The sequence below is a fragment of the Paenibacillus sp. FSL R7-0652 genome (assembly GCF_038595045.1).
GTDB lineage: Bacteria > Bacillota > Bacilli > Paenibacillales > Paenibacillaceae > Paenibacillus.
In genome coordinates this window covers 3,585,213-3,700,555 of the sequence record NZ_CP152001.1, presented here as the reverse complement: position 1 = coordinate 3,700,555, position 115,343 = coordinate 3,585,213, and the positions used below count along the sequence as shown (strand labels likewise).

Below are 115,343 nucleotides of genomic sequence, written 5' to 3'. Positions count from 1 at the left end.
CGCAATAAGGAACAGAGCAGAGGAAGCATTGATCGCAACAAAAGCAGCGGCGGCTTCGGCGGGTTGTTTGATTCACCGAAAAAATCCTATAAAAAACCAAAGACACGTGTCGGCGGCGGCAGGATTATGAGGCGAAGATAGACAGATTGCTGACGAATGTTGTGAAAGATGATAGGAAGACCAAAAAACAGCAGCAGGGTGGAACTGTCGATTTCGGCAGCAGACTTCCTACTGCTGTTTTTTTAGGTTTTACGGACATGGTGCGACTTGCGTACACGAGGAATTGTCGAAGCAGGCTGCTTGCGTATCCAGCGCAGATAAGGAATGATGCGTTCATCGGTTCGCAGGGATTGAAGATCGGTAAGACCGAGCGTAATCAAATCCCGATTGGTATATAACGAGTGAATCTGCTTGTGGCAGGCAATACATAGGTTGGCAGTAGGCATGAAGTTACCGCCCATTTCCTTTGGAGTCAGATGATGAACTGTTGTTTCAACGGGCTCTCTGCCGCATAATTCACAATGATTATTCATAGTTGCCACCTCCCGTTATCGAATGCTATTATGCGCATCTGCATGTCATTTCATGTTGACTGCTGTCCGTGGTAATGATGATCGGAGGTATGATAAAATGGCGCGATTCTGACAGTAGGGGGTGCGTCAAAAATCCATTTGTTCAGATACACATGCAGTTTTTTGGCTGCAATTCAGTGAGCAATCGACTTGTCATCTGCTCATATTCGGGCTACACTTTCTTAAATGAGAAAAAGACTTCTGGAGGAATGCTGCTGTGAAACATAATTCCCATTCATATGATATGACTACCGCAAAATTTCATCGTACCGCTGTACAAGTGCCCGAGGCACAAGCCAAAATTGCTGCCAGGGCAGCTGTAGGCCGGATCGAATATGTGCCTCTTGCAAGTGGACATGGACGCACACTTGCAGCACCGATTGCAGCACCGCATGCATATCCTTTTTTCCGCAGATCGGGCATGGATGGTTTTGCGATTCAAAGTTCAGATACGGCTGAGGCTTCAAGTGATCATCAAGTATGGTTTCGGGTTATTGATGACATTCCGTGCGGATATACACCAGAACATACAATTACACCTGGAACGGCCGCAAGAATCATGACAGGGGCTCAAGTGCCGGATGGTGCAGATGCCGTTGTTATGATGGAAATGACCGAAAGCAAACAGGAACAAGGGGACCACTGGATTGCATTGAAACGTCAGATCCAGGCAGGAGCTAATATTACTCCGATTGGCCTTGAAGTGCAGGAGGGCCAGCAGCTTCTCGAAGCAGGTACAGTGATTGGAGCAGGTGAACAGTCCGTGCTCGCGACGTTTGGTGTGGCGGATGTGCCGGTGTTTGAACGGCCCAAGGTGGCTATTTTCGCTACAGGAACCGAACTGCTTGAGGTTCATGAGCCGCTGCAGCCTGGTCGGATTCGCAACAGCAACAGCTATATGCTGCGTTCTTTGGTTATTGAAGCCGGAGGAGAGCCGGTGATGTACGGAGCGATTGCAGACGATGTAAATACAGCAAGGGCGAAGCTGGAGGAAGCGATCCGGGACAACGATATCGTTGTAACAACGGGCGGTGTGTCTGTTGGCGATTATGATATTATGGGTGAACTTGTGCTGGAGGAACAGATGCAGCTGCTGTTTAACAAAGTTACGATGCGACCGGGGAGTGTAACGACAGCTGCTGTATATAAGGATAAGCTGCTGTTTGCTTTGTCAGGCAATCCCGGAGCATGTTTTGTTGGTTTTAATCTTTTTGTTCGTCCGGCGCTCCGGGCGATGCAGGCGGATTCCAACCCTTATCTGGAAGAGTGGAATGTGATTTTGGAGGATGGTTACGCCAAAGTGAACAATTTCACACGTTTTGTACGTGGACGTACGATTATACGTGATGGAAGAGTATACGCGGTGCCTGCCGCTTCTCGTGTAGATGAGTCGAGTGTCATGATTACGATCAAAGATAGTGATTGTCTGATTGTTATTCCGCCTGAGAAAAAGGGCATTGCAGCAGGCGAACAGGTCACGATTCTCAAACTTCCCGCGGGACAATCCAGGTAGACGGACATATGGATAAAACAACTGCCGCAAGACCTCGGATCATTCAGGTTGTAGGATATAAAAATACAGGCAAAACAACGATGACAGCTGCTTTGATCACCGGACTTTCCGCTAAAGGTTTTAAAGTTGCTGCCATTAAACATGATGGACACGATCATTTTGAGATGGATCAAGAAGGCACGGACTCTTATCAGTTCGGCCGAGCAGGGGCAGCTGCTGTTGCGGTTATGTCTCATAAAAGGACAGCGATCATTAAGCAGCAAAGCACAGGACTTGAAGATATGCTCAGCCAGTTCACGGATTATGACTGGATTGTGATTGAAGGTTTCAAGGATGCGCCTTATCCCAAATTAGTGATGGTAAGAGAAGCGGGCGATCTCCCTCTGGCTGGCCAGCTTCAGCATGTTGCGGGCATCGTGTTTTGGCTGCCAGAGTTACTGGAACAAACCAAAGAAAAACTTGGCGAAGACAGAGGCATTCGTGGTGAGCAGGAAAATAATATCCGGGAGACGGCGGCGGTGGCTAAATTCCTGTCCAGTGAGCATGAAGCCATCATAGAGGCTGTGCTGGAACTGGATTAAAAACTGCAGACTCATTAGCAGACAGAAGTAAATCAAGATCGCAGCAGACGCTTGCTGTTGAGTGAGAAGCAGTCAATCTAATAATCTTAACGTAATTAATATTATGTAAACCAAAAATTTCAACACATGAAGTGCCAAAGAAATAGCAGGTAATCTGGATGATATAAAGCTGTATATACACGTATCAGCAGGCCATTGAACCATTCTTGAACAGCCTGCTGTGGTATATCGATATATCTGAGAATATATAATCTTTGCTATTTGAGGGCTTTTACGTCTTGCTGTATATTTATGCGTTGTCTTCTACGCGGCGTTCAATGGCCTCGGACATCGTTTTGTCGGTCAGATGCGCGTAAATTTCAGTCGTTTCAGTAGAAGCATGACCCAGCTGCTCTTTCGTTTTGTAGATATCATTTTGCAAATAATAGTCGGTGGCGAACGAATGGCGTAATTTGTGTACGGTCAGATACGGCTTGCCAAAACATTTGGCATATTTCATAATCATGGCCTGAATGGCACGTTTGGTCATTCGACTGCCTTCGGATTCACCGTTACGAAGTGCGATAAAGAGAGCTTTTTCCCGTTTGGGGGTGCGATAACGCGATTGACGCAGGTCCATATAAACTGCCAATTCGTCTTTGGCTTGTTCTCTGAAATATACGGGTGTTTTGAACGACTCATCGTTGTTACCTTTACGGTAAACATAGAGCATCTTGTTACCCAGATCGAGGTCATCTACGTTCAGGTTAACAACCTCCGATACCCGCAGACCTGAGTTGAGAATCAGGCTGGCAATACAAGCATCCCGTTCTTTGTTCAGTTCATGGGAATAAAGAGCCTGCTTGTTCTTTTGCATATCGATGGCGTAACCTTCGAGAATGTAACCGATAAATTCGAGCAGTTCATTTTCCTCCAAAATTTTTCCTTTGAGCTTCGCGGCGGTATCCTTCGGTTTATGAGTTCGCTTAATTTCGATTTTGGCCATAATATTACGTTTAAGTAATGGATAGAAGTTATCATCTTCAGCGATTTGGCTTAAATAATGAAATAACGACCGTAGAGAGGAAAGCTTGCGCGAAACTGTAATTCTTGAATTGGTCCCTTCGCGTCTTGTGGTCAGGAACAGCCGATAGGCCGTAACTGAATCCATACGGAGCACTTCCAGCTCGATTAATTGTACCTCTTTATTCGACTCAGCCTGAGACAAGCCTTCTGCTCGCAGCCAGCTGAAAAATGTATCATAATCTCTCAAATACTCAAGCAGTGTGGACGGAGAGAGGTCAGGCAGTTTATAGTCAATGAATTGCTGAACAAACCATGGCATAGAAGGCAGCTTTTCATCCAGTTTGCGTCGGTCAATCTCTTTTTGCACGTTGGTCAAGTTCGGCACCTCCATGTAAGCATTATTTTATAAAATCATCTTTAGTGTACCATAATTTACATGCAATCATCTTGTTTCATTCTGCCGAAAGAGACTGAATGGACCTTCAGTAAAAAAATCGGTATGGATTCGGAAATGTCATGCTGTTGCTCTTCATCTTATAAAGCTTTACAGTGGTTATACAATGTTATACATACAGACCAGAGGAGGCGGACGCTGTGAATATGCAGATTGAACTCGTTCCTCGCGAACGCAGTCAGGTGATTCGGCATCTTATGCAGTTTTATCTCTACGATTTCACAAAATATCTGAATATTGATGTAGATCAGGATGGTATTTTCCCGGAATATCCGGGTCTGGATGCATTCTGGACAGAAAAAGGCCGCAAATTTCCTTTTTTAATTACGAGTGATGGAGCACCTGCAGGTTTTGCGCTTGTAGAAAAGTTAGACCCGGCGAGTAAAGATAATGACTACTATTTAACCGAGTTTTTTGTCATGCAAAAATACAGGCGCAGCGGGGTGGGAACCCAGGCAGCGTACGAGCTGTTCAGACGTTTTCCTGGGCGCTGGAAAGTAACGCAGGTTCGCAACAATGTAATTGCGCAGGCATTCTGGCGTAAAATTATTGGGGATTATACGGGAGGGCGTTTTCGGGAAAAATTCCACCCGGAACTGGGCAATCCCAGCCAGTATTTTGTAACCTGATGCCTCACAAAAGAAAATTAACGCAATAGATGAAAAGGAAGGTGTAACATGACTGGACCAGCATTTCATCTCGATGGGCAGACCGCACTGGTTACAGGCGCTGGCAGAGGGATTGGCAAAGCTCTTGCCATCGGGCTTGCGGAGTCGGGCAGTAATGTCGTGCTTGTATCCCGCACGATGAAGGAGATCGAAGAGACCGCAGCGTATATTCATAACCAGACAGGACGTAAGGCTTTGGCGCTCTGCGCTGATGTAACTTCAACAGAGCAGCTCGAAGAGGTTTTTCAAAAGGCAATTTCTGAAATGGGACGAATTCATATTCTCGTAAACAATGCGGGCATGAACATCCGGACTCCTGCGCTGGAAGTGACGGATGAACAATGGGAAACGATAATGCAGACGAATCTTAAATCTGCCTTTTTCGCTTCACAACTGGCAGGGCGGCATATGAAGGAGTATGGAGATGGTAAGATCATTAACATATCTTCGGTAGGTGGGCATACAGCGCTGCGAACGGGTGTTGTATACGGCTCAACCAAAGCGGCTTTAATTCACATGACCAAGGTGCTTGCACTGGAGTGGGGGAAATATGGTATTCGAGTGAACTCGGTTGGACCGTGGTATTTCCGGACGCCGCTGACCGAGAAGCTGCTTGATGATCCGCAGTATTTGCAGGAGATTGTCAGCCGTACACCGCTTGGACGTGTAGGTGAGCTGCCGGAAGTCGTTGGACCTGTGGTTTTTCTCGCTTCGGAGGCGGCTGGTTATATTACAGGACAGACTTTGCTGGTGGATGGCGGCATGTCCATTTACGGTTTCTAGTGACGGGCAGACGTATCTTTTGAAAAATGGAAAGAAATTGTGTTGTTGTATACTCTAACGGGTAATAATATACGATTTTGTGCACATGTAAAGTCTTATACATGCTGGCGATCACCCGCATAATGATCGTGTCGTTCATTTTATCTACTACCTACTAAACCTGATATGGAGGAAAATCATGATGGAACTTCGTAATTACGGAAACACCGGAATGAAAGTCAGTACACTGGGTTTTGGCGGCTCGGAGATTAGAGATGCATCCATAAAAGACGTGGAAGTACTGCTTAACCGTGCATTGGATGCTGGTCTCAATATGATTGATACGGCTGAATGTTATGGGGACAGTGAGGAAAAGATCGGTAAGGTGTTGTCCCATCGCCGGGATGACTACGTTCTTTTTACCAAATGTGGACATGCAGTCGGTGTAGACGGACCTGATTGGGATGCGAAAGTGCTTGAACAAACGATAGATCGCAGTCTTAAACGTTTAAAAACGGATTATGTGGATGTCGTACATCTGCACAGCTGTTCGGAAGAAGTGCTTCGGCAGGGCGACGTAATCGAGGTGCTGCAGCGGGCGAAAGAGGCAGGCAAAACACGTTTTATCGGGTACAGCGGGGATTCGACAGATGCGTTATATGCCATTCGGACAGATGCATTTGACAGTTTGGAGACATCCGTTAATATTGCGGATCAGGAAGCGATTGAACTAACGCTGCCTGAGGCGCGTAAAAGAAATATGGGCATTATCGCGAAAAGACCGATTGCTAACGTGGCATGGATGTATGATACGCTGACGGAAGAGGATTATGCCTACCATTATTGGAAACGGTTAAATGAGCTTAAATATGAATTTCTGAGTGAAGATGCTCAGCGAGTGGTGGAAATCGCACTGCGGTTTACTCTGAGTACCGAGGGTGTGCATACTGCTATTGTGGGAACTGCCAAGCCGGACCGCTGGCAGCAGAATGCCGATCTGGTTGCGAAAGGACCGCTTGCACAAGAGCAGTATGATGCTATTCGTGCACGCTGGCAGGAAATCGCGCGGGCAGACTGGACCGGCCGCATTTGATTTGAATGAATATAAGCGTAACAACCTAACAACGAAGACTTTAAATAAGACGATCAAGTGTTTAAACCAATCCATGATATAAAATGCTGCTGAAAACTGCCTTGTTGGCAGTTTTTTTTTGTAACTTTATTGTTTAACACTGTTTAATGTTTTAATATTTCAATATATGAAAAATTCACAATAGAAAATAACAAATAGAAACACCTCGTTTTAATGACGGATTTGAGTCCTTCTTCAGCAAGCGAATTATATCTGATCCTAATTGCCTGCTGTTTCAAGATGTCGTTTGCGGCTTACAGCTTACGCGTGGTGACGGTGACGGTCACGGTGTCCAACATGTTCGGATGAGCTTTTGAAAAAGAAAAGCCTCCGAAGAGGCAGGTTTGTCTTTAAGCACAAGTAAGTCACAAATAAGTACAGATAAAATCTGTTCGTACAGTTATGAAGTACATGGTTTAGCAGTGCCCTCTTATCTGCTCCAAGATCACCGCTAAGCACCGGAATGGGTATTCGTGTCTTCATCTACGCATTAGATCTATATAACTTACTGCTGTCTACCGCTGTCGGTTGACTGGACAAGTTTAGGTCGTCCTGTTTTAGATGAATCTTTAAGATTGCCATATGTGAGTTTACGCCATATCCATTCCATAGGACCTATTCTGAAACGACTCAGCCACAGCGAGGCGATGATCATGAGCGCAGCATACACAGCAAAACTCAGCATAAGTGTGCCGACAGGTTTTATAGAGTCTGCCAGGCCGGCTCCATAGCGAAGCAGCAGCACAATTCCGATGATAGAATGCAGCAGATAACAGGTCAGCGACATACGTCCGACTTTGGTAAATATCATTAAAGCACCTCGAAGCGCAGGGATATACAAAAACAACATGGCAAGACTGCTCATATAGAACATGCTGCCGGTCAAATTACCCTGCTGTCCCAAGATCATAAACAGCTCCATCCAAAATGTATTGTCAGCAGGAATCAGAGTATACAGCAGTGCACTGATCTGGGTTAACGTAAAGGCCGCCATACTGATGAACCAGATCCGTTTCCAAGTCGACGACTTGGCTTCCATGTTGTTGAAAAAGTCCATTTTAACAAAATACATACCGATTAAAAACATCAGGAACATGGAATATACCGTAGAAAACGAAGTCGCCGCCATCATCCGCATGTCTGCCCATCTTGCTGCAATGGACTCGAAATAAGTTAAGCTCGTGTGACTGGACAAGGTGAAATCGATATAAGGTGGTGCACCCGGCGAAGATGAGTTTAGAGCATTAAAGATCATCATCCAAACCGGCGCGAGAAACTGGATCAAAATGAGTGCGATAATCCAGCGCAGCAGCGTTTGCGGTGTGCGCGAATAAAAGGCAAAGAGTAAAAAGCCGGCTAAAGCGTAAAAAGTCAAGATATCTCCAACCCAGATAAAAGTGATGTGCAGCACACCAAAGCCAAATAGAATCAATAATCTGCGTGCAAACAGTTTCCGGGGTTGATCAACTCGCTGCTCGGCCCGGTTCATAAAAATCATAAATCCTACACCAAATAAAAAAGAAAATAACGTGATAAACTTTCCCTCCGCAAACGCAGATACCAGGTTATGTACCAGGTCGTCTGAAGATCTATCAAATCCTTTTACAGTATCCACGATTAGAAAATAATTCACAATAATGATGCCCAGCATGGCGAATCCACGTACAATGTCCAGGAAATGGACTCGTTCCTGCAGACGCATGGGTTGTGCCGTGTTTTGCTTTTCTCCATTCATAAATACTTCTCCTTCCGTTAATAGGTGAGGTGCCTCTCCATCAAGCGCGATCATGATGCATAGATTTCGTCTTCACTTTGGATAACTATAGTGATCGATTCTTAACAGTTTCTGAATGTTCGTTTCTTTTTTTGGAGTTGTGACAGCTTTGTGAAGTGAGCTTGCTTTCATAAATGGTTAAGAATTGTGTTTTATCTTATTACGTAAGTGTTTCCCATGGACGATATATAGTGAGGACACGTAAATACATCAGGAATCATGAGGTGAGAAGGGTATGACCCATCGAATATTAGTGGTAGAGGATGACCAGGATATTGGCGATCTGCTGCAGGAATCCCTTACAAGGGCAGGTTATGAGGTGTTGAGGGCCAAAGACGGGCAGCGTGCGCTGGAGCTTGTGGATGATGAACTGGACTTGGTCCTTCTGGATATCATGATGCCGGGGATGTCGGGGGTTGAAACATGTGAACAGATTCGTACGTATTCCAACGTTCCGATCCTGTTCTTAACTGCTAAATCGAGTACCTTGGATAAAACGGAAGGACTTCTGGCAGGCGGGGATGATTACATGACAAAACCATTTTCCGAAGAAGAGCTTCATGCCAGAGTTATTGCTCAATTGCGAAGATACAAGATATATAAGGAGAAAAAAGAGAGTGGGGATACCTTTCTTGTTGGAGGCAGGTTAAAAGTAAATGAGCATTTTAATGATGTCTGGAAAGAAGGACAGCAGCTCAAACTGTCAGATCTGGAGTATCGCATCCTGAAACTATTAATGAATAAACGAAGCAAAATATTTTCTGCTCAAAATATTTATGAAAGCGTCTGGGAACAGCCGTATTTCTATTGTTCGAACAATACGGTCATGGTGCATATTCGCAAATTACGTGCCAAAATTGAAGATGATCCGGCACATCCGGTCTATATCCTTACGGAATGGGGGAGAGGTTACCGTTTTGGCACACCGTAAATTTACGCTCAGTAAGAAACTGGCTTTGCTGATTTTGATCGCTGCTGCCGTTAGTGGTCTGCTGTTTGTAACGATGCAGAAAATCAGCAATGATTTAATAGACAGATATATGAACTCGGAAGCTTACTATGAGAGTGAAACAGCCAAATCCATTGCAAAATTCAGGCAGTACGCAGCGGCGAATCATCTATCGTCAACGGATCGGAAGGCATTTGGGGAATGGGTGAAAAAAGAAAATTACATTATGCTCACCATTTTCAAAGACAAAGTACTCCAGTATGATTCAAATTACTCGGCTGAAGATGAGGCGGCCTACGGTGTAGAGCCTGAAACACGATATGCTCAGAAACACTCCTATCCCGTTATGTTCAGTGACGGAGAGGGGAGAGTAACCGTTGACGGTTTTTTCTCATCCCGATATTACGATATCGTTTTTACCCTGGAGCTGCTGAGCGCCACAATTTTTTTTCTATCTATTGTCCTGCTGGGCATTCGTCGAAATCTCGCTTATTTGAGAACGATTCATGAGGAAATTCACATCCTTGAAGGCGGGGAGCTGGAGTATGAGATGACGATTCGAGGTCACGATGAACTAGCGATGATCGCTGAGAGCATCGAGGAACTTCGTAAAGCTTTTCTGGACAAGTTGGATGCGATCGATACATTACAGGTGGAAAGCCGCAGTCTTGTGACTGAAATGTCTCATGATATGCGGACTCCGCTGACTTCATTGATTATGTATCTAGAGTTCGCCAAGAAAGAAGAGGGAGAACACAGTCATTACATTTCCAATGCATACAGCAAAGCGATTCAGCTCAAAAAGCTGTCCGATAATTTGTTTGATTACTTCCTGCTGCATAAAGAACAAGAGACGGATCTTGAGAGCATTGCTGTACAAGACGCCATTTATGATCTGATATCGGATCAGATTGCGGTCCTGCGACAGGAGCATTTTGAAGTTCGCATTGTTGGGGAACTGCCGCAGGTATATATTATGGTGAATCTGGAGGAGTTGGGGCGAGTGTTCGATAACATTTTGTCCAATGTGTTGAAGTATGCGGAAAGGAAGCATGAAATCTGCATCACTTTTGAATCCGATCCGGAAATGTTTGATATCCGAATGACCAATAGGATTAAAGTTCCTGAGAATTCTCAGGAAAGTACAGGACTTGGTGAGAGAATTATTCACCGGATAATGAATCGCATGCAGGGTGAGTTTACAAGAAAGCAGGAGGGTACGTACTATAATGCGATCATGAAGTTCAGAAAATCAAAGGTCTGATCATGCAGCTGATTTGAAATGTAATTTTAATTTAGATAGAAAACACCAGGGGTTTAAATTACATCTGTGGAGGAACCATTATGAACCCGGTAGAGAAGCCAACGAAAGGCACCTTATTTGCAGCCAAACCAACGTTTACTTCACTTATGCTCACGTATCAATCGATGGTCTGGAGATTAGCTTCACGGTATTTTCGAGATCCGCAGGATCGGGATGATATCGTGCAGGAGACATTCTTGAGAGTGTACACACATATTGAACAGATGAACACCCAGAAGAACGTTGTGAACTGGATATATACAATTGGTAAAAATGTATGTCTCGATGATCTTCGTAAGAAGAAGAGACAGCATTCGGCCCCGCCTCCGCTTTATAGGCAGGATAACGGTTCCTCTCAGGATGCCATATACGAGGTAATATCCCGTGAACCTGGACCAGAGGAAAGATTAATTCAAAGTGAGACAGCCGCGGAGCACAAACGCCGCATCAATGATGCATTTCATCAAATACCTTGTAAATGGAAACCATATGTATATCAGCGGTACTGCTTGGAGATGACAGTGAAAGATATCAGTGCATTGAACAGCGTACCCGAAAATACGACTAAAACCTATCTTTTCCGGGGAAGAAAACATATGAAACAGCAGTTAATGGACATCACATATTGAAATAGGAGTCAGCACAGATGAAAACCAAAACATTATATAATAAATTCCGCAAAACACCTCACATCTTACAGGCGCTGCTGAATATTTGCTTGTTCTTTTTAGCTCTCGCTCTCAGTGCACTATTGATTAGTGAGACATGGTATATCGTTCAAATCGTGTTTAAATCCTTTTTCACTCGCGAAGATAGTTACTATGAGATGTTGTCCGAATTGCTTGTTTTCTTCTTATACTTTGAATTTATTGCGTTAATTGTGAAGTACTTCAAATCTAATTTTCATTTTCCGCTCCGTTACTTTATTTATATTGGGATCACGGCCGTTATTCGTTTAATTATTACCGATCATGATAAGGCGATGTCTACTTTCTGGTGGTCCATGGCGATCCTGGTTATGGTTTGTGCTCTTTTTATAGCGAATCGGCGCAAAGATCATCAAGATCATTAAAGTTAACAGAACGCAGGAGCTAACGAATATGAAAAAGGTAATTATTGATGGTCAAGCGATCAGAAATTTAGAGGAGCTGCGCGCTGTGCTTCAGAATGAGTTTTCACTGCATCCAGCGGATTTTGAAACTATGGATACGCTTTGGGAAGCTTTAGTATGGCATGTACCTGTGCCGGTTACGCTGGAATGGATCCATTTTAATAACAGCAGAGCTGTGCTTGGACTTTATGCAGATCAACTGATGAATTTACTATATGAAATCGACGAGCAGCTGGAAGAATTGTTTAGATTCAGTGTAAAATTATAAAAATTCAACATATGAAAAATTCACAATAGAAAACCTATTCCACTCCATTGCTGCATTAATGTTCAAGTGTCAGTTTATCTCTCCTCCCAACTTGAATATTGTATAAATGGAAATCCACATACCAAAAGGTAAGTCAACAGAAAAAGCTGCTTCTTTCTTTAAGAAAGGGCAGCTTTTTCGCTTTGTATATGCACTTGGTCCAGTTAGAAGAGAGGGTGCTTGTCTTAGAAAATGTACTGCCAAAGTGCAGTCATGAACTTGTACAAAAAGTAGAATGAGAATCCGATCAGAAGCACTCCTGCCAGGCTGGAAACGAGCTGTACCATCTTTGAGCTCATCATTTTGCGTGTAATGGAAACGATGGTGAGCAGCCCCAGATCATGCAGGAGAATACCACATAATATCCCTACTGCCGCGATGATGAAGCTCAGCTTGCCTGCGGATTGATACGAGTCCGACAATACAACGCCAAAGACAGAAACCCAGAACATTAGATTGCCAGGGGAGATGGCAACCAATAAACCATTTCGATACGTTCGCCAAAAGGAAGACGGAGCATGGGCTGCTTTCCCGTCCGTAGTGGCGAGGTTCAAATCTGAATTACGAATGGAGTCATAACCCAAATAAGCCAAAAAACCTGCACCAGCCAGCCATAATGGAATCTGCACCAAGGGGATCGACAGAATTGAAGCGAACCCAAAATACATTGCGAGAATCAAGACCGTATCCAATGTCATGCCTCCCAGACCCACTGCCCAGCCATGAAGAAATCCGTTTCGCAGCCCCTGTTTGGTCATCTCTACCGTAATTGCTCCAACGGGCATGGCAATAGCAAGACCTATGAGGATGAACTTAATATATATTTCCATAATCATTCCCTTTCTGTAAAATGGGTCAAGAAAAAACAACAGCTTGTCCACTTCACAAGTTTTTTGTAAAACAGTCTATGTATCTCTCTTCATCTCTTCACATGGATTGCAGAACGGCAGCTCTCCTCAGATCATTGGCTGGTATACAGCTTATTCGGAGGAGAGCTTGTTTAGAATGCTGATTCTATTCTTTTACTTTTTCCCGCTGCAGTGAGTGTAAAAAAGGGCACTTGGTGGGCGCAGTATCGTCGTCCCGTAAGAAATATTGTTTGTACTCCAGATTGCCTTCCGATCCGTATTGTTTTAATTCAGGATGGGCGGGAACCGTATCATAGGCGGCAAGCCGAGCGCGTATTCTAGGAGCAACAGCTGACGCCCGCTGGGGCTGCTCATTCCACAAGTCAAGTACCCAGCGTGGGGTCATCGCCAGCATAAAGTACGGAAAGTGCCTGCTTTGCCGCGAGATATGTGCTGGCGTACCGCAGTAGACGAAATAACGTTCATCATTGTAACAAAATTCCCACAAAGGATTCTCCGGGTCTTCCGGAATATCTTCCGGCCATGCTTCGGGGTCCAGACTTCGCAGCTCACTTAGAAGGTTCCAGAATGATTGTTCATAAGTAAGTACATCCTTCATCTCTTGATCCTGTTCGAAAAAGATGACCAGCGATGAATAATTTCCGAAAGTACGGGAAACCGCTCCATACTCACTTACCACTTTCGATAACTGCTCCGCAGGAGAAGCATTTCCAGACTGAAAAATAAATCCGTAGCGAAGATGACCAAGTGCATACGCCTGAGTTGCTGGGATACAGGGAAATCGTGCCTCACGGTCACTCATTTTGGCGGAAAACAAGCGGTAAGCATCCCTTTGCCATAGTTCAACCGGAAGCTCCTCATTTTCCATATCAACCGAAGAAAACAACAGCGACATCTACAATCCTCCTTTTACTTTACTTATAGGATATAGCCTGCAGGCAAAATGGTGACTGTCCATGTCATGCGAGTGAATATTGTTAGATAACCCAAACCGAAAGATTGCTAAATCAGGAGCACATATCATTAGGGAAATCGTAGAAAACTAGGTTTGCAAGCAAATTTAGACTGATGGCCTACTATGTTTTTCTATCGTGAAGACCTGATTAATCTGATTGTACCGGACAAACCCGATCCGGCTGCAGCGAAGGTGTTACAGGAAACGCTGGGTGGTCAGTTCGGTGAAATGCGTACGATGATGCAGTTCTTTTTTTAGAGCAGCAATTTCAGGGGCAAAGCCATGCAGTATAGAGATCTGATTCGCCACCTCAGGGCCATCCGCTTCCTTATCTGCCTGAGCTTCCGAATGAGCACAGTCCTGGTACACATGATCTTAATGCCTAGCGAGCAGAGGGATGGCTTGACTTACGAGTGTCTCTAGCAAATGTATCCATGAGAGAAAGAGATCCTTCGGGATCTTTTTTAGACTTTTGCAGTGAAAATAAAAAGGAGCCCATCACAGGCTCCTTGTGTGTTGATATCTAATTCATCCATTCGGATACATCTAGATACGATTATGGTTTGAGAAATGGCCGAAGGATTGTCCTTGACCTTGAATTGAAGGGTTAGGCGTATTGTAAGGTTGATCCATGTAGGATACGTGCTGTGAAGAAGTATTTGCCAGCTGCTGAGCAAGGTTAGAGATCTGCTGCAGCTGCTGAATCGCTGTCTGGTGCCCTTGCAGCGCCGTTTGGATAATTTGAGCAGCTTGCTGCTCGCGTTGAGCCAGCTGTTCGAGCTGCTGGGCGTTGCTCTGTTCTTGTCTGAGCAATTGCTGATACTGCATGGAAGCTTGCTGTGTTTGTTGTGTCAGCTGTTGAGCCAGCTGAGTAATCTGCTGTGTTTGGGAAAATGGATTCATAATTGTTCCTCCTAAGTGTGTGAATTTACCTGTGTATTATGCTGAGAGGTTTAACGAAATATTCAGGGAGATGTTTTCGGTTGTTTAGGGAAGGCTATCTGTTGCGACGAATATAGATGGGAGAGGATTGACGAAATGGGTCAGGCTTCAGGAAAGTCATCGGATGAAAAAAAACTGAAATGGTGGCAGCTTAGTCTGCTGGGCGTTGCGGGCACCATTGGTACAGGCTATTTTCTCGGCTCCAGTCTAGCTATTAAGATTGGCGGACCCGCGGTAATTATAGCTTATGCACTTGCAGCGTTGGGTACATATGTTGTATTTGATGCATTGGCACGAATGACTTCAGATCACCCCGAGCAGGGGTCGTTTCGCTCTTATGCGAAGAAGGCCTTTGGCGCTTGGGCGGGTTTTGCCAGTGGATGGGTCTATTGGTTTGCCGAGCTTCTCATCATGGGCAGTCAACTGGCCGCACTATCCATTTTTTCACGCTTTTGGTTTCCTGCGGTGCCGCTGTGGATCTTTGCCGCGGGTTATGGCATTGTCGGTTTATGTATTGTTTTCTTTGGAAACAAAGGATTTGATCGGGTGGAAAACGTACTAGCGGTAATTAAAATAGCTGCTATATTCATGTTCCTTGTTCTCGCAATCGCACTGCTTGCAGGCTGGATTGGAGGCACAAAGTATGCACACAAAGTGCCGCTGGATATGGCCTCCATTTTCCCAAAAGGCGGTCTGGGGTTATGGGCTGCGTTCCTCTTTGCGTTCTATGCGTATGGAGGCATTGAGGTGCTCGGCATTATGTCGTACCGTTTGGAAAAACCAGAGGATGCACCTAAAGCGGGCAAGTTTATGCTTATTTCGCTGTCTGCCGTGTATGTCGTATCCATTGGACTTGCTCTAACGATGGTGCCGCTGTCTGCTTTTAATCCAAAAGAAAGTCCGTTTGTGCTCGCGCTGAGCAGCGATCATCTTGCTTTTGTGCCGCACTTGTTTAACGGTGTTCTCATTGTGGCCGGGTTCTCGACGATGACTGCATCGTTATATGCGGTAACTTCCATGATGATTACGCTGGCGCAGGAGGGGGATGCTCCAAAAATGTTTTCAAAGAAATGGAAGGAGAAATATCCGCTCTTCGCGCTTTCTCTTATCGGATGCGGTCTGATTGGAACGATTCTGATGTCACTGCTGCTGCCAGGGAAAGTCTATGAATATGTAACAACAGCTGCGGGTTTGATGCTGATGTATAACTGGCTGTTCATCCTGCTTTCGTCAGGAAGATTACTGAAATCAAGTACACTGGATGTGGTCAAACGATGGACCGGCCTAGTATTGATCAGCGCCGCTGTAACCGGTACTCTTTTTCACGGCTTAAGCCGGCCCGGTTTCTTTATCAGTCTGCTGCTTGTTTTCCTGATTGCTGTAAGTGATATCATCGTGCAGCGTGTGCGCAGGAAAAAACCATCCGCTGGAGGTAAAGGACAGCAAAAGAAGGCATCCTCGGAAGAGAGCAGCTTTTCGAAGCGAACCGGCTTTCACATTACAGGTATTCGCAAGCAGAAAAGCAAAATCAAGTGAAAAATAGAAACTGGAATGCTTTAAAACCGAAATAACATCCAAACGCAACCAGGGATAAGCCGGAAATAATCGCAAACCCTTTAAGTAATGATGGTGTAAGGTACTTCCGAAAAAAGCTGACGGCTGCTGCCATAAACAAATCCCACAACAGTACACCGAAAATAATGGCTGCACTGTAAAGAAGCAATTGATCCATTGTAGAGGTATGAACCGTTCTAGCCAGAACCGAGCCATAGATTCCCAGCCAAAACATGATGGAGAGAGGATTAAACAGCGACATCAGGAACCCCTGCAGGAAAGATCTGGACAGTTCCGAAGAGCCGCTGCGTATTGGCTCGGAGACCAGTGATCCTGATTTGACTATTCCTTCGACCCCTGTATACAGCAATACAAAACTGCCGAACATCCATAAAAACACCTGCACATATGGAAGCTCCAGCAGATGAATGACCCCGAGATAAACGATCAATGTAGATGATAGCTGCTGCTGCGGCACCTAGTCCAATAAACCAGGCGGGCATGAAGCCTCCCCTTACACCTTTGTCCAATTGTGCGGCGTTAACGGGACCGATGGGGGCAGAAAGCGTTAATCCCAGAACAACATAGCCAATTAAAAAAGAAATAAACATGATCCTCCTTTCGTATAAACTATGTTAGTATGTTCAGCTTGCTGATTTTGTAGGACAAGAGCCAAGAAGCTGCTGAATCCGAGCTGGTGATATCGACGTCGACGGAAACGAGCATATTCCCATTGAAGTCGCTGATTTAGCGGCTTTTTATTTTATTGCCCTAAATTCTTGTCCCGAGCCAAGGACAAGAACTTGTACTGAACAGGACACAAGACCGCAGCCAATTAAAGATTAGATATATGTCTAATGATATTTATGGTTAATTGGAGAAGGTGCTTGATGAGCTGGAAAAGGCATCAACTGTTATATCATTCGATCAAACTCTTTTTATAATTAATTATGAGAAGATATTGTACAATTTCCTAAAGGAGGTATGACAGATGCTGATTCATATTAATTTAGAAATTAGAGATGAGGAAGTTCCTTCTTTAAGAGAAGCAATTGGTTGGGAAAGAAGAGATGATGATTATCCAACCTTATTTCAGAGATGCAATTTTTGGGCTGGAGCGAGAGATCCTGAAGGAGTGCTCATTGCTTTTGGGTATATTGCTGGAACAGGCTTGGAACATGGGTATATGGAGGACATAATAGTACATCCAAAATATCAAAGGAGAGGAATTGGCCAACAGCTTGTAAACGAATTATTAAATGAGTCAACCGTACGAGGCTTAAGAATAGTAACTTTGACATACAGCAGGGTACACAAGGCGTTTTATGAAAAATGCGGATTCGCACCTACTCATGCTGGAATTTGGAAAGAGGACCCTATGTAGACTATCGGATAATAAAGACTTTGAAAGTTCTAATTTCAATCGCTATCATCCATATTGTTTTTTTACCTTATATCTGGCCATCAGATCATCAAGGAAATTGTGGCTATATGGGAGAAACAATTCACCTTTTCCTGTTAGGTAGTTGGCCGACTTCGGTTAGTGTACAGATGGTGACGGAGGTGGAGATGTTGTGTTCATCAGCGGGTGGGGGACTCGGATAAAGAGACAAGGTTATGTGGATGAAGAATACTTGGATTACGAGTCTGGAAATGAGCTGCTTACTGAGTAAAAAAGGCAGAGATGAGGATAATCCCTGCCTTTTTAATGTTGTGTGTGTGTTGTGTGCCGTGTTAATACATTGTTAGATATCGCAATTACTAGTCTGACGATATTACGAACTTAAGGAAATCATCTTATTTACTTCCCATCCGGTCGTTTAACTTGCAGCGGAGGGGGAATGAGCCATCCTTTTTCTTTGCTCAATTGAAGGATTCGAACACCCAGTGCAGTCTTGGTAACATGATACTTGGCAAAAAGTGCACCGATATCCTCACGGATGGATTGACCAATGACTTGACTCGCAGCCACTAATCCAAGAGCTGTATCCGCCGCAATTTTGGCACCAATTTCCGGATCGGTGAATCTTGCACCGGGCGGAATATCTTCCAAAGCTACAGCAGGTCTCTCGGGAAGAGTTGGTGCGGGGGAGATGCCGTTTTCGGTAAGCAAAGCGTCACATTCCTTGATCTCCAGTCTGGCCTGATCGAGCATGTCATCCAGAATTTTCTTCAAATCTTTGTCTCCTGCATGATTCATATAAGCCTGATAACAAGAGACAGCGCCTTTAGCCGCCATGGAGCACTGCCAGACACTGAAAATTTCTCCATAATGCATTGGCTCATTTTTGGGATTACCGCTTAATATTCCCATTGATGATCCCTCCCCAGAAAGTAATTTTTTTCACTAGTTTAGGGTTCTCATGATCCACACATTTTATCCGGTTTGAAGTTAATATGAGTTAAGAATACATCATAATAATTATGTAAACTAATAACTGCTCGCTAGCTATTTGTATTTACAAATATGGAGCTGTCTAGATGCTGAAGTTTGCGTATAGGCGAAAAAGCCAGCAGTTTAGGCTGCTGACTTTTTCGATTAATGTAAGTTTTAAGCTTACGTAGAGGACGGAAACATAGGGTTGCCCTTCATTCCAATCCACAGTTCGGATGATTCGAGCTGCCCGGCCAGATGTAACAACCAATCTTCATGCCCTTTGGTCGCCATAACTTGCACACCCATTGGCAGACCTTCTGCAGTCAGATGCAGTGGAAGACTGATTGCAGGCTGACCTGTCAGATTCGCAAGCTGTGTAAAAGGGGTATAGGTCAGGCTGGGCTTGAACATATCATAGATCAGCTCTTGCTGCGCTGTTTTGCCCAGATCACTGACACACATCAATTGTTGGATTCGTTCTGCATGAGGTGTCAGTTCTCCTACCCGTGGTGCAGGATAAGCATTGACGGGTGAGATGTAAAAATCAAACCGTGCAAACAACGAGGACATCTGCGCAGCTGCTACGTCCCATTCTGCCAAGCTGTGCACAAATTCGGCAGCGGACACTTTTTTGCCGGCTTCAGCGAGTACCCATGATTCAATCTCCATATCATCCGCAGTGAGGGACCGTCCTAGGCCATGCTCCATAGAAGAGATCATCGCGGCCATCTCACCGCTGTTCATCATGTAATAATTCTCCATGAGCCGTACACCATTGACTGGACTTCGTTTTTCTTCCACATGGTGGCCCTGAGCGTCAAGGAAGTGAACAAGCTTCATTACGGCTTCTTTGGCGTCTTCGCTGACTGGTGTGCCAACCGGGGAGTCCGTAGTATAAGCAATCCGATATTTACGCTGATGCGGATAATTCATGTCCGCCAGATAACTTCCAGGAAATAACGGAGCTTGGAAGGCAGCCTCTGGTTGTATAACTTGCAGTGTATCGAGCAGTGCAGCACTGTCTCTCACCGAGCGGGATAAGGCAAAATCAATCGAGGCTCCCTGCCACTGCCGCCCTACACCTGGACCAACGGGAGTACGTCCCCGTGTCGGTTTCAGTCCGAACAATCCGCTGAATGAAGCGGGGATTCGAATGGAGCCTCCGCCATCGCTTGCGCCGGCAAGAGGTACGATGCCTGATGCTACAGCGGCAGCGGCACCGCCGCTTGAGCCGCCTGGGGAATGATTCACATTCCATGGATTGCGCGAAGGCCCATGCAGCCATGGCTCTGTTATATTTTTTAACCCGAACTCCGGCGTGTTTGTATGTCCTATCACAATAAAACCTGCTTCCTGCAGGCGGTTAACAAAATTGGAGCTTCGTTTCGCACGATGCTCATGGAATAGTCGAGAACCTGAAGTGAGTAACTCACCCTCCAGCGACTGAGAAATATCTTTAAGCAGCAGGGGAACACCCGCAAAAGGCTGTTCTCCGGGACGAACAGTGCCGGCTTGCTGCCGAGCACGGGTTTCATATGTACGAATAACCGCATTAAGCTGCGGATTCACTTCTTCCAGACGTGCAAAAGCCGCTTCGAGCAGTTCAACCGGGGATACTTCCCGGGAACGGATCAGCTCGGCCAAGCCAATCGCATCATAGGCTGTATAGGAGAATGAAGACATTAGTAATCGTTCCTCTCTAAAAATAGTTCCTGAATATTGTCCTCTGTAAATGTATGTTTCAAGTGCCATAAATCATCGTACCATCCTAAGAAGCAAAAGACAAAACAAGCCGGGAAGATCGTAAAAAAGCACTGCTCACCTCATAAGGTGAAACAGTGCTTTAGCTGCTTAAGCCGGGTGGTACGTCATGATTACTCCGTTCGAAGTTTTGGTGCGGCTTCTGCCATCGGTGCAGTACGTTCCTGCTGCTTCGAAATTGCAAACAGCGCAATCCAGATCAGGATAAAACCGAGGAGCTGCTCCCAAGTTACCAGTGTACGGAAAGCAATCCAGTTCACCAGCACGCCGGCCATCGGGAAGCTGAGCTCTGCAAGTGTGGCAACGGAAGCTTTCGTAGACGATAATCCTTTGTAGTACAGAAGCAGACTGAGCAAACCTGGCAATAGTGCCTGACCGAGAATGTTGAGTATAACGGCAGCTTGTGCCCCAGTACCTGCTGGAAGTGTCCACGGAGCGCCCTCGTTCCAGGTCATGAAAATCAGAAGTGGAAGTGCCACAACAAATCGGAGGGAGGTAACCGTTTCATACCTTGCCTGCCCCAGCATTAGTCGACCCATTACCGTAGATCCGCCCCATAAGGCTGCGGCACCAAGAGACAGCAGACTGCCTGCATGAATCCAGTTATTCCAACTGCCCAGCGGTAGTGAAAAGCCGAACGTAAGCAGGTATGTTCCTGCCAGCGCAATGATAAACAGTCCTCCGAAATGGCGCGGCAGTGTTTCTTTTAATAAAAGCTTTGCGAGAACAATCGCGAAGAGCGGCTGCATTTTTTGCAATAACAATACGGTGTTAGGATCATTATGGGTGAGCGCCAAAGTAAATAATACGGTCGCAAGTGCCGAACCACCCCATGAGATAAAGACGACAGCGATCCAGTGACGAGCACGCAGTTTTTTCAGATCATCTCGAAACTTCCAGAGTACCGGAATCGCGACAAGACTGACGATGATATGTTCGATCAGTACAATCTGTGTAGAAGTCATCGTTTTCAGCAAAATAATGCGAAATAACGGGTCTACCCCCCAAAGGGCTGCCCCTAGTACAACAAGCCAAAATCCGGTATTACTTCGTTCCTTGCGATACCTAGTTGGTGCTGATGATGTCTTTTCCATATTCAGGACTCCTTCGTCAGAACACGGAATCTTCAGTTGGCAAAATCGACAAAATCCCCCGTTCTGGCGTACGCCAAATAAACGGGGGACCATTCAAAGACAAGACGTCAGAGAAGAAAACTTCCCGTAAACGGCCTGCCATTGTGTTGATCTTCTCTCATCCGGACTGTACCGTCGGCCTTGGAATCTCACCAAGTCAGTCGCTGTCTGTAGTCATAACCACAAACAGCGAGTCGCGGGCTGGTTCTTCAAGAACATCACCGCCGGTCGGGAATTTCACCCTACCCCGAAGATCCTATTCAATTAATTAATATATAGTATTGAACAAGTTGTAACCTTATGAAGTCCATCTTATTCCTGTAAGCGCTAGCAGTTCAAGTGTTTTTTTAGAAAACGATACTCCAGCATCCCTGCTGTCTGCGGAGCAGCACGATCTGACCCGCATGATAAGCATCGTGCAGGACCCATCGGGCAAGGGTTTGAGCCCAGTTTTCTTCAGAATCCTTATAAGGTTCCTCAAGTTTAGACTCCTGTAATGCGGTAAGGTGATCACGCAGCTGCTCTGCCAGTGCACTGGTACGCCTCATGAGCATACTCCAGCCAGCATGGTTTGAAGGGTCGCCAGGTTCGCCAAACGTAGCTGCGTTCGATTCCGCAGCGGGTTCAGATGGAGTTTGGCCCTGAAGACGTTCCAGAATCAGCTGGTTGTAATAATACATATGATTGACCAGCTGCCATATGCTTAGTCCTCCTAGATAAGGAACCCAGGCTGCTTGCTCTGCGGTCAGCCCTTCAAGAGCCTTCGACAATGGAACGATCCAGTTACATTGATTCCAGGTATCTTCGTTCTGAATAACCAATACGTCTAATGCCGTTGTAACAGACTTTTTCAATGCGTTTCATTCCTCTCTTGTCGGACTCATCTCGTTCTTACGTCTTGATGCTTGTAACTAGCTATTATGAATTGAAATGGTTACAATTAATATAACACAATTCGAATAGATGTAACCATCTTATTGGTTTTAGATTGTTACTATTTTGATCGGAGGTACTCATGGATAGATTATGGACCGATTTTGTAAACAGCGATTACCATGATTGGCGCGGTGGGAACCGATCGGAAGACAGGCTGGGGAACGCAGGCTGGCAGCGGGATTTTCTGAATCGTTGGCAATTAGAAGCGCCAGTACCCGCATCGGCTGAAGAGGAATCCACCATGAGAAGATTCAGAGATGAACTGCAGTCTCTTGCGATTCGTGTGTCTGATGGAACTACCTTATCCGACCAGGATCAACAATGGTTGAATGATTTTATGCAGGCTGGCGGTGTTATCCGACAACTAGTCTCACAGAACCAAGGATTGAATGTAGTGCTGGTTCCCGTCCATACCCATTGGGTTCAAGTCCTGGCAGAGGTCGCTGCTGATTTTGCCATGACACTGGTAGAGGGCGAAGGCAGGCGAATTCGAAGCTGTGATAACCCGGACTGTCGATGGATATTTTATGACGCTACTCGCAGCCGGACACAGAAATATTGTGATGATAAAATGTGCGGTAATTTAATGAAGGTAAGACGCTTCCGAGCTCAACGCAAAATGGATTCCAAAGAAGGTAAGTAGATAGCGGAATGATTTTCCACAATTTGATAATTATTTACACTTGATATATAATGTATATATACTAGCGAAATTATAGTCAAAAGAAGCAAGAAGCAAGAAGCAAGAAGCAAGAAGCAAGAAGCAAAGAAGAAACAAAGAAAGAAACAGTAAGCTGCGAATAGGAAAGAAAAAATGTACAGCAATGCGGATCAGATCATTTTACAAACCATTACGATTGGAGAGGTGTCTTATGGGGACAAGTTATCTATTGAAAAACGGTTGTGTATTATCGATGGATGCTCGTATTGGTCAGTATAACAGGGCAGACGTACTTATTCAGGGTAATTTGATTGCAGCCATTCAACCGAATATTGAGGCAGCAGCTGCAGATGTAGAAGTCATCGACGCGTCAGACATGATTATCATGCCTGGATTGGTGGACACACACCGACATATGTGGGAGTCACTTGTCAAAACCGCCGGAACCAACTGGTCGCTGCCCGTGTATCTGCAGAATCTGTACTATGGAGCCATGGGAAGTAAGCTCCGTCCTCAGGACAGTTACATCGCCAACCTGCTTGGATCATTGGAAGCGCTTAATGCTGGTGTGACAACGGTGCTGGATTGGAGCATGCCTTACTCCCCGGACCATACGGATGAGCTGATTCGAGGGCTGCAGGATGCAGGAATTCGAGCTGTGTTTGCCCACGGTGTTCCTGGAGAAACCGAGTATTGGAACCGGGAGAGCAGACTTTCCTATCCGGAAAATATCAGAAGCGTTAAAGAGCGATACTTCTCCTCCAACGATCAATTACTTACATATGGTCTTGCCATCCGTGGCCCGGAGTTCAGTCACTGGGATACCACGGTCAAGGATGTTCAGCTGGCAGAAGAACTGGACGCCATTTGTTCGATGCATGTCGGTTTTGGCAGTTGGGGGGCAGCCGATCGTTCAATCAGCCGAATGCATGAGGCGGGACTGCTGAGTCCCCGCATCAATGTTGTTCATGGAAATACGATGGGCATGGATGAATTCAAAATGCTGGCGGACAGCGGAGCATCCTTGTCGGTCACACCGGAAGTCGAGATGATGATGGGGCATGGCTACCCAGCCACGGGATATTTTCTGGAGCATGGGGGGACACCAACACTGGGGGTAGATGTAGTGACCTCGACTGGTGGAGACATGTTTTCACAGATGAAGTTCGCCCTGCAGGCGGAACGTTCCAGAACCAACGAACTGCTGCTGCAGCAGGGAGAGATGCCGGGTGAACTGAGCCTGCAGGCAAGTCAGGTACTGCGATTTGCAACGGCTGCGGGTGCGCGGGCTTTGGGACTGGAAAAGAAAACAGGCTCCCTTTCACCTGGAAAGGAAGCAGATTTGATCATGATTTGCTCAACAGATCTGAATCTGTTCCCTGTGCATGATCCGATTGGGGCGGTTGTGCAGTTTGCCAATCCATCGAATGTGGATACCGTTTTTGTCGCCGGGAAACCCGTGAAGCGAGATGGCAGGCTGCTGGATGTTGATCTGCATGAAATCCGCCGCAAAGCGATGCAGAGTACCGAATATCTGCTGACACAATATCGGATGTCTGACGCGGATCGGATTGTTTTTTCGTAAACAGGGTCAAGATAAAATAAAAAGAGTCGTCAATTTGGTATTATCCCCTTTTAGTAGACATGAGAAAAAAGACATCTGTTAAGATGAACTTAATCATGTAAACGAAGGGGGTTTTTTCATGGCTAAAAAAGGACAAACATACCGGCGGTACTCCTTGGAGTTGAAATTGGAGGCCGTCCGGCTGGTCAACGAAGAACATATGAGTATACGTGAAGTAGCGACACGTTTAGATATTCAAAATAAATCTCAGGTACAAGTGTGGGCAGCCAAAGCGAAACAGGGAATGAGTCTAGAACCTGCTATACCCAAACGTGGACGCCCTAGAACCAAGTTTTCCAGTATGGAAGAAGAGATGGCGTATTTGCGGGCGGAGATTGAATACTTAAAAAAGCGGTATCCAAATCTACACAAGGAGTGACGAGTAAAGCAGCCAGATTTCAAATCATTGAGGACCTGAGAGCACGCCATGGTCTGGCTTGGCTCTTGAAGTTAGCTGCGGTTTCCCGCTCGGGTTATTACAAGTGGAGAAAAAGCATAGCAGCCGCAAAAGAGCGTAGACACAAAGAACATGAACTAGAATCCCATTTGCTTGCCATTCATCGCGTGCATCCTTACTTTGGCTATCTTCGAATGACCGTTGCTTTACGACGGGAAGGCCTTCGAGTCAACCACAAAAAGGTGTACCGATTAATGAAACAATTAGGCATCTGTTCTGTCATTCGAAAAAAGCGTCGATTCTTTGGAAAACAAGCCTCTGTGGTAAACCCGAATCGGCTGGAGCGTCAGTTTCAGGCGGATACACCACGAACGAAGCTGGTTACGGACATTACCTATATTCGTGCTGGAGAACACTTTGTGTATCTCTCTGTTATTCAAGATTTATACAATAACGAAATTGTAGCGTGGCATCTTTCTGAACGAAATGACCTCGCTTTGGTTCATGACACGCTGGACAGACTCCGTCAGCACGTGGATCTGAATGGCGTAATCCTACACTCAGATCAAGGATTTCAATATACGTCGAAGCCCTTTAACCGTAAACTAAACCAGCTCGGCATGCTAGGCAGTCACTCCAGGCGTGGAAATTGCTTAGATAATGCCTGTATTGAATCTTTTTTCTCTCATTTGAAGACGGAGAAGATTTATTTGAATAAGGCAGCTAACAAAGCAGAGGTTGAACAGCAAGTGAGTGAATACATATTGTTTTACAACCAAAACCGATTTCAGAAAAAACTAAACGACCGTTCCCCGGTGGAATACCGGGAAACAGCCGCAGCTTAAATCTTGTCTTTTTTGTACTGTCTACTTGACGGGGTTATGACCAATTCAAAACGGCTCTTTTCTTTAATAGATTATGCAAAGCGGCTATCTTAGATAACGAACGGAGTTAAATTTAGATATGTTGACAAATATAACGCTTTCCTCTAAGATAGCCATATAAGTTAATAATGAATTTAATCAGGATTGTTACTGATCAGCAGGCAAGACCGATTGATAATGCAAACATGAAGAATTGTATTTTTTCATGTCTGCATAATTAATGGTCTTTTTTTGTTGCTAAATTCTGTTAACGTTTCATTTTAAAAGGAGATTCCGATGAAGATCACACGAATTATTAACAATAATGTCGTCTGTGCAGTCAATGAACGGCGCCAGGAGATGATGCTTTTAGGCAGCGGTATTGGTTTTCAGAAGAAAAAGGGAGACGATGTGGACACAGTCAAGATTGAAAAAGAATTTTTTCTGAAATCCAAAAATGTTACAGGCAAATTATATGCCCTGCTGGCACAAATCCCGATGGAGTATATTCGTGTATCCGATAGTATCATTCAGTACGCCAAGCAGTCCTTAAACAAGGAACTTAATGAAAATATATATCTAACGTTAACGGACCATATTAATTTTGCAGTGGCACGTTATAAGCAAGGTATGAATTTCAATAATGCTTTATTGTCAGAGATTAAAGCGTTTTATTCCAATGAATTTCGCGTGGCTATGAAAGCCCGGGATATGATTAATGAGGAATTTAACATTACACTGCCTGAAGATGAGGCGGGGTTCATTGCGCTTCATATTGTCAATGCAGAACTGGGATCTGAAATGGAAGAAACCATGAAGATTACACAGTTCATTCATAAAGTTTTGAATATTATTCGGTATCAGTTTAATATACATTTTAATGAAAGTTCACTCCATTATTCCAGACTTGTTACTCATTTGAAATTTTTCGCCTATCGCTTGTTTAATCATACGGTTTTGAAAAGCGGTGACAGTGATTTTCTCCATATCATTAAAGAAAAGTATACAAATGAATATCAATGCAGTCTCCGAATTGCACAGCTGATTCGGGTCGATTATGGAAAAGAATTAACAGAAGATGAATTGGTATATTTAACGGTTCATATCAAAAGGGTCATTGATGAAGAGAAGGATTGATCCATCAGTCCACTATAATGAATATACTAGGATTGTTACTGGTGAGGCAGGCAAGACCTAGAGTTCCATCGTGTATAGAGCATATCTATATTCGATAGAATTCTAGGTCTTTTTTTATACCTAAAAAAGTTTGAGGGGGAGCAGTACATGAAACATGAAAGCACAGCCGCCGAGATTTTAAAACTGGTCGGCGGAGAAAAAAACGTAGATAGTGTAACACACTGTGCTACAAGATTGAGATTCAATCTGAAAGATGAAAAAGTTGCGAACAATGAAGCATTAAAAAATGTACAAGGTGTTGTGGGTGTTGCCAGCAGTGGCGGGCAGTATCAGGTCATTATTGGTAACGAGGTAAACAATGTGTATAAAGCTTTGACGAAGCTGGGGAACTTTGCAACGAACAATGATGCTCCTACTGTGAAAAAAGGAAAACTGACTACGCTTCTGGACACGATCTCCGGAATCTTTACACCGATCCTGCCAGCCATGATTGGTTGTGCGATGATCAAAGCCGTTCTTCTTATTTTGAAAACATTTGATCTCGTTGATCTGGATGGGCAATTCAATATGATTATGACCTTTATCGGTGATGCGGCTTATTACTTCTTGCCGATGCTGCTTGCCTGGAGTGCGGCTGTTAAGCTTAAAGCTAACGTGGGCTTTGCATTAACGATTGCTGGTGTTCTGCTGCATCCTTCCTTAGGAGCGTTGATGACTGCAGGTAAGCCAGTTGCTTTTTTGGGACTGCCTGTCACTCCGGCGACGTACACTTCGTCGGTTATTCCGATTATTTTAGCGGTATGGGTCTTGTCGTATGTTGAACGCTTTGCCGAGAAGTATTCTCCATCGGTTATCAAATCCATTCTCAAACCGTTGATTGTCATCCTTATTATGGCTCCACTTACGCTGATTGTCCTAGGGCCAATCGGTGCTATCGCGGGTAACTACCTTGCGACAGCCGTTTCTTTTGTCAATACACATGCAGGATGGTTAGTATCTGGTATTATCGGTGGGGCGTTCCCTTTCCTGATCATGACAGGTATGCATTATAGTTTGGGACCCGTTGTACTTACTGCCTATGCTCAGACGAAAACCGATAGCATCGTTGGTCCAGGTATGCTTGTGCACAATATTTCTCAGGGTGCCGCTGCGCTTGCAGTTGCTATGAGAACTAAAAATAAAGCATTTAAACAAGTTGCATATTCCACGAGCATAACTGCATTGCTTGGAATTACCGAGCCCGCTTTGTTTGGTGTAAATCTACGCTTGAAAAGACCGCTGATCGCTGTAATCGTTGGTGGCGCGGTAGCGGGTATATATGTCGGATTGTTCGGTGTAGCTCGATCGGCTCTTGGTATTGCAGGTATAGCTACGCTGCCGGCATTTATCACGGATCATCCATGGAATTTGATTCATGCCGCAATTGGCTGCGTCATTGCATTTGTAGTTACATTCATCATGACTCTTATCTTAGGATTTGAAGATGTACCTGAGGATGGAAAGAATCAAGCAGCACAAGAAAAATCATCTGCTGCGAGCAATCGTGTACCAGCAACCGGAGTTTCTGAACATGTTCTCACTGCTCCGTTGACTGGTAAAGTTTTGGAGTTATCCACGATTAGAGACGAAGCTTTTGCAACTGGCGCTATGGGAAAAGGAATCGCTATTGAACCTACGGTTGGAAAACTCGCAGCACCAGCAGATGGTGTGGTATCTGCGGTTTTCCCTACGTCCCATGCCATCGGTATTAGTTCAAATGATGGTGCGGAGCTTCTCATTCACATCGGAATGAATACGGTGAAGTTGAAAGGCGAACATTTCAAGGTCCACGTTCAAGAAGGGGATACTGTAAAAGCTGGAGATTTGCTTATTGAGTTTGACATGGATGCCATAGCGGCTAAAGGTTACGATCTGACTACACCAATTATCGTTACGAACTCCCATAATTTTGTAGATGTGATCAACACGGACAAGACATCGATTACGATTGGTGAAAAATTGATCAAAATTATTTAAAGGTGATTTAAGGAGGAATGATTCATGAATAACAAAAATGCTTTCCCTGAATCTTTCATGTGGGGCGGTGCAACAGCGGCGAATCAATATGAAGGTGCCTGGAACCTTGACGGAAAAAAAGCGAGTACAGCCGATATGATGACGGGCGGAACCCATACGGTTCCCCGTCGGATAACGATAACTACCGAAGAGGGGGTTCATTACCCTTCTCATGAAGCCGTAGATTTTTATCATCATTATAAGGAAGATATTCGGTTGTTCGCAGAGATGGGGTTCCGCTGCTATAGAATGTCCATCGCATGGTCCAGAATTTTCCCTAACGGAGACGATACAGCGCCGAATGAAGCAGGGCTTCAATTTTACGACAATGTGTTCAATGAATTGAAAAAGTATAATATCGAACCGATCGTTACGATTTCCCATTATGAAGCACCGTTTGCTTTAACCGAGAAATTCAACGCTTGGGCTTCCAGGGAAATGATCGATTGTTACGTAAAGTATTGCGACGCAATCTTTAATCGTTACAAAGATGTGGTGAAGTATTGGATCACCTTTAACGAGATTAATAGCCTGATTGTTCCCGCAGGTGCCTACTTGGCAGGAGGACTTCTGGTTGATAAAAATGGCGGTGTATTTAACAATACATCAGTCGACAGTACCCAGATGAGATTTCAAGCGCTGCACCATCAATTCGTGGCGAGTGCCAAAGCTGTCAAGCTTGCGCATGAGATCAATCCAGACTTCAAACTCGGTTGTATGATCAATTACAGTCATGGGTACGGAAGTACATGTAAACCGGAAGACATGTTGCAAGCGCTAAGAATGGATCAAATCAACAATATGATGAGCAGTGATGTACAAGTTAGAGGAGAATATCCTGACTTTGCCAAGAGATATTTTGCAGAGAAACATATTCACATTCAAATGGCTGAAGACGATGAAGAAGTTCTTAAACAAGGTTGTGTGGATTTCTATAGCTTCAGCTACTACAAATCTCATGTGGTAGGTACACGACCAGAGGGGGATGAGACGCAAGGTAACGTTTTTGGTGGATACAAAAATCCATATCTGAAAGCGACAGACTGGGGCTGGCAGATCGATCCGGTTGGACTTCGGTATGTGTTGAACCACGTCTATGATCGGTATCGCATTCCGATGATGGTTGTAGAGAACGGTCTGGGTGCAGTAGATGTCGTTGAAGAGGATGGCACCATTAACGATACGTACCGAATTGAGTTTTTGCGTGCTCACATTGAACAAATGAGAGAAGCTGTCCGTGACGGTGTTAACCTGATCGTTTATACAGCCTGGGGGTGCATCGATATTGTTAGTGCCTCTACAGGTGAAATGGCCAAGCGTTACGGATTCATTTACGTAGATAAGGATAACGAGGGCAAAGGCACGCTGAAAAGAAGTAAAAAGAACAGTTTCTACTGGTATAAAAAAGTAATCGAAACAAATGGGTCTGATTTGGACTGAGACTAAAATTTCATCGATTCATGGAAGCCGCTAAATTTTAGCGGCTTTTTTTGATGTTCTTAACGATTAGACCCATTAAGAGTTAAAATGACAGCAGAAAAAGACGAAAAAAAACGTCATTTGACTAAATTCATCTAACAACTATTTATCGTGTTATTTGCTATCTGCTAAGCCTTATAAAAACTGCGCATAATATAAATTATACGCAGTTTTCGTTTAAATCGATTTTCAATAAGAAGCGCGGGCAACAGATCATGATAAATTTCGCGAAAAAAGAACAAAATAAATGAGCCGCAAAAATAAATTTATTCTTTCACCGCGATAACGTGTAGAATTCGATAGGTTTTTATAGATGATCGATAAGATAGAACAAATGAGTTTTTCGTAGAACAGATGAAATGACCCTTCGTCTTTATTACGCGCAGCACATTCGAGGTTAATCATGAAAGGAACATGCCCATGCGCAGCAATGAAAACTTGAAATTATTATTCCGCAAGAAACCGATTGTCAGTGAAACGAATGAGGGCGGGGCATTGAAGAGAGCGCTTGGAGCTTTCGATCTAACTACGCTCGGAGTCGGAGCGATTATTGGGACAGGCATTTTTGTGCTGACAGGTGTAGCGGCTGCCAAGTATGCGGGACCCGGGCTTGTGTTATCCTTTTTACTGGCCGGTATCATCTGTGCATTTGCGGCCTTGTGTTACGCTGAATTTGCTTCGACAATTCCGGCATCAGGGAGTGCTTATACGTACAGTTACACCGCATTTGGTGAAGTTATCGCATGGATTCTGGGTTGGGACCTGATTCTGGAGTATGGTTTTGCCAGTGCAGCCGTCGCGAGCGGCTGGTCGGGATATTTCCAGACATTATTATCCGGATTCGGACTGGAGCTGCCTCATGCACTGTCGAGTGCGTTCAATCCGGATAAAGGTACGTATTTTGACATTACGGCCGCTGTGATCACCTTGATCATTACGTTTCTGCTCACTCGAGGAGTGAAAGAAGCCGCGCGAGCGAACGGTATAATGGTAGCGATCAAAATTGTCGTGGTCTTTATCTTCATTGGCGTAGGTGTGTTTTATGTTCAGCCAGCCAACTGGCATCCTTTTCTGCCCTTTGGTTTCTCGGGTGTAACAGCGGGGGCGGCGACGGTATTTTTTGCTTATATCGGATTTGATGCCGTATCAACCGCAGCCGAAGAGGTGAAGCGTCCGCAGCGGGATCTGCCCATTGGCATTATCGCATCCCTTGCCGTGTGTACTGTTCTATATATCGTGGTATCTCTGATTCTCACGGGAATTGTGCCTTTCCATATGTTGAACGTCAGTGACCCGGTTGCTTTTGCTTTTGAATTTGTTCAATTAAACGGATTGTCCTGGATTGTGTCTCTCGGGGCGATCACAGGCATTACAACGGTATTGCTGGTGATGATGTATGGACAGACCCGTCTGCTCTACTCCATGTCTCGAGATGGGCTGTTGTCTCCGGTTTTCTCCAAGGTAAGCGGGAAAAGTCAGACCCCAGCCGTTGGAAGCTGGACTGCCGGTATTATCATTGCTTTGTTTTCCGGTTTTATCTCACTGGGGCACCTGGCAGAACTTACGAATATCGGAACGTTATTTGCATTTGCGGTAGTTAGTCTCGGAATTATCGTTTTGCGTAAAAATAACCCTGACCTCAAACGGGGATTCCGCGTTCCGCTGGTTCCCTTGATTCCGATTCTGAGCGCCCTCGGCTGCGTATATCTGATGACTCGCCTCGCGGCGCTGACGTGGATTACATTTTTCGGCTGGCTGATCATCGGATTAATGATCTATTTTGTCTATGGTCGTCACCATAGTCATCTGAACCCGCTAAGACGTAAATAATACGAAACGAGCGTGATTCGTCCCTGTTTCCATTCGCTGTGCGAAATGGACAGGGATTTTTTTTACTGTATTAAATCGGTGATCGGTAGGGGAACTAGTGTATGTAATAAGAAGTGATCCAAACCAGCAGTGGGGATTATTGAACGAACTTGAACGGGTTAGGCCTTTAATTTAAAGGGTAAGAGTTAGAGGATATATACTGAAAAATCAGGGAGAAAAGGCAGCTGGTCTACCGGGCTGGGGTTGCGGCAGAACGGAATATGAAATATATTGGGGTGGTGTGATATGACATCAGAACCGAAGAGAGGGGTTTACTTATGAATGAACCATTACATAACCATTTCAATGAAAAACTATCCCATTTTGGATTTGCACTTGCAGATTCAACCGTTCTCACAGAGGCGAAGCTAATCATATCACATGGGGATCGTGAAGAGGACTTACAGCTGGACATGGATCCGCAGCGGCATCTTGAGGACGGCCGCAAAGTATCTGTACTTGCACAGTACTTGCAAATGCCTGTGCAGCGAGAGGATGCAGTTATTTTATATGGACAGGAATTGTCTTACTTACAATATTCCGTTCACCTTGCCAAAGACAGCCGCATTTCTATTGCTTCAAATCGAGGGATAAGTCACCCTGTTGAACTGGACCTTGCACCTTATGAAGCAGGAGAGTATGAGTTACGTATAGCGCTGCACCGGAGAACGCCACGAATTGCTGAAGGGCCGTTAGAACCGGAGCAGCTCGCTATGGTAAAGTACGCGCAAGTGAATACAGTACACATCACTTTGTTCCCGGCAGCGGCTCCGCTGTTTGATGCGCCATCTACTGCAGCATGGACCCGAAATCATCATGTGTTTGACTCTTACGGCAGACGAGGATTCATCCTGGCAGACCTGCATCGGATGGCTGCACGAGTAGAGCAGCTGTTTGGGCCGGGTAATCATAATTTAATCGAATATTTCACAGAGGGTAAACTGGATGTATTGATGGAAGAAGGACTTATGATGGTCGTATGGGGGCTGACACCGTGGTGTTATTCCCTCTACTCTCCGCCAACCGAGCAGGCAGCGGATATGCTCGCTTTGGACAAGCTCGGGGACGGACCTGAGCGGCAAGCGATATATTACATTGATCCGAAGGTACAGCAGTTAAGCATCGTTCCGGCGAACGAACTGGCAGTTTGGGCAGATTGTATACAGAAAGACTGGCCTGTTATTGATATTCCGGGCGAAGGGGAGACGCTGCATCTGGATTTGTATGTTCAAATTGCTGAATCGGTTAATGAGCTGCATGAAAATCCGATTCCGTCCTTTGTGCTCACACGCAGTACAGGCAAACCGGAGACGATTTTACTGATGGCCGATGTCGTGATTGTGGAAGAGGTTGATTTTCCACTAAGTTAAGTTCTATGAATGGAAATAGAGACGAAGATTGGGCTGGACAAGAGCCGTATTGGAGAAATCGACGGAGGTGACAAGTGCAGATGATCCACGAAGAGATTCGAGAGCAGTACGCTGATGAACTGGAGGCTTTTCATATCTGGATGAAAGATGCCGGATACACGGGACATACCGTCAAATCCTATACAGGAGATGTGTTGGAATTCCTCATATCGATCCAGGGGAAATCTTTGGAGCAGGTGAAAAAGCTGCATGTGCTGGCTTATCTTTCTCGCGCAAGGGAACGCGGCGTAAGTGACGCTACCCGGAATCGTAAACATGCGGCAGTCAACTGCTTCTACAAGTCCCTCATTGAACTGGAAGTATTAACGAATAATCCGGCATCTGGCATCAAAAAGTCCAAAACGGAGAAAAACCGTGCCCCCGTCTTCCTGGATGAGGGCGGCTTGGCCCGCTTTCTTCAATCGGTCGAGGGCAAGTACCGCACGCGTAATCTGGCGGTGTTTTTGCTTATGGGTTATATGGGACTCAGGGTTGGAGAAGTTCATGCACTCAACTGCAAAGACTACAACCCCGAGCGGCGCACGCTCGATGTGTTCGGCAAAGGGCGGAAATGGCGTTCAATCCCTGTACCCGAAACCGTCGCAGAAGTACTTTCTCGGGCTCTTCAAGAGCGTCTGAATCCATGGCGAGGAGAGAAAGAGGAAGCCCTGTTTGTATCGCAAAAAGGAAAGCGTCTATCCATTCGCAGCATTCAGCTCATCTCAACGGAAACGTTCGAACGCTTCCAGCAGGAAGCGCCGGCTCATCAGCGCCAAAGCTATTCGAGTCATAAGCTGCGCCACTCGTTTGCCACGATGATGCTGCGGCGCGGGGCGGATCTGCGCACCGTGCAGGAGCTGCTCGGACATGCCTCCATTCAAACGACAACGGTATACACGCATGTTACCAGCCGTGAGAAAGAAGAGGCGATGGCTTTGCTGGATGTAAAACTTCCCGTCAGTAAAATGGTGAATTAACCAAGAGCAGGAAATCGTACCTAACGGTATAGTGATTGTTTTTTTCGGGGTTTCCGTCATTATTATTATGTAAACTATAACAGAATCGAACGGCTTATCCGTACGGCAAAAGACCATTCAAAACTCTATGCAGAGTCTTGAATGGTCTTTCTGAATGTAAAGGAGATCTATTATTCCAGTCCAGCAATCTGTTCTTTTAATTTGCTCGCCGATGCCTGAAAAGCCAATTTTTCGGTTTCATTCAATGGCAGTGGCAGAATTTCACGTACACCATGGCGATCTACAACACAAGGTACGCCCAGATATACATCAGACACTCCGTTGTAGTCTTCGAGCAGTGTTGACACGTTCAGAACGGAGCCTTCATTACCCAGGATGGCAGCCACAATACGGTCTAATGCCAGAGCGATTGCATAGGAAGTAGCACCTTTGGCATTAATAATTTCGTACGCCGCATTTTTGGTGCTGTTAAAGATCTCCTGTTGGGTTTCTTCGTCCAGTTCAAGGTCCGTGCCTGCAACGTTCGCTAGACTCCAGACAGGCACCTCGGAATCCCCATGCTCACCAATGATGTGCGCGTGAATGCTGCGTGGATCGATGCCTTTATTTTTACCAATGAGATAGCGGAATCGTGCACTGTCAAGCAAAGTACCGGAGCCAATGACCCGGGAAGCCGGCCAGCCGCTTTGTTTCCATGAAGTATAGGATAAGATATCGACAGGATTCGTAGCAATCAACAAAATACCGTGAGAGTTCACTTCCGTGATCCGATCAATAATATCTTTGAAAATGCTTGCATTTTTCTTCAGCAGATCAATTCGGGTCTCGCCTGGCTTTTGTGAAGCACCTGCCGTAATAATAATAATATCGGCATCCTTGCAGTCTGAATAGTCACCAGCCCATACCTTTACACCTCCGGTAAATGGCAGGCCGTGGTTCATATCCAGCATTTCGCCGGTTGCTTTATCATGATTCACATCCACAAAGACCAACTCGGACGAACGCTGTCTAAGCATAAGCGTGTATCCCGTTGTTGTTCCTACTGCACCCATACCGATAATAACGACACGGCTGGGCTTCAATGCTGCAATGGTTGTCATAATCTTATCCACTCCTTTTAGGGTATACTATGATCCATATTAAGGGATTCGGGCGTATAAAGCGAGTTTTGTCTATAACTTTTTTCACAGCATGTGCCAATTTACGAAAAAAGCCTCATAAAAAGATGAAAAAACAGATGCAGGATAAAAAATGTCATACATACGTATATCAAGGAAAATATTCAACAATATAACTCATTAATCTACAGGGATCGAGCAGGTATGAACCTTTAGGTCAGGGTTTGTGTTAGAATAGGAGCAGTGGATTCTGAAGAATCGTAAATACAGCTCCATCTTAGAGGCATGCGAGCCTTTCGGGTGGTTGAGAAAGGTGGAACCCACTTGCGTTCGCAATGGAAAAAAATCGCGCAGACAGCACTGCTGTCTATAGGTATCATCATTTTGCTGGCAGCTTGCAGCAAAACGGAACAGCCGCCGGGTGCAGAACCTCCGGACCAACAGGAGGATGGTGGGAACATTGGTCAGACACTCACCGTTGTACCCCCGACTAACAATAATGCTGAATCGACGGAGATGGCCAAATATCAAATTCAGACTCGTTTAACCGATTTTCAGCTGATTAATGATAACGGCGGATTGGCCTGGGGAGTTACACGTAACGCACTTCGACTGTATTATACTCAGGATCAAGGAAAAACGTGGATTAATATCTCGCCGTCAGAGAATGTGCAGTTCCCGGCTAATCCGAAGTATGGCGAAAGCATTTATTTTGTAGATCGTATGCATGGCTGGATTGTGCGAGAAGGAATGGGGGGCACAGATACCATTGTGCTTCGTACCAATAACGGTGGCGTAAGCTGGAGTCTGTCGTCCCTGTCCAAAACAGATAAAGTGACAGGCATATCCTTTGCTTCTCCTGAGAAGGGCTGGGTGCTGACAACGCTGGATACCGGAATCGGCAAACAGGATAAGAATCTATATCGTACACAAGATGGGGGAATGACCTGGGAGCGAATGACTTCCAGCGATGAGAAGAATAAAACGACAACGGGAGAAATCTCAAGAAGAGGCTATACCACCGGCATGACCTTCGCGGATTCGAAACATGGCTTTCTGAGTGCCATCGAATTTGGTACACCCAAGCTGTATGTAACATCCGATGGCGGCGAGCAGTGGCGGATTAATTCCACCTTTTTCGACCGAGATAAGTTCAGTGCATGCGGTAACTTCAGTATTAGTGCTCCTCAATTTTTTGGACGTGAAGCCAAGTCCGCCTGGATGTCCATGTCTTGTGCTCGCGGAGAGAGTACGACATTCAGCGGTTTCTTTACTGCAGATGGCGGGGCAAGCTGGAAGCAGTACACGTTTGGTTTGGACAAACAATCAGGCATAAACCGCAATCTGGCACCTGTATTTTTGAGTCCGACAGAGGGCTGGGCAATGCAGAAGGGTGTCATGTATTATACGAAGGATACAGGAAAAACGTGGAAATCTTATGCTGCGAGCAGTGTTCTGCAGAAGATTTTCAAAGACTATCCTGAAATTGTGAAAATGCAGATGATATCGCCGAAGCTCGGATGGATCTTGGTGGAGAATACAGATGCCAAACGATCGCTGCTGCTTCAAACGGTAGATGGGGGACAACAGTGGAAAGTGCTCTAGTCTGATGTCTGCTATGAGCTTATTGAATATATTATACATCCATGCTCATGTCTAGTATGAAAGGTAAAGGGAAGATCTCTGAGAAGATTTTCCCTTTATTTTTATTTTATTTTTTCAATACATTGTGAAATTAATCACAAATAAATCATGCAGATGATGTTATATTTAACTCAAGAAGAAAAGGAGTGATGGAAATGAGAACCAACGGTCAAACTCAATTCACGCAGGCGGAAGAATTAACCAGATATATGCTCCACTTATGCTACACATGTGATGATGCCAATCGCTGCACAACCGAGGAAGCCGTAAGAGCCTGCATGGCTGCACATGCGGAGACAGAAGAGCCGGAACAGGCAGAAGGCGCAGATGTAACCCGAGGATTCATGGACATGATGTATGCTTAGTAGACAAATTCGAGCTAAAAAGGCTGTTATATCAACCAATTACCCCCGAAAGGGGGTTTTCTTTTTGCAAAAAATCACATAAAAATTCACACATCCTGCGGTACCCTCATATTCAATACTTCAGCAAAGTGCTTTTTAAATTTTTGGTCAGCAATTCTTCTGCATTCTTGGAGTAACATGAATGTATATTCCGAGAGTTATTTTCTCATCTCCGTGACCTAATCTTTGCATAAGGTTTTTAAGTCAACACCTGCTTCAGCAAGCATACTAATGTAAGTATGTCTGAAAATATGGGGACTGAGGCCACTGTTGCAATCAGCACATACGTTCGCTTTTTATTGTGGAAGAAAAGCCCCGAAGGGCTTAACTGTTGTTTGTTTTATTATTGAACTTTTTGAACTGTAGAAACAGCCAACATGATAGCATTGGTAGTCCCACCACTTATATTGTTAAAGGAATAGACAGCTGTAGGAACACCGCGCATAGTTACAGTATCACGATCAAGAATATCACCAGTTGAATTGTTGTAGTAACCTATTAATGAGTTACCGTTCTCGTCCAAAATATGTATAGACGCAACCGTACCAAAATCCGTTTCTTCCTCTTGTACTTGTACAACACTACCCGTTACTTTGACCATCTTATCGGTATATGGTGCAATGTTTTTAAAAAGATGTCTTGATGTAATTTTGCTATCAACTTCTTTAGCTGCTGCTTTTTTTGTTTCTGCTGTGATGGCTGGGAATAGATCCGCGTGTTTCACAAGATAATCGTATGTTTTTTGATCTACAGAACCACCTTCAACAAGATTAGGAACGACCGTGCTCATCAATTCTGCAGTAACAGCAGTTTTTTGTTCCGGGGCACTTGCTGCGGTTGTTTGAACTTCAGGCTCTTTCTCTTCGGCAGCTTCTTTTTCAGCAAGTTCTTTCTTCAAAGCCTCAGCTTCTTCTTTTAACTTTTGGTTCTCAGCTTCAATTTCTTGCTGCTTAGTATCTGTTTGACCAGCTGGGGAAGCATTATCTTTGGAATCTCCGCAGCCTGACAAAACTGCTACAAGTGCAAAAATCATTGTGAACAAAACTACTTTTTTCATTTTCTTTTCTCTTCTCTTTTCTAAGCTCCATCGGCTGGAGAATTTGCTTGAACTTTTATGTATATATATGAACATCACAGCGTAAAAAAGTTATACGTAGTGATGGAGTTGCAAATTACAAGATAATGTTGATGATATCAGGAGATATCATATGGGTTGTTACTGTTTGGGATTAATCTATAATTAAAGTAGCAGAAAGGTATTAGATCTACTTCAAGAAATCTTGAAGTTCTTCTCTGGATCGATTGTTCGCATAATCACTCAGCTGACTTTCAGGAATTCCAGTGATTATGTGAACCATTCGTTGAGTTATGCCTATTTGTTTGTAGAGTTTCTTGAGTTGGCAACGATCCGGTTCGTACCGCATCACTCTGCTCCTCTTAGTTAGCATCACCAGATAGTTCTACTCAATTGAGAAATTTTGCTGCTTCATTTGTAAATTTAAAGAAGGCTCTCTTTCATATATACTTATTGCACTTTCACTGACCTTGAACATTTTCGCAAGGTCTTTTTGCGTTAAATTGTTTTCTGTGCGAATTATACGTAACTTTTGCCCAAAAGTGGCCATTAATTTATCACCTACTCACAATAATAACATAGTACGCTTTAAAAATAATAAATCAACACAGAATGTGTAAGTAATTTATGAAGATATAAAAAAAGGGGTGTGACGTTGTGCGAAATCTTATATCTCAATTTCAGGTGATACTTAATGTGAATAAATATGAGAGACACGACCACCAAATATGAACTCCAGTTATTAAAATAAAAAAATCATTTTAAAAACACAAAAATAAAATCTAAAAGAAATGTCATATGTTGTCGATATAACTAAAGCGAGCATTCGCTGTAATTTATATCGGAGGGAACTAATTATGTACACCATGAAAGAACTAACCAAAAAACTGGCATCATCCATTATGGTGCTGACCTTGATGCTGTCAAGTTCAGGTGGAATGGCTTTTGCAACGCCGCAGCCTGATCAAGACACTCAAGTTTCAGTAACGTCTACTGAAGACGATTCAACAAACATGCCCTCGGATACCCCTGAAGACACATCGACTCCGCCTAGTGAGGGGGAGCAAACGAATGCTTCACTGATTGCAAACGACGATATCCTTCCACCTACGATTAAGGGTAAAAATTATGTTCAGATATTATTTTCCGATCTTTTAAAAAATGATACTGCTATTCCCAGCGAGGGCAGCAATGAACTCAGCGTTATTGGGTTTAGTGATGCAGTAGGCGGAGAAGTAAAGCAATATGGTCAAATGTTTGATTTTGTACCTGATAAAAGTTTTTCGGGAACTGCTTCATTTAAATATACAATTAGTGATGGGCTTCAGACATCGACAGCATCAGTCAGTTTTGAGGTGATGCCTAGAACAACCGTAACTACTGTAACAAGTTCACCCAATTCGTCAAAACAAGGTGAGATGGTACGGATACAAGTGAGAATTGAATCTGATCCTAGAACAACTGGAGATTTACACGGTACACTTATCCTGAAAGATGATAATAAAGAATTAGCAAATCTCACAGTAAATCCGCATGGTATTTCTAACGGTTACACATTAGTGAACTATGAGACCAGCAGTTTAATTATTGGAGATCATCCTCTTACTGCTGAATATAGCGGGGATGCTTTGTTTGAACCAAGCACTACAACTAAAGCATATATCCATGTCGTAACTGATGGCAGTGTGCCGAAACCTGCACCAATGCCTGACCCTACGCCAGCACCGACGCCGACACCAGGGCCGTCACCGACACCAGGGCCGTCACCGACACCAGCACCGACGCCGACACCAGAGCCGTCACCGATACCAGCACCGACGCTGACACCGGCACCAACACCGACGCCAGCACCAGCACCAGCACCAACGCCAGCACCAGCACCGACGCCAGAAGAGGCTGCAGACAAATTCTTTAAAAAGACGGTATTTAAACCAGGTATTGATATTACGCTGACTCTGGAATCCAAAATCAAAGAGGCTCAAAAAAACAAAAGTATGGTATCAGCTCCGAAAGATACAAAAAATCATTGGGCTGAACAAACGATAGATGTCTTCACGAAACTGAACATCATTAAAGGTTACGAAGACAGTTCGATTCGGCCGGATCAAAATATGTCACGTGGGGAGTTTGTGGCAATTCTTTCTCGCATTTTTGAGGTTGAAGGAACAAACAAAGTTACTCTAAAAGATGTAAAAGGACATTGGGCTGAAGAGGCTATCTTACAATTTTCGAGAGCCGGAATTATATCTGGAAACAACAGTGGGACATTCCTGCCTAACAAATCAATAACTCGGGAACAAATGATCGTGATTTTATCAAGAATTGTTGACTTTCAAGAAGTCAATCAAAACTCTAATAAAGTCCAATCGGATGCCTTCCAAATGGCCGCGGAAGCAGGATTAATGAATCGCGATAAGCAGGGAGATTTAAATCTGCATGGAACAGCTTCGAGGGCAGAAGCGCTGCAGCTGATTCTGAACACACTCAAGCTTAACTCTAAAATTAAAACGATGCTGGAACTGCTGTAAATAGTCAAAACACAGTATACACACCGCCTTGAATAAGGCGGTGTTTCTTGTATCTTGTACTAAAAGTATTGTAGGTTTAACCAAGTAGGTAGACATTTATTGACGAAAGGATAATATATGTGATAGCTTCGTTTTAAATGGAAGATGAAGGAACGTATGAGCGGTGACTAGAAAGAAGGAAACCATATGGCTAAGTTAGGAATTATCCGGCATGGCGTAACCGACTGGAATGATCAATACAGGGCACAAGGACACACAGATATCCCGCTCAATGCAGAAGGACGAAGACAGGCGCAGCTGCTCTCAAACCGGATCGGTTCTGAGCAGTGGCATGTCATTTATTCAAGTGACCTGTCAAGAGCGCTGGAAACGGCAGCAATTATTGGTGAAGCTAATTCAATCGAAATTCGAGTGGATGAGCGATTGCGAGAAATGGACTGTGGACAGATTGAAGGTACAACAGAGCAGGAACGTGTCGATCGGTGGGGATACGGCTGGTCGAAGTTGGATCTTGGTATCGAGTCACAGCAATCCATTGTAAATAGAGGCAGACAGTGTCTGGCTGATCTGGCTGACCGCCATTCGAATCAGAACATATTAGTGGTGAGTCACGGGGCATTTCTCAGCTTCACGTTGAGAAGACTTCTTTCTCATATAGATATCACAGAAAATCTGTCTAACACGTCGGTAACCCTTCTGCACAGTGGGCAGCCTCGGTGGGATTGCTCCTTATATAACTGTACGAAACATTTATCAGCATTGTAAGAGCTGCGGGCAAGTTTCGATTCAAGCAGGCAGCAAATAGAGTTTAAGATTGTAAAGTTTATGATTTCATAGGTTCTTGCTAAAGAAGATATAAGTACATACGGAAGGGTGTCAAACTATGCAGATCGAAGATATTCCGTCCGAAATATTGGGGCAGATCGGTAATGTGAGGCATGTCATTTTACCGCGACAGGGACATACGTCTACTGTGGCTGTTCTGGATACATTCGATCGGAAATATGTGATTAAAAAAACGGAGCATGAACTCTACAATGAATGGCTATCGGATGAGTACAGAGCACTTCAGGTTCTAGAAGGCACAGGCCTGCCTGTTCCGAAAACGCATTCATTTTACGCGGATCAGCAATCCAGATGGCTGTTGATGGATCATCTGGAAGGAATCTCATTGAGGCAGTATCTTGCCAGTGATCCAGACCGCATGAACAGGGAGAGAGCCATTGCCAGCTTCGGACACAGCCTTAAACAGCTGCATGAATATCCGTGCCCCATGGAATGGCGGCAATCTGACCAAGATTGGCTTGACAGCATGCTCATCAAAGCAGCGAATAATCTGGCTCATTACTCCGTGGATGGAACTGAGGAACTGCTGTCCTCTTTGAGAAAGAATAGACCTAGTTCGGTCCAGCCGACCTTAATTCACGGGGATTTTACTATGGATAACGTGATCGTCCGTGATGGTGAAGTAATTGGAATTATCGACTGGGCCGGAGCTTCCTGCGGTGATCCCCGATATGACGTCGCTTTAGCCACGCGGCCTAAAGCGAATGCATTTGAGGATCAGTGGGACAAAGAGATCTTCTATGATGCCTATGGTAGGTTACGATTGACAGACGAAGAATATCGTTACTTCGAAGACGGGATATATAACTTTTTTTAAAATGTATAGAGGTAGGGCAGGAATGAATTTATGAAATTTCCGATAGTCGTTGTAGATTTGGATGGAACACTTTTGAAAGCCAACAAAGAAGTATCTGAGCGCAGCATCAAAGCCATTTTGAATTGTGCCAGCCGTGGTCTGAAATTTATATTTGCAACGGCGCGTCCGCCGAGGGCAGTGAAGGTTTTTTTACCGAAGCCCCTGCTTAAACTGGGGTCATTTGTTTATTACAATGGCGCATATATCGACTGTATACATACTGGTAATAACATTCATAAGGCGATTACACCTGCGCTGACTGCTGAAGTTCTGGATTATTGTCTGGCTTGCAATCCGGATCTGGACATCAGTTTAGAAGTGAGAGACGAATGGATGAGTTTGAAGCCTTATGATGCAGGGACGATGATGAATGTAAAAGGGCAGCCGATCGTCAGATCGTTGACGGAACTTAAGCAGCAGGAGGCATCCAAAATTCTGTTTACAGGAAATCTGGGCAGGGCTGCTTTTCAAAAAAGGTTTGAAGCAAAATTAAATATTTTGGTCACAGACGCAGGAGAACTTACGCAGGTCTCGGCGCTAAACGCTTCCAAAGAAGAGGCTGTTTCGCTAATATGTGACGCCATGGGAGCTTCGCTGCAGGATGTCATGGTGTTTGGGGATGATGTCAACGATATCGGTTTGTTTGATCGGTGCGGCTGGCCAGTCGCGATGGGAAATGCCATTGAAGCGCTCAAATGCAGAGCCAAAGAGATCACAGATACGAACGAACATGATGGAGTCGCTATCATTTTGGAGAGGCTGTGTCGTTAATGCTTAAACGAAAAGGGGAGGTTCAGCGCCATGAACTACATCATAAGACAAGCTGTGCTGCAGGACCTACCAGGGCTTTGTTCTGTCAGGAACAATGAGAAGTTATTTCGCTCATATTTGAATCAGCAGGAGAATAACAAAGTTATATTAGTGGCTGCAGCAGCAGAGGATATAGATCACGTTATTCTGGGGTTTGGTTTGCTTAAACTGCATGGTATGCAGGTCCCCAAATTAAGTGATTTGTACGTTAAGGAGGAGTTTCGCGGTCAAGGTGCTGGATCGGCAATGATAAAGTATAGAGAGAAGTGTGCCATAGGACTGGGGTTTAACGAAATATTTGTAAGCGTTGATCCTGTCGAAAATCCCAAAATGATTAAACTTATCACTTCTCACGGCTATCAGGCCATCACAGAACCGTATACGAAAGAGGCGGTCTACTACAATGAAGATGGTTCAAGCTATAAGAAAACGTACATACGAGTTGATCTGAAAAAACAGCTGCTGTAGTCTAATGACTTTACTAAGACATGTTCCTTAACTGAATTCCTCATTGTCTGAATAGATTACGAATGAATGTAATTATATAAGGGTGGTGCATGTATGGAACTCAAAATAAAAAATCTGATGAATGACCGCATTCTGGACGAAGCCGCGGCTAAATTTGGACTTAACTTGGGAGATGTTACTTCCATCGGTGGTTTTCAGAATTTCGTCTATGAATATATGAAAAAGGACAGGCCGTATATTCTCCGATTAACCCATAGTTCGCATCGAACCATCGACTCCGTATGCGGAGAAGTAGAGTGGGTGCAGTATTTGCATAATCACGGTTTATCTGTGAGTAAGCCTGTACCCTCTGTACAGAACAGCTTGGCCGAGGTACTGCATATGAAAGATTTCTATTTTACAGCTGTATCTTTCGAGAAAGCTCCCGGTCAGAAGATATTTTACCCCGAGTGCATGAACAATGATACGCTTGCGGAGAAATGCGGTGAGATCACAGGTCAGCTGCATCAGCTCTCTCGAAGCTTTGAACCCAGTAGTGAGGCATACACACGCCATGATTGGACGAAGAATTCGTATCTATCAACTATGAAAAAGTTCATTCCGGCTGATCAAGTCAACGTGTTTGAGAGTGCTGAGAGACTTATAAGACAGATTCATACTTTGAAAAAGGGTACTGCCTACGGCCTAATTCACGGTGATATTAATGTAGGTAACTTCCTGATAGATGAGAAGTGTTTAACTCTATTTGATTTTGATGAATGTCAGTACAGCTGGTACATAGAAGATATCGCTATTCAGATTTTTTACATGGTCTATGTAGTGCTCGATGATTCCATCCAAGAGCGTAACATGCAGGCGCGCAGATTTCTAAAGCATTTTCTCAAAGGTTATGAACGCTATAGCAAGGTGCATGAAGAATCTTTGCGGCAGCTTCATTTGTTTCTCAGATTAAGAGAATTCATCGTGTATGTCGGGATGTATCGCAGCTTTGATTTAGAACATTTGGATGACTGGACGGTAACCTATTTGAGCGAAAGCCGTGAAAGGCTGGAGAAAGGTATCCCGATTGTAGATGAGCTGTACTGAGATTGATAGAGAGGGGAGGGAGAGTGGAAATGCTGCAGCTCATCTTCAAGCCGCTTACGTTAGAGGACGCGAGAGACATCACAGGCTGGCAGTACGAAGAGCCGTACACGCTGTACAGCTTTTCAAATTCAGATGAAGAGATTTTTGAATTAACGAGTGGAGATTATTTTTCGGCTGTAGATGATGAGAGAGGTACGGTTGGGTACCTGTGTTATGGCGGGGCAGCATGCGTCCCTGGCGGATTAGATGCTGGCATCTACGATGATAAAGAATACCTGGATATTGGACTTGGGTTAAAACCATCCCTGACAGGCAAAAGATTTGGGCTGCCTTTTTTGATACAAAGTCTGAAGTTCCTTGAAAAACAATGTGGTACTTCGAAGTTTCAACTCGTGGTCGCGACATTTAATCAACGTGCAATCCGAGTATATGAGCAGGCAGGGTTCAGGAGACAGCAGGAATTTGTTAGTGGAACAAACCAAGGAGCGATAGGGTTTATCCATATGAGGCTGGATACAGAAGGTATCATACAGACTAAAAATAATAGAATAGATAAGGTTCATCGTGCAGTTCGCGACATGTCTAATGAAGGCTTTTTAGGTCAAGAGGACGTATGGTTGCAGCTTGCAGGCGTCTCCAACTTCGCTTCTTTGCTTGCTGCTCGGAGAGGTAAGGATCGGGAGTTGGCTGCGATCACGGGTTTGCTTCACGGATGTTACCTCTATAGAACGGGAATGAAAGACTTTTCTGGACCTAACAGTGCAGATTCCGCAAGGCAGCTGCTTCGGGAGCTGCAGTTATTCAGTCAGGAAGAGCTATGTATCATACTGCAATCTATTTTTTATCAAGAGCAGTATGAGCAGATTCATGGACCGTATGAAGAGATTCTAAAAGATGCTGTTCTGATACAAAAAGTTTCCTCTCCTGGGGAAGCGCTCGTAAACCGAACAGAGAAAGACAGATTACATCATGTAATGCAGGAGCTTGGCATGACACATGAGGATTATGCTGCGGATTCAGAAGCTGACAATGAAGATTTGCAGGATGATTCGGAGGGAAGACGGACACTTCTTGCTGATTATGCAGAAAAGCTGGCTAAACAAGAGATTATCGGCATTCCAGAGGATGAACGCTTTCGGGAAATTTGCAAGTATTGGCCGGATACAGATATATACGCCGTTCTTAAAGCGAATTGGTGCGCAGCATTTGTGTATCATTGCTGTATGCAGGTGGGGATTAAACTGCCCATTCGTTATCCGAATCATACCTATCGACTAGCTGGAGTAGGGGCTTGGCTGGACTGGTCCAGATCATCTGAGACGGGATTTTTCCATAATGATCGAGAAGGCGGCTTTAAGCCAGGTCGTGGTGATTTGGTTATATATGAAAAGCTTCTGTCTGATGACTCACATGATCACATTGGCATTGTTTTGTCCTGCGAAGATGATTATTTGCTCGTCGCTGAAGGAAATGTCGATAATCAAAACTACTCGGGGATCATTAATCGATCCAGAGAACGTTGTATTCTCGGGTATATTCGAATCAGCGACGATTACCGATTTCATTTTCAAGGGGAATACAGTCCGTTCTAACAATGCAAACCGACGGAAGAGGGGAGAGTGAATGATGTTTAAACATGCATTAGATGACACGAATTCGGCATACATATCGCTGTTAACTTCCAATGATGCGGCAGCTTTATTTCAACTTATTGATCGCAATAGGGAGCATCTCGGAGCCTGGCTCCGAATTCCCAGCATGACATTAACGGAAGAGGATTCAAAAGGTTTCATTGAACGCACTCGTCTGCGTTACGCGAGAGAGGAAGGCTATTGGTTAGGGATTTGGTTCCGAGGTGAGCTGAGAGATTATGAGTTTTTGAATGTAAGATTTCTACATAGGGTGATGTATGGCCTAAGAGCTGAAGAATGGAAACGATCTATAGTACAGCAAAGGTAGGGTGGTTGAAATGTTCGGTTGGCTTTATCGGATATTGTTATTTCCCTCTCCAGCGATCAATTTTTCCACTACTGAGATGGAGGCTTATGAGAAATTAGCTTTAAAAACAACGGAAGACGGCCTGATTGAATATAACTTGCCTTATGCTAAGTTTCGATTTTTAACTTATTTATCTTTACAAGGACTTTATGTATTTCACGGGTCAAATCACACCGCTATACATACCTTTGAACCACGAGAACAGACCTTATTTAACGGCCGATGGACCAATGCTGTTTTTGCTTCTTCCGATCCACACTGGGCGATGTTCTACGCTATTCTCAACCGCAGCAGACTGAAGGGCAGCTTTCGTAACGGATGCATTCTGGGACGCAGACAAAAATATCATTTCTATTCCCTTAATCAATCTACGATATCCAACGATCCGTGGACAGAAGGAATGGTCTATCTCCTGCCCAGAGAGTTGTTTAGTACACCAAGACCAAGGCTAATATCGTTCGATGAATGGATCTGTCATGATCCTGTCGTTCCTATCGCCAAGTTAAGGGTCAGCCAAGAGGATTTTTATTACCACAACAAAGTTGCAGCGCATAACGACGGAGAGCCATTGTTCAAAACATGGCTTTTCTATAAAGCAAGAACAACAGGAGGAAAATTAAAATGAGTAAACGACCTTTATTTGTAATTACAGGTGCAAGCGGTACTGGAAAAACAACGGTGTCATCGCATGTTCGCAAGCTTTTGCCTGAATTTGACGTCTTTGATATGGATATCATCGATAACGTAGATTGGCAGATTGCCAAGGAGAACTGGCTGCGCGTTGCTTACAGCATATCATTAAGCGGGAGAGGTACTATTTTATGCGGCACAATGGTACCTGAAAATATTGCATCCTCCAAATATATTGATCAATTCGATCAGGTTCACTACGTGAACCTGCACTGTGATGATCACGTACGCGAGGCCCGGTTACAAGCAAGAGGCTGGAACGAAGATGCGATTGAGGACCACCGTAACTTTGCGAACTGGCTGCTGCAGCATGCGGGTACCGCCTTTAATCCGGCCATGCCGACAATCGATACAACGGATCTGTCTTCCGAAGAGGCGGCAAAACAAATCGAGCGGTGGGTTAGACAGAACTGGAAGTGAGCTGTATGTGGGAAACTTATAATCTTTGGGAAAAAGTAAAAAAAAGTGAACCGTATAGATGGAGGTCGGAGGCTCTGATGTTACCCTTTCAAGTGAATGATTCAATTGAGTTAAAATTAATTCAATCTCAAGATCGAGATGAGTTATATGCCTTAATTGATAAGAACAGAGCAGTTTTAAGAGAGTGGCTGCTTTGGGTTGATCGCCGGCAATCTCCTGACGATTTAGACGCTGTCATACAAGTCTGGTCACGTAATTACGAAGAGAGAAATGGTTTTGACGCGGGAGTCTGGTTCAATAAAACATTGGTTGGCATGTTGGGTTTACACTACATAGATTGGAAAAATAAAGCGACAAGCATTGGATACTTTTTATCGGAATCCGCACAAGGAAAAGGAATCATTACGACTTCCATTGAGAAATTGATTCCGTATTTGTTTAACGATCTGAAGTTAAATCGAATTATCATCCAATGTGCAGAGAGTAACATCAAAAGCAGAGCCATACCAGAGAAGATCGGATTTATAAGCGAAGGTACGTCCAGACAGGCTCAGTGGTTATACGATCACTATGAAAACATTGTGACGTACAGCTTGTTGTCCAGTGACTGGCAGGAAGGAATTTCGAGATGATACTTAATATTGTGCTGTGGCTGGTCATCATCTGGTTAATTTATCACTATTTTAGCATTCCGAAGAAAGATTACATCAACAGCGTGAATACACCTGCTTCATTTTTCATTACGTCTCCAAACAGGACCGAGGTACAAAAAAATGTGGAATGTGCTGCCTTTTCCAGTGCGTTTGTATTGAGGCATTTTGGCATCGAGTCAGATGGCAATCAGCTGTATCGAACGTATCCGCGAAAACTATTGGATGGCACCTTTTATCCCAAAGCGATCACTGTTTTTTTCAAAAAGCTGGGGTACCCGGCTGCGTATCTGCGCGGTGATGTACATACGTTAAGAAAGCAGATCAGCCGCGGTGTGCCTGTCATTCTATTTATCAAGGTCCATCCGGATAAGAGATTTCAGCACTTTGTGCCGGTCGTGGGATATGATGAAACTCATTTTTATCTGGCCGAGTCCCTGGATTTCAAGCGCAATTGTGACGAAGCACATTACAACCGAAAGATTAGCGTAAGCGAGCTGGAGTCATTGTGGAAAACATGGCTTCCTTTCAGTCGAAACTCCTATATGGTTATTGAGCCTAAACCTGATTCTCTAGGTCAATCTGCGTAAAGAGACTCCTTAAAGAATCAACATGAAGAATCGTTAAAGGCTCGCCTTCTTCAATAAACGATGTAAATATTTCAGCAGGTTAACAAGTTCTGTGTTCGTCTGCATATACATTACAGAAGACGGGTCAAGACTCCGGCTGTCCGAAGTGTATGAACGGAGGGGAGAGACATGGGCATTGAATCATCCTGGATGTTTGATTTGTTTGGAACCGTCTTTCCGGTGGCATTTGTCCTGATTCTGGGTATCGTGCTGTTATCAATGGGGAAAGAAGTATGGAGGTGGGGGCGCAACAATGCAGAGCCTCTGCTGACCGTACACTCACGAATTACCAGCAGACGGGTAAAGGTGAGTCAGTCAGATTCCAGTAGTGCGGCTGCCGCACGATCATTGTATTATGTCACCTTTGAAGTGGAGAGCGGCGATCGGTTGGAATTCAAAGTAAATGGTGAAGAGTACGGCATGTGCGCAGAGGGAGATGAAGGACGGCTATCGTTCAAGGGAACCCGGTATATTGGATTTGAACGAACCAATCGTCTGTATACCGAACGTCTGCGTGGTTAAACGTGGAACAGCTTACGTCCAAGTGGCGTGAGCTTTTTTTTGTGAGCTAATAATCAAATATCACAGGCTCGCCTTCATTGTTGGTCAAGACTGAATTAAACCGACATATGGGCTTCTTCTGCCCAATTAGTCTGTTTCTTACTAAAAATCCGCTAGGTTTTTAATTGAAATGGTTGTTCGTCCACGCATCTGTTCATCTCTATACGTACGTTAAACTATGTCTATAGGGAGGTGTCCATACGGTGAGTCATTCAGAAATGAAGAAACGTTGGAAGAAAAAAAGGGGAATGGTCTACCCTTGTAAAGTCAAATGTAAAGCCAAAAAAAATGGGCGCAGAACGAAGATTATCAGAAAAATGGTGCAGGTAAAATGCCCTCCGCCTGAAGTGAATATTTCGACGCCTACTGTTATTGGGCCAACAGGGGCGCAAGGCCTTCAGGGTATACCGGGAATTCAAGGTATTCAGGGGAATCGTGGTACTCAGGGGGCAACCGGCCCAACCGGACCTGCAGGTGGCCCACCTGGACCACAAGGTCCGCAAGGACAGCCTGGTCCTGCCGGCGCGGTTGGTGCCCAAGGTCCTGTAGGGCCTGCTGGTCCTGCAGGGGCACAAGGGATTCCGGGAGAAGCTGGCAGTGTGGGGCCTCAAGGCTCGCAAGGGAATCCAGGACCCGCTGGTGCAATCGGACCCCAAGGTGTCCCAGGTCCAACTGGGGCGACAGGTGCGGCAGGGGCAGCAGGTCCAACTGGAGCGACAGGTGCCGCCGGTGCCGCAGGAGCAGCAGGTCCAACTGGAGCGACAGGTGCCATAGGTGCTGCAGGAGCAGCAGGTCCAACTGGAGCGACAGGTGCCGCCGGTGCCGTAGGAGCAGTAGGTCCAACTGGAGCGACAGGTGTCGCCGGTGCCACTGGAGCAACCGGAGCAACCGGGGGTGTGCTGGGCTTTGCAGACTTTTTTGCACTGATGCCACCTGACAATGCGACCACAGTTGCCCCGGGTACGGATGTCAGCTTTCCACAGGATGGCCCTACAAGTGGAACTACAATTGCACGCACAGGTGTCAGCTCATTCAACTTGGCAGCGATTGGTACGTACCAGATTTTATTCCAAGTAAGCATTGATGAAGCGGGTCAGCTAATTCTAACGCTCAATGGAGCAGACTTGGCTGCTACTGTCGTCGGGAGAGCAACGGGAACCTCTCAGATTGTCGGTATCGCTCTGGTACAGACCACCGTTATTAATTCCATCCTCACCGTGCGAAATCCGGCAGGTAACGCAACTGCATTGACAATTACTCCGTTGGCAGGCGGAACCAGACCTGTATCGGCGCATCTGGTCATCACCCAATTGGCATAATTAAACGAATACATGCTGCCAATCCAGCGAGGTTTCCAAATCTCTGTGCTTCACATCGAACAGCTTGCGCCTGATGACGCGAGCTTTTTTCCATCGTTTGCGGGACAAGCGTTTCTTAAGGGGGAGATCGTGTTTGTATATAGGTATGGGGCAATGGAAATCCATGAATAATGTAATAAACTATAGTCATAACCAGACATATATCAAACACAGAGATCATACCAGAGGAGGAAACCACGATGTCATTTACAGATCAGGTTGTTGTTGTAACGGGTGCTGCACAGGGGATCGGTCGAAGTGTTGCTGAAGCATACGCAGTCGCCGGTGCGAAAGTTGTGCTTGCCGATGTCCAGGAAGCCGAGGGGGCAGCGGCGGCGGCTTCAATACGCAATGAAGGCGGTGAAGCCATCTTTGTACATTGTGATGTGCGGAAGGAGCAGGATATTCTGCAGTTATTTGATATCGCAGTCAAAGAATTCAAGCAGATTAACGTATTGGTAAATAATGCTGGCGTGTCCAGATGGAAGTCGCCCTATGAGCTGTCCGTGGATGAATGGGACGATGTGCTCCATACCAACGTGAGAAGCTGTTTTCTGGCAAGTCGGGAGGCGGCCCGGTATATGAAAAAAAATGAACATGGCGGCGCCATCGTAAATATGGCTTCTACTCGTGCACTGATGTCTGAGCCGGATAGCGAGGCATATGCCGCCTCCAAAGGTGCAATTACTGCCCTGACTCATGCTATGGCAGTCTCACTTGGCAAAGACCAAATTCGGGTCAATTGTATCAGTCCCGGCTGGATTGAGACCGGAGATGTGTCCAAACTCAAAGCTGAAGACCATGCGCAGCATCCATCCGGCCGGGTTGGCGTGCCATCGGATATATCAAGAGCCTGTCTGTATTTGTCCGACCCTGCTAATACATTTGTCACTGGGACTAATCTCGTAATTGACGGCGGCATGACCCGAAAAATGATATATGAGGACTAGAACCGGGACGTTGACCCGAAGCAGCTCTAGCGAGATTCCTCGGAAGTGAAATAAGCCCAAGTTAAGCACTTGGGCTTATTTGTTTTTGATAAGTCGGTTGCTATAATGAATGTGATTTTACAACAGAACAGAATGGAGGGAGTATATGTTCGGGAAAACATCCCGGAAGGTATTTTGGCTGTTATTACTGATCGGAGGAATGATAATGATCGGGATCAAGTCACCTGCTCAAGCTGATGACGTGGATATACGGGCAGCCTGGGTATGGCAGGCACAGTCTGTTAAGAGTGCAGGAGATGAGCTGCTGACAAATGCGGCTGAACATAAGATTAACCGGCTGTATGTGAACGTAGACATGACAATATCCAAAGAGGTATACCGGACTTTTATTGCCAAAGCGAGTCGTGAAGGAATTGCGATTGAGGCACTGGGCGGTGATCCTTCCTGGGGTGTCGAAGGCCGTGAAGGTCCTATGCTTCGATTAGTTTCATGGGTAAAAGATTATAATCAGGCGGTGGAGCCGGAAGAACGGTTCGATGCAGTCCACCTGGATGTCAAACCATACGTGCTTCCTGCATGGAAGGAAGACGCTAAACCTTTGGTGCAGTCCTGGATCAGCAATATGAAGCTGGTATTGGATCAGTCCAAGCAGGAAGGTGGAATAGCTGTGCATGTCGATTTGCCTTTCTGGCTTGATTCTTACACAGTCAAGGGCAGCCGAACGGCAGATGATGCAGATAACGAAGCACTGTCACACTGGTTTATTCGAAACATGGATCATGTGACGCTGCTCGCTTACCGTGATAATGCACAAGGAAGTAACGGAATTATTCGTCTGACGGAACAGGAAATGCAGTGGGCAGACGCAAGTGGTACTCGTGTTACTGTTGGGGTGAACACCAAGCCGATGCCCGGTGAAGAGTTTACCAGTTTTGCGGGTAAAAGTTCTTCACAGCTGGAAAGTGCACTGCAGGAGGTTGCTGCTGCATTCCGGGAGCACAAGTCTTATGCCGGTACAGCTGTACATGATCTAACGTATTGGGGAGAACTGGAGCCAGAAGAACAGCCGATGCCTGAGAAACCTGTGAACCCGCCTGCGAGTTCACCTGGCATTCGCGGCACCTACATCTGGGAGGCTTCGCAGGTGACGGATGATGGAGGCGACCACATACTGGCCTTCGCCAAGGAACAGCAGATCAATTGGTTATACGTGCGCCTTGATCTGGATCAGCCTTACTCCAGCTACCGCAGCTTTGTAAAAAGAGCAAAAGCCCAGGGAATCGAAGTCCATGCGATGGGCGGACATCCAATCTGGGGTAAAAAAGAAAATCGTCCTCGCATCAAACGGCTGATTGATTATGTGAAAAACTATAACGCCGAAGTGGAAGCAGATGAGAGGTTTGAGGGTATTCATCTGGATATCGAGCCGTATACACTCCCCGAATGGCAAGCTAATCGGGATACCCTACTGACCGAGTGGGCGTCGAACATTGCCTATTTCCAGGAGGAGACCAAGAAGGACAGCAGCCTTGAAACCAGTGCGGATCTCGCAGTGTGGCTGGATACTTTTCCGCTGCCGGGCAGGGATGTCTCTGTGACTGAATTTATGATTGACACGCTTGATCATGTATCTCTGATGGCATTTCGCAACACCGCAGAAGGCTCCAACGGAATAGCTGCCGTGGTAAGTCAGGAAATGGAGATCGCAGACCGTCTGGGCAAACCTCTGCTCATTTCTGTGGAAATGAAAGAAAACTTTGAAGGCACACATATTTCATTTCATGAAAAAGGAGCTGATGAAATGGAGAGCCAGCTGAGCAGGCTTCCAGATCTGCTCTCCAAGTATAAGGCATATAAAGGCAATCTGGTCCATGCTTATGATTACTGGATTGAAGCCAAACGTTAACGGATTTTAGGAATATAGAACACGCAGCTGGGATCGCGATGTGATCAAAAGAGGCTCAAAAAGAGGTTGATGAAATCGCCCGGGACTTCACTTTATGTGAGGTTCCGGGCTTTTTTTATGGAAAAAATCTGGAATAGTGTCACCGAATAGGCTCCTGCACAATACGATGTACGGTGATGAACAGCTGCTGTAAAGGAGGGAACAGGCGATGGCAGTAATTAAGACTAACTCGGAAGACGTCAAGCTCTTGGCGAGACTGATGAGGGCAGAGGCCGAAGGTGATGGAGAGCAGGGCATGCTGCTGGTTGGGAATGTCGGCGTGAATCGTGTGCTGGCGGACTGTCTGGATTTTGGCAATATCCGTGACATGAATCGCATGGTCTTTCAGAATCCTGGGGGGTTCGAGTCCACACAGAAGGGATACTTCTATCAGCGGGCAAGACAATCCGAGATTCGGTTGGCGCAGCGTGTCATTAACGGGGAACGTTTCTGGCCGGCAAGCAACTCGTTATGGTTTTTCAGACCGGTTGGCGACTGCCCGGCGACGTGGTATAACCAGCCCAATACGGGACGTTTCAAAGCGCATTGTTTCTTTAGCCCGACAGGTGAAGACTGTCCGGACGTCTACTAAGGGGTTAACAACATTTTTATATTCAGGGAGGAATTATTATGATTAATCAGCCTTATCAACCAACTCAAACTATGGGTCAGCAAGCAAATGCAGTAATGAGTGCACAAGCGAATTCTCAAGTTCAGGGAACGTCTTACAAAATCGGCAACAGCATGCCGTCGATGTCTCCAACACCAGGCATGGTATCGCCAAGCTCCACCAGTGTACCTCCGCTGGTATCCAGCGGAAGTCCAATGACACCGACAGGTACAGTGATTTCTACAACAGCTCCGCAATTTGAGCAGTCGTACATCGAGAATATTCTGCGTTTGAACCTGGGTAAATTCGGTACATTTTACATGACATACGAAGGAAACAAGGAATGGAACGCTCGCATATTCCAAGGCATTATCGAAGCAGCTGGACGTGACCACATCATTATCAGTGATCCTAAAACCGGCAGAAGAATTATGCTGCTGATGGTTAACTTCGACTATGCAACGTTTGATGAGCCGCTGCTGTATCAATATCCAGGCGTTGTGGGCAACTTCCCGCAAGCACCCAGCAGACTTTAATTGGTTAAGAATTTCCCATGTTATCTGACATAAGGCCTGCCGGCCAACACATACGGTAATCCGGGCTGTCCTGAATGCAGTGGAATTTGCAGACAGGGCAGCTTTTGCAATATATATTAGAAACTAAAGTAAAGTCGAAAATAAAAGTAACCTGAACAAGAATTTACGGCACTTACATATGAAAAAGAAAAAAAGGTGAGCGTCAGCTCAAACAGATCAGACAGCTGAAGATGACAGAAGAAAGGAGTCACGGAGTTGAAATCTTGGATTGAAGGAGCATTAAAGGGAGAACCGGAAGCTTATGAGCAGCTGGTGGCCCATTACCGCGGGATGGCACTTGCTGTAGCCTATCAACGGCTGCAGGATGTGTATACAGCAGAAGATGTCGTGCAGGAAGCTTTTGCAGAGGCATTCAGCAATCTGGTCAAACTCGAGAAGCCGGAGGCTTTCCCTGGATGGTTTAAAGTTATTGTGGAAAGACAGTGTTATCGCTGGTTGAGAAGCAGGAGGCATGCAGTTGTCCCTATTCAGGAAATAGAGCATGTATTTCTTGAAGAAGATCAGGCGCGTGATCCGGAAGCCCAGGCGATACAGAAGGAACTGAAGCAGACGCTGCACAGTTCCATTGCCAAACTGCCCTCGTCGATGCAAATTGTCGTTGATTTATTTTATTTTCAAGGCTGCACGCTGAAAGAAATATCCGATTTCCTTGGGGTGAACGTACCGGCGTTAAAGAAAAGATTGTTTGATGCCCGAGCTAAACTTAAACGTTCCATACCTGTGCGAAATCTGGCATCCATGTTTAACGAGCTGTATGAGGGAGGAAAAAGTATGCTGCATATTATGAATGGAGACCACGCCGCTAATCGGCTGCGGGAGAGCGGTATCCAGGGAGATATCGTTGTGTGGCGTGAACTGTACACCTACGGCCCTGTAACAACGGATATGGCCGACCGGAAAGCAAGGCAGCATCGAGCATTTGTGCTGGAAGACGAGCTGGGCATACCGCAGCAGGAGTATTTGCAGATCGAAGCTCTGGAGAACAAGCTTCGTTCACTGCAGCCGGATCAAGAGGTCGTACTGTGGTTTGAGCATGATCTGTATGACCAAACGATGTTGAGCTATCTGCTGCACTTATGGAGCAGTAAAACCTTTCAGAAGTTCAAGCTGCATTTGCTGTGTATTGATTCTTTTCCGGAGGTAGAGGATTTCAGAGGGCTGGCACAGCTCACCGCTGCTCAAATGCAGACCTTGTCCGGAACATGGCATGTAATCCAAGATGAGGAGATTCAGGCGGGAAGAGCGTTCTGGAAAGCTTATTCTTCGTCAGACATTTGTCATCACGAGCAGTATATGAAACATGCTTCTGATGCACTTCCTTTTGCCCGTACTGCGTTTCAGGCTCATCTGTCCCGTCTGCCATCCAGTACGAACGGCTTGGGCTGCATTGAGCAGGTAACACTGGAAACGATAAGAGCTGGTGTGGATCGTCCATATGCCCTGTTTCAAAAGGTAGGAGACAAGCTGTCTATTCTCGGGATGGGTGATCTCGAATATTGGGCACATCTAAGAAGAATGTCGACAGGGAAGTATCCGCTCGTCCGGATGACTGGGGCAGCGGATTTGCCAAAGTACAATCAGCATAATCAGGCTTTTCGCGAAGCCGAACTTTCTTTAACGGAACTGGGAGCGCGTGTATGCGGCGGTGAAGAGAATTGGAACAGCTGGAGAGAGGACGAATATTGGTCCGGCGGCCTGCATATCAGGAAAGGTAAAGTTTAAGATCAAATGTAATCATGTGCAGGGTGTGACAAAATGCATATCGTATACCTTGAACATCTCTATAGGAGAATTGGACAAGAACGTCCATTCTCCTATTTTCTTTTGTTTAGTAAATGTAAAAAAAACAGCGCAATTGCTGCCTTTGTAAATGAATTGTACCGATTTGGCCTTTAGGTGTCATAGGACACGGATTGACTGTGTAGTGTAGAATTATATAATAAAAGAAGCATATGCTTGTTATTCGAGGATAAACGGCAGGAGGTGGAAGCATTGGGAAGTTGAAACTGCATTTGAACGGCATAATGGCTGATATCCTACATTTTCGAAGGAGGTGGACCTATTTGCCGAAAGATCACGGCAAATAGGAAGAACATTTGAGTGACCCCTTACCGAGTATTATGAGTTTGATTTTAATCGGTTTACTTGTGTTAATGAATGGTTTCTTTGTCTCTGCAGAATTCGCAATGGTGAAAGTGCGGAGCAGCCGGATTGAGGCCTTAGTAGAGGCCGGTAATCGTAACGCGAAATACGCGTCTAACATTATACGTAATATGGATGCCTACCTGTCGGCTTGTCAGCTTGGCATTACGTTAGCTTCACTTGGGCTGGGATGGCTCGGTGAACCTGTCATTGCACGACTGCTTGCACCTGTTTTTACGGCATTTGGCCTGGGTCCGGTATATGTGCATGGCATTTCAATTGTGATTGCTTTTGTCATTATTACCATTTTGCATATTGTCCTGGGAGAACTGGCTCCCAAAACGATGGCCATTCGCAAATCTGAAGCGATCACACTGTGGTCTGCAGTGCTCCTGACGTTCTTTTACAAACTAATGTATCCCTTCATCTGGGCCCTGAACGGCATGGCGAATGGACTGCTCAGACTGTTTCGAATGGCGCCAGCCTCGGAACTTGACGATGCACATAGTGAAGATGAAATACGTATTCTTATGAAAGAAAGCAATAAGAGCGGTTTAATTGATAATACTGAATTAGCACTTGTTGATAATATATTTGATTTTACGGATACAACCGCCCGTGAGATCATGATTCCACGGACGGAAATGATCTGTCTTAACGCCAATCAGTCCATGCTGGAGAACTTGGAGATTGCAAGCGAAAGCATGCGTACACGTTATCCGGTGTATAACGGAGACAAGGATCATATTATCGGCTTCATTCACATTAAAGATTTGATGCGATCTCAATTAACGGACACGATATCCGTAATTCGTCCGATTCTGGCTGTGCCGGATACTACGCTAATTAGTGACCTGCTCAAGCGTATGCAGCGCAGCAAAACACAAATTGCTGTTCTGATCGACGAATACGGAGGAACCTCTGGTATGGTCACGCTTGAGGACATTATGGAAGAGATTGTTGGCGAAATTCAGGATGAATTTGACCAAGAGCGTCCGGTGATCGAACAAGTCAGCGAGCTGGAATATTCCATTGACGGATTAATGCTGATTGAAGAGGTCAGTGAACGATTCGGTATAGAGATGGACCGGGCTGATTATGATACGATCGGAGGCTGGTTATACTCCAGAGTAGAGGCTATTCCACCTGAGGTTGGTCAATCGGTTGAACATAACGGGTATCTGTTTGTGATTGAGGAAACAGAACACAAGCGGATTTCACGTGTGAATGTGGTGAAGCTTGAATTGCTTGTTGAAGGAGAGGGCGCGTAGTTCCTCAAGCGGTATTATTATAGGTGGTACACAGGAAAGCCGCTAATTCAGCGGCTTTTTTGCTGCACCGGAACAAATTGCTGATTCGGGTTGACGCTTGAAGAAGCTCATGGTATTATTCAACTCAATAAAAGAAGAGGGAGGCACGTTCCTATGACTCATTCCATGCGTCTTCGATAAGCAGGTCAAAAAAGCGAATTTCCACAATCGTGGGCTTTTTTGAACTGCTTATTTTACGTATGGAGAGAGATATAGGTTTCGATCGAATGGCTTATTTTGCTATGCTTCGATCGACGTGTCTCCATACGTTTATAATGCAGGTTCAAGTCCACGTGGTGGCTTGGATCTGCATTTTTGATTACCGTGATAAATTCAGAACTTAACGTCAAATAGAACCTCAAATAGAATTTAAGACCAGCATGGAACGCTCGCCTTAAAATTGAACCTGAAAGGAGCTGCCGGAATGAGTTGTTATATGCATTGGTATTTCTTTATATAATCCTCCCTTCTTGAATCGCAGGGAGATTCGTCCTGCGAGCATAACAACTGCGATTTTAGAGGGAGGAAATGAGATGAATGTATTAATTAACGCAAAAGAGATTGTTGTGGAATATGCCGGTCGTGAAGTGTTGGACATTGACCATCTTGAACTTTATGAATATGACCGAATTGGCCTGGTTGGAGCGAATGGTGCAGGCAAGAGTACACTTCTGAAAGTATTACTGGGCAGAACCCAAGTGTCGAAAGGAAACATCGTAAGGCACGGCAGCTTCGCTTATATCCCGCAGATGGAGCATGATATCGATCAGCAAAAAGTGAGTTCCGCACTTGCGGGCAAACTTGGCGTAAACAAAATCGATGCAGATCAGATGAGCGGTGGTCAGGAAACGAGGCTGAAAATCGCAGAGGCCTTGTCCGGCGCGGTACATGGCATCTTGGCGGACGAACCTACGAGTCATCTGGATACCGAGGGGATTGATTTTCTGATCCATCAGCTCTCATTTTATACAGGGGCGCTGCTGGTCATCAGTCATGACCGGTATTTTCTTGATCAAGTGGTCGATAAAATCTGGGAGTTGAAAGATGGAAAAATAACGGAGTATTGGGGTGGATATTCGGAGTATCTGGCCCAAAAGAATGAAATTCAGAAAAAGCAGGAAATCCAATATCAGCAGTATATGAATGAACGAGAACGACTGGAAAAAGCGATCAATGACAAGCGGAATCAGGCTCGTAAAATGGATCATAAAGAAAAAGGGGCTTCAAGGAAAAACAGCTCGGATCATGGCGGGCGGCTTGCACATCAAAAATCGGTTGGAAGTAAACAGAAGAAGCTGCATCAAGCCGCAAAAAATATGGAGCAGCGCATCGAAGCACTGGGTGAACTCAATGCCCCTGCTGTGAATCGTACGATACACTTCCGTCAGAATAATCCGTTAGGACTTCACAATCCATTTCCGATTACAGCTAAAGAGATCAATAAAACGTTGGGTGATAAGGTAATTTTGCAGAAAGCTTCGTTCCAATTCCCGCTTGGCGGTAGGATTGCACTAACTGGTGCAAACGGTGCAGGAAAAACAACGCTTTTCAAAATGATCCTGGAGCGCGAGGAGGGCATCATCCTGTCGCCAAAGGCAGAGATCGGATATTTTGCACAGAATGTGTATACGTTTGACCACCATCAAGCTGTTATGACATTTATGCAGGAAAACTGTGATTATCAGGTGTCCGAGATTCGAGCTGTGCTGGCATCTCTAGGATTTTCACAGCATGATGTCCGTAAGAAGCTGGCGGTATTAAGCGGTGGTGAGATAATGAAGCTGCAGCTGGCGAAAATACTGCTTGGAAGATATAACATTCTGCTTTTGGATGAACCGAGCAATTTTCTGGACATGCCTGCCACGGAAGCACTGGAGCAGATGATGAAAAGTTATGTGGGAACCATTATTTTCATTTCACATGATGCTCGTTTGGTCGAAAATGTCGCCGATCAGGTATATGCTGTAGAAAATAAACAAATTGTTCGAATCAGGTAGATAAATCCGATTCCGATAAATTTGACTATGTTCTTCATACGGGTTGGAAACATTTAGGTTTCAGAGATGTTAACCTTCCGAAACAATGAAAAGGACGCAGCCGATGGAACATCGGTGCGTCCTATTTTTTTGAAACCTGTCCTCCGTTCCGTCCGTTTAATAGATTACATGTCATTAAACCATAGAGTGAGGAGGAATGATGATGAAAAAGGCCCAACCATGGGACCAATCTATATACCGTAAGCCCATTTTGAAAATAACACTTGTTCTTGCTTTGATCACGCCAGTCTTTGTTGTACTGCCCGAAATTTCGTCAGCAGCTGGAAGTCCGCTGATAAATATAACGTCGGGTGCACGAACAGCTCCGCCGCCGCTGGAACCTTGGGATAATTTCATTCAATCACGAGCTGCCCAATCGAAACATATCTATCAGGCGATTTGTTCGTTAACGCGAGGAGAGAGGCTTCAAGCCGTTGTGAGAACAACTACAATGACCTATAAAGAAGTGAAAACCTTGTCCGTCAAATATCGGTTAGAGCGCTGGACCGGAACAGCCTGGGTCACATTCGCGGGCAGCTCTTCAACGGACACACAGACCAATGAACTTCGTTCAGGTTCTGATTGGGAAGTCCTTGCCGGTTATTATTACCGTGTCGTTAGTGTTCATACAGCATATGATGGAACCAAATCAGATCAGTCCACCCATACCTCACCTAGTGTGTTGTTTTGAGTTATTTGGATTGAACAGGAGCGTTTTGCTCCAGAAAATCATTGGCAATGGCAATCATTTCTTCTTCGGTCACCGTTCCAAACAGACTCATACTGAGTGTACCTGTCATCCACTGAATTGAATTGAAGGGTGGGCCTACATACACAAGAGCATCATTTCCATCTGTGAGCTTCACCGCTTTGCTCTTCTGCAGCGGTGTTTTCTCAAGAGACTGTCCGGGCCTAACATATTCATAGTTTATCTGTATAAGTTCTTCTGTATCACTTTTACCCTGGATGGAGTATCGAATTCTCATCATATCGGATTCATAATAGTCGTCAGGATTTACCGGATTCTCTGTATCCAGCAGCAGTTCATATTTCATCTTGTCAAAACGGGCAGGAATGGCTTTAGATAATATAAATTCTCCTAAAAACCCTTCACGAGCGATCTCTTCTGTCACAGCGACTGGTCGAAAAACATGTTTTTCGAGTTCAAAAACAGGAATACCTTCAGCATCAGCATGGAAACTGTAGTTTGACTCCATGTCAGGTGGTGGAGGTGTTTTGGCAGTAGAGGGATCGGGACTCAGATCCACAGACTTCTCTTCCACGATGATCGATTTCATGCCATTGCCCCAATTTTTAATCGATTGTACAAGAGGGGATACAGCTTGTGTTCCGGTTGGAAGGCTGAACAGAACGGCTCCAATCATTACGGAAGCAGCGACAAGGCCCGACAGTTTCAAGGTGCGTATTCTACGTTTATGTGCTCCAAGGATTTCAATCTCTCTTTGTACCTTGTGCCAGGATTGCTGCATGGATTGGGAACGGGAAGCAGAAGGGGCGGTGGCAGCTTGCTGGAAAGCTTCATCAAAAGCCTGTTCAAACGCCGCATCAAAATATTCATCTTCCAGGCCTGAATCTAGTGGTTCTTCAAGCTTATTTAGCCTGCCTCTGTTCAATGCTTCCACCCCATTCCTTATGTAATTTCTTCTTGATACTGCCGCGGGCTCGGAATAAACGCTGCTTCACAATGTCCTCGGTAGTATTCAATAATTCTGCAATCTCGCGATAAGAGAAACCTTCTTTCCAACGCAGCTCGACCAGCACGCGGTATTCAGGTTTCAACTGGGAGAGATAGTGTTCAATAGACTCCTGCATCATTTGTGTCTCGACCATACTTTCCACCGAAGCGGCTGTCTGATTCATGGTCTCTATATCTATAAAAACACTATCCGTATCCAATTGGTTACGATTTTTTTTGTTTTTTCTCAAATAATTAATTGCAGTATTCCGGGTCACCACCTTGAGCCAGGCTTTAAGTTTAACCTCGTCTTCGAAGAGGGGTTTGCTTTTAATAATTTTGATAAACGCTTCCTGAATAATATCCTCTGCCGCTGCGCGTTCCTTGATGATATATACGATCAGTCCATATACCATATTGTAATACTCATAATATATTTCTTCTTGAATTACAGGTCCTAATTGATGAAAATCGGATGCAAGTAAAAGCTGGAGCCGATTGGCCATGATGTTCTCCTTTCTGGTCAACAGTCCACAAACATTGGTATCATTACATTTTACAACAGATTATGGAAGCGATACAATGTCCGATAGACCTGATTACAGTTCTGAAAAGAGGGAGTTCTGACCCTGTTTGATGTTTGCTGAAAAAGAAAAAACAGACGATCTTGCAAACCATGGAATCCATGGCAGCGAAAATCGACTGTTCAATTCAAAGTAACGCTGATTTAAAAATTTGAAATCGCGGCTGCACACATTTTTTTAAAATGCCCAATTTCCTTTCAGGAAAATCGGTTCACGGTCACCACTTGCTGTAATGCCATAGATGTCTGTCTCAGATGAACCCATCATGAAATCAACATGGGTTATGCTGGAGTTCATACCGCGTTCCGCAAGCTCTTCGGGAGACATCGTTTTGCCTCCTTCGATATTGGAAGCGTACGAACTGCCAATTGCCAGATGGCAGGACGCGTTCTCATCATACAGCGTAGTATAATACAGAATGCCGCTTTCCGAGATTGGAGAGTGGAACGGTACGAGCGCAACTTCGCCTAGGTAATGAGAGCCTTCATCCATAGAGATGAGACGCTCCAACGTTTCGTGACCTTCCTCTGCATGAAAGTCCACAATCCGTCCCTTCTCAAATGTGAGCGTAAACCGGTCAATGATGCTGCCGCCGTAACTTAGCGGTTTGGTACTCGACACTGTGCCGTTCACACCGTATTTTGCTGGAGCGGTATACACTTCTTCCGTTGGAATATTGGCTACAAAAGGGGTACCTCGCTCGTTTACGCTGCCAGCCTGAGCCCAAATATGCCCTTCAGGAAGCTCGATCGTGAGATCTGTGCCCGGGGAGATGTAATGCAGTGCGTGGTACTTTTTGTTGTTGAGCGCTTTGGCTCGTGACTCTAGTCGTTCGATATGCTGTTCCCACGCAGCAATAGGGTCGTCAAGATCTGCGCGTACGGCTGCAAATATCGCTTCCCAGAGCTGACTCATCTGTTCTGCTGGAGGCATGTCCGGAAACACCTTGGCAGCCCAGTCTGGTGAAGGGCAGGCGATGCCGGTCCAGCTCATTTTATCTGCCTGCAGGTACTGACGGTATTTGGCCATGGCCTGTCCGAAGGCTCGCTGATTCGCCGATATTCTTGCAGGGTCGATGCCCTTCATCAGATCAGGACTGGAGGATAAAATGGTCAGAAAGACAGCATTGTTCTCCGCCAGAGCTTCCATCTCCGCAGCATGCCACTTGGGAGGCTCTTCGAAGGAGTCCTCGGGAGCCATTTCAAAGCGTAAACGGTTGACCGTCTCATCCGAATATTTAAAGATAACCTGCTTAGCACCTGCTTCATAACCTTTACGGACAAGCAGCTGCACGAGAGGCGCGGCATCGATCATTGCGTTGATGACAAAAGTCTGTCCCGGCTGCACGTTTGCCCCAACCTTGACAGCGAGTTCGGCGTAACGATCCAGTTTTTGTTCAAAACTTAACATAGAATCTCCTCCGTAATGCTAGGTATTAGTATAGATCCAGACACAGCAAAAGAGAGGAGAAGTCTCCTCTCTCTATAACAGGGGAGTCATTAAAACGCCCAGTTTCCATTCACAAAGATCGGCTCTTCCGCACCTTCGGAAGCTACACCGTTGATATTCATCTCACCCGAACCAATCATAAAATCAACGTGGGTCAGACTGGAGTTCATACCGTGTTGGGCCAGTTCTTCCTTAGACATCGTTTTGCCGCCTTCGAGACAGAACGCATAGGCGTTTCCGATCGCCAAATGATTGGACGCGTTTTCGTCAAACAGTGTGTTGTAGAACAGAATATTTGTATCCGAGATCGGAGATTTGTGCGGAACAAGTGCTACCTCGCCGAGATAATGTGCGCCTTCATCGATCTCGATCAGGTTTTTCAGTGCATCCAGACCTTGTTCAGCTGTGTAATCCACAATTCGTCCGTTTTCGAATGTGAGGGAGAAGCCGTCAATCAGATTACCACCATGACTGAGCGGTTTGGTGCTGCGCACAGTACCATTTACTCCTGTCTTGAGCGGCGCAGTAAATACTTCTTCTGTCGGCATGTTAGCAATGAACACATGCCCCTGCTCATTCACGCTGCCGCCAGATACCCAGATATGGCCTTCTGGAAGTTCAATGGTCAGATCTGTACCTGGAGCGGTGTAGTGCAGTTTCTTGTATTTTTTACGATTCAGAAGATCAGCACGGGAGTCAAGGTTATGCAGGTGGGTTTTCCATTCTGCGACAGCATCCTTCTCACCTATCCGTACCGTCTGGAAAATAACATCCCACAGACGGTCCATTTGCTGAGCTTCAGGCAGATCCGGGAATACTTTAGCGGCCCATTCAGGGGAAGGGACGGCTACGATCGACCAGCTGAACTTGTCAGCCATTTGGTAAGCACGGTATTTCTCCAGCGCTTTCCCGCGAACTTTTTGACTGGTGACGATACGCTCCTGAGCAACACCGTTCAACAGATCCGGATTTTCCGCGATAACGTGCAGCACTGCTGCGCCTTCCTCAACAAGCTCGGTCATTTCACCTGCGAACCATTTCGGTTCGATGGAGAATGCCTCATCCGGGGCCAGATCATAATGAAGACGGGTAACCGTCTCGTCACTCCAATTGACTTTGACCAGCTTAGCACCAGTGCTGTAAGCAGCCTTGACAATTAAGCGTACAAAAGGAGCTGCTGTAATCGGGGCATTCACCACAAGCGTCTGGCCAGGGTGCACATTGACACCTACTTTGACAGCCAGTTCAGCATATTGCTGCAGATTCGATTCAAAATTGTTCATGCTATTTTTTCCTCCAATGTGTTATGAATGTCGTAGCTGGCGGTCTATAATAGTCCTCTTTGAAGTAAGGGAGGAGTCTGCATAGGGCCTTCATTGAATAATGTATACGATGCTACGATATATATTGTACAATTAACCAATAATAATTACCAAACAGCTTTGCCAGAAAGTTGGATAAAGCTGTAAACCCAAAGATTTTAGAGAATACTGCGGAGTGAAGAATTCCGTAGAAATGCTTTAAACGAGAGATTAAAAGGAGAGTATGAAGGTGACTGTTGAAATTATTCGCGCTGAAATGCGCCGTGAGGATGAAAAAAGTTTTGTTGGAAGTACGGTATTCAAAACGGCTGGGGATAAATCCGTCTATGAAATCACGTTTATGAGCAAGAACGGCAAGGATTGGGACTACAGTTTGCACTTTACGGAGCAATCCGGAGACGAGGAAGAACTGTTGAAAATGGACGAGCTGCTTGAAAATGATGATGATTTGTACAATCAGCTGCTCGATGCTGCTTTAGATGCTTATCCGGCTTGATTCGCTGCAGATGTTCTTGTTCTAATGTCTGTTTGACATGACTATACTAGACGGTGTGTGCCCTGAACGGGTACGCGCCGTCTATTTTATATTGAAATCCCGAATAGATGATCCAGAAAAGGGAAAGTCTACGAGATGAACAAACCAGAGAGACAATTCGCCTGATGGGGGGTAACCGTGAATGGCATTTGACAATCTGATTACTTCAGGAATGACCAGTTATGAGGAAGCTGCTCCTGATATTTTGAGCTTGCGTACCCTTTTTGTGAATGTCGTGTTCATTGGAGAACCGGGAAGCAGGAATTGGGTCCTTGTGGACACGGGCATGTCGAAATTCACGAATTGCATTGTTGATATGGCAGCTGAACGTTTTCCAGGTCCACCGTCTGCCATTATACTAACCCATGGTCATTTTGATCATGTGGGAACAGTGATCGAACTGGAGCAATTCTGGGGCGTGCCGGTGTACGCACATCCACTGGAGATTCCATATCTAACGGGTTTGAAAAATTATCCCCCTGCAGATCCTTCTGTGGGCGGAGGGTTAATGGCGCGTCTGTCTTTCACATATCCTAACGAAGGGATTAACCTGGATGATCGAGTGTTCAGTCTTCCGCAGGATCGTTCAGTGCCTGGTTTATCAGGATGGAACTGGCTGCACACACCAGGTCATACACCGGGGCATATTTCCTTGTTCCGTGAAGCGGATCGTTTACTGATTGCCGGTGACGCGATTGTCTCGGTAAAACAGGAATCGCTCTGGAGTGTCCTGCTTCAGGACAAACAGCTGCATGGACCTCCGGCCTATTTTACAACGAATTGGCAGGAAGCCCATCGATCTGTCCAGCAGATCAGACACCTGGAGCCAAAGATGGCCGTAACGGGACATGGGCATGTGTTGAGCGGAGAGATGCTCCGTGAATCCCTTCAAGCGCTTGATCAGCATTTTGAAGAAGAAGCGGTACCTAAACAGGGCGAATATGTGGACTGAAGCCGGATGCCTGTGTTTATAGGAGGCGCTGAATACTGAGCAGGTCTTATCAAGACAGCCGCTTAACGAGCAGCTGTCTCTTTGGTTTGTAATCCTGTTCTTCATTTGTTCTCGAACTCGGATTGTTATTTTATGCCCAATCATGATATAGTCGAGCCGTATAATATAACCTTAGTATGCAGGAGGTACATATAACGATGACACAACAGAATACAGCGTTTGAGGAACAATTTGGTGGTATTCCTGCGGTATGGCTGCGCTTTGGTCCATTTGAAGCCGCTGTCCTTCCTAGTGTTGGTGCGAATCTGGTTGCTTTCCGGGATACGGAAAAAGGGTACAGCTATCTGAGAGAGCCCGATCAGGATCAGATGGATGAATTCATGGCGGCTCCAGCCGTGTATGGTATTCCTGTTCTATCCCCGCCTAACCGCTATGAAGACGGTCGTTTCCCGTGGAATGGTAAAGTGTATCAGCTGCCGATTAATGAGCCTGCGACAGGCAACCATCTGCACGGATTTTTACATGATGCAGCGTGGACAGTAGAGGGGTACGGCACCAATGATCTGGAAAGTCATGTTACACTCAGCCAAAGTATCGGCGAAGGACATGCTTTTCACAAATATTTGCCATTTACATTCACTGTAACACTTCGCTATTCTTTGAGCAGTCAAGGGCTGCAGCAGCAGCTAATCGTAAACAATACGGGTGCTGAATTTATGCCGAACCTGTTTGCTTTCCATACAGCGATCAAAGTACCTTTTGCACCGGACAGCCAATCTTCGGACTACACGGCCAAAGTAACTATCGGTCAGCGCCGTGAACTGAATGAGCGCTCTCTGCCGACCGGACAATTTCAACCGCTTTCACCAGAAGAAGAGCAGCTTAAACAAGGCGGGGTTAGTCCGTTTTTTGCAGCGATGGATAACCACTATACTGCTGAGCCGCAGAACGGCCGCAATTATATGGAACTGACGGATCACCGCACGGGTGACAAGCTGGTATACGATGTCGGTACGTCCTATAAACATTGGATGATCTGGAACAACAATGCCTGCAATGAATTTTTCTGTCCGGAACCACAGATGAATCTGGTTAATGCCCCGAATGTGGAAGGCATTTCAGCGGAAGAGATGGGACTTGTCGGTCTGCAGCCAGGTGAACTGTTTGAACAAACGAGTCGTTTGTATCCGATTGCTGCTCGGAAATAAATGATGCGCATCTGAAGCTTCGTACGGTTAGTCTGTTTTGCGTTACGCTTACAATTTTGCCCGAAAAGGTGAAAACCTGCTCGTAAATCATGTATAATATGACGAGATACACAAGCTTTGTAGAGACCCAGACCAACTTTTTGGAGGAGGACAAGCAAGTGGAATACCGCATTGAGAGAGATACGTTAGGCGAAATGAAAGTACCAGCCGACAGGCTGTGGGGCGCTCAGACGCAGCGCAGCAAGGAGAATTTCCCGATTGGACGCGAGCATATGCCGATGGAAGTCGTGCGCGCGCTTGCCATCTTGAAAAAAAGTGCTGCGGCAAGTAACCATAAATTAGGAAAATTATCAGCGGCGAAAGCAGATGCGATTGCTTATGCGGCAGACGAGATTATCGCAGGGCGCATTGATGACCACTTCCCATTGGTTGTGTGGCAGACAGGCAGCGGTACGCAATCCAATATGAACGTGAATGAGGTCATTGCTAACCTTGGTAATCAGCTGCTGGAGCAAAAGGGTAAGGAAGAACGACTGCATCCCAATGACGATGTAAATATGTCGCAGAGCTCCAACGATACATTCCCGACAGCGCTGCATGTTGCGGGCGTTCTGGCTGTAGAAGATCAGCTGCTGCCGGCGATTGCGGTGCTGAAAGCGACTTTTGCCGCAAAAGTGGAAGCGTTTAAAGACATCATCAAAATTGGACGTACTCATCTCCAGGATGCAACGCCGATTACGCTTGGCCAGGAGATCAGCGGTTGGGAAGCGATGCTGGGCAAGAGTGAGCGTATGATTCGCGAGAGCGTAGAATATATGAAAGAGCTTGCAATTGGCGGTACGGCTGTAGGAACGGGAATCAACGCACATCCCGACTTTGGTGATCTTACAGCCAAAGAGATCGGTAAACATACAGGCAAAGATTTCGTATCTGCGCCAAACAAATTCCATGCACTGACAAGCCATGATGAAGTGGTCTATGCTCACGGGGCAGTCAAAGCGCTTGCAGCAGATCTGATGAAAATTGCCAATGACGTACGCTGGCTCGCGAGCGGTCCGCGCAGCGGTCTTGGTGAGATCCGAATCCCCGAGAATGAGCCGGGCAGCTCCATTATGCCGGGTAAAGTAAATCCTACACAGAGCGAAGCCATCACGATGGTTGTGACACAGGTGATGGGTAATGATGCTGCGATTGGATTCGCGGCCAGCCAAGGTAATTTTGAACTGAACGTATTCAAGCCGGTTATTATTTATAATTTCCTGCAATCCGTGCAGCTGCTTGCTGACTCTATCGTTGCTTTCAATGACAAGTGTGCTGTGGGGATCGAGCCGAATCTGGATCAGATCAAACATAACCTGGATAACTCGCTTATGCTGGTTACGGCGCTCAATCCTCATATCGGATATGAGAATGCAGCGAAGATTGCGAAGCTTGCGCATAAGGAAGGGTTGTCTCTGAAGGAGGCTGCATTACAGACAGGACTTCTTACAGAGGAACAATTCGATCAATACGTAGACCCGGCCAAAATGATTGCACCGAAGGCTTAATATCTATTATTTTTTATATGAATACGAATAAAGTCCCGGAACGGCCTGCGAATGCAGGTCGTTTTTCTTATTTGCGCAGCACATTTTGCTTGTCAGACGATACCTATACATATAAAATACTAATGCAGCAGATTTCAACGATATAATGCAGTATTCATCTATATTTTGGAGGGTTCCACGTTGTCTAAAACGAGAAGATTTACGATACGCTCCAAAATTGTTTTGGGCTATCTTGTAGTGGTTCTTTTATTTGGTGCAGTTCTGCTGGTACTTTCGGCCCAAATTAATGTGCTGCAGAAGGAAAATGACTTTATCAGTCATCATGATCTGGATGTACATAATCTGACCAATGCGATTGAAAAGAATGTGCTGGATATGGAAACAGGGCAGCGTGGTTATATGCTTACCGGTAAGGAAAGTTATCTTGAACCTTATGATCAAGGGCTTTCTGAGTGGAATTCCAATTATGATCAGTTATATGCTCTCATCAGCGATAACCCGACACAGCAGCAGCGGCTGCAGAATATTAAGTCCCATATTACCCGCTGGATCGAGATTGCCGGTGAACGATCTGTAGAGCTGAAGAAGGAAGGGGACCAGAGCAAGGTTCTCGCTTTCTTTGCAACCGATCCAGGTAAAAACGAAATCGACCTGCTTCGTTCCCAGCTCGCCGACTTCCGCAGCACAGAGATTATGCTGACAGAAGCAAGGGTGACGGATTTGGCGCACCGCAGCTCAACGCTGCTGACAATCATGTATACCCTGTGGGGCTTAATCGCAGCACTATCCATTGCCGCCGCTTTGATTGTTTCACGCAATATTGTAAGCACGCTTCAAGAAGTGAAACAGACGATAAGTGATATTTCGAGCGGTGGAAACCTGAAACAGCGGATACGTGTGCGAACTCGGGATGAAGTGGCTGATCTCGGTCATGAAACGAATAAGCTGCTGGATGAAGTTCAGGAGCAAAATCAAATTAAGGACAAGCTTACCGGCATTGCTGCACTTTTGCAAAATCCAACGACACTGGAAGGGTTATCCCGTTTGTTCCTGAACGAGCTTGCTGTGATGCTGGAGATTCCGTACAGTGTGCTGTATTACTGGAAAGATAACCGACTGCTGCGTGTGGCTGCTTATGCAGGAGAGGGTGAGAAAGAACGTTCTCTCGGAAAAATATCACTTGCACCTGGCGAAGGGTTAGTGGGCCAAAGTGCGATTGAGCAGCGAGTGCTGCGAATGAATGATTTACCCCAGAATTACATCCGGATCTCATCCGGGCTTGGTTATGCCTCGGCCAATTCACTCACCGTTGTACCGATCCTGTTTGAAGGCAGGACCATCGCTGTTGTTGAACTGGCCTCGATGAAACCTATACCGGAGCGAGCAATGGAATGGATTAAGGAAATAGCGGTTATTTTCGGTGTTTCACTGCATTCCACCTTTACACGGATGGAGCTGCAGCACCTTTACGATGAATCACAGGTCTTGAACGAAGAGCTGCAGGTGCAGTCGGAGAAGCTGCAGCTGCAGGCGGAGGAGATGCAGTCTCAGACAGAAGAACTGCAGATGCAGACGGAAGAACTCTATATGTTGAACGAACGTTTGGAAAGTCAGAAAGGCGCGGCTGAGAATGCAGCTCAGGAACTTGAAGTCGTTGCCGATCAGCTGCGGACCAGTTCGGGGTACAAGTCTGAATTTCTGGCGAATATGTCGCATGAACTGCGTACACCTCTCAACAGCATGCTGATTCTGTCCGAGATTTTGGCTGAGAATAAACATCATCATTTGAGCAGCGAAGAGCAAAATTATGCTGCCGTGATTCACAGATCAGGTAAAGATTTGCTTCACCTGATTAATGATATTCTTGATCTGTCCAAGGTTGAGGCGGGACAGATGGAAGTCGAATTCGATGATGTTTATCTCGATACGCTTTCCGAAGTGATGAATCAGTATTTCTTAAAGACGGCAGAGCAGAAAAAAATCGACTTTCGAATACAGCTGCAGAGTCCCCTTCCCGAAACGATTGAAACGGATGAGATGCGGCTGCATCAAATTCTCAGAAATTTGCTCTCGAATGCATTTAAGTTTACGAGCGAGGGTGAAGTTGCTTTGACCATCTCACAGATGCGATTGTCTGACCCTGATCAAGCAGGTCGGGATACAGATGTGATTGCTTTTTCTGTAAGTGATACCGGAATTGGCATTGAGGAGAGCAAACTGCTCCAGATTTTTGAAGCATTCAAACAGGCTGATGGTGCTACCGCACGTAAATACGGCGGTACGGGATTGGGGTTGTCCATCTCGCAGTCACTTGCTTCATTACTGGGCGGCTCCATATCAGCAGCAAGCCGACCCGGACAGGGGAGTGTGTTCACGCTGTTCCTTCCTCTGCAGAGAGAGGGTGCGGCTGTCCAGGAGGAACCAAACTCCAGACTTTTCCTTCATGAAGCGGCAGGATCATTGGTAGAAAAACGAAGCATGTCTCCCTCAACTCAGACTGAGATGGACTTGAAGGATGGGGATATGCTGCTGACTCCGCTTGAGGCATCATTATTCAGCGATCGTCAGATTCTGGTTGTTGATGACGATATCCGTAACGTTTATGCGCTGGCGAATGCACTGGAGCGATACGGCATGAATGTGGTTTCGGCTCAAAATGGCACGGAATGCCTGGAACTGCTGGAACAGGGAACAATTAAACCGGACGTTATTCTCATGGATATTATGATGCCGGAAATGGATGGATACGAAACAACCCGTCAGATTCGGGAGCGTCTCGGGCTGACACAAATTCCAATCATTGCGCTCACTGCAAAAGCGATGAAAGAGGACCGGGAGAAATGTATCTCCGCAGGAGCAACGGATTATCTCAGCAAACCGCTGAATGTCAAAGACGTACTGTCCCGGATGAAATTATGGCTGAATCACACGAATGAGAAGATGGAGATATAAAATACAACCTTGTTGAACCTATGTCAATGACAGCATGATGTGATGTTGTCGGCAGGCATAGGTTTTATTTTTTTCATGTAAGCTTATTTTTGGAAAATGATGTTATAATACTTAACAAATGAATGGGGTTATTGATTTGATTATCCCGTTTTTTGATTAAGAAATCTGAATAGATCCATTTTATGAAGAGTTTCCGTCTTTTTAATGTTAATTATATGGGAGGTCATGTCCATGCAGCTTACCGTTCAAGAAGCTTTACAGGTATATCCGCTGTCCGAGGCCAAACTGGTTGCAGGCGGGGAAGGCACTTCACGAATGATGAAGTCTGTCAACGTCATGGACGCTCCTGATATTGCAGAGTGGATCAAATCTGGAGAGATGCTGTTTACAACTGCTTTTATGATGAAAGACAGTGAGACGGATGCGATCCGACTGATGCGGCGTCTGAATGAACGGGGATGTGCCGGTCTTGGCATCAAACTAGGACGCTTCTGGCAGTCCATCCCTGATGGTATTGTGGAGGAAGCTGACCGGCTTCGGCTGCCGCTGCTGGAGCTTCCGTTCCAATTTACTTTCTCCGATCAGATGAATGCCTTGTTTAGAGCGGAACATGAACGCAGTCATCGACTGCTGCACGAAGTGGTACGCAAACAGAAGAAACTGATGCAGTTTGCATTACAGCAGCAGCATCATCGTAATGTGTTTGCCGAAATAGCCCTAGTTCTCAACTATCCGATTGCAGTAATAGGTTCCCGCGGGCATGTACTCTATGGCAGTGATGCAATGTCAGACAGCGCAGTTACACAGGGGTGGCCCTGGAGGTCAGTGATGCACCGGGTGAAATGGAATCAGGGGAGCTGTCACCGTGTGCCAATCAAACAAAAGGACGAAGAGTACGGGTTCCTGCTCGTATACACAGAATCTGCCTTGTCTCTGCGTGCAGAGGAGGATTTGTTCCAGCAGGCGGCTGATGTACTCGCCTTCTATATGGATATGACTTACCGTGAGCACATCAATCCAACGGTTCAGGATGAGATGCGTACACTGCTTACCCAGTATGTGGACCAAAAATTGACGATACAGGAACTGATGACGTTAAGCGAAAATAAGGGTGTGCATCTCTTCCAGGGGACGTATCAGTGTGTGCTGACCACGCTTGAACCGAATCTCTTCGCAGAGGGCAAGCTGCTTAAACAGATTCATCGTGAGCTGCAGTACAATCCGCTGATGCAGTTTACATCTGCCCAGCATTTTCAATTGAATGAGGGAATCTTGTCCATCTACAGCTGTCCAACCGGCCGTGATTATGGGGAGGAGTTATCCGCTTTCCTGTTAAATCGGTTTGCTGACGTGTTCACCGCTCAAGACGTTAAGGGAGCACCGGGCCCGCGTTTCTGGATTAGTAAAATGAAGCACGAGCCCGTGTCGCTGCGCGAAGCGTACCATGAATGTCTCGACACACGTCAGCTGGCTCACAGGTTTGGCATGAAGGACCGTGCCCTGCAGTTTGAGATGTTGGAATTTGCGTATGTGTTCCAGCATGTGCCGGAGCAAATTATGGAGAATTACTGCAATAAAGTGCTTGAACCGCTGCTCACAAGAGATGGTGATCCCAATCAGGTACTTATGAACACATTGGAGTCATTTATTGAAAATGACGGGTTAATTAACGAAGCGGCCAAACAGCTCTATGTGCATCGCAACACGGTAACCTACCGTATGGAGAAAATCGGAAGTTTGCTGCAGATGGATTTCAAGAAGACCAACGATTTGCTTAAATTAAAACTGGTTTTCACCTTCCGTAAATTTGTGCAGGAGAAGACGCCTTCGGTCCGAGTTCGAATGTAAAAGATTGCCGCATGCTGGTCATACTCGTACGGTTGGTCATGTGCACACTGCATATATGCTTCAGTCTTAAAGCATGTATTTTTGAATTGAAATGTCTTCAATAACCGCACTTTCATAATGATGAAGTGCGGTTATTTAACATGAAAAGCATATTTGAAAGGTAAACTTCCGTGCACAAAGAACAATCTATTCGTTTCATGTTAGGTTATATTACAATTTTGCGCAGATATTGTTGCCGCAGATGAGGATGATGCTTATTATAAGGAACAATCATCGATAAGAGACCGGGGGGATTAACATGAGTAATCTGATAAATCTGGTTAACAGCTGGTCTAAACTCCAATTCGAACAGACATTTGGCCCTTTATTCGAACAATCCGCGTGGATTGCAGCACGCTCCGCCGTGCTTCGGCCGTTCTCTTCCTTCGAAGAGATGATGCAGGCTATGACACGACAGGTACTTGCCTCGGGCCAAGAAGAGAAGCTGGAACTGCTGCGCAAGCACCCGGATCTTGGAGCGAGAGTCAGTATGAGCAGCAGCTCAGTTCGGGAGCAGACCGGTGCCGGCCTTGATTCACTTTCACTTGAACAATATAACGAGCTGCAGCAGTTGAATCGCAGTTATACAGCGCAGTTTGGATTTCCTTTCATATTGGCGGTGAAGGGTCATACGGCCGAGTCCATTCTGGAATCGATGCGCGACCGACAGGCAAGGAGTCTGCAGGAGGAATTCGAGACCGCATTTAATGAGGTATTCAAAATAGCCGAGATCCGGCTGCAGCAGTGGCTTAAAGAGCAGGAACAGCATACAGGTCTTCATGGAATTTAAAGAGATGGGGGATGTCTGATGCAGCCAAACGCAGGCCGAATTACTACCCATGTGCTGGATACATCCAAAGGTGCTCCTGCCGCAGGGATGCAGATCGAACTGTATTTCATAAAAGGTTCGGGCAAAGAGGAGTCCAATATCCAAGTCGCAGCATCGTGGACCAACTCGGAAGGACGTCTGGATTCGCCTCTGCTTCATGATGGAAAGCTGACAGAGGGGGAATACGAACTGCGTTTCCATGTTGACCGATATTATGCACAAAGCGTTCATACAGAACAGAACCCTGTTTTGTGGACAGTGGTGCCCATTCGTTTTGCCGTATTGGATGCCCGAAGTCATTATCATATTCCATTACTGATTGCTCCAGGGGGGTACAGCACATATCGGGGAAGCTGATCATGATGGACTAGCGAATAAATAAAGCAGTCAGACAAGATGGAACCGGATAGGGGAGATTCACATGGGAACGCTGCTGCTCAAAGGCGCGCGATTAGTCACAATGAATGCAGAAGAAGACGTATTTACGGGAGATCTGCTCATTGAAGATAACAAAATCAAGGACATTGCAGTGCATATCGATGAGATGCTGGCGGATCAAGTTATTGATGCGCATGGAAAAGTGCTGCTGCCTGGATTTGTCCAGACGCATATTCATCTGTGCCAGACGCTGTTTCGCGGCCGTGCGGACGATATGGAGCTGATGGACTGGCTTCGCCAGCGCATTTGGCCGCTGGAAGCGGCACATGATGAGGAATCCATATATTACTCTGCCATGCTTGGCATCGGCGAATTGATCTCCAGCGGTACAACGACGATTCTGGATATGGAGACGGTTCATCATACAGAATCGGCTTTCCAAGCGATGGCACAGAGCGGTATTCGGGTGATCTCTGGCAAAGTGATGATGGATCACGGGGACGAGGTTCCTGAACCTCTGCGTGAGAATACCCAAGAGTCGCTGCAGCAAAGCGTGGATTTGCTGGAAAAGTGGAATGGATTCGGCGGAGGCCGCATTCAATATGCTTTCTGTCCACGATTTGTTGTTTCCTGCACAGAGGAATTGCTGATGGAGGTGCGAGACCTCTCCAACCAATATCATGTAAAGGTCCATACCCATGCCTCCGAGAATCGTGGAGAGATCGAACTGGTGGAACATGAACGAGGTATGCGCAACATTATCTACCTGGATCATATCGGGCTGGCTACTCCCCGGCTCGTGCTTGCGCATTGTGTGTGGCTGAGTGAGGAAGAAAAGGAGATTATCCGCAAACGCGGGGTCAAAGTAACCCACTGTCCCGGTTCTAATATGAAGCTTTCCTCGGGAGTTGCGGAAATTCCCGATCTGCTGAACCGGCAGATTGCAGTAGGTATTGGTGCAGACGGTGCTCCGTGTAATAACAATCTGGATATGTTTCAGGAGATGCGTATGACAGCATTGATTCAGAAAGTACCGCATGGTCCTACGGTGATGGATGCCAGAACAGTACTGCGCATGGCAACGATGGGCGGAGCCGAGGTATTGGGAATGTCCAGAGAAATCGGCAGTCTTGAAGCGGGTAAGAAGGCAGATCTGCTGCTGCTGGACCTCGATGATTTTCACACATACCCGTCCTACGAGACGGATATTTATTCCCGCATCGTGTATTCGGCAACCCGCAGCTGCGTGGACACAGTCATTATTGATGGAAACATCGTACTGAGCAATCGTAAAATCCAAACCATTGACCGCAGTATCGTTCTGAGAGAGTCGGATAAAAGCATTGCCCGACTGATGAAACGTATGCAGCTCGACCATAGGAAGAGATCTGTCCCGTTTCATTGATCCCTTAGTCTGGTTTCATTGATCCTTTATGATGGAAGGCGGCGGTTCAAATGGAAATGCATGATCTGTGTGTCATTGCAGTCCGGGAAACACGAAGTGTGCTCGCTACTGTCATCAAGGTTGAGGGGCATGCGTACCGCAAGCAGGGAGTCTCGATGCTGCTTACGGAGGGCGGCAGCATGTACGGCAGTATCAGTCCGGGCTGTCTGGAGGATGATCTTCTGGCGCGGGTGGGCCGGGTGCTGGAATCGGAGACGATGGAATTAGCTTCGTATGACATGCGTCCCGAGGATGACTTGTCCTGGGGCGAAACGATCGGCTGCGGTGGTCTTGTCATCGTATTGCTGGAGCCTGTCATCCGGGAGTTGAGATTCGTTATGCAGCAGATGCAGTGCTTTTTTGATGCAGGAGAAACGGTTTCTTTTACCAGGTCCTTCGATGAAGGCTCCCTTCACGTTAAATACGACTTGGCAAGAATAAAGCCAGGCCAAGTAAATTTCAGTACACAGAAAGATTTCACTATACAGAAAGAAAAACCTGAAATGTTTAGAAAACAACATCTGTCACTGCTTTCGCCTAAGGGACATCAGGCAGAGACATGGAATTTTCCTCTACAGATCATGGCGCTCTATAGACCTAAACCGCGTTTGATTATCATCGGAGCAGGTAATGACGTTATCCCTGTTGCACGGCTGTCTCAATCTGCCGGATTCCGTGTCGTTATAGCGGACTGGCGGGCATCGTTATGTACATCAGAACGTTTTCCTGAAGCAGAGCTGGTGCAGGGTTTCCCGCGGGAGTTTTTCGCGCAGCTGTGCATCGATGAGCAGGATTACATCATCCTGATGAGCCACCAGTTCCTGCGAGAACGCGAAATGTTAGAACTGCTCACGGGCAGCAAATATGCCTATCTCGGTATTATGGGTTCACGTACCCGGACAGCTCGTCTGCTCGAAGGACTAACACCACCAGAACATGTGCATAGTCCAGTTGGTATGCCCATCGGTGCAGACGGACCGGAGGAAATTGCGATCAGCATTGCTTCGGAACTGATTGCATGCAGACGTAAGAGAAATTCAGAGTTTCCCGAATTAATGACAGGTAAAAGGAGCGGCGTCTATGCAAACGACAGGTATCCTTCTGGCGGCTGGTAGAAGCTGCAGGCTCGGCCGCGATAAACTTGCGGTAATGATGCCGGATGGAAGAGCACTTGCAGCCTGGACACTGCAGGCGGCTCTGAATGCTTCTCTTGATCAGATTATCTGTGTGGTTAAGCCGGAAGATTCCCTTGAATGGTTGCCTGCCGAGTGGCTTCGTACAGCAGCCCGCGCGTATCATCCTGACAACAGATTACGAATTGTAGTATGCAGAGATCATGCCGGCGGTATGGCCAACTCGCTGCATTGCGGTGTATCGTCAGCTATGGATTATAGGCCGCAGGGTGTGTTGATGCTGATGGCCGATCAGCCCCTTATAACAGCTCAGGACATGAATCGTGTCACGACAGCGCTGGCTTCTCACCCGCTGTGTGATTATGCTGCGGCTGCGGACTTGAACGATCGGAGCGGTAAACCACCGGTTGCTTTTCGCTCACATATGTTTGGTCCGCTGCTGTCCCTTCGTGGAGATGAAGGAGCCCGCAGGATACTTTGTAACGCGAAGTATCAAGGTATACAAGTGTCGTTACCTCAAGAGAGCTTCTGGGATGCAGATACAGAGCCGCAGGTGCAGCAGATTCTGAATTATGCAGAAAAACGGATGTGGAGAGAGGCATAATACTGCGGGATGTGGAGAGAGACCATAATACTGCTGTGTGTCTGTACAGTTAGCCTCTACAGCCTTGGGTCACTTGGTATGTGACCACAACAAACAGAATATGCTGCTGAAAAGGAGGAGGAGCTATGGTTACACCGGGATATCACTCTGGTGCGCAGCCTTCTGTATGGCGGCCAGCTAGTTTGCAAGAACTGCAAATAATGAAAATGCAGCTTGCCGAAACATGGTGTTATGCTGCCGGGGGCACCTTACTGCGAACCCAGTGGGAGACGGAACAAAACGTTCCACCTGAACATCTGATCAGCTTGGACTGCATTCCCGATATTCGCGGAATAACGATGCAGCGGGATGAGATTGTAATCGGAGCTATGACTCGCCTGAAGGAATGTGCAGCCGACCCGCTGCTGCGGCAGCTTCCCATCCTGCAGGATGCCGTGCTGTCTATTGCGGCTCCTTCTGTAAGGAATGCTGCGACCATAGGCGGGAATATCGCGTCCGGTATCGGGGATACGTTACCGGCACTGCTCGTATATGATGCGAAGCTTCAATGGCTGACTGACTGTGGAACCGAGGTTCAGAGTGTATCATCCTGGCTTCAGGGTGGATGTGATGGCAGCCGTCATTCAGATAATGTATTATTGTCCGTTCATATTCCATATGACGTGGTTAGAGATAACCTGACGCCTTATAAAACAGCGCACGAAATATCGGAAGGAAAACGTGAGATATCCTTTTACCGAAAATTAGGTCGAAGAGAGGTGTTCACGGCATCACTTGTTACTGTTGCATTCACCGGTGAAATTGATCCTGGAAATGAACGCTGGATACGAATTGGGATTGCTGCCGGGGGCGGGTCTGGCACAGCTCTGAGGTTAACTGAAACAGAGCAGTGGCTTCAATCTGGCAGAGCCGACGCTGCTCAGGCCTCCGGGCTTGCGGCCCGGGCTGCGGCCGAATTTTCGTCTTATACAGATGCTTTTGCAGCAGAAAGCTTCAGGAAACAGGCCGCGGGTAATATGCTTGGGGCCGGTCTATGGCAGGGTTTTCAATCGTAGGCGTACCTCTACGAACAAGAAAGGGGAGAACGATCATGCTGCTTAACCGGGAACAGAGTGGAAAACGCTGGCACCTGCGGCCTGATGGCCCTCCTAAAGTTACGGGTGAACTGAAGTATCTCACCGATCTGACGCTCCCTGACATGCTCTATGGAAAAGTGTTGCGAAGTGTCTATCCGCATGCACGGCTGTTGTCTATCGATATCTCGGAAGCCGAAGCAATGGAAGGGGTATATGCCGTGCTGACGGCGAGGGATGTGCCAGGACTTAATCGGTTTGGTATAGCAACTCCTGACCAGCCGGTGTTCTGTGAAGATACCGTTCGTTATATCGGCGATGCGATTGCGGCGGTTGCGGCCGATTCCCCTGAACGAGCGCTGCTGGCCCTGGAAGCCATTCGGGTGCAGTATGAAGAGCTTGAGCCGCTGGACAGCACGGATGCCGCACTCGCTTCAGGAGCGCCTGAACTGCATCCGCATGGTCCAGGGAATGTGCTGCATCGCACGGAGATTAAGCGTGGCGATCCCGAGCAGGCTTTTGCCAACTGTGCTCATGTCGTGACGGAGACTTATTATACACCTCGGCAGATGCATGCGTATATGGAAACCGAGGGCGGACTCTTTGTTCCCGACGAGACAGGACGTCTGAATGTATATGCGGCAACGCAGCATGGATACAAGGACCGCATGCAGCTGGCCCGTATTATTGGCTGTCCAGAAGAGAATATTCGAGTGGTGTCTTCACCGATCGGTGGTTCGTTTGGAGGAAAGGATGAGCTGAACGTGCAGCCTTATGGTGCGCTCCTTGCCTTGAAGTGCGGCCGTCCGGTCAAGATGCACAACTCGCGCAAAGAATCGGTGCGGGCAGGGTTAAAACGCCATCCGATGAAGATCGAGATGCAGACCGGCATAAGCCGTGAAGGCATGCTGCAGGCTCATCGCGTTCGGATTACCGCGGACACGGGTGCCTATGCGACCCTTGGTGCGCCTGTTTTAAATTTCTGCACCGAGCACTGCATGGGGCCTTATGTTATTCCGCATGTGGATGTTGAGGGTGTTTCCGTATATACGAATAACGGATTATCCGGAGAGTTTCGCGGTTTTGGCGGCAACCAGGCGATTTTTGCGATGGAAGGACAGATGGACCGGCTGGCACAGATGATAGATATGGACCCGTGGGAATTCCGCAGGCGAAATCTACGGCAAAAGCAAGATCCCGGACCGCTTAATCAGCAGATTTTGCCCACAGAAGGGTTATCGCAGGTGTGGGAGGCAGTGGATCGTTCAGAACTATGGCAAAAACATGTTCATCCCCAGCCGGAATCAACACGCCCCCCTTGGATTAAACGCGGAGTTGGTGCCGCTATAGCGATGCATGGTGCAGGACTGGGATATGGTATTCCAGATCCGGCAGGCGGACGTTTATCGCTGAATGCAGAGGGCAAAATCGAAGCGGCTTTCAGTTATGAGGAGTTCGGGCAGGGTCTGGTCGCCACGCTTGAGATCATGCTCTGTGATCTGTTTCAGTGTCATACGTCCGATCTGAGTATCGTTATTGGAGATACAGATCGTGTACCGCATAGCGGCTCCAGCACAGCATCCCGTTCTACCACGATGGCCTGGATGGCGCTGCAGCGCCTGCAGCATGTCTTCCGTAACAAGCTGCTTACCACGGCCTCGCAGATTTCCGGAATTCCGGCAGAGCGGCTGATAACAGGGCCTGCAGGAATATGGACAACGACAGATTCCTCCTCACCCGTTTCCTCCAGACTTGTGACTGCTTATAAGGAACTGGTGAGACAGGGTGAAGCCGAGGATTGGATTTTTGATACCACCTTTCATTACCCTACGACGCCTGACCATGTGGTGGGAGGTCATTATCTCTATACGTATGCTGCAGTGGTCGCAGAGGTGGAAGTCAATAGACTGACGGGAGAAACCAAAGTGCTGGATACACGGCATATTGTGGCCGCAGGACCGGTCATGAATCCGATGGGATATATAGGGCAGATTGAAGGCGGCAGTGTGATGGCTCTTGGATTCACACTGATCGAGGATGCTGTCATGCAGCAGAGTCGTTACTTGACGTCCAATCTGGATACGTATTTGATTCCGACAATCAAAGACATACATTCCCGGCTGGAAGTCGAAGCGATTGAAGAACTGCCAGAAGGTGATCCATTTGGCCCGAGAGGCATTGGCGAGATTGGCTCCGTAGCGCTTGCACCGGCTATTACGGCGGCCATTCATCAGGCGGTCGGGGTCTGGATTAACCGTCTACCTGTACCGCGAGAGGAATTGATGATGGGTCTGGATATGCTTTTGCCGGAGGGAGTGAAACCATCGTGATGAAACCGCCTGTACACCAGGAATGGAGCGCTGTAGTGAATGGTGAAACCAGACATCTCTATACGGCTCCCGGAACACGGCTTGTCGATCTGCTGCGAGATCAACTGCAGCTTACAGGGACTAAAGTTTCCTGCGAGGTCGGTCGATGCGGTGCGTGTATGGTCCTACTGAATGGTGAACCTGTTAACGCCTGTCTTGCCATGGCTTATCAATGTGAGGGTAGTGAGATTACCACCATTGAAGGAGTTCGCGGTGAGTCCGAAGGGGAACTGCATCCCATTCAGCGGGCCTTTGTGGAAGAAGGCGGATTCCAGTGCGGTTACTGTACACCGGGTATGATTATCTCAACTAAGGCTCTCCTCGATGAATATGCGAGCCCTTCTCAAGAGCAGATTGAAACCGGGTTATGCGGCAACCTCTGTCGATGCACAGGATATGGCGGCATTATACGAGCGGTAAAGAGGGCGAGCGAGCATTACAGCAGCGGAAAAACGGAATCCCCTGTGGTAAAAGCTGCATCCGGCACAGATGCATCCGAAGTTTGAAAGTATCCGCAGGTGAAGTGATGCTTACTCTGCATACTTGATTATGGTAATATTATAAATAATAGAGAATTTTCTGCGAGTGGAGATAAAGCTCTGTCCGCAGCAAATTCTTTTTTTGTGAAATTTTCGTTCGTAAGAGAGTCATTTTAGGATCGAAAGGAGGAGCAGTAGTGTGCGTCTGATTAGGATGAAGAGGAAACGTTTCATTGCTATTACTGCAGCAGCGCTGTTTGTGATTATGCTGTTCGTAAATTACCTAGGGAATGCTGAAGCTGTCGTAAATACCAGTCAGGTGGTAGAAAGTTACGGGGGAGATCACGGAACGTACAAGGCGGCTGTAACCTTTGATATGATTCGCATGAAAAAAGCAAGCCGTGTACAGGTGATGGTTATATATCCGAACGATACGGTTGAGTATCATGATGTGTCATCCACGGATGGGCATTACAGGTTGAATATAACGAAAAACGTGGAAGAATTCACCATGAACAATAGCAAAACGAAGTCACCAGAATTCATGATCACCTGGATTTCAGGTCATAAAAAGAGAATAAAGTATGTTTATTCTGACATTAGATGAATTGCCTTTTTACAATACATAGACCCGAAAAATAGAATGTAATCCGCCCTAAGTGAAGCGTTTTCGTTACAGTGCTGCAGAACATCTTTTATTTCACTGCATAGCAGTATTTTCTTGGTTAGTCAGGGTATACACCGCCTGATTTAACCATATATTTACAATCGTTTGCTCTCGTGATATGTTTACATATGAAAGCGCCATCATGAATAGATTTATGCACATTTCGCTCTCACATTTCAGATGGAAAGGGAGATGAAAATGAGGAACGGAATGAAGACGGGAATGAGGAGAAGGGTTCAAAAGGTGTTCGCTGTGATGCTGGCTTGTACACTGCTTTTTGGCATGCTGGCAGTAACGACGACGGCTCCGACTTATGCAGATGCTCCGCTGTTCACCATTGAAGGGGAAGATGCCGAACTAAGCCCGGAACTGCAGGTGGTTAACCAAATTTATGGACAACCCAAGCCAGGATACTCAGGAAGCGGATTTGTATGGATGCAGGGCTCGGGTACAATCACACTGAATGTGACGGTTCCCGAAACGGGCATGTACAGCATTTCCACGCGTTATATGCAGGAACTCAGCATGGATGGCCGACTTCAATACCTGGCGGTTAACGGGATGACTAAAGGCTCTTATATGCTGCCTTACACAACGACATGGTCGGATTATGATTTTGGTTTTCATAAACTAAACAAGGGCAGCAACACGATTCAGCTGAAGGCTGGTTGGGGATACGCTTACTTTGATACGTTCACAGTGGATTACGCCGATCTTGATCCGCTGAACGTGGAGCCTGTGCTTACGGATTCTCAGGCCACACCGGAAACGCAAATATTAATGAACTACTTAACGGAGGTATATGGACACAACATCATTTCGGGACAACAGGAGATATATGGAGGAGGGAATGACGGAGATTCGGAACTGGAGTTTGAATGGATTCATGATCTGACGGGGAAATATCCGGCGATACGGGGTTTTGATCTCATGAATTACAATCCGCTTTATGGTTGGGAAGACGGCACGACCGATCGCATGATTGATTGGGTAAATAATCGTGGAGGCATTGCAACGGCATCCTGGCACATTAACGTGCCGCGGAACTTTAATACGTACCAGCTGGGCGATTTTGTTGATTGGAAAGAGGCAACGTACAAACCGACAGAGACTAATTTTGATACAGCAAAAGCCGTCATTCCCGGTACGAAGGAGTACCAGTACGTTATGATGACCATCGAAGATCTGGCTGAGCAGCTGCAGATTTTGCAGGATAACGATGTGCCGGTCATTTTCCGCCCATATCATGAAGCAGAGGGGAACGGAGGATTGAATGGAGAGGGAGCATGGTTCTGGTGGGCTTCTGCTGGAGCGGATGTGTACAAAAAGCTGTGGGATATGCTCTACACCGAGCTGACGGAAACCTATGATCTGCATAATCTGATCTGGACCTACAACAGCTATGTATACAGCACTTCTCCAGCCTGGTATCCAGGAGATGATCAGGTGGATCTGGTCGGTTACGACAAGTATAATACCATATACAACCGATATGATGGATTGTCAGGGGTACCTAATGAGGATGCAATTACCTCGATCTTCTATCAGCTGGTGAACCTTACGAATGGCAAGAAGATGGTAGCGATGACCGAGAACGACACCGTTCCAAGTGTGCAAAACCTCATGGACGAAAAAGCAGGCTGGCTCTATTTCTGTCCGTGGTACGGTGAACATCTGATGAGCGAAGCATTCAATTACGCTGCAACACTCAAAACGCTCTATCAAAGTGATTATGTCATCACACTGGATGAACTGCCCGATCTGAAAGTGAACCAGCCAAATCCCGATGCAGCAATCTCGCCTGTAACAGCCTCCTTTAATAAAGCGGAAACTGCCGCTAAGGATATAACCATCTCGCTTACTCTGAACGGGCATCAGCTTACGGACATTGCAAATGGAGGTGCAAAACTTGTATCCGGGCAGCATTATACGGCATCAGGATCAACGGTGGTGCTGCACCAATCCTACATGAGTACGCTGCCGTTAGGCCAAACGAGTCTAACTTTTCATTTCGATGGAGGTAAGGATGCGGTGCTTAAGTTGAATGTCTTGGATGATACCGTTGTTGTAGTGCCGACGGATAGTAAACTGACGATCCAGGCTTATAACGGCAATACAAGTGCTTCGACTAACGGAATTGCACCCAAATTCAAGCTGATTAATTCCGGCGATACCGCCATTAAGCTTAGTGATGTGAAAGTTCGCTATTATTACACCGTTGATGGAGAGGAAACCCAAACATTCTGGTCTGATTGGGCAAGTGTGGGGAGTGCTAATGTCACCAGTACTTTTGTCAAGATGACAGCGCCTGCCGTTGGTGCTGACTATTATGTTGAAGTAGGGTTCACCAGTGATGCTGGTACGCTCCAACCGGGAGAAAGTGCAGAGATACAGGGCCGTTTCTCTAAAAACAACTGGTCTAACTACAATCAGTCGGATGACTATTCTTTCATGGCAGCGGGGAATCAATATACGGACCATAACAAGGTGACCGGATATGTGAGCAGTCAGCTGGTGTGGGGAATAGAACCATAATCTAAGTTAGAAAACGAGGCCGAGTCCGTTACAATAACGGATGCGGTCTTGTTTATTTCTGTTTGAAGAGAATAAGTGTTAATCCCTGCCTTGGCCTGTAATAAACAGACAGAAAAAGAATGAATGGATGCCGCGTTTTTCGAAGCACGCAGGGTGATTCCGATAGAATACCAAGTTCAAATTTTAATAAATGGAATTAAGTGGGTAGATTCTCTTTATTTTAATTACGTAATTATTATTATGTAAACTTATATTTTTCGATAACCTTTATAGACACCATCTATGTCATTAATGAAAGCTAAAGTCCTGATTAATACTAAAATGAGGGCTTTGTTTTATTGAACGAAGATCAGAATGCGTTCTATAGAGCTCATGTGTTAATTCCATTTTATTAATCGATGAGAAGGCTAACATTATTCCCCGAAAATCGTTTTCGATTCTCGCCTAAATTAGGCGAGGGGAGGTGCTGTATTTTGCCCGGAAGTGCATCCAGACCTGAGTTATAAGAACTTAGCAGCCTATCATAGTGTCCAGACGGCCTTAGCAGGCAAAAGGAAAGAACTCTATACTGAGAATTGGAAAAAATATTAATATTCAGACGGAGAAGAAGCAGCTTTCTCGCTGCTGAATATGGCCCTCCAACGAGTGCAAATGATCTAATTAATAAATAGAAAAATAAGTAAAAAGTTGATACAAGGCTGCTGCTTCGCCGTTTCGTAGATTGAATTCATATGGATTTGCGATAGATTTCGGGTGACCTTCACGTTATGCTGTGAAAAACCGGAAGGGAAGTGGCAGCATGGAACGCGAACTGGCGTTGGAAATTGTACGAGTAACGGAATTGGCAGCTTTAGCTTCAGCACCCTGGATGGGCAGAGGCGATAAGAATAGTGCAGATGAAGCAGCTACCCTGGCAATGCGTGCCATGTTTGATTCTGTGTCCATCCGCGGCACAGTCGTGATTGGTGAAGGAGAGATGGATGAAGCTCCCATGCTGTACATTGGTGAAGAAGTAGGAAATGCAGAGGGGCCAGAGGTTGACGTCGCTGTAGATCCATTGGAGGGAACGGAGATTGTAGCCAAAGGGCTGAACAACGCACTTTCGGTCATTGCGGTGGCGGGAAAAGGCAATCTGCTACATGCTCCGGATATGTATATGGAGAAGCTGGCAGTGGGTCCTGCGCTGGTAGGCAAAGTCAGCATTGAAGACCCGGTTGAGGTGACCCTGGAAAAGGCTGCAGCTGCTCTGAATAAAAACATCTCCGATCTTACCGTCATGATTCTGGATCGTGTACGTCATGAGAACACCATCAAAACACTTCGCAAAGTTGGCGTGCGTATCAAATTCCTCAGTGACGGCGATGTCGCAGGGGCGATGGCACCTGCATTCCCGGAAGCGGGTATTGATCTGTATGTTGGATCAGGCGGAGCACCTGAAGGGGTGCTGGCTGCGGCGGCTCTGTCCTGCCTGGGAGGCGAGATTCAAGGCCGACTTATGCCTGCCAATGCAGACGAATTCCAGCGCTGCCTGCAGATGGGGATCGATAACCCTTACAAAGTGTTAACGATGGAGGACATGATCGGCACGGAGGACGTTATTTTTGCGGCAACCGGTGTGACACCTGGTGAAATTCTTGGCGGCGTGCGCTATCTAGCAGACGACCGGGCCGAGACGGATTCCATCGTGATGCGGGCCAAAACCAAAACGATTCGTTTTATTCGTTCCCAGCACTTTTTGCCGAACAAGGAGGTCCTGCATAAAGTGCGTAAGCTTCAGGCTTCCAGCGAGCCGCTGGGCCGTATTCGGAAAATCGATAAAGCGATGGAACAGGCCGAGTTCAGCCTATCTTCCAAGGAATCAGGCATCACATCAAACGCATGAGGTCTATGTTCATCTGTATATTATTTGATTTGAAAGTATAGATCATATGCTCTAATTATGGCTCTGCTCTGCAGCTAGATGAGTATCCGTTACAACTCTCTATTTATAATAGAAGGCATTGTGCGCTGTGTTATTGACAAAAAAAGAATGAGGAAAAGGTTAATCCTGAATTCCTCATTCTTTTTGTTGTTTTAGCATTGACAACGGTTACATGGCATGAGAAAATGTACGCGCGTACATAAACATGATTTACGAGTTGTTTTTACCTGCGCAGTTCTCCTGAAGGAGGTGAAAGGCATGGCTTCTCGCAGAGAAGTGGCCGAACTTGCGGGGGTGTCCGAGGCTACGGTATCCAGAGTGCTGAACGGCGTTGGACCGATCAGGGAGGAGACTCGCCGTAGGGTGCTTGAAGCGTCCGAGCGATTAGGTTATGTACCCAGTGCGCTTGCGCGCAGTTTTGCCAGAAGTAAGAGCGGTAATCTGGGCGTAGTGCTGCCTTACGTTCCGAAGGCACATTTGTTTTCGGCCTATTTTTTCTCGGAAATGTTGAGCGGCATTGGAAGCAAAGCACGAGACAACGGCCTCGATCTGCTTGTCATGTTTCAGACCGCCGGTGAAGTCATGAATTATACGGATCTGTTTCGAAGACAGAAGGTGGATGCCTGCATCATTCTGGGTGCGAGACATGAGCATAATGAGCTGGCTGCCATGCAGCAGCTGCATCAGGAAGGACATCCATTTTGCGTGATGAACCAGCATTTTGCAGGAGAGTCGTTCATGGAAGTGGATGCTGATCATGTCGAGGGCAGCAGGCTTGCCATACGCCATCTTACCGATCAGGGTTACCGCAAAATCGCTTTTTTGAATGGACCAGACCGCTATTCCAACAGCCAGGACCGGCTTGAAGGTGTGCGTCTGGGTCTGCATGAGGCAGGCATGGAGCTGGACCGGAGCCTGCTGCTCGAAGGCAATTACAGCAGACGCAGCGGGATAGCGGCAGCAGCCTTGATTGCTGAACGATTGCATGAGATCGATGCGGTATTTGCAGCAAATGACCGGATGGCTATCGGAGTAATGCATGGCTTGCGTGAACGGGGCGTGCGTACCCAGGATTTCCCGGCATTTGTTGGTTATGACGACTCTGATGCAGCCGAGATGGCCGTTCCGGCGCTGAGCAGTGTGAGGGTTCCTTTTTTCGAGATGGGCGAACTTGCTGTGTCCAAACTGATCCAGGGTACCCATGCTGCAGCAGATGCAAAGGAATACCATGGTGGGGTTCGTTACGACTCTTCACGGACTCTTTTGCCGACAGAATTGATTATTCGTGCCTCTTCCAGCCGGCGTACCTGAAATGAAGTACCGTTGAGCTGATAAAAGTAAGTGTTCTTATAAATTCTGTAGTACCTCATATATCTCATATTAAATGGTTATGGAATTGTTATGCTGACCGGTTATCTGGATTCTATTAAAGGAGGAAATGAACATGTCAAATCGTCTTCGTGTTGGAATGGTTGGTTACAAATTTATGGGTAAAGCTCACAGCAATGCATATCGCAGTTTGCCGATGTTTTTCCCGTCTGCCCCGCTGCAGCCTGAAATGTCCGTCATCTGCGGACGGAATGAGCAGGGAGTACAGGATGCGGCTAACCAGTTTGGATGGTCCGAGAGTGTTACGGATTGGCGTGAACTGGTGAAACGGGATGATATTGATCTCATTGACATTAATGCACCGAGTGATGCTCATAAGGAAATTGCGCTGGAGGCAGCTCGTCAAGGCAAGCATTTATTCTGTGAGAAACCGCTCGCACTCTCGCTTGCTGACTCACGTGAGATGCTTGAAGCTGCTGAAGAAGCTGGCATCAAACATATGGTTGGGTTTAACTATCGCTTCTCACCAGCGGTGCAGCTTGCGAAGGATCTGATCGAGAGTGGGCGATTGGGTAAAATTTATCATTTCCGAGCGTTCTTCCTTCAGGACTGGATTCTGGACCCGAACTTCCCGCTGGTATGGCGTCTGCAAAAAGAAGTTGCAGGCTCCGGTTCACACGGTGACCTCGGTGCACACTTAATTGATTTGGCCCGTTTCCTCGTTGGAGAATTCCAGGAGGTGATCGGTATGAGTGAAACCTTTATCAAAGAGCGCCCGCTCGCTTCCGAGATGACAGGTCTTAGTGCGAAAGGCAGTTCGAGTGCAGATGCCCCTAAAGGTGAGGTAACTGTAGATGATGCTACGCTATTCCTGGCAAGATTCGCAGGGGGAGCGCTGGGAAGTTTCGAAGCGACGCGATTCGCAGCCGGACATCGCAGTACGAACTCGTTTGAGATTAACGGCAGTCTGGGCAGTGTACGCTTTGACTTTGAACGCATGAACGAACTGGAAGTGTATTTCACGAAGGACGATGAGGATGTGCAGGGCTTCCGCCGCGTACTGGCTACCGATCCTGCGCATAAATACGCTGAAGCTTGGTGGCCTGCAGGTCATACGATCGGTTTTGAGCATACCTTCACTCATGAGATGCTGGAACTGGTGACAGCCATTTCGGAAGGACGTCAGCCATCGCCAAGCTTCCATGATGGTGTTGCGTGTCAAGCCGTACTTGAAGCCGTGGAGAGGTCCGTGTCAGAGCGCCGCTGGGTAACACTCGAAGAGATGTAACGAGGAAACAAGGATATAAATCAGTAGATGCAGGTGAGCTGCAATTCGATATTTTAGTCAGATAGTCAGTTTCAAGGAATGACCCAAATCGAATAATCGAAAGTGAGTGAACAGACGATGAGGAAAGCACTGATTGTGTGGGGCGGCTGGGATGGACATGAGCCGGAACAGGTAGCGGCTATTTTTGAACGTATTTTAAAGGAAGAGCAGTTCGAAGTTGAAGTCTCTGATACACTGGAATCCTATGCGGATGCCGAAAAGCTGATGGGTCTGGATCTCATTGTACCTCTGTGGACGATGGGGCAGATTGAACAGGAACTGGTGAACAACGTTTCGGCAGCTGTTCAGAGTGGTGTAGGTCTTGCAGGGCTGCATGGCGGGATGTGTGACGCGTTCCGAAATAACGTTGACTGGCAGTTTATGACGGGCGGACAATGGGTAGCTCATCCAGGCAACGATGGTGTTGAATACATGGTGAACATCAAACGCGGCTCCAGTCCACTATTTGACCATATCGAGGATTTTCAGGTGAAGAGTGAGCAGTATTACCTGCACGTGGACCCGGCTGTCGAGGTGCTTGCCACAACCCGCTTCCCGATTGTATCCGGTCCTCATGCGGCGAATGGACCTGTGGATATGCCCGTAGCATGGACGAAACGCTGGGGGGCAGGACGTGTATTCTATAATTCGCTGGGTCACCATGCAGATATTGTAGACATGAAGCCTGTAACCGAGATGATGCGCAGCGGGTTCCTCTGGACCGCAGCTGGCAAAGAGCTGGCGAAGAGCCGGAACGCGGGTGTGACCGAGGTGTACACCGGAATGGCAGATAACCAGACCTGATTTTTCTGGTGAGTTCAGGTAAGAGTGTACTTATTCGATATTTAAAGAGAGCTTAAACCACATATTTGATGCACGGCGAAGGGAGCAGGGGCATGAAAACAATGAAAGTAGGTATTATCGGCTGTGGTAAAATCAGCGGCATCTATATGGAGAACTGTCACCGTTTCGAGGTGCTGGAACTTAGTGCTGTAGCTGACCTGGACAGGAAACGAGCAGAGGAGCAGGCGGCGGCTTATAACGTTCCAAACGTATACACCGTAGACGAAATGTTCGCTGATCCCGAGATTGAGCTGATCATCAATCTGACGATTCCTGCCGTTCACGCCGAAGTATGCATACGTGCGCTGGAATCGGGTAAACACGTTTATGTTGAAAAACCGCTTGCAGTTACCCGCGAAGAAGGTCAGGCTGTACTCGAAACAGCCAAGCGGCAAGGACTGCTGGTAGGGTGTGCACCCGAAACTTTCTTCGGTTCAGGGATTCAGACAGCACTGCAGCTGGTAGAGGATGGTATTATCGGCAAACCGGTAGCGGCAACCGCCTTTATGATGAGCCGTGGGCATGAGTTCTGGCATCCAGATCCCGAGTTCTATTATGCCAGCGGCGGCGGCCCGATGTTTGACATGGGACCTTATTATCTGACCGCACTCGTGCAGTTGATGGGGCCGATCAAATCCATCGCCGGGATGACAGGTAAAGCGATGGAGGAACGGACGATTACAAGTGAGAAAAAAAGAGGCCAGATCATTCCCGTGGACATTCCAACACATGTCACCGGTCTGCTTCAATTCGAACAAGGAGCCATCGGTACGCTGATTACCAGCTTTGATGTGTTTGGTGGAAGCGCACTGCCGCCGATCGAGGTGTACGGGACTCACGGAACACTGCAGGTCCCTGACCCGAACACTTTTGGCGGTCCGGTGCGTTACCGCTTGATGGGTGAACATGAGTGGACGGAAGCTCCGCTTCTTCCGGGATATCAGGAAAATACCCGCGGCATCGGCGTGGCAGATATGGCCTATGCAGCACGCAGCGGTCGCGCACACCGGGCAAGCGGTGAACTGGCCTATCACGTGCTTGAAGCCATGTGGGCGTTCCATGACTCGTCTGATGAAAAGACGTTCTATACGATGAAGAGCACCTGTCAGCGTCCAGCGGCGCTGCCTGTTAACCTTCCGCTGTATACGCTGGATAAGTAAGCAGCAGGGTAGGATATGATTAGTTAAATTTACAACGAACAGCCTCTTTCCGTCTGATAAGGAAAGAGGCTGTTCGTTGTGCGCCCAGAATAACGTTTTTCTGTATTGAATTAAAGGATGAATCTGGTCTTCTGCCTGCATAAAATCAAGGTTCGAACCCCGCCTGGCTGACAAAGAGTTCATGTGCTGCAAAATGCATCTTCATTTGCTGTAAAACCTGCTTATACGCATCGGGATGATACCACTGCTCTAGTCCGATCTCTTCATAAAGCTGCTCTATCCCAAGTCTGCGTGTTCGCTTACCTTCACTGCCATCGCCCATAAAAGAGTCATCGATGCAAACACGCTTCACAAGGGGTCTTAGCGCAGCGGCGAACTGATCACTGCTTGGCAGCACGGGTGCTATCGCTGCCTGCGCCTGAATGCCGGCATCGCGCAGTGCCTTGAGCGCGTGCAGTCGGCCTGCGATGGGCGGAGCCGACGGGGTGAAATGTTTACGTATATCGTCCAGGTCCGTTTCAACGGTCATACTTACCCGAACCCGATTACCAAGCTTCTGAAGCACATCGATATCACGCGTAACAAGCGGGCTTCGGGTCTGCAAAAGCACAAAATCAGGCGGATGCAGCAGCATGGTCTCCAGCAGGGAACGTGTAATCCGTTCCTGCACTTCAACGGGCTGATACGGGTCGGTGCTGGACGACATGAAGATGGTCACTTTTCCTTTCTTCCGGGCGCGCTGCAGCTCTTTGGCAAGGAGGTCCGAAGCTTCTTTTTTCACATCAACCCAGCTTCCCCAGTCCTCCTTGCGAAATAAGGAGACCGGCATCTGTCTGACATAACAGTAGGAACATCCGAAGGTACAGCCTGTGTACGGATTCAAGGTATGGGTGTATCCGTTAAGGAAACCGGTGCCTTTATTTAATAATGATTTGGGTACTTTGTAATTGATTTGATTTTTCATGCTTCGTCGTGCCTTTCCCTGTAGTGTGCGGGGGTACAGCCGGTATATTTGCGAAATACGGATATGAAGTAGGCCGGGTTGGCTATGCCAACTTGGCGTCCAATCTGCGTAACGGTGAGATGAGTCGATTTAAGGAGTTTCTGTGCCTTGTTTATGCGTTTAGCCTGAATGTATTGAACGGGCGTTTGGCCTGTGATGCGTTTAAAGACCCGATGCAGATGGTATGGACTCCCATGGCTTACTGAAGCAAGTGCATTAAGCGTTAACGGTTCGGTATAGTGATTCTCAATATATTCGGTAATCCCGTAAATCCATTCCTGGTCAGGCACTCGTTCTCCAGTCGGTTTACAGCGCTTGCACGGTCTGAATTTGTGAGCCAGAGCTTGCTCGGCATCGCGGAAGATCAGCACATTGTCGTATTTTGGGGGTCTTGATCTGCACGAGGGTCGGCAAAAAATACCGGTTGTCTGTACTGCATAAAAAAACGTACCATCGTACGAGCTGTTATTCTGTATGATAGCGTCCCAATACTCAGCAGGAATAGGGTGCTGCAGGTTCAGGGCATCATCTTGCTGTGTATGTTTCATAGATTCACCTCTGCTCTTATTATACCCTTCATAATCAGGAAATTACGAGATTTCGAATCGAATCGCAAGATATCAATATTTGTGCATTAACCGCTCTGTACACATGCAGAAAAAGCTCTTTCTTCATTCCTGCTGCAATTTACGCTACAATGTACAAGACAGGTTATGAAGCAGCGATTCACCCTGATAAAGAACAATCTAAGAAGCAAACAATATCAGTCACAAAGAAAGAGGTAGATAGAATGGTTCGATTCGGTGTAGTAGGTACCAACTGGATTACAGAAAGGCTGCTGGAATCTGCTGTTCAGGTGGAAGGTTTCCAGCTTACGGCGGTATTCTCCCGGACAGCGGATAAGGCAAACGCATTTGCAGACCGGTATGATGCGCCCTATCGGTTCACGGATCTGGAGGAGATGGCGGCCAGCGACACACTGGATGCGGTATATATCGCCACGCCGAATACGCTCCATGCAGCACAGGCTGAGCTTTTTCTGAGAAACGGCAAGCATGTATTGTGCGAGAAACCCCTTGCAGCTAATAGTGCAGAAGTACAAAGCATGATCGAGACCGCACAAAAGCATAATGTGCTGCTGATGGAAGCGATGAAGTCGACACTCGTTCCCGTGTTCAAAAGTGCGGCACAGCATCTATCCAAAATTGGGCCTGTTCGCAAGTACATAGCAGGTTATTCGCAGTATTCTTCACGTTATGACAAGTATAAGGAAGGCATTGTGCTAAACGCATTTAAGCCGGAACTCGCGAACGGAGCGTTGATGGACCTGGGCGTGTATTGTTTATATCCGCTCATCACTTTGTTTGGGGCGCCGCAGCAGGTGCAGGCCCAGGCTATGATGCTGGAATCCGGCGTAGACGGACAGGGGAGCGTGCTGCTGCAGTATGACGGAATGGATGCGGTTGTAACGTATTCCAAGATCGCCAATTCGCACGTACCGAGTGAAATTATGGGTGAGCGCGGCAGCATGATTATTGATAAGATTGGTTCACCTGAACACGCCGAGATTCGTTACAATGATGGAACTGTAGAGACCCTAACGGTAGAGCAGCAGCATCCTGCGATGTATTATGAAGTGGAGGAGTTTGTCAATCTGGTACAGCAGGGGAAGAAGGAATCCGATATGAACACGTATGAACGCTCCTATCAAACGATGCAGGTGATGGATCAGATCAGACGGCAGATTGGACTTGTTTTTCCTAATGATTAATGGAAGGAAGCGAATGAGATGAGCCGAGACGAGCAGAGAAGTGTGAACGAGAATGAAGAGAGCAGCCTGGAGCTGGCACAGATTATTTTTATCGGTAGGACCTTTGAGGAATACATGAGCATGTTTCAACTGACAGAGCAGGAGCTTGGGGGCAGGGCCATTCTGGATTGTCCCGGAGGTGCATGTTCGTTCAGCAGTGAAGCTCGCAAGCATGGGGCTTATCCTGCAGCAGCGGATATCGTTTACCATTATGGCATTCATGAGCTGGAAACGAAGGGACTGCAGGATATTGAACACACGATGAAACAGATGCAGACTGCACAGGGAATGTATGTATGGGATCGCTTCGGTTCTATAGAGGGATTAAGGCAGGAACGGCTGCGTGCGATTACGGCGTGTGCGGCGGATATGAGACGTCATCCTGACCATTACGTGCCCGCTGTATTACCTGAACTGCCTTTTGATGATGAACAATTTGATCTGACTTTATCGGCGCATTTCCTGTTCACGTATGCTGACCGGTTTAATTTTGACTTTCATGTTCAAACGCTGCTGGAAATGCTGCGAGTAACCAGAGAGGAGCTGCGTATCTTTCCGACCGTTGACCTTACAGGCAGACGTTATGAACACATGGATGAACTCAAGCTTCTCTTGGAAAACAAGGGTTACTGCGTGTCTGAAGTCAGAACGTCATATGAATTCCAGCGAAATGCCCATACGATGCTTCGTATTTTGAAGCCGTCATAAACATAGGATTGGAGGGAAATAAGATGAAAAAAGTACTTATTCTCGGAGGTACGCGTTTCTTTGGCAAACGTCTCGTGGACCATCTGTTATGGGAAGGGAAGTCAGAGATCACGGTTGCTACACGCGGACAGACCGAAGCTGATTTTGGAGCGGAAGTAAAGCGAATCCGTATGGACCGGGAGAACCCGCAGTCCGTAGCAGAGGCGGCACAGTCGGATCAGTGGGATGTGGTGTATGATAATATCTGCTACTCACCGAATGAGGCGAAAGCTGCCTGTGAAGCGTTTGCAGGACGTACCAAGAAGTATGTGTTAACCTCTACGCTATCCGTGTATGGAGAACCGAGACCGGGATTTGTGGAGACCGATTTCGATCCGTATACGTATCCACTGCAGTACGGAAACAAGGAGGATTTTAATTACGGTGAAGGCAAGAGACTTGCCGAGGCTGTATTCTTTCAAACCGCTTCCTTTCCTGTAGCTGCCATGCGTATTCCGATTGTACTCGGAATAGACGATTATACCAAAAGACTTCATTTTCATATTAAACATGTGCAGAAGGGAAAACCGATCGGCATGCCTAATCCTGAAGCTGAGATTGGTTTCATTCATTCCACTGAAGCTGCAAGATTCCTTGCGTGGCTTGGGAATGTGCCTTTGACTGGACCTGTGAATGCAGCGTCCAAAGGCTCAATTACACTTACAGCCATGATGCATTTGATTGAAACGGTGACGGGGATGCAGTCCCAGATTTTGAAGCGGACCGTGGACGAAGACATGTCACCCTTTGGAGTGGAGCAGTCGTGGACTATGGACACCTCTAAAGCAGAACAGGCCGGATATACATTTGAAGCTCTGATGGATTGGTTTCCAGGCCTTGTGCGTGAGGTTGCGCTCGCTCTGCAGTCAGAACGATGAGCAGGAAGGCATAGGTGAAGCAGGATGAACCGGAAGTGATTGCCGGGACATCCTGCTTTTTGTACTTTTTGATGTGTATTCGTATGAAATATAAGTCAGTCACGAGGTGGGGGCGCAGCGGAAGCACGGATTCGCAGCTCGGAAGGCAGGATTATCGTTTGAACATCAGGAGGAAGCTTTCCTTCAATCCGATCCATCAGCATCTGCATTCCCTGATATCCGAATTCGTACGCAGGCTGTGCTCTAACGGTCAGAAAAGGATCAAAGGCGGAAGCCAGATCAAGGTCATCGAAGCAAACCACAGAGATGTCCTCAGGCACCTTAAGGCCACGCCTCCGCAGCAGGCGAATAACTCCAATCGCGAGCATGTTATTGGCTGCAAAAATGGCTGTAGGTTTCTGTGATCGAGACAGCAGTTTCCCCAGTCCTTCATCATCACTGAAATCCCGATAGCTGGTACGAAGGATCAGTGAAGGATCAGGAGCAATGCCAGCTTCAACAAGTCCCTCCATATAGCCTTCTTCACGAAGTCTGGCTGTAGAGACCTCAGACGAACCGTTGACCAGCGCGACGTATTGGTGACCTAGGCTAATGAGGTAGCGCATAAGCTCTACAGCGCCTTCACGGCTGTCTCCTGCAATCAGATCAGAAGTGATTTCAGGTACAGTTCGATCCAAAAACACAAACGGAATATGTCGCGCCTGTAATTGCTGTAGATGAATCAGTGAACGGTCTCCCGCAGGTGCAAACAGCACTCCATCCACACGTGTCGACAAGATGGCTTCCACATACTCTTTTTCTTTTCGGTAATCTTCATCACTGTTACCAAACAGAACGCGGTAGCCTCGAAGATGCGCAGCATCTTCAGCACCACGGGCGAGTGTTGTATAAAAAGGATTGGTGATGTCCGTTATAAGCAGTGAAAGCATCTGAGTTCGCTGCAGTACCAGACTTCTCGCGTTGGAATTCGGAATATAACCCAGCTCATCGATGACCTGCTGCACCCGCTCTCGTGTGGCCGTACTGATACGACCGGTGCGATTAATGACTTTGGAGACCGTCATTGCGGAGACATTGGCTTTTTTGGCGATATCATAGATTGTAATCAAAGGGATCGGACCTTTCCGCAGCATAGTCCTTCCATTCTATAGGATAAAGGCGATTGACAGCAAGATAGCCGCGTGCTATGTTAGGGTTACCGATAACCCTAATTGAGATTTAGGATGGAGTTTAACTTCAGTACTTAAATTAGGATGTTCTATATTCTTGATCAGAAAGTGATGTAATACACGTCGTTACTACGATAATCCGCAACATATTTATACATTGGCACAGCAGCCGTTCTCGTTATTTTCATGATTGTTCCATTGTCCCCGAGGTACAGTGAATGACATTTGATGATAATTAATGAGGGCGGTTTATTATTTTTGATACATGTAAACGCATTCAGATTTGGAGAAATTCAAACATAGTGGTTATCGGCTCCATCCCGCAGCATATGATTCCATTGCCCCCAACAGTACAGCTTATCGTTCAGTCAGAATATTCTCAATTCCACATGCATTTTGTTCAAAATGCACTAAAAGGAGGACGTTCTCGCATGACTCATCAGGATTATCGTTACAATCAGGCTTTTCCCAAAATTGGTATTCGTCCCACTATCGATGGCAGACGCAAAGGTGTGCGTGAGTCATTGGAAGAACAAACGATGCGGATGGCGACATCGGTAGCGGAACTGCTCTCGACTGAACTTTATTACGCAGATGGTTCGCCGGTAGAATGCGTTGTTGCCGAAACCTGTATCGGCGGTGCTGCTGAAGCAGCGCAGGCATCTGCACTGTTCAGTCGTTCTAATGTAGGCGTAACGATTACCGTAACTCCATGCTGGTGTTATGGTACAGAAACGATGGATATGTCACCATCCATTCCGACAGCGATCTGGGGTTTTAACGGTACTGAACGACCAGGGGCAGTATATTTGGCGGCTGTGCTTTCCGCTCACGCCCAGAAGGGCATCCCTGCGTTCGGAATCTATGGGGAGGATGTGCAGGACGGCGGGGACTCGACCATTCCAGATGATGTGCGTGAGAAGCTGCTTCGCTTCAGTCGTGCCGGTCTTGCGGTAGCGACGATGAAGGGGCAGGCGTATTTGTCCATCGGCTCTGTATCGATGGGGATTGCGGGTTCCATCGTGAATGATTCTTTTTTTCAGGAATATCTGGGCATGCGAAACGAGTATGTGGATATGAGCGAACTGACACGGCGGATTGAAGAGGAAATTTATGATCCTGAAGAATACAAGCTGGCACTTGCCTGGGTGAAGGAAAATTGCAAGGAAGGTCCGGATAACAATCCAGAGCATCTCCAGTCAGATCGGAAACGCAAAGACGCTGAGTGGGAAACGGTTGTGAAGATGACACAAATTGTACGTGATCTGATGGCCGGCAATCCGAAACTGGCGGAACTCGGATATGAAGAGGAGGCTATGGGTCACCATGCCATTGTATCCGGATTTCAGGGACAGCGGCAGTGGACGGATCACGCGCCGAATGGAGATTTTCTGGAGTCCATGCTGAATTCCTCGTTCGACTGGAACGGTAAACGCGCCCCGTACCTTGTCGCAACCGAAAATGACAGTCTGAACGGTGTATCGATGTTGTTTGGTTCATTACTGACACATACAGCTCAGATTTTTGCGGACGTGCGGACGTATTGGAGCCCGGATTCGGTCAAACGGGTGACAGGTCATCTTTTGGAAGGACACGCTGCATCAGGGATTTTACACCTGATTAACTCCGGTTCTGCTGCACTCGACGGTACCGGCGAGCAATCAAGGGAAGGTAAGCCTGCGCTTAAGCCATTTTGGGAAATTACGGATGAAGAAATACAGCATTGTCTGAAAGCCACCTCCTGGAGACCGGCTTCCGTTGAATATTTCCGCGGCGGCGGATACTCGGCTGACTTTCTTACGAAAGGCGGGATGCCTGTGACCATGACTCGTTTGAATCTGGTGAAAGGACTCGGGCCGGTGCTGCAGATTGCTCAGGGTTACACGGTCGATCTGCCAGAGCACGTACATGACACGCTGGACCATCGGACCGATCCGACATGGCCTTCAACTTGGTTTTCGCCCATTCTGACGGGCTCGGGAGCGTTTACTTCCGTGTATGAAGTGATGAATCAATGGGGGGCGAACCATGGTTCGATCTCCTATGGGCACATCGGTGCGGATGTGATCACGCTGGCATCGATCCTGCGTATTCCAGTGAATATGCACAATGTGCCTGAAGCAGACATTTTCCGTCCGCGGGTCTGGGGAATGTTTGGTACAAGTGAGGCGGAGGGTGCGGATTATCGCGCTTGTCAAGTGTTCGGACCGTTATATCGTTGAACTGCTGCGTGAAGGAGGCTTTCAATATGGGCAATCAAGCTTCATATGTGCTCGCTGCCGATTTCGGCGCCGGCAGTGGCCGGGTAGTACGCGGAGCTTTGGACGGTCGCAGGCTCACGCTGCAGGAAGTCCATCGCTTCGCGAATGAACCTGTACAGCTTGGGGATGAGTTGTGTTGGGACTTCCTTCGCCTGTTCCATGAGCTGAAGCAGGGCATTCAAAAAGGGGTGGAAGGCACGTCATCCCCGGTGCAGTCTATTGCTGTTGATACCTGGGGCGTCGACTACGCGCTGGTCGACGGTGCGGGAAGACTGCGCAGGAACCCGCGTCATTATCGTGATGCGCGTCATGCGAAATTCATGAACCACGTGCTTGCTGTGGTCAGTGAACGAGAACTGTACTCGATGTCCGGTGTACTGCCCCAGCAGATCAATACCCTATTTCAGTTATTTGGTCACCTTCAGGAAAGTGCAGCGGAAGCAGACGAAGACACACGTTTGTTATTCATGCCCGATCTGTTCCATTATTATTTATCGGGGGAACAAGCATGCGAATACACAATTGCAAGCACCAGCGGTCTGCTTCATGCCGGTGAATCCAGATGGAATGAACCGTTAATAAGCCGTCTCGGCTTACCTGCATCGTTATTTCCGCGCTTGGTTCAGCCAGGGACTGTACTGGGTACGTTAACCGGTGATCTGATGAATGAATTTCGCACAGGACCGATGCAGGTGGTCTGCACAGGATCACATGACACCGCTTCGGCACTGGCCGCCATACCGGCGTTCGAATCTGATTTTGCTTTTATCAGCTGCGGCACATGGTCTCTCATGGGGGTTGAAAGGGAGCTTCCGGTATTAAGTGATCTGAGCCGTGAGTTGGGGTTTACGAATGAGGGGACCGTCAGCGGCAGCGTGCGAACTCTGAAGAATCGTTCGGGTTTATGGCTGCTTCAGGAATGCAGACGGCAGTGGCAGCGTGAGAATCGGTGGTACTCCCATGAAGAACTGATACAGTGTGCTTCAACCGTACGTTCGCATCAATCTTTACTGCTGCCTGGAGATGATGATTTTATAAGCCCGGGTGACATGCCCGAGCGGATCCGTCGGCATTGTCTAAACACAGGCCAAAAGGCACCGGAAACGGTGGGAGCTATCGTTCGCTGTATTTTGGAAAGTCTGGCACTGGAGTTCAGACAGACGCTCGATGAACTTGAACAGATTACGGGCACAAGACCCCCTGTTATTCATATGGTTGGCGGAGGTGTGCATAATCGCATGCTCTGTCAGTTTACAGCAAATGCGGCTGGGGTTCCGGTGATTGCGGGGCCGGTGGAGGCATCCTCGGCAGGCAATTGTCTGCTTCAATATGCGGCTCACGGGGAAGCAGGCAGCTTATCGGATGTCCGTGATATAGCAGCAGCTTCTTTTGATACAGAAACATACATGCCTCAAGATTCCGAATGCTGGGAAGAAGCTTACGGAAGGTACCGACAATTACCCCGTTAAAAATCTAATTAAACCGTCGGAAATTATCGCAGATAAGGAGTGGTAGAGAGCATGTCTGAACAGAAGATAAGAGAAGAATTAACCAAATACGCCCGCAAGGCAGTAACTCAAGGGCTTGTTGTAGGACCTGGAGGCAATATAAGTGCACGCTCGGGCAGTACGATGCTGTTATCGCCAAGCGGCTATGCACTTGAGGACATTGAACCGGATGAATGGATTGCTGTTGACATCGAGACAGGAGAAACACAATCAGAATCCACACGGCCTTCCTCGGAAGTGCTGATGCATCTGTACAGCTATCGTGTGAACCCGGATATTCAGGCTGTTGTGCATACACACCCGGCATACACGATCGCGCTCAGTCTTGTTTTTGACCATCTTCCGCATCTGTTCCCGGATCAATCCGCTCTAGTGGGTGATATCGGATTTGTGCCTTACGTGCTCCCGACCACGAAACTTCTCGCTGATGCTGCAGCCGCAAAAATCACCGAGCATACTGCGCTGATTCTTATGAATCACGGACTGGTGACAACAGGCAAAAATCTGCGTGAGGCCTATTACCGAACACAGGTGGTAGAGGAGAGTGCGAAAGTATACATGATTGCGAAGGCTGCAGGAGAACCTCGAATTTTGACAGCTGAGCAGTACAAAGAGATCCAATCACTGGAAAGCGAAGCATATCGGGTACAGCTGCTGCAGCAGCAGATTAAGTGATAATCGGTCATAGGATGATAGGATTATGGTAGTATGAATTGGAAAAAAAATAAAGAACGGTGCATTTATTTCATCAAAATGTGACATCGTGAATGCCAAGAGCTGCCTTTTTCTCGACAACTATTGCATATCCGAAAATACCGAGTATAATACTGGGTAAATAGAACGATAAGGGGATGCAGTAAACGATGAAAACATATGCTGAATTGAACTCACTTCTTGTTGACGATTATCTGGATCTCCTGAACATGGCAAAACAACTCGGGGACGAAGAATGGAAGGACGCTATCCTGCAAGCATTGAAGGAAGAAGTCGATGCCAACCATCACCTGGACTCAACTGAAGTTAGGCAGGATCTCTGGAATCAGTTCGAAGACATTAATGAGCAGATGCACGAGCTGCTGCTGCAGTTAAAACAAGCCGACCACCCCGAAGAGAAAGAACAGATTATCGAACTGATCTGGGGGCTGAAAATAGACCGTCATGCCATTACCCGAAAGCTTGAAACGATGAGCCGCGCCAGTGCTGGAACACATAAGCTGTAAGGTTAGAACGAAGAGTAAAGAGAACTACTGACGTAATTTATACAGAACAGGTATTTTGTTTTAAATAGAAAACTGTTTTATAGGATAGAAGCCGTATGTTTCAATTCTAGATGCTTATATGAAGAACCCGCACACGTCTTGAGATATTCAATCAGGACGTTGTGCGGGTTTGTTTATTTTATGAGCCTAAAATTGTTTGGCAAAACGCTGCGCTTCTTCGATTCCTTTTTGTTTGATCTCCTCGGCACGATCCTTATATTGGTTATGTCCTTCCACAAAGATACCATCCAGTTTCGGCACACCCAGAAATGACATGATAATACCTAAGTACCGATGTCCTGACTCCATCTGAGCCGCAGGTCCTTCCGAATAAATGCCGCCCCGTGCCTGGATGTGCAGTGCTTTTTTGTTCGTTAGCAGTCCTACCGGTCCTTGTTCGGTGTAACGAAACGTTTTGCCCGCTACACAGATGGAATCGATATATGCTTTGAGCACAGGTGGGAAAGAGAAATTCCACAGCGGTGAGACGAAAACATACTTATCTGCACTCGCGAACTGATCGGACAGTTCATTCAGACGCTGGACTTTGGATTGTTCCTCAGAGGTGAGGTCGCCACCTGTCTGCAGTTTTCCCCATCCGCTGAATACATCCGCATCAATATACGGGATGTGTGAACGGTACAGATCGAGATGAATGATTTCGTCTGAGGCATGGCTTTCCTTGTAAGCTTCAATAAAAGCTTTACCGGCGGCCATACTGAAAGAGGTTTGATGATCATGCGGATGGGCAGTAATGTACAGTAAAGTAGACATGCTTGAGTTCCTCACTTTCGAATGGAATTTGATATCATAAAATCAAGGTGGTAAAAACTAAAGAGACACCTGAACAGCTCCCGTGACTGGAGTAGTATGATGTGCAGTGCCTTGTTTTATACATCCGTTGAAGCCCTGATGACGGAATCAGGAAGCAGAGTGAACACCATAATACAGGATGAGGAGTTCTCATGTTTTTGTTTGAATAGATAGAAAGCTGAGGCCGGATTTTGTTTTGGCAAAATATAGTGATGGAATACTTAATATATGTATAATATAAAAAACAGTATGCTTGCTTCTGCACTGTAATGAACCGCATTTCCGGGGTTGGCAGTGCGGGCGCTTCAGCATTCGTTCGTTAGCTGTAATGGAAGAATGGAACGTTTTATTTTTTGACGATAATGAAGATGAGTGAGATGAGCACATATGGGAATGGACCTGGAGAAACAGCGGTTAAGCATTGAAGCGGCAAAATTGTATTATCAGTCCGATTACAGCCAGCAGGACATTGCCTCAAGACTGGGCGTATCCCGCCCCACGGTATCGAGACTTCTTCAGTACGCCAAGGACCGAGGTTACGTGCGTATTGAAATTATGGACCCGCTGGAGGATATTGATATTATCGCCGGAGAGCTAAAGGTCAAATATAATCTGGAGACGGCTCTGGTATGTTTTGCACCTTTAAAGAGTGATGAGGAGATCCAGAAGCATATCAGCAAGAGGGCCGCGGACTACTTGCAGGAAACTGTGCAGGACGCCGATATTATTGGGGTCACGTGGGGAACGACAATGCATGCGGTTGCTCGCCAGCTAAGACCCAAGCAGGTCAAGGGTGTTGAAGTGGTACAGCTTAAAGGGGGAGTAAGCCACTCCCATATCAATACTTACGCCGCGGAGATCGTGCACCTGTTTGCAGAAGCTTTTCACACGGTTCCAAGGTATTTGCCGCTCCCGGTGATCTTCGATAATATCGAAGTGAAAAAAATGGTTGAGGCCGATCGCCACATTGGACGTATTGTCGAACTCGGAAGACAGGCTAACATTGCGATATTCACCGTAGGAACGGTGAAAGAGGATGCACTTCTGTTCAAGCTGGGATATTTTAATGAGCAGGAACAGCAGCTCCTGATGCATTCGGGTGCCGGTGATATTTGCTCACGTTTTTTTGATGCGGAAGGGCATCTGATCAGTGAAGAGATCAACAGCAGGACGGTCGGGATTGATCTGGCCGAATTAAGAAATAAGGAGAAGTCCATTCTTGTCGCGGGTGGCGGGCGCAAAATCGAAGCGATTCATGCAGCACTGAAGGGTCAGTATGCCAACATATTGGTTACGGACCAGTATACAGCGCAGGCTTTGCTTCGTTTATAAAGAAGGAGAAGGTAAGGTTTACTTGTCCCGGGCCTAAAATTCAATCTACAGATCAACAATGACAACATCTGCCACAGCACTGAGGCGGATGTTTTGCTATGTAAGGCAGAAAATAATTATAGAAGGCAGTATTTTCGAGAGGTAACTTCGGAAGTGTAACAAAAAGTTCAACATTCTATCCTCAAACTCATTATGAACAAAGGTTCAAGTTGATTTTTACATATGTTCATGATAGTGTAAGGATATAAGTTCACAGTTCAGATAAGGGAGAGATTCAATTGACTACACCACAATTAGCCAAAATGATCGACCATACGCTGCTTCGTGCAGACGCAACTCGTAACGAGCTTACCAAGCTGACTGAAGAAGCGAAGCAGTACCAATTTGCATCTGTATGTGTGAATCCGGGCTGGGTATCCTACGCTGCAGAGCAGCTTAAAGGCACTGGCGTAGATATCTGCACGGTCATTGGCTTCCCTCTGGGGGCATCCACTTCCGAAACGAAGACGTTTGAGACGAAAGATGCAATCGCTAAAGGTGCAACAGAAGTAGACATGGTCATTAATATCGGTGCGCTGAAAGATGGTAATGATGACGCGGTAGAGCAGGACATTCGCGCTGTTGTTGAAGCTGCGGCGGGTACACTGGTGAAAGTAATCATTGAGACTTGTCTGTTAACGGATGATGAGAAAGTACGTGCATGCCAAGCAGCTGTCAGAGCCGGAGCAAATTTTGTGAAAACATCAACTGGTTTCTCCACAGGCGGGGCAACTCCGGAAGATATCGCACTGATGCGTCGTACCGTTGGTCCTGACATAGGTGTTAAAGCTTCTGGCGGCGTTCGCAGCCTGGAAGATATGCAGAAGATGATTGAAGCAGGGGCGACTCGAATCGGAGCAAGCTCTGGCGTGAAAATTATGCAGGGCGGTCAGTCCACTTCTTCTTACTAAACCAAGTTTATAATTCATGATCCTGAACTCTGCCTGAGATGCATGACAGGGTTCAGGGCCGTTTTTTGCTTGAACATGAAACGTAATATACCCTGTTGTTTGTAAGCGCTTTATAAAATTTCTGAAATCATATGTTATGAAATGACACAAAATAAGATTCAGTAACCCTTTGAGCAGTTTATACAACGGGATTAACGACCTTCAAAGGAGAGATCACATGAAATACCTTATTGCCATCCTTGGCTTACTCGTTGTTTTTGGACTGGCTTATATCGCCAGTAACGGCAAGAAACAGATTCGATACCGACCGCTTGCGGTAATGATTGTTTTACAGATTGTACTGGCCTATGCCTTGCTGAATACGGAAGTGGGAACATGGCTAATTGGCGGATTTTCCACCGTATTTAAGAACTTGCTTGATTATGCAGCCGAAGGGATTACCTTTGTTTTCGGTGGTTTGATCAACGTTGGAGCAGAAGGCGGGAGTGGTCCGTTTTTCCTGACGGTGCTGATGCCGATTGTGGTCATCTCTGCCTTAATTGGTATCCTGCAGTATATCCGAATCTTACCTTTTGTTATAAAATATATTGGTCTGGTACTAAGCAAGATCAACGGAATGGGCAAGCTGGAATCATATAACGCGGTTGCTTCGGCCATTCTGGGGCAATCTGAAGTGTTCATCTCCGTAAAAAAACAAATCGGGCTGCTGCCGAAACATCGGCTGTACACCCTCTGTGCATCAGCAATGTCCACGGTATCGATGTCCATTGTCGGCGCCTATATGACAATGATTGAACCGAAATATGTAGTGACAGCGCTTGTGCTTAACCTTTTCGGCGGTTTTATCATTGCTTCCATCGTCAATCCGTATCGGGTTACGGAGGAAGAAGATATATTGGAAGTGCGGGAAGAAGAGAAACAATCGTTCTTCGAAATGCTGGGAGAATACATTCTTGACGGATTCAAAGTAGCCATTGTCGTAGCGGCGATGCTGATCGGTTTTGTCGCCCTGATTGCCTTGATTAACGGAATATTTAGCGCTGTAATCGGTATTTCGTTCCAGGAACTGCTTGGGTATGTGTTTGCACCTTTTGCCTTTGTTATGGGTGTCCCTTGGAAAGAAGCGATTCAGGCAGGCAGTATTATGGCTACCAAAATGGTGTCCAACGAATTTGTGGCGATGCTGAATTTGAGCGAGCAAACGGGATTGTCTGCCAGAACAACAGGAATCGTATCCGTCTTCCTCGTATCCTTCGCCAACTTCTCCTCCATCGGTATTATTGCCGGTGCAGTGAAGGGACTTCATGAGAAACAGGGCAATGTGGTGGCCCGCTTCGGTCTGAAGCTGCTTTACGGTGCATCGCTGGTCAGCGTACTGTCCGCGATCATCACTGGACTGTTCTTGTAAGCTGGATTAATGGAAGGAGTGCTTAAGTTATGTCAACATTCAAAAGAGTACATCTGATTGTAATGGATTCTGTAGGAATCGGCGAAGCGCCGGATGCAGCAGAATTTGATGATTTTGACGTCGATACGCTGGGTCATATCGCACGTGAGCGTGGAGGTCTGAAGATGCCGAATATGGCGAGTCTGGGACTGTCCAACATTAAAGAAATCCAAGGGATTCCTGCTGCGGATAAACCTAAAGCGTATTACACCAAAATGCAGGAGGCTTCACGCGGCAAGGATACAATGACTGGCCACTGGGAGATTATGGGGCTATATATTGATACACCGTTCCGCGTGTTTGAGAACGGCTTCCCGGATGAGCTGATTCAGCGCATTGAGGAGAAGACAGGCCGTAAGGTGATTGGTAACAAACCAGCCAGCGGCACAGAAATTTTGGATGAGCTGGGTGCGGAGCATGTCGAAACAGGCGCTCTGATTGTGTACACCTCGGCTGACTCGGTACTGCAAATTGCTGCGCATGAAGACGTTGTGCCTTTGAAAGAATTGTATGAAATCTGTGAGTTCTGCCGTGAAATCACGCTGGAAGATCCGTACATGCTCGGCCGCATTATTGCACGTCCATTCGTTGGTGAAGCGGGGAACTGGAAACGTACGGCGAACCGTCATGACTATGCACTCAAACCATTTGGCCGTACGGTAATGAACGAGCTGAAAGACGGAGGCCTGGATGTCATTGCTTTGGGTAAAATCTCCGACATTTACGATGGCGAGGGTGTTACGAAAGCGGTACGTACCGTTTCCAATATGGATGGCATGGACAAGTTATCCGAGACGATGGACGAAGAGTTCACTGGACTCAGCTTCCTGAACCTGGTTGATTTCGATGCGCTGTATGGTCACCGCCGTGATCCGCAAGGGTATGCGCAGGCACTTGAAGATTATGACGCACGTCTGCCGGAGATCTTTGCAAAAATGACAAACGATGATCTGCTGCTGATTACAGCCGACCATGGTAACGATCCGACGTACCGAGGTACAGATCATACGCGTGAATATGTTCCACTGCTGGCATACTCCCCGCGTTTCAGCGAGGGGAAAGAGCTGGAGCTTCGCGGCACGTTTGCCGATCTTGGTGCTACGGTGGCAGAGAACTTTGGCGTGAAATTGCCGGAGTATGGAAAGAGCTTCCTGAATGATTTGAAGTAATTCAAAAGTCAATTTTAAAGTAATTATACAAGCCATTAGAGTCATCAGAAATGATCTGGCCGTCGTCAGCGCAATTTACATGAAGTATTCGGATGAGAGATACAATTCTGTTTTTTCAGAAATAAACAGTGGTTTGTGATCCGTTTACTTGCTGTTGGTAAAAGGCTGATGATGTTAACAAGGAGGCCTTCAGCGTACGGGAGCGACTGGAGAAAAAGCTCCTCCCGCGCTGGGCTGAATTCCATTGATAATTAATATATTGGAGGAAATGACATGAGCACACATATTGGAGCAAAACCCGGAGATATCGCAGAAACGATCCTTTTGCCGGGAGACCCGCTGCGCGCTAAATATATTGCTGACACCTACCTTGAAGACGTTGTATGTTACAACGAGGTTCGCGGCATGCTTGGGTTTACAGGTACATATCAAGGTCACCGGATTTCGGTGCAGGGTTCGGGTATGGGGATCCCATCCTTTGCAATCTATGCAAACGAACTCATCAGTGAGTATGGCGTAAAAAACCTGATTCGTGTAGGGACTTGCGGAGGAATGCAGGAGCATGTCCGTGTACGTGATGTGATCCTTGCTCAAGCGGCTTGTACGGATTCCAGCATGAACAAACACGTTTTCGGCGGATATGACTTCTCGCCAATTGCAACGTTCTCGCTGCTCAAAGAAGCGTATGACCGCGCCACAGCGAAAGGCATGAAAATCCATGTCGGAAACGTGTTCAGCTCCGATTCCTTCTACCGTGACGACCGTTCTGTGACTGAAAAATTGATGAAACACGGCGTTCTTGGCGTTGAGATGGAGACAACGGCACTGTACACGATTGCTGCCAAGTTTGGCGTAAATGCCTTGACCATCTTGACGGTAAGTGACCACCTGCTCACGGGTGAAGAAACCTCCGCTGAAGAGCGCCAAAAAACATTTAACGATATGATGGTCGTTGCTTTGGATACAGCAATTACCCTGTAAACACCGAAACTGGGTTTAGAGCACGGAGTGGAGGGGACGGAATCGATTCTGGAGAAGCGAAGCGAGCGCCTTTGTCTCCAAATTTCAACCATGGATAAGATGCTTCAGAGAAATTTGAGAGACAACAGCGCTCGGAAGAACGATCCGGAGCCGTAACGGTCTGCAGCGTCACGTGTTTTCTGAAGGCCCCTAATGAATTACACCGAAACTGGGTTTAGAGCACGGAGTGGAGGGGACGGAATCGATTCTGGAGAAGCGAAGCGAGCGCCTTTGTCTCCAAATTTCAACCATGGATAAGATGATTCAGAGAAATATGGGAGACAACAGCGCTCGGAAGAACGATCCGGAGCCGGAACGGTCTGCAGCGTCACGTGTTCTGTTTAATTCAATTATAAAATAAGGAGAGATCATCATGAGAATGGTAGACATTATTGCCAAAAAGCGCGACGGAAAAGAATTGACAACGGAAGAGATTGATTTCGTCGTTCAAGGATATACGCAGGGAGAAATCCCCGATTATCAAGTCAGCGCGTGGGCAATGGCTGTGTTTTTCAAAGATATGACGGATAAGGAACGTGCGGATTTGACCATGTCCATGGTGAATTCGGGTGAAACAATCGACTTGTCTGCGATTGAAGGCGTTAAGGTAGACAAACACTCCACTGGGGGTGTGGGTGACACGACGACTCTGGTACTTGCGCCGCTCGTTGCTGCACTGGATGTACCTGTGGCGAAGATGTCCGGTCGTGGTCTGGGACACACGGGGGGTACTACGGACAAGCTGGAATCCGTTGTGGGCTTTCACGTTGAGCTGGAAAAAGAAGAGTTTATTCGTCTCGTAAACGAACACAAAGTAGCGGTTATCGGTCAAAGCGGCAACCTGACACCTGCGGACAAAAAGCTGTACGCACTTCGTGACGTAACGGCAACGGTCAACTCGATCCCATTGATCGCCAGCTCCATCATGAGCAAAAAAATCGCAGCAGGTGCAGATGCGATCGTACTGGACGTAAAAACAGGCGCGGGCGCGTTTATGAAAACAACAGAAGACGCCAAAGAACTGGCGCACGCCATGGTGAGCATTGGTAACAATGTAGGCCGTAAAACAATGGCGGTTATCTCCGATATGTCACAGCCGCTGGGTCTGGCGATCGGTAACGCTTTGGAAGTAAAAGAAGCAATTCTTACACTGCAGGGTAAAGGACCGAAAGATCTGGAAGAACTTTGCCTTGCACTTGGACGTCAAATGGTATTCCTCGCAGGCAAAGCCGATTCACTGGAACAGGCTGAGGAAAAACTGAAAGAAGTCATTCAGAACGGTAAAGCACTGGAGAAGTTTAAACACTTCTTGGCGAACCAGGGCGGCGATGCTTCGGTAGTAGATCATCCAGATCGTCTGCCGCAGGCAAAATATCTGATTGAAGTTCCAGCAGATCGTGACGGCTATGTTGCCGGAATCGTTGCGGATGAGATCGGAACGGCTGCGATGCTGCTCGGTGCAGGCCGTGCAACGAAAGAGTCCGAGATCGATCTGGCAGTAGGTTTGATGCTGAATAAAAAAGTCGGCGACCCGGTGAAAGCTGGCGAGTCTCTAGTAACTATTCATGCCAACCGTGAAGATGTGGATGCGGTTATCGCCAAAATCAAAGAAAATATTACGATTGCCGATCACGCCGATGCACCCGTGTTGGTGCATGATATCGTAACGGAGTAATAAGATAAACAGGATGTAAGGAAAATAATATAACAAAGAAGACGGAGCAGATATTAATCTGCCCGTCTTTTCTTATGTTCGTGGGCTGCATGCATGTATGCTAAAGTACATGGCTGATCACTTGATGCGGGAAACTCAGCGGCACCCTAGGTGCATATAACGAGACACATATTGAGATGAATTATGAAGTACAGATAAAGATACAGGTATAGGTAAAGGTATAGGTATAGGTAAGGATATCAGTATCAGTATCAGTATAGGCACTTGTGTATGTATAGTTTTAGGTAAAGGTAGAGTAGAACTATAGTTATATTACGTAAACTAAAATCCTCAGTCCCATGTTCTAATTCTTTATTGAACCGGGGAGACATTAATTACGCTGGGACTCTTGGTTGGTTTAAATGAAATGTAATAGGGATAATCGTCGCGGCAATCAAAGTTTTCTAAGTTGTTAGCTCTTGTACAATATGGAGGGGAACGATTCAGGTGGAATTGTTCTTTAACGATCTCCATAGACGCTATTTAGGCATTTTAAGACTTTCTTATTCTCTAACGATCTCAGGAAACCTTATTTTAAGATTTCGGCGAGAAAATGCTTGTTTATTTTGTGTTTTGGGTTAAATAAGGTTTCTGGTGATCGTTAGAATTCTAGTAAGCCTTGTTTCGTTCAAATAAGCTCCTCTGAGATCGTTAGAATTTGGAGCGACACATACGCACCAGCGTTAAGAATCTATGCTGCTCATGTTGTTTTAGCTCATGATGTTATCTGCGCTCATTGTGGTGTTATCTCAGCCACTCATGATGCTATCTGTGCTGCTTACAGGTTTATCTCTGCAGGCCATGATTCTATCTCTACACAAGCGAATTATTATCCAGCATCCTCTCAGCACACTAATAAACTCTCATTTCCGCTTACTTACGATCTTATCAAAGGCCGCAGCGGAGTCAGCGTTGGTGTAGATGTAAGGCGAAGCTGGCTGATCCATCGGTGTTACGGCTGCTGCACGAATCTCCATCGTATCTTTACCATCCACTTGGGCAGAGCCAATTGTACCTCGAATCTGAACCCAGCTATCTTTCTCAAACTGGTTTGCATCGGGAATATGAATCATGACGCCGAAAGGAGCTGCATCTGCTGGACAGCACATCACGAGAAAACGTCCCAGGGCAAAATGAGATTGGTGCTCCATGCTGTCGTCCCGATATACAAATCCAGTAAGCATAATCTCTTTGCCCGTGAATTGGCGCTGGAACATATCAATCGTGCCGAGGGTTTCTGAGAATATTTCGGGATACACTTGGATGACAGGCTCGGCATATAACCTTTCCGCCAGTGCTGCGAATTCACGGCTGTATTCATCCGGCGGTACAAACTGCACACCAGCTGGTTTCGCTGACCATTCGTTTGTTTGAGATATTTGAGGTGCTTGTATTACTGGCGGTATGGTAAAATCCCGCACATTCAATCGGGGAGCGGCATCTGGCAGCGGCTCTTTCCGCCGAATTTCAGGGGGAGCATAGGTCAGGGACATCCCCTTCTGACTAGCCATCGAACTGCCCAAAGCTTGATCTGGAAGCAGAAATCCAAGCAATAGCGGCAGCGCAATCAAACTGTAGACCAGTGAGCTGCGAATCACGCCGGAAGGAGGGTGATGCTCACATTCGCAGCCCAGTTCATGTCGACCAAAAAGAGCGTGCCATACCATAATAACCGCAATAAACAGGAATGGAACCGCAGTGCCGAGAAGCAGTTTTTGCATCGTGGGAGCAAGATAATAATGCAGAGCATTGTTCGATTTGAGGTGCATGATATACACAGCAAGACTACCAATCCAGCCTGCACGAATAAGAGTATGCCGCTGGGCAGCTATTCTTTTTGCAAAAGAGTTCTGGTTCATCGCAAAATTGGCGGGACTCATGACCCTCACTCCTTTCTGTAATGGATTACTTTATCAGAACCCTTAGCTGGAAAATAATTCACGGCATTAATCATTAACAGCATGAATCAATCCTTCTTTTCATTCTCATAGCTCCTCTTCGCGTGAGCTGTCTTTCGTCTCCCTCGACTCAGCCTTATTGCATTCCTTGTTGTCACAAGTCATCCCCACAACCACAAGTTCACCACCCATGATCCTGCAAACACAAGTGCTATAATCGCCAGACTTAATCCAATCACGAAGCGGGTGCGGAAGGTAGAGAGCAGCATCAGCGTACTTTTGA

Annotated in this window: 102 protein-coding genes, 3 pseudogenes and 1 riboswitch (2 of these 106 cut by a window edge); of the genes and pseudogenes, 81 read left to right on the top strand and 24 right to left on the bottom strand. The window is 46.5% G+C overall.

Annotated features, from left to right (window positions below):
• Positions 1-141 carry the end of a DUF4247 domain-containing protein gene (locus MKY97_RS16370; protein WP_342551406.1) on the top strand. Its footprint begins 609 nt before the window's first position, so 141 of the gene's 750 nt are visible here — the last part of the coding sequence; its start codon lies off the left edge, out of view; its stop codon occupies positions 139-141.
• Positions 142-242: 101 nt separating this feature from the next.
• On the opposite strand, the gene MKY97_RS16365 is transcribed toward MKY97_RS16370, so the two are convergent.
• Positions 243-533 carry an HNH endonuclease gene (locus MKY97_RS16365; protein WP_342551405.1) on the bottom strand — a complete coding sequence of 97 codons (291 nt, stop codon included), beginning with the start codon at positions 531-533 and terminating at the stop codon, positions 243-245.
• Between the two features lie 283 nt (positions 534-816).
• Between MKY97_RS16365 and glp the strand changes: the two genes are divergently transcribed.
• Complete coding sequence (gene glp / locus MKY97_RS16360; protein WP_342556363.1) at positions 817-2,085, top strand: gephyrin-like molybdotransferase Glp; 1,269 nt, start codon at positions 817-819, stop codon at positions 2,083-2,085.
• 8 nt (positions 2,086-2,093) lie between these two features.
• Positions 2,094-2,666 carry a molybdopterin-guanine dinucleotide biosynthesis protein B gene (mobB, locus tag MKY97_RS16355; protein ID WP_342551404.1) on the top strand — a complete coding sequence of 191 codons (573 nt, stop codon included), beginning with the start codon at positions 2,094-2,096 and terminating at the stop codon, positions 2,664-2,666.
• A 289-nt stretch (positions 2,667-2,955) separates the two neighbouring features.
• Here mobB and xerS read toward each other — a convergent pair whose 3' ends face one another.
• A complete protein-coding gene (gene xerS / locus MKY97_RS16350) occupies positions 2,956-4,047 on the bottom strand; it encodes a tyrosine recombinase XerS (RefSeq protein ID WP_342551403.1) in 1,092 nt (363 codons plus the stop codon).
• Positions 4,048-4,271: 224 nt separating this feature from the next.
• Between xerS and MKY97_RS16345 the strand changes: the two genes are divergently transcribed.
• The 3 genes from MKY97_RS16345 to MKY97_RS16335 all read left to right on the top strand — a co-directional run bounded on the left by MKY97_RS16345 (position 4,272) and on the right by MKY97_RS16335 (position 6,648).
• The gene (locus MKY97_RS16345) at positions 4,272-4,754 is read left to right on the top strand and encodes a GNAT family N-acetyltransferase (RefSeq protein WP_342556362.1); all 483 of its coding nucleotides are present in this window, start codon (positions 4,272-4,274) and stop codon (positions 4,752-4,754) included.
• A 48-nt stretch (positions 4,755-4,802) separates the two neighbouring features.
• The gene (locus tag MKY97_RS16340; RefSeq protein WP_342551402.1) at positions 4,803-5,576 is read left to right on the top strand and encodes a glucose 1-dehydrogenase; all 774 of its coding nucleotides are present in this window, start codon (positions 4,803-4,805) and stop codon (positions 5,574-5,576) included.
• 181 nt (positions 5,577-5,757) lie between these two features.
• The gene (locus tag MKY97_RS16335) at positions 5,758-6,648 is read left to right on the top strand and encodes an aldo/keto reductase (protein ID WP_342556361.1); all 891 of its coding nucleotides are present in this window, start codon (positions 5,758-5,760) and stop codon (positions 6,646-6,648) included.
• 544 nt (positions 6,649-7,192) lie between these two features.
• On the opposite strand, the gene MKY97_RS16330 is transcribed toward MKY97_RS16335, so the two are convergent.
• Positions 7,193-8,422, bottom strand: a complete 1,230-nt coding sequence (locus MKY97_RS16330; protein ID WP_342551401.1) for a DUF418 domain-containing protein — start codon at positions 8,420-8,422, stop codon at positions 7,193-7,195.
• A 274-nt stretch (positions 8,423-8,696) separates the two neighbouring features.
• Here MKY97_RS16330 and MKY97_RS16325 point away from each other — a divergent pair, with 274 nt between their 5' ends.
• The 5 genes from MKY97_RS16325 to MKY97_RS16305 all read left to right on the top strand — a co-directional run bounded on the left by MKY97_RS16325 (position 8,697) and on the right by MKY97_RS16305 (position 12,092).
• Positions 8,697-9,392 (top strand): response regulator transcription factor, encoded by a 696-nt coding sequence (locus MKY97_RS16325; RefSeq protein WP_342551400.1) that lies wholly within the window; start codon positions 8,697-8,699, stop codon positions 9,390-9,392.
• Positions 9,379-10,674, top strand: a complete 1,296-nt coding sequence (locus MKY97_RS16320; RefSeq protein ID WP_342551399.1) for a HAMP domain-containing sensor histidine kinase — start codon at positions 9,379-9,381, stop codon at positions 10,672-10,674. Before MKY97_RS16325 ends, MKY97_RS16320 begins: the two co-directional genes overlap by 14 nt.
• A gap of 80 nt (positions 10,675-10,754) precedes the next feature.
• Positions 10,755-11,342, top strand: a complete 588-nt coding sequence (locus tag MKY97_RS16315) for a sigma-70 family RNA polymerase sigma factor (protein ID WP_342551398.1) — start codon at positions 10,755-10,757, stop codon at positions 11,340-11,342.
• 17 nt (positions 11,343-11,359) lie between these two features.
• On the top strand, positions 11,360-11,785 hold the full coding sequence (gene psiE / locus MKY97_RS16310) for a phosphate-starvation-inducible protein PsiE (protein ID WP_342551397.1): 426 nt from the start codon (positions 11,360-11,362) through the stop codon (positions 11,783-11,785).
• Between the two features lie 28 nt (positions 11,786-11,813).
• Positions 11,814-12,092, top strand: a complete 279-nt coding sequence (locus MKY97_RS16305; RefSeq protein WP_342551396.1) for a barnase inhibitor — start codon at positions 11,814-11,816, stop codon at positions 12,090-12,092.
• 224 nt (positions 12,093-12,316) lie between these two features.
• Here MKY97_RS16305 and MKY97_RS16300 read toward each other — a convergent pair whose 3' ends face one another.
• Both MKY97_RS16300 and MKY97_RS16295 read right to left on the bottom strand, forming a co-directional pair.
• Positions 12,317-12,961 carry a LysE family transporter gene (locus MKY97_RS16300; protein WP_342551395.1) on the bottom strand — a complete coding sequence of 215 codons (645 nt, stop codon included), beginning with the start codon at positions 12,959-12,961 and terminating at the stop codon, positions 12,317-12,319.
• A gap of 184 nt (positions 12,962-13,145) precedes the next feature.
• Positions 13,146-13,895, bottom strand: a complete 750-nt coding sequence (locus MKY97_RS16295) for a YqcI/YcgG family protein (protein WP_342551394.1) — start codon at positions 13,893-13,895, stop codon at positions 13,146-13,148.
• Between the two features lie 183 nt (positions 13,896-14,078).
• Here MKY97_RS16295 and MKY97_RS16290 point away from each other — a divergent pair.
• A pseudogene (locus MKY97_RS16290) lies at positions 14,079-14,210 on the top strand (manganese catalase family protein); the annotation flags it as partial.
• A 291-nt stretch (positions 14,211-14,501) separates the two neighbouring features.
• Here the strand turns inward: MKY97_RS16290 and MKY97_RS16285 are convergent.
• Complete coding sequence (locus tag MKY97_RS16285) at positions 14,502-14,858, bottom strand: AMP-dependent synthetase and ligase (RefSeq protein WP_342551393.1); 357 nt, start codon at positions 14,856-14,858, stop codon at positions 14,502-14,504.
• 135 nt (positions 14,859-14,993) lie between these two features.
• Between MKY97_RS16285 and MKY97_RS16280 the strand changes: the two genes are divergently transcribed.
• Positions 14,994-16,433, top strand: a complete 1,440-nt coding sequence (locus MKY97_RS16280) for an amino acid permease (RefSeq protein ID WP_342551392.1) — start codon at positions 14,994-14,996, stop codon at positions 16,431-16,433.
• Here MKY97_RS16280 and MKY97_RS16275 read toward each other — a convergent pair.
• Positions 16,426-17,056: pseudogene (locus tag MKY97_RS16275) on the bottom strand (LysE family transporter). The gene MKY97_RS16280 and the pseudogene MKY97_RS16275 overlap by 8 nt on opposite strands.
• A gap of 386 nt (positions 17,057-17,442) precedes the next feature.
• On the opposite strand from MKY97_RS16275, the gene MKY97_RS16270 reads away from it, so the two are divergent.
• Positions 17,443-17,835 carry a GNAT family N-acetyltransferase gene (locus MKY97_RS16270; protein WP_342551391.1) on the top strand — a complete coding sequence of 131 codons (393 nt, stop codon included), beginning with the start codon at positions 17,443-17,445 and terminating at the stop codon, positions 17,833-17,835.
• A gap of 417 nt (positions 17,836-18,252) precedes the next feature.
• Here the strand turns inward: MKY97_RS16270 and MKY97_RS16265 are convergent, their stop codons facing one another.
• The 4 genes from MKY97_RS16265 to MKY97_RS16250 all read right to left on the bottom strand — a co-directional run bounded on the left by MKY97_RS16265 (position 18,253) and on the right by MKY97_RS16250 (position 22,576).
• Positions 18,253-18,765, bottom strand: coding sequence for a DUF3231 family protein (locus MKY97_RS16265; RefSeq protein WP_342551390.1), 513 nt, complete (start codon positions 18,763-18,765; stop codon positions 18,253-18,255).
• Between the two features lie 243 nt (positions 18,766-19,008).
• The gene (locus MKY97_RS16260; RefSeq protein ID WP_342551389.1) at positions 19,009-20,511 is read right to left on the bottom strand and encodes an amidase; all 1,503 of its coding nucleotides are present in this window, start codon (positions 20,509-20,511) and stop codon (positions 19,009-19,011) included.
• A gap of 191 nt (positions 20,512-20,702) precedes the next feature.
• Positions 20,703-21,683, bottom strand: a complete 981-nt coding sequence (locus MKY97_RS16255; RefSeq protein WP_342551388.1) for a DMT family transporter — start codon at positions 21,681-21,683, stop codon at positions 20,703-20,705.
• Between the two features lie 145 nt (positions 21,684-21,828).
• A riboswitch (FMN riboswitch) is annotated at positions 21,829-21,981 on the bottom strand.
• Between the two features lie 88 nt (positions 21,982-22,069).
• A complete protein-coding gene (locus MKY97_RS16250) occupies positions 22,070-22,576 on the bottom strand; it encodes a DinB family protein (protein WP_342551387.1) in 507 nt (168 codons plus the stop codon).
• Between the two features lie 161 nt (positions 22,577-22,737).
• Between MKY97_RS16250 and MKY97_RS16245 the strand changes: the two genes are divergently transcribed.
• The 9 genes and pseudogenes from MKY97_RS16245 (at position 22,738) to MKY97_RS16205 (ending at position 35,129) form a co-directional block, all read left to right on the top strand.
• Positions 22,738-23,301 carry an ABATE domain-containing protein gene (locus tag MKY97_RS16245; RefSeq protein WP_342551386.1) on the top strand — a complete coding sequence of 188 codons (564 nt, stop codon included), beginning with the start codon at positions 22,738-22,740 and terminating at the stop codon, positions 23,299-23,301.
• Positions 23,302-23,530: 229 nt separating this feature from the next.
• The gene (locus tag MKY97_RS16240; protein ID WP_342551385.1) at positions 23,531-24,904 is read left to right on the top strand and encodes an amidohydrolase family protein; all 1,374 of its coding nucleotides are present in this window, start codon (positions 23,531-23,533) and stop codon (positions 24,902-24,904) included.
• A 118-nt stretch (positions 24,905-25,022) separates the two neighbouring features.
• Positions 25,023-26,185, top strand: a pseudogene (locus MKY97_RS16235) (IS3 family transposase).
• Positions 26,186-26,500: 315 nt separating this feature from the next.
• Positions 26,501-27,340: a PRD domain-containing protein gene (locus tag MKY97_RS16230; RefSeq protein WP_342551384.1), complete on the top strand. Its 840-nt coding sequence runs from the start codon at positions 26,501-26,503 to the stop codon at positions 27,338-27,340.
• 147 nt (positions 27,341-27,487) lie between these two features.
• On the top strand, positions 27,488-29,356 hold the full coding sequence (locus MKY97_RS16225) for a beta-glucoside-specific PTS transporter subunit IIABC (RefSeq protein ID WP_342551383.1): 1,869 nt from the start codon (positions 27,488-27,490) through the stop codon (positions 29,354-29,356).
• Positions 29,357-29,380: 24 nt separating this feature from the next.
• Positions 29,381-30,835, top strand: coding sequence for a glycoside hydrolase family 1 protein (locus MKY97_RS16220; protein ID WP_342551382.1), 1,455 nt, complete (start codon positions 29,381-29,383; stop codon positions 30,833-30,835).
• Between the two features lie 459 nt (positions 30,836-31,294).
• On the top strand, positions 31,295-32,704 hold the full coding sequence (locus MKY97_RS16215) for an amino acid permease (protein WP_342551381.1): 1,410 nt from the start codon (positions 31,295-31,297) through the stop codon (positions 32,702-32,704).
• Positions 32,705-33,021: 317 nt separating this feature from the next.
• Complete coding sequence (locus tag MKY97_RS16210) at positions 33,022-34,113, top strand: hypothetical protein (protein WP_342551380.1); 1,092 nt, start codon at positions 33,022-33,024, stop codon at positions 34,111-34,113.
• Positions 34,114-34,193: 80 nt separating this feature from the next.
• On the top strand, positions 34,194-35,129 hold the full coding sequence (locus MKY97_RS16205; protein WP_342556360.1) for a tyrosine-type recombinase/integrase: 936 nt from the start codon (positions 34,194-34,196) through the stop codon (positions 35,127-35,129).
• Positions 35,130-35,299: 170 nt separating this feature from the next.
• Here MKY97_RS16205 and MKY97_RS16200 read toward each other — a convergent pair whose 3' ends face one another.
• The gene (locus MKY97_RS16200) at positions 35,300-36,229 is read right to left on the bottom strand and encodes an L-lactate dehydrogenase (protein WP_342551379.1); all 930 of its coding nucleotides are present in this window, start codon (positions 36,227-36,229) and stop codon (positions 35,300-35,302) included.
• 342 nt (positions 36,230-36,571) lie between these two features.
• Between MKY97_RS16200 and MKY97_RS16195 the strand changes: the two genes are divergently transcribed.
• Both MKY97_RS16195 and MKY97_RS16190 read left to right on the top strand, forming a co-directional pair.
• Entirely contained in the window at positions 36,572-37,852 is a 1,281-nt protein-coding gene (locus MKY97_RS16195) for a hypothetical protein (protein WP_342551378.1), read from the top strand.
• 194 nt (positions 37,853-38,046) lie between these two features.
• Positions 38,047-38,256, top strand: a complete 210-nt coding sequence (locus tag MKY97_RS16190; protein ID WP_342551377.1) for a hypothetical protein — start codon at positions 38,047-38,049, stop codon at positions 38,254-38,256.
• A 382-nt stretch (positions 38,257-38,638) separates the two neighbouring features.
• Here MKY97_RS16190 and MKY97_RS16185 read toward each other — a convergent pair whose 3' ends face one another.
• Positions 38,639-39,352 (bottom strand): hypothetical protein, encoded by a 714-nt coding sequence (locus MKY97_RS16185; protein WP_342551376.1) that lies wholly within the window; start codon positions 39,350-39,352, stop codon positions 38,639-38,641.
• Between the two features lie 403 nt (positions 39,353-39,755).
• On the bottom strand, positions 39,756-39,920 hold the full coding sequence (locus MKY97_RS16180) for a helix-turn-helix transcriptional regulator (protein WP_342551375.1): 165 nt from the start codon (positions 39,918-39,920) through the stop codon (positions 39,756-39,758).
• Between the two features lie 307 nt (positions 39,921-40,227).
• Between MKY97_RS16180 and MKY97_RS16175 the strand changes: the two genes are divergently transcribed.
• From MKY97_RS16175 to MKY97_RS16070, 22 genes are all read left to right on the top strand, one after another.
• Positions 40,228-41,898, top strand: a complete 1,671-nt coding sequence (locus MKY97_RS16175; RefSeq protein WP_342551374.1) for an S-layer homology domain-containing protein — start codon at positions 40,228-40,230, stop codon at positions 41,896-41,898.
• A gap of 186 nt (positions 41,899-42,084) precedes the next feature.
• Positions 42,085-42,663, top strand: a complete 579-nt coding sequence (locus MKY97_RS16170) for a histidine phosphatase family protein (RefSeq protein WP_342551373.1) — start codon at positions 42,085-42,087, stop codon at positions 42,661-42,663.
• Positions 42,664-42,781: 118 nt separating this feature from the next.
• Complete coding sequence (locus tag MKY97_RS16165; RefSeq protein ID WP_342551372.1) at positions 42,782-43,561, top strand: phosphotransferase; 780 nt, start codon at positions 42,782-42,784, stop codon at positions 43,559-43,561.
• A 30-nt stretch (positions 43,562-43,591) separates the two neighbouring features.
• The gene (locus tag MKY97_RS16160; protein ID WP_342551371.1) at positions 43,592-44,371 is read left to right on the top strand and encodes an HAD family hydrolase; all 780 of its coding nucleotides are present in this window, start codon (positions 43,592-43,594) and stop codon (positions 44,369-44,371) included.
• Between the two features lie 30 nt (positions 44,372-44,401).
• Positions 44,402-44,878 (top strand): GNAT family N-acetyltransferase, encoded by a 477-nt coding sequence (locus MKY97_RS16155; protein ID WP_342551370.1) that lies wholly within the window; start codon positions 44,402-44,404, stop codon positions 44,876-44,878.
• Between the two features lie 93 nt (positions 44,879-44,971).
• Positions 44,972-45,964 carry a phosphotransferase gene (locus MKY97_RS16150; RefSeq protein WP_342551369.1) on the top strand — a complete coding sequence of 331 codons (993 nt, stop codon included), beginning with the start codon at positions 44,972-44,974 and terminating at the stop codon, positions 45,962-45,964.
• Positions 45,965-45,993: 29 nt separating this feature from the next.
• The gene (locus MKY97_RS16145; RefSeq protein WP_342551368.1) at positions 45,994-47,556 is read left to right on the top strand and encodes a GNAT family N-acetyltransferase; all 1,563 of its coding nucleotides are present in this window, start codon (positions 45,994-45,996) and stop codon (positions 47,554-47,556) included.
• 31 nt (positions 47,557-47,587) lie between these two features.
• On the top strand, positions 47,588-47,923 hold the full coding sequence (locus tag MKY97_RS16140) for a hypothetical protein (RefSeq protein WP_342551367.1): 336 nt from the start codon (positions 47,588-47,590) through the stop codon (positions 47,921-47,923).
• Positions 47,924-47,933: 10 nt separating this feature from the next.
• Positions 47,934-48,587, top strand: a complete 654-nt coding sequence (locus MKY97_RS16135; RefSeq protein ID WP_342551366.1) for a hypothetical protein — start codon at positions 47,934-47,936, stop codon at positions 48,585-48,587.
• Positions 48,584-49,072, top strand: coding sequence for an AAA family ATPase (locus MKY97_RS16130; protein WP_342551365.1), 489 nt, complete (start codon positions 48,584-48,586; stop codon positions 49,070-49,072). Before MKY97_RS16135 ends, MKY97_RS16130 begins: the two co-directional genes overlap by 4 nt.
• A 77-nt stretch (positions 49,073-49,149) precedes the next feature.
• A complete protein-coding gene (locus MKY97_RS16125; protein ID WP_342551364.1) occupies positions 49,150-49,704 on the top strand; it encodes a GNAT family protein in 555 nt (184 codons plus the stop codon).
• On the top strand, positions 49,701-50,312 hold the full coding sequence (locus MKY97_RS16120; protein WP_342551363.1) for a C39 family peptidase: 612 nt from the start codon (positions 49,701-49,703) through the stop codon (positions 50,310-50,312). The genes MKY97_RS16125 and MKY97_RS16120 overlap by 4 nt, the downstream gene beginning before the upstream one ends.
• 168 nt (positions 50,313-50,480) lie before the next feature.
• Positions 50,481-50,873 (top strand): DUF2500 domain-containing protein, encoded by a 393-nt coding sequence (locus tag MKY97_RS16115; protein WP_342551362.1) that lies wholly within the window; start codon positions 50,481-50,483, stop codon positions 50,871-50,873.
• Positions 50,874-51,115: 242 nt separating this feature from the next.
• Positions 51,116-52,231: a collagen-like protein gene (locus MKY97_RS16110; RefSeq protein WP_342551361.1), complete on the top strand. Its 1,116-nt coding sequence runs from the start codon at positions 51,116-51,118 to the stop codon at positions 52,229-52,231.
• Positions 52,232-52,470: 239 nt separating this feature from the next.
• Positions 52,471-53,220 carry a glucose 1-dehydrogenase gene (locus tag MKY97_RS16105; RefSeq protein WP_342551360.1) on the top strand — a complete coding sequence of 250 codons (750 nt, stop codon included), beginning with the start codon at positions 52,471-52,473 and terminating at the stop codon, positions 53,218-53,220.
• 205 nt (positions 53,221-53,425) lie between these two features.
• A complete protein-coding gene (locus MKY97_RS16100; RefSeq protein ID WP_342551359.1) occupies positions 53,426-55,126 on the top strand; it encodes a hypothetical protein in 1,701 nt (566 codons plus the stop codon).
• Between the two features lie 208 nt (positions 55,127-55,334).
• Positions 55,335-55,757: a cell wall hydrolase gene (locus MKY97_RS16095; RefSeq protein ID WP_251503986.1), complete on the top strand. Its 423-nt coding sequence runs from the start codon at positions 55,335-55,337 to the stop codon at positions 55,755-55,757.
• A 152-nt stretch (positions 55,758-55,909) separates the two neighbouring features.
• The gene (gerQ, locus tag MKY97_RS16090) at positions 55,910-56,311 is read left to right on the top strand and encodes a spore coat protein GerQ (RefSeq protein ID WP_342556359.1); all 402 of its coding nucleotides are present in this window, start codon (positions 55,910-55,912) and stop codon (positions 56,309-56,311) included.
• Between the two features lie 255 nt (positions 56,312-56,566).
• A complete protein-coding gene (locus MKY97_RS16085; protein WP_342551358.1) occupies positions 56,567-58,093 on the top strand; it encodes a sigma-70 family RNA polymerase sigma factor in 1,527 nt (508 codons plus the stop codon).
• Between the two features lie 398 nt (positions 58,094-58,491).
• Positions 58,492-59,784 carry a hemolysin family protein gene (locus tag MKY97_RS16080; RefSeq protein WP_342556358.1) on the top strand — a complete coding sequence of 431 codons (1,293 nt, stop codon included), beginning with the start codon at positions 58,492-58,494 and terminating at the stop codon, positions 59,782-59,784.
• A gap of 572 nt (positions 59,785-60,356) precedes the next feature.
• Positions 60,357-61,820: an Msr family ABC-F type ribosomal protection protein gene (locus MKY97_RS16075; RefSeq protein WP_342551357.1), complete on the top strand. Its 1,464-nt coding sequence runs from the start codon at positions 60,357-60,359 to the stop codon at positions 61,818-61,820.
• A gap of 196 nt (positions 61,821-62,016) precedes the next feature.
• A complete protein-coding gene (locus MKY97_RS16070) occupies positions 62,017-62,550 on the top strand; it encodes a hypothetical protein (RefSeq protein ID WP_342551356.1) in 534 nt (177 codons plus the stop codon).
• Position 62,551: 1 nt separating this feature from the next.
• Here the strand turns inward: MKY97_RS16070 and MKY97_RS16065 are convergent, their stop codons facing one another.
• The 4 genes from MKY97_RS16065 to MKY97_RS16050 form a co-directional block, all read right to left on the bottom strand.
• Positions 62,552-63,493 carry a hypothetical protein gene (locus tag MKY97_RS16065; protein WP_342551355.1) on the bottom strand — a complete coding sequence of 314 codons (942 nt, stop codon included), beginning with the start codon at positions 63,491-63,493 and terminating at the stop codon, positions 62,552-62,554.
• On the bottom strand, positions 63,471-64,061 hold the full coding sequence (locus MKY97_RS16060; RefSeq protein ID WP_342551354.1) for a sigma-70 family RNA polymerase sigma factor: 591 nt from the start codon (positions 64,059-64,061) through the stop codon (positions 63,471-63,473). The genes MKY97_RS16065 and MKY97_RS16060 overlap by 23 nt, the downstream gene beginning before the upstream one ends.
• A gap of 255 nt (positions 64,062-64,316) precedes the next feature.
• Complete coding sequence (locus MKY97_RS16055) at positions 64,317-65,549, bottom strand: aminopeptidase (protein ID WP_342551353.1); 1,233 nt, start codon at positions 65,547-65,549, stop codon at positions 64,317-64,319.
• 89 nt (positions 65,550-65,638) lie between these two features.
• Positions 65,639-66,871, bottom strand: a complete 1,233-nt coding sequence (locus MKY97_RS16050) for an aminopeptidase (RefSeq protein WP_342551352.1) — start codon at positions 66,869-66,871, stop codon at positions 65,639-65,641.
• A gap of 262 nt (positions 66,872-67,133) precedes the next feature.
• Here MKY97_RS16050 and MKY97_RS16045 point away from each other — a divergent pair, with 262 nt between their 5' ends.
• The 21 genes from MKY97_RS16045 (at position 67,134) to MKY97_RS15945 (ending at position 94,082) form a co-directional block, all read left to right on the top strand.
• On the top strand, positions 67,134-67,406 hold the full coding sequence (locus tag MKY97_RS16045; RefSeq protein ID WP_342551351.1) for a hypothetical protein: 273 nt from the start codon (positions 67,134-67,136) through the stop codon (positions 67,404-67,406).
• 181 nt (positions 67,407-67,587) lie between these two features.
• Positions 67,588-68,397 (top strand): MBL fold metallo-hydrolase, encoded by an 810-nt coding sequence (locus MKY97_RS16040; protein ID WP_342551350.1) that lies wholly within the window; start codon positions 67,588-67,590, stop codon positions 68,395-68,397.
• 197 nt (positions 68,398-68,594) lie between these two features.
• Positions 68,595-69,605, top strand: coding sequence for an aldose 1-epimerase (locus MKY97_RS16035; RefSeq protein WP_342551349.1), 1,011 nt, complete (start codon positions 68,595-68,597; stop codon positions 69,603-69,605).
• A 158-nt stretch (positions 69,606-69,763) separates the two neighbouring features.
• Complete coding sequence (gene fumC, locus MKY97_RS16030) at positions 69,764-71,152, top strand: class II fumarate hydratase (RefSeq protein WP_342551348.1); 1,389 nt, start codon at positions 69,764-69,766, stop codon at positions 71,150-71,152.
• Between the two features lie 180 nt (positions 71,153-71,332).
• A complete protein-coding gene (locus MKY97_RS16025; RefSeq protein ID WP_342551347.1) occupies positions 71,333-74,104 on the top strand; it encodes a CHASE3 domain-containing protein in 2,772 nt (923 codons plus the stop codon).
• A gap of 231 nt (positions 74,105-74,335) precedes the next feature.
• Positions 74,336-75,952, top strand: a complete 1,617-nt coding sequence (locus MKY97_RS16020) for a PucR family transcriptional regulator ligand-binding domain-containing protein (RefSeq protein WP_342551346.1) — start codon at positions 74,336-74,338, stop codon at positions 75,950-75,952.
• Positions 75,953-76,250: 298 nt separating this feature from the next.
• On the top strand, positions 76,251-76,781 hold the full coding sequence (uraD, locus tag MKY97_RS16015) for a 2-oxo-4-hydroxy-4-carboxy-5-ureidoimidazoline decarboxylase (RefSeq protein ID WP_342551345.1): 531 nt from the start codon (positions 76,251-76,253) through the stop codon (positions 76,779-76,781).
• 18 nt (positions 76,782-76,799) lie between these two features.
• Positions 76,800-77,177, top strand: coding sequence for a hydroxyisourate hydrolase (gene uraH, locus MKY97_RS16010; protein ID WP_342551344.1), 378 nt, complete (start codon positions 76,800-76,802; stop codon positions 77,175-77,177).
• A gap of 64 nt (positions 77,178-77,241) precedes the next feature.
• Positions 77,242-78,603: a 5'-deoxyadenosine deaminase gene (locus tag MKY97_RS16005; protein ID WP_342551343.1), complete on the top strand. Its 1,362-nt coding sequence runs from the start codon at positions 77,242-77,244 to the stop codon at positions 78,601-78,603.
• Between the two features lie 50 nt (positions 78,604-78,653).
• Positions 78,654-79,757 carry an XdhC family protein gene (locus MKY97_RS16000; RefSeq protein ID WP_342551342.1) on the top strand — a complete coding sequence of 368 codons (1,104 nt, stop codon included), beginning with the start codon at positions 78,654-78,656 and terminating at the stop codon, positions 79,755-79,757.
• Positions 79,723-80,379, top strand: coding sequence for an NTP transferase domain-containing protein (locus MKY97_RS15995; RefSeq protein ID WP_342551341.1), 657 nt, complete (start codon positions 79,723-79,725; stop codon positions 80,377-80,379). The genes MKY97_RS16000 and MKY97_RS15995 overlap by 35 nt, the downstream gene beginning before the upstream one ends.
• Before the next feature lie 125 nt (positions 80,380-80,504).
• Positions 80,505-81,434, top strand: coding sequence for an FAD binding domain-containing protein (locus MKY97_RS15990; RefSeq protein ID WP_342551340.1), 930 nt, complete (start codon positions 80,505-80,507; stop codon positions 81,432-81,434).
• A 35-nt stretch (positions 81,435-81,469) separates the two neighbouring features.
• Positions 81,470-83,782 carry a xanthine dehydrogenase subunit D gene (gene pucD / locus MKY97_RS15985; protein WP_342551339.1) on the top strand — a complete coding sequence of 771 codons (2,313 nt, stop codon included), beginning with the start codon at positions 81,470-81,472 and terminating at the stop codon, positions 83,780-83,782.
• Positions 83,782-84,327, top strand: coding sequence for a (2Fe-2S)-binding protein (locus tag MKY97_RS15980; RefSeq protein WP_342556357.1), 546 nt, complete (start codon positions 83,782-83,784; stop codon positions 84,325-84,327). Before pucD ends, MKY97_RS15980 begins: the two co-directional genes overlap by 1 nt.
• Positions 84,328-84,499: 172 nt before the next feature.
• Positions 84,500-84,907, top strand: coding sequence for a hypothetical protein (locus tag MKY97_RS15975; protein ID WP_342551338.1), 408 nt, complete (start codon positions 84,500-84,502; stop codon positions 84,905-84,907).
• Positions 84,908-85,189: 282 nt separating this feature from the next.
• Positions 85,190-87,502: a glycosyl hydrolase gene (locus tag MKY97_RS15970; protein ID WP_342556356.1), complete on the top strand. Its 2,313-nt coding sequence runs from the start codon at positions 85,190-85,192 to the stop codon at positions 87,500-87,502.
• Positions 87,503-88,301: 799 nt separating this feature from the next.
• On the top strand, positions 88,302-89,384 hold the full coding sequence (gene glpX / locus MKY97_RS15965) for a class II fructose-bisphosphatase (protein WP_342551337.1): 1,083 nt from the start codon (positions 88,302-88,304) through the stop codon (positions 89,382-89,384).
• A gap of 297 nt (positions 89,385-89,681) precedes the next feature.
• A complete protein-coding gene (locus tag MKY97_RS15960; RefSeq protein ID WP_342551336.1) occupies positions 89,682-90,734 on the top strand; it encodes a LacI family DNA-binding transcriptional regulator in 1,053 nt (350 codons plus the stop codon).
• 133 nt (positions 90,735-90,867) lie between these two features.
• Complete coding sequence (locus MKY97_RS15955; protein WP_342551335.1) at positions 90,868-92,040, top strand: Gfo/Idh/MocA family oxidoreductase; 1,173 nt, start codon at positions 90,868-90,870, stop codon at positions 92,038-92,040.
• 117 nt (positions 92,041-92,157) lie between these two features.
• The gene (locus MKY97_RS15950; RefSeq protein WP_342551334.1) at positions 92,158-92,883 is read left to right on the top strand and encodes a ThuA domain-containing protein; all 726 of its coding nucleotides are present in this window, start codon (positions 92,158-92,160) and stop codon (positions 92,881-92,883) included.
• Positions 92,884-92,975: 92 nt separating this feature from the next.
• Positions 92,976-94,082: a Gfo/Idh/MocA family oxidoreductase gene (locus MKY97_RS15945; protein WP_342551333.1), complete on the top strand. Its 1,107-nt coding sequence runs from the start codon at positions 92,976-92,978 to the stop codon at positions 94,080-94,082.
• A gap of 145 nt (positions 94,083-94,227) precedes the next feature.
• Here the strand turns inward: MKY97_RS15945 and MKY97_RS15940 are convergent, their stop codons facing one another.
• Both MKY97_RS15940 and MKY97_RS15935 read right to left on the bottom strand, forming a co-directional pair.
• Positions 94,228-95,046, bottom strand: a complete 819-nt coding sequence (locus MKY97_RS15940; RefSeq protein ID WP_342551332.1) for a radical SAM protein — start codon at positions 95,044-95,046, stop codon at positions 94,228-94,230.
• Positions 95,043-95,633 carry a bifunctional transcriptional activator/DNA repair enzyme AdaA gene (locus MKY97_RS15935; protein WP_342551331.1) on the bottom strand — a complete coding sequence of 197 codons (591 nt, stop codon included), beginning with the start codon at positions 95,631-95,633 and terminating at the stop codon, positions 95,043-95,045. Before MKY97_RS15935 ends, MKY97_RS15940 begins: the two co-directional genes overlap by 4 nt.
• Positions 95,634-95,875: 242 nt before the next feature.
• Between MKY97_RS15935 and MKY97_RS15930 the strand changes: the two genes are divergently transcribed.
• The 3 genes from MKY97_RS15930 to MKY97_RS15920 are packed head-to-tail and all read left to right on the top strand — an operon-like array spanning position 95,876 to position 98,520.
• Positions 95,876-96,856 (top strand): Gfo/Idh/MocA family oxidoreductase, encoded by a 981-nt coding sequence (locus MKY97_RS15930; protein ID WP_342551330.1) that lies wholly within the window; start codon positions 95,876-95,878, stop codon positions 96,854-96,856.
• Between the two features lie 18 nt (positions 96,857-96,874).
• Positions 96,875-97,603 (top strand): SAM-dependent methyltransferase, encoded by a 729-nt coding sequence (locus MKY97_RS15925; RefSeq protein ID WP_342551329.1) that lies wholly within the window; start codon positions 96,875-96,877, stop codon positions 97,601-97,603.
• A 23-nt stretch (positions 97,604-97,626) separates the two neighbouring features.
• Positions 97,627-98,520: an NAD-dependent epimerase/dehydratase family protein gene (locus MKY97_RS15920; RefSeq protein WP_342551328.1), complete on the top strand. Its 894-nt coding sequence runs from the start codon at positions 97,627-97,629 to the stop codon at positions 98,518-98,520.
• A 95-nt stretch (positions 98,521-98,615) separates the two neighbouring features.
• Here MKY97_RS15920 and MKY97_RS15915 read toward each other — a convergent pair whose 3' ends face one another.
• Entirely contained in the window at positions 98,616-99,629 is a 1,014-nt protein-coding gene (locus MKY97_RS15915) for a LacI family DNA-binding transcriptional regulator (protein WP_342556355.1), read from the bottom strand.
• A gap of 491 nt (positions 99,630-100,120) precedes the next feature.
• Between MKY97_RS15915 and MKY97_RS15910 the strand changes: the two genes are divergently transcribed.
• The 4 genes from MKY97_RS15910 to MKY97_RS15895 all read left to right on the top strand — a co-directional run bounded on the left by MKY97_RS15910 (position 100,121) and on the right by MKY97_RS15895 (position 104,678).
• Positions 100,121-101,911 (top strand): L-fucose isomerase, encoded by a 1,791-nt coding sequence (locus MKY97_RS15910; RefSeq protein WP_342551327.1) that lies wholly within the window; start codon positions 100,121-100,123, stop codon positions 101,909-101,911.
• A gap of 26 nt (positions 101,912-101,937) precedes the next feature.
• The gene (locus MKY97_RS15905; RefSeq protein ID WP_342551326.1) at positions 101,938-103,419 is read left to right on the top strand and encodes a rhamnulokinase family protein; all 1,482 of its coding nucleotides are present in this window, start codon (positions 101,938-101,940) and stop codon (positions 103,417-103,419) included.
• 51 nt (positions 103,420-103,470) lie between these two features.
• Entirely contained in the window at positions 103,471-104,133 is a 663-nt protein-coding gene (locus MKY97_RS15900; RefSeq protein WP_342551325.1) for a class II aldolase/adducin family protein, read from the top strand.
• A 188-nt stretch (positions 104,134-104,321) separates the two neighbouring features.
• Positions 104,322-104,678, top strand: coding sequence for a hypothetical protein (locus MKY97_RS15895; protein ID WP_342551324.1), 357 nt, complete (start codon positions 104,322-104,324; stop codon positions 104,676-104,678).
• Between the two features lie 186 nt (positions 104,679-104,864).
• Here the strand turns inward: MKY97_RS15895 and MKY97_RS15890 are convergent, their stop codons facing one another.
• A complete protein-coding gene (locus tag MKY97_RS15890) occupies positions 104,865-105,491 on the bottom strand; it encodes an FMN-dependent NADH-azoreductase (RefSeq protein WP_342551323.1) in 627 nt (208 codons plus the stop codon).
• Between the two features lie 432 nt (positions 105,492-105,923).
• Here MKY97_RS15890 and MKY97_RS15885 point away from each other — a divergent pair, with 432 nt between their 5' ends.
• The 6 genes from MKY97_RS15885 to MKY97_RS15860 all read left to right on the top strand — a co-directional run bounded on the left by MKY97_RS15885 (position 105,924) and on the right by MKY97_RS15860 (position 113,123).
• Positions 105,924-106,862 (top strand): sugar-binding transcriptional regulator, encoded by a 939-nt coding sequence (locus MKY97_RS15885; protein WP_342556354.1) that lies wholly within the window; start codon positions 105,924-105,926, stop codon positions 106,860-106,862.
• Positions 106,863-107,164: 302 nt separating this feature from the next.
• Positions 107,165-107,812 carry a deoxyribose-phosphate aldolase gene (deoC, locus tag MKY97_RS15880; protein WP_342556353.1) on the top strand — a complete coding sequence of 216 codons (648 nt, stop codon included), beginning with the start codon at positions 107,165-107,167 and terminating at the stop codon, positions 107,810-107,812.
• A 217-nt stretch (positions 107,813-108,029) separates the two neighbouring features.
• Positions 108,030-109,220 carry a NupC/NupG family nucleoside CNT transporter gene (locus MKY97_RS15875; RefSeq protein ID WP_342551322.1) on the top strand — a complete coding sequence of 397 codons (1,191 nt, stop codon included), beginning with the start codon at positions 108,030-108,032 and terminating at the stop codon, positions 109,218-109,220.
• 29 nt (positions 109,221-109,249) lie between these two features.
• Complete coding sequence (gene deoB, locus MKY97_RS15870) at positions 109,250-110,428, top strand: phosphopentomutase (protein WP_342551321.1); 1,179 nt, start codon at positions 109,250-109,252, stop codon at positions 110,426-110,428.
• Between the two features lie 273 nt (positions 110,429-110,701).
• A complete protein-coding gene (deoD, locus tag MKY97_RS15865) occupies positions 110,702-111,409 on the top strand; it encodes a purine-nucleoside phosphorylase (protein ID WP_056691414.1) in 708 nt (235 codons plus the stop codon).
• A gap of 412 nt (positions 111,410-111,821) precedes the next feature.
• Positions 111,822-113,123 (top strand): pyrimidine-nucleoside phosphorylase, encoded by a 1,302-nt coding sequence (locus MKY97_RS15860; RefSeq protein ID WP_342551320.1) that lies wholly within the window; start codon positions 111,822-111,824, stop codon positions 113,121-113,123.
• Between the two features lie 902 nt (positions 113,124-114,025).
• On the opposite strand, the gene MKY97_RS15855 is transcribed toward MKY97_RS15860, so the two are convergent.
• Positions 114,026-115,042 carry a TIGR03943 family protein gene (locus tag MKY97_RS15855; protein ID WP_342551319.1) on the bottom strand — a complete coding sequence of 339 codons (1,017 nt, stop codon included), beginning with the start codon at positions 115,040-115,042 and terminating at the stop codon, positions 114,026-114,028.
• 179 nt (positions 115,043-115,221) lie between these two features.
• On the bottom strand, positions 115,222-115,343 hold the 3' portion of the coding sequence (locus MKY97_RS15850) for a permease (RefSeq protein ID WP_342551318.1). 964 nt of this gene lie beyond the right edge of the window; only the last 122 of its 1,086 coding nucleotides appear in the window; the start codon falls outside the window, past its right edge — the gene reads right to left on this strand; it ends in the stop codon at positions 115,222-115,224.

Bases quoted from the DNA above. Each gene is read 5' to 3' on its own strand.
- deoC (WP_342556353.1), top strand. From the start codon at position 107,165: ATGATCGACCATACGCTGCTTCGTGCAGACGCAACTCGTAACGAGCTT.
- uraH (WP_342551344.1), top strand. From the start codon at position 76,800: ATGCAGCCAAACGCAGGCCGAATTACTACCCATGTGCTGGATACATCC.
- MKY97_RS15875 (WP_342551322.1), top strand. From the start codon at position 108,030: ATGAAATACCTTATTGCCATCCTTGGCTTACTCGTTGTTTTTGGACTG.
- MKY97_RS16050 (WP_342551352.1), bottom strand. From the start codon at position 66,871: ATGAACAATTTTGAATCGAATCTGCAGCAATATGCTGAACTGGCTGTC.
- MKY97_RS16220 (WP_342551382.1), top strand. From the start codon at position 29,381: ATGAATAACAAAAATGCTTTCCCTGAATCTTTCATGTGGGGCGGTGCA.
- MKY97_RS16140 (WP_342551367.1), top strand. From the start codon at position 47,588: ATGATGTTTAAACATGCATTAGATGACACGAATTCGGCATACATATCG.
- uraD (WP_342551345.1), top strand. From the start codon at position 76,251: ATGAGTAATCTGATAAATCTGGTTAACAGCTGGTCTAAACTCCAATTC.
- MKY97_RS15890 (WP_342551323.1), bottom strand. From the start codon at position 105,491: ATGTCTACTTTACTGTACATTACTGCCCATCCGCATGATCATCAAACC.
- MKY97_RS16315 (WP_342551398.1), top strand. From the start codon at position 10,755: ATGAACCCGGTAGAGAAGCCAACGAAAGGCACCTTATTTGCAGCCAAA.
- MKY97_RS16150 (WP_342551369.1), top strand. From the start codon at position 44,972: ATGGAACTCAAAATAAAAAATCTGATGAATGACCGCATTCTGGACGAA.
- MKY97_RS16180 (WP_342551375.1), bottom strand. From the start codon at position 39,920: ATGGCCACTTTTGGGCAAAAGTTACGTATAATTCGCACAGAAAACAAT.
- MKY97_RS15960 (WP_342551336.1), top strand. From the start codon at position 89,682: ATGGCTTCTCGCAGAGAAGTGGCCGAACTTGCGGGGGTGTCCGAGGCT.
- MKY97_RS15860 (WP_342551320.1), top strand. From the start codon at position 111,822: ATGAGAATGGTAGACATTATTGCCAAAAAGCGCGACGGAAAAGAATTG.
- MKY97_RS16035 (WP_342551349.1), top strand. From the start codon at position 68,595: ATGACACAACAGAATACAGCGTTTGAGGAACAATTTGGTGGTATTCCT.
- MKY97_RS16175 (WP_342551374.1), top strand. From the start codon at position 40,228: ATGTACACCATGAAAGAACTAACCAAAAAACTGGCATCATCCATTATG.
- gerQ (WP_342556359.1), top strand. From the start codon at position 55,910: ATGCCGTCGATGTCTCCAACACCAGGCATGGTATCGCCAAGCTCCACC.
- MKY97_RS16190 (WP_342551377.1), top strand. From the start codon at position 38,047: ATGAGAACCAACGGTCAAACTCAATTCACGCAGGCGGAAGAATTAACC.
- MKY97_RS15995 (WP_342551341.1), top strand. From the start codon at position 79,723: ATGCAAACGACAGGTATCCTTCTGGCGGCTGGTAGAAGCTGCAGGCTC.
- MKY97_RS16335 (WP_342556361.1), top strand. From the start codon at position 5,758: ATGGAACTTCGTAATTACGGAAACACCGGAATGAAAGTCAGTACACTG.
- MKY97_RS16165 (WP_342551372.1), top strand. From the start codon at position 42,782: ATGCAGATCGAAGATATTCCGTCCGAAATATTGGGGCAGATCGGTAAT.
- MKY97_RS15920 (WP_342551328.1), top strand. From the start codon at position 97,627: ATGAAAAAAGTACTTATTCTCGGAGGTACGCGTTTCTTTGGCAAACGT.
- MKY97_RS16215 (WP_342551381.1), top strand. From the start codon at position 31,295: ATGCGCAGCAATGAAAACTTGAAATTATTATTCCGCAAGAAACCGATT.
- MKY97_RS16000 (WP_342551342.1), top strand. From the start codon at position 78,654: ATGGAAATGCATGATCTGTGTGTCATTGCAGTCCGGGAAACACGAAGT.
- MKY97_RS16225 (WP_342551383.1), top strand. From the start codon at position 27,488: ATGAAACATGAAAGCACAGCCGCCGAGATTTTAAAACTGGTCGGCGGA.
- MKY97_RS15895 (WP_342551324.1), top strand. From the start codon at position 104,322: ATGAAAACATATGCTGAATTGAACTCACTTCTTGTTGACGATTATCTG.
- MKY97_RS15855 (WP_342551319.1), bottom strand. From the start codon at position 115,042: ATGAGTCCCGCCAATTTTGCGATGAACCAGAACTCTTTTGCAAAAAGA.
- MKY97_RS16170 (WP_342551373.1), top strand. From the start codon at position 42,085: ATGGCTAAGTTAGGAATTATCCGGCATGGCGTAACCGACTGGAATGAT.
- psiE (WP_342551397.1), top strand. From the start codon at position 11,360: ATGAAAACCAAAACATTATATAATAAATTCCGCAAAACACCTCACATC.
- MKY97_RS16340 (WP_342551402.1), top strand. From the start codon at position 4,803: ATGACTGGACCAGCATTTCATCTCGATGGGCAGACCGCACTGGTTACA.
- MKY97_RS16070 (WP_342551356.1), top strand. From the start codon at position 62,017: ATGATGATGAAAAAGGCCCAACCATGGGACCAATCTATATACCGTAAG.
- MKY97_RS15905 (WP_342551326.1), top strand. From the start codon at position 101,938: ATGGGCAATCAAGCTTCATATGTGCTCGCTGCCGATTTCGGCGCCGGC.
- MKY97_RS16160 (WP_342551371.1), top strand. From the start codon at position 43,592: ATGAAATTTCCGATAGTCGTTGTAGATTTGGATGGAACACTTTTGAAA.
- glpX (WP_342551337.1), top strand. From the start codon at position 88,302: ATGGAACGCGAACTGGCGTTGGAAATTGTACGAGTAACGGAATTGGCA.
- MKY97_RS16300 (WP_342551395.1), bottom strand. From the start codon at position 12,961: ATGGAAATATATATTAAGTTCATCCTCATAGGTCTTGCTATTGCCATG.
- MKY97_RS16125 (WP_342551364.1), top strand. From the start codon at position 49,150: ATGTTACCCTTTCAAGTGAATGATTCAATTGAGTTAAAATTAATTCAA.
- MKY97_RS16040 (WP_342551350.1), top strand. From the start codon at position 67,588: ATGGCATTTGACAATCTGATTACTTCAGGAATGACCAGTTATGAGGAA.
- MKY97_RS16295 (WP_342551394.1), bottom strand. From the start codon at position 13,895: ATGTCGCTGTTGTTTTCTTCGGTTGATATGGAAAATGAGGAGCTTCCG.
- MKY97_RS16005 (WP_342551343.1), top strand. From the start codon at position 77,242: ATGGGAACGCTGCTGCTCAAAGGCGCGCGATTAGTCACAATGAATGCA.
- MKY97_RS16245 (WP_342551386.1), top strand. From the start codon at position 22,738: ATGGATAGATTATGGACCGATTTTGTAAACAGCGATTACCATGATTGG.
- MKY97_RS16145 (WP_342551368.1), top strand. From the start codon at position 45,994: ATGCTGCAGCTCATCTTCAAGCCGCTTACGTTAGAGGACGCGAGAGAC.
- MKY97_RS16325 (WP_342551400.1), top strand. From the start codon at position 8,697: ATGACCCATCGAATATTAGTGGTAGAGGATGACCAGGATATTGGCGAT.
- MKY97_RS16265 (WP_342551390.1), bottom strand. From the start codon at position 18,765: ATGGGAATATTAAGCGGTAATCCCAAAAATGAGCCAATGCATTATGGA.
- MKY97_RS15980 (WP_342556357.1), top strand. From the start codon at position 83,782: ATGAAACCGCCTGTACACCAGGAATGGAGCGCTGTAGTGAATGGTGAA.
- MKY97_RS16285 (WP_342551393.1), bottom strand. From the start codon at position 14,858: ATGAATCCATTTTCCCAAACACAGCAGATTACTCAGCTGGCTCAACAG.
- MKY97_RS15945 (WP_342551333.1), top strand. From the start codon at position 92,976: ATGAAAACAATGAAAGTAGGTATTATCGGCTGTGGTAAAATCAGCGGC.
- MKY97_RS16185 (WP_342551376.1), bottom strand. From the start codon at position 39,352: ATGAAAAAAGTAGTTTTGTTCACAATGATTTTTGCACTTGTAGCAGTT.
- MKY97_RS16345 (WP_342556362.1), top strand. From the start codon at position 4,272: ATGCAGATTGAACTCGTTCCTCGCGAACGCAGTCAGGTGATTCGGCAT.
- MKY97_RS16100 (WP_342551359.1), top strand. From the start codon at position 53,426: ATGATCGGGATCAAGTCACCTGCTCAAGCTGATGACGTGGATATACGG.
- MKY97_RS16230 (WP_342551384.1), top strand. From the start codon at position 26,501: ATGAAGATCACACGAATTATTAACAATAATGTCGTCTGTGCAGTCAAT.
- MKY97_RS16210 (WP_342551380.1), top strand. From the start codon at position 33,022: ATGAATGAACCATTACATAACCATTTCAATGAAAAACTATCCCATTTT.
- MKY97_RS15950 (WP_342551334.1), top strand. From the start codon at position 92,158: ATGAGGAAAGCACTGATTGTGTGGGGCGGCTGGGATGGACATGAGCCG.
- MKY97_RS16305 (WP_342551396.1), top strand. From the start codon at position 11,814: ATGAAAAAGGTAATTATTGATGGTCAAGCGATCAGAAATTTAGAGGAG.
- deoB (WP_342551321.1), top strand. From the start codon at position 109,250: ATGTCAACATTCAAAAGAGTACATCTGATTGTAATGGATTCTGTAGGA.
- MKY97_RS16060 (WP_342551354.1), bottom strand. From the start codon at position 64,061: ATGGCCAATCGGCTCCAGCTTTTACTTGCATCCGATTTTCATCAATTA.
- MKY97_RS15900 (WP_342551325.1), top strand. From the start codon at position 103,471: ATGTCTGAACAGAAGATAAGAGAAGAATTAACCAAATACGCCCGCAAG.
- MKY97_RS15930 (WP_342551330.1), top strand. From the start codon at position 95,876: ATGGTTCGATTCGGTGTAGTAGGTACCAACTGGATTACAGAAAGGCTG.
- MKY97_RS16255 (WP_342551388.1), bottom strand. From the start codon at position 21,683: ATGGAAAAGACATCATCAGCACCAACTAGGTATCGCAAGGAACGAAGT.
- MKY97_RS16080 (WP_342556358.1), top strand. From the start codon at position 58,492: ATGAGTTTGATTTTAATCGGTTTACTTGTGTTAATGAATGGTTTCTTT.
- MKY97_RS15940 (WP_342551332.1), bottom strand. From the start codon at position 95,046: ATGAAAAATCAAATCAATTACAAAGTACCCAAATCATTATTAAATAAA.
- MKY97_RS16130 (WP_342551365.1), top strand. From the start codon at position 48,584: ATGAGTAAACGACCTTTATTTGTAATTACAGGTGCAAGCGGTACTGGA.
- MKY97_RS16095 (WP_251503986.1), top strand. From the start codon at position 55,335: ATGGCAGTAATTAAGACTAACTCGGAAGACGTCAAGCTCTTGGCGAGA.
- MKY97_RS16115 (WP_342551362.1), top strand. From the start codon at position 50,481: ATGGGCATTGAATCATCCTGGATGTTTGATTTGTTTGGAACCGTCTTT.
- MKY97_RS15990 (WP_342551340.1), top strand. From the start codon at position 80,505: ATGGTTACACCGGGATATCACTCTGGTGCGCAGCCTTCTGTATGGCGG.
- MKY97_RS16120 (WP_342551363.1), top strand. From the start codon at position 49,701: ATGATACTTAATATTGTGCTGTGGCTGGTCATCATCTGGTTAATTTAT.
- MKY97_RS16055 (WP_342551353.1), bottom strand. From the start codon at position 65,549: ATGTTAAGTTTTGAACAAAAACTGGATCGTTACGCCGAACTCGCTGTC.
- pucD (WP_342551339.1), top strand. From the start codon at position 81,470: ATGCTGCTTAACCGGGAACAGAGTGGAAAACGCTGGCACCTGCGGCCT.
- MKY97_RS15925 (WP_342551329.1), top strand. From the start codon at position 96,875: ATGAGCCGAGACGAGCAGAGAAGTGTGAACGAGAATGAAGAGAGCAGC.
- glp (WP_342556363.1), top strand. From the start codon at position 817: ATGACTACCGCAAAATTTCATCGTACCGCTGTACAAGTGCCCGAGGCA.
- MKY97_RS16330 (WP_342551401.1), bottom strand. From the start codon at position 8,422: ATGAATGGAGAAAAGCAAAACACGGCACAACCCATGCGTCTGCAGGAA.
- MKY97_RS15885 (WP_342556354.1), top strand. From the start codon at position 105,924: ATGGACCTGGAGAAACAGCGGTTAAGCATTGAAGCGGCAAAATTGTAT.
- MKY97_RS16075 (WP_342551357.1), top strand. From the start codon at position 60,357: ATGAATGTATTAATTAACGCAAAAGAGATTGTTGTGGAATATGCCGGT.
- MKY97_RS15910 (WP_342551327.1), top strand. From the start codon at position 100,121: ATGACTCATCAGGATTATCGTTACAATCAGGCTTTTCCCAAAATTGGT.
- MKY97_RS16270 (WP_342551391.1), top strand. From the start codon at position 17,443: ATGCTGATTCATATTAATTTAGAAATTAGAGATGAGGAAGTTCCTTCT.
- deoD (WP_056691414.1), top strand. From the start codon at position 110,702: ATGAGCACACATATTGGAGCAAAACCCGGAGATATCGCAGAAACGATC.
- MKY97_RS16020 (WP_342551346.1), top strand. From the start codon at position 74,336: ATGCAGCTTACCGTTCAAGAAGCTTTACAGGTATATCCGCTGTCCGAG.
- MKY97_RS16240 (WP_342551385.1), top strand. From the start codon at position 23,531: ATGGGGACAAGTTATCTATTGAAAAACGGTTGTGTATTATCGATGGAT.
- MKY97_RS16200 (WP_342551379.1), bottom strand. From the start codon at position 36,229: ATGACAACCATTGCAGCATTGAAGCCCAGCCGTGTCGTTATTATCGGT.
- MKY97_RS15935 (WP_342551331.1), bottom strand. From the start codon at position 95,633: ATGAAACATACACAGCAAGATGATGCCCTGAACCTGCAGCACCCTATT.
- MKY97_RS16155 (WP_342551370.1), top strand. From the start codon at position 44,402: ATGAACTACATCATAAGACAAGCTGTGCTGCAGGACCTACCAGGGCTT.
- MKY97_RS16260 (WP_342551389.1), bottom strand. From the start codon at position 20,511: ATGTCTTCATTCTCCTATACAGCCTATGATGCGATTGGCTTGGCCGAG.
- MKY97_RS16105 (WP_342551360.1), top strand. From the start codon at position 52,471: ATGTCATTTACAGATCAGGTTGTTGTTGTAACGGGTGCTGCACAGGGG.
- MKY97_RS16205 (WP_342556360.1), top strand. From the start codon at position 34,194: ATGATCCACGAAGAGATTCGAGAGCAGTACGCTGATGAACTGGAGGCT.
- MKY97_RS15955 (WP_342551335.1), top strand. From the start codon at position 90,868: ATGTCAAATCGTCTTCGTGTTGGAATGGTTGGTTACAAATTTATGGGT.
- MKY97_RS16045 (WP_342551351.1), top strand. From the start codon at position 67,134: ATGAAGGTGACTGTTGAAATTATTCGCGCTGAAATGCGCCGTGAGGAT.
- MKY97_RS16365 (WP_342551405.1), bottom strand. From the start codon at position 533: ATGAATAATCATTGTGAATTATGCGGCAGAGAGCCCGTTGAAACAACA.
- mobB (WP_342551404.1), top strand. From the start codon at position 2,094: ATGGATAAAACAACTGCCGCAAGACCTCGGATCATTCAGGTTGTAGGA.
- MKY97_RS15970 (WP_342556356.1), top strand. From the start codon at position 85,190: ATGAGGAGAAGGGTTCAAAAGGTGTTCGCTGTGATGCTGGCTTGTACA.
- MKY97_RS16280 (WP_342551392.1), top strand. From the start codon at position 14,994: ATGGGTCAGGCTTCAGGAAAGTCATCGGATGAAAAAAAACTGAAATGG.
- MKY97_RS16135 (WP_342551366.1), top strand. From the start codon at position 47,934: ATGTTCGGTTGGCTTTATCGGATATTGTTATTTCCCTCTCCAGCGATC.